This window comes from uncultured Megasphaera sp. (assembly GCF_900539295.1).
GTDB lineage: Bacteria > Bacillota > Negativicutes > Veillonellales > Megasphaeraceae > Megasphaera.
The window spans coordinates 56,408-154,508 of the sequence record NZ_UQBH01000001.1 but is presented as its reverse complement, the minus strand read 5'-3'; the positions used below and the strand labels follow the sequence as shown (position 1 = coordinate 154,508).

The window sequence follows — 98,101 nt, the reverse complement described above, 5'->3', positions numbered from 1 at the left end:
AACCACCGCAACAGAAATGTTACGGTGGCAGGTCTAACTTTTTGGGGTCACATCAAAACCGGTGGCAGAAACAAAACCTATTTATGTTTTTTCGAGTGTCTACTTGACGGGTAGCAGTTCAATATCATGGAAAGCCTTTTTCTTATCGATCAAGTTATTGATTAAGCCCACACGAAGCTGGCCATAGACAGGGAGCCCATGGTACAGGTGTTGTTGAAGACCGTTGCCGAATCTTCACCGGCGGCGCCGAGACAGTAAAGCAGCGGCATATAGTGGTCCGGTGTAGGAACGGAGTAGGATGCGTTTTCGTGTTCTTGGTAGTTGATGACGGCATCGATATTGCCGCTGAGTACGTTGTCTACGATGTATTTGCTGAAGTGGTCAGCCTGGTCGGAACCGCCGCGGTTGTTCCATTCGATTCGCCGCAGGTTGTGGACGATGTTGCCGCTGCCCCAGATCAGGTATCCCTGCTCGCGCAAAGGGGCTAATTTTCTCCCGATTTCGACACATTGTTCCGTTCTCAGATGGCTGTTTACCGAGAGCTGTACGACGGGGATAGAAGCATCGGGAAACATATGAACCATTACGCTCCAGGTTCCGTGATCGATACCCCAGCTGTCGTTGATGGAAACGTCGCTGCCCAGGAGGTCACATACTTCTTTTGTCAGCTCCTGACAGCCTTTGACAGGGTACTGAAGTTGGTAGAGTTCTTCAGGGAAGCCGTACATGTCGTATACTTGCCGTGGTTTTTCAGCACTTTGAATATACGTTCCCGGCACATACCAATGCGCCGATATGGCTAGTATGGCTTTTGGCTTTTCCGGGCTGTTTTGAATGTCGGCGCCGATGCGCTGCATTTCGCGCGTAAGATCATTTTCATCGATGGCCAGCATAGGGCTTCCGTGTCCGATGAAGATAACAGGCGTCTTTTTCATATAACAAATCCCCCTTTGTCTTGTAATTCGTAAATATAAACCCCTTTTAGTATATCATATACATACTTTACGTCAACAAAAGGCCTTGTTTCATATATTCAATTGAGAAGAGTGTTTTACTGAAAAACAAGTGCCTTTTGACAATGGCCTTATTGCCCGGCAGCCCTTATTTTGGTATACTACATAGTAACGTACAGGTTACGGACTTTTTTTAGGGATAACGACTGTGCGTCCTTTTGGGCGCCCGGGTTATCTCTTTTTTTTATAGGAGGAATGGATATGGAAATTCGTCATTATCGCTGGAATGATGGAAAAAAACTGACGGTCGGGGAAAAAACGCTGGTCATGGGAGTTTTGAATTATACGCCCGATTCTTTTTCTGATGGAGGTAAGTGGAATGATATCGACACGGCCTTACGCCATATGGAAGATATGGTTTCCGATGGCGCGGATATCATCGATATCGGAGCCGAATCGTCCCGCCCGGGCTTTACGCCCATTTCGGCGGCTGAAGAAATTGAACGATTGGAACGGATTCTGCCCCGCCTCGTCGCCTATTGCCCGGTTCCTATTTCCGTCGATACGTATAAGGCCGAAACGGCAGAATATGCCATGAGCACGGGGGCTCACATCATGAATGATATTTGGGGGCTGCAGTATGCTCCGGAGCCCGGGAAAATGGCAGCCGTTGCCGCGAAATACGGTGTCCCCGTCGTGGTCATGCACAACCAGGACGGCACGGAATACGGTGACCTTATCGGTGATATGAAGGAGTTTTTCGTTCGCTCGGCTATCATTGCCGATAAGGCCGGGATGAAGCAGGAACAAATTATTACCGATCCGGGGATCGGTTTTGGCAAGACTTTTGAACAGAACGTCTATGTCATGAAGCATCTGCGCGAATTGACGGTCCTGCCGTATCCCATGCTGCTGGGGACGAGCCGCAAGGGCTTTATCGGAAAAATCCTCGACCTGCCCGTAACGGAACGGATGGAAGGGACCGGGGCGACTTGTGTGGCGGGAGTCCTTTCAGGATGCACTATCGTTCGCGTTCATGACGTGAAGCCTATTGCCCGCATGTGCCGCATGGCCGATGCTTTGGTCGATAATATTCAGTAAAATAAAATGCTGTTTTGCATAAATATAAATTTGATACCTTGACCATCGTCTACTCCGGCGGTATAATAGTCCAAATACTGCGGGCATGGACGCTAAGACTGTACGGGAGTGCAGTCATCGTTCCGGCCTGTAAGGGGGAGATGGTTCTATGGAATGTGAAAGTTTACAGAGCCTCGTCGTTTGCCGAGGCTTTTTGAATGATCCTGTCATCAAAGCTTTGTCGGCCGTTCAAGAAGCGGAACCGGGGGAGGCTTTGTTTTTACAGCGAGCCGGTGCGGCGACGCTGTTGGAACAGGCCGAACGACTGGGACTTCAGGGAAATGTGCTGCGGAAGTATTTTTTACACCTCTTTGGCGAAGGACGTACTGTTGCAGCTGATGTTGTAGAGCGGTCCGGCCGGGCTGGCGTGGGGTTGACCAAGGCCTTTGCTTTCGATATGGTGCTCCTGTTTCCGTATTTACAGAGGAAGGCCTCGGATTTCTTTGACGTCGACTTCTTAGACGATTATGAACCGGCCGTGCCCAAAGACTACGGGTATATGCAGGCCTTGGAAGAGGCCTTTAAAGGTGTGGTGACGGCAGACGAAGCGGCCGCTGCTTTGCTCCGGTATTATACGGTATTCGGCCGCGGACAGTTGGCTCATTTTAGGGCTTTTCGCCTGGGTGAGGGCGGCCGTCTCATCGGAATTGAAAACTTCCCGTACTTTGATTGGGACGACTTGATCGGTTATGCCGTACAGAAGGAAAAGCTGCTGGCCAATACGGAAGCCTTTGTAACGGGCAAGGGGGCCAACAACGTACTTCTTACGGGAGCACGCGGCACGGGAAAATCGACGGCTGTAAAGGCTCTTGTCTGCCGCTATCATGGCCAGGGACTGCGCCTGGTTCAACTTCAGCGCGATCAGCTGTGCGATTTGCAGCCTCTTATGGAAAAGTTGGCTGCCATCGGCAGTAAACGATTCATCTTATTTCTCGACGACCTCTCGTTTGACGAAAATGAAGCTTCTTATAAATACTTGAAGTCGGCCATGGATGGCGGTGTTACGCCGCAGCCGGAAAATGTGGTTATTTATGCAACATCGAACCGCCGTCACCTGCTCAAGGAAACCTGGCATGATCGGAATGACGAATGGGATGAAGTCTACCGTGACGATAACACCAATGAGTCGATTTCATTATCGGACCGCTTTGGCCTCATCCTGCACTACGCGGCACCGACTCAGGATGAATACTTGGAAATCATCAGCCACGAATTGAAGAAAGCCGGCATCGATCTCGACCCGGAAAAACTGCGTATCGAAGGGCTTCGCTGGGAAATGGAACATTCCGGCCGCAACGGGCGGATTGCCCGGCAATTTGTGAAATGGTATGTCGGCAAATCATCTACTTAATAATATTAATAAGTAGAGCGTTTAACTGAAAATTTTAAAATTAATTCCGAAAAAATCATTGACAAATGACGTGTCGTTTTGTAGAATGTGTTCAAGCTTTTCAAACGAGCCGAACTGATAAAGGCTCGCAAAAGCATAGAGTAAAATCTGATGACGGGAAAGAGTAGGTCCTTCGGATACTTCCAGAGAGTCGGCGGCTGGTGCGAGCCGATAGTGAAGATCGATTGAAAATCATCCCTGAAGAGGAGTGCTGAAGTAAACTAAGCACTGACGACTTTTCCACGTTATAGGAAACGCGTATGTTGGTACGTTGTAGAGAGCCCGGCCGCAGTAATGAGCCGGGAATCAGGGTGGTATCGCGGAATAAACTCCGTCCCTCATATGGGCGGAGTTTTTTTGTTACCTCTTTCGACGCATCTCTAAATTCCAACGAGAATAAATTATTTTATACTCAAAGGAGCGATGTTATTATGGCAAAGGTTTTTTATGATCAAGATGTAAATTGGGATGTCATGAGAGGTAAAAAGGTAGCTGTCGTCGGTTATGGCAGCCAGGGCCATGCCCATGCCTTGAATTTGAAAGAAAGCGGCGTAGACGTCGTCGTCGGTTTGTATGAAGGCAGTAAGTCCGTAGAAAAAGCCAAAAAGGCAGGTCTTGAAGTCAAGACCGTTGCTGAAGCCGTTAAAGAAGCGGACGTTACCATGGTCCTCATTCCGGATGAAAAACAGGCTGACGTCTATAAATCTGAAATCGCTCCGAATTTAAAATCCGGCAGTGCCCTTGCTTTTGCTCACGGTTTTAACGTTCATTTCAAGCAAATCGTCCCGCCGGCCGACGTCGATGTCTTCATGGTAGCTCCTAAGGGTCCGGGCCATCTCGTACGCCGTACTTTTGTCGAAGGCGGCGGCGTTCCCGACGTATTCGCTGTTGAACAGGATGCAACGGGAACTTGTTTCGACCTCGCTTTGGCCTATGCCCGCGGTATCGGCGGCACTCGGGCCGGCGTTATCCAGACGACCTTCCAGGAAGAAACGGAAACGGACCTCTTCGGTGAACAGGCTGTCCTCTGCGGCGGCATCTGCCAGCTTATCACTAACGGGTTTGAAACCCTTTGCGAAGCCGGGTATCAGCCGGAAATCGCTTACTTTGAAACCTTCCATGAAATGAAGCTGATCGTCGACCTCATGTATGAAGGCGGCATGGCCAAGATGCGTAAATCCATCAGCGATACGGCTGAATACGGTGATTATACGGCCGGCCCCCGCGTCGTAACGCAGGATTCGAAGAAGGCCATGAAAGAAGTTCTCGATGACATCCAGTCCGGTGCCTTTGCCAAAGATTGGCTCCTTGAAAATAAAGCCGGCGGCCGTGCTCATTTCCTGGCTATGCGTCGTCAGCATGCGGAACATCCCCTCGAACAGGTCGGTGAAAAACTCCGCGCTATGATGCCCTGGCTCCACAGCAACGACCAGAACGACTAATTTCTCCATGGCTCATGGGCCATGCTCTTAATTACATGATAACGAGGTGAATGATATGAACATGACCGGCGCACAGGCTGTCCTTGAATGCTTAAAGCGAGAAGGTGTAGACGTCGTATTCGGCTATCCCGGAGGAGCTGTCCTAACTTTGTATGACGAATTGTATAAATCTCAGTTTCCTCATATCCTAACGGGACACGAACAGGGAGCTGTTCACGCAGCTGACGGCTATGCCCGAGTGACGGGGCGCCCTGGTGTCTGCTTTGCAACTTCCGGACCGGGAGTCTGCAACATGGTGACAGGCATTGCGACGGCCAACATGGATTCCATTCCCCTGGTTATCATCAGCGGCCAGGTGGCGACGCCTCTTATCGGCCGCGATTCCTTTCAAGAAGCGGATATTTCCGGAATTACGACGCCGATTACAAAGCATAACTATCTTGTAAAAGACGTTCACGAACTGCCGCGGGTCTTGAAAGAGGCGTTCTACATTGCGACGACAGGCCGGCCGGGGCCGGTCCTGGTCGATATTGCGAAAGATGTTTTCGATACGCCTTTTGAATTTTCTTATCCTGAAGAGGTTCATCTTCGCGGTTACTGCAGCTGTCCCGACGGCCATAAAGCCGACGTCGATAAGGCCGTCGAAGCCTTGGTCGAAGCCAGGCGTCCCGTCCTCATTACGGGCGGCGGCATCGTCTTATCCGACATGGCAGAACCTTTGCGGGCCGTCGTCCGGCAGCTTCAGATTCCGGTCGTAACGACGCTGATGGGCAAGGGCAGTGTTCCCGATGACTATGAAGGGCACTTGGGGATGGTCGGCATGCACGGCTCTTATGCTGCCAATCTGGCCGTTACCCGCTGTGACCTGCTCCTGGCTGTCGGTGTCCGCTTTGACGACCGCGTTACCGGTGACGTCACGCAGTTTGCGCCGCTGGCGAAAGTCGTTCACTTCGATATCGACAAGGTCGAGATCAATAAAATCGTCCACGCCGATATCAGTGTCCACGCCGACCTTCGGTGGTCGCTGCCGCTCCTTTGCGACGGATTGAAACCGTACGGGGATACCCTGGCCAAGCAGTACGAATCGTGGCTGAAGGATGTTTTGAATCTGAAGGCGTCCCATCCTTTTGGAACCCGTAATCTGGACGATGCCATTTCGCCGCAGCGATTATTTGAAGTCGTTCAGCGTTGGACCGATGACGAAACCGTCGTCGTTACCGACGTCGGCCAGCACCAGATGTGGACGGCACAGTTCTTCAATCTGAACGAGCCGCGCCGCTTCGTTACCTCCGGCGGGCTGGGGACGATGGGGTACGGCCTTCCGGCAGCCATGGGCGCTAAAATTGCCTGTCCCAAGGCCAAGGTCGTCCTCTTTACCGGAGACGGCAGCATCATGATGAACTGTCAGGAATTTGCGACCCTCCATAAATACGGTATCGATGTCAAAGTCGTCGTCCTTCACAATAAGGTGCTGGGCATGGTCAATCAGTGGCAGCGTATGTTTTATAAGGGTCACTGCTCTCAGTCCATCATTGCCGACAATCCCGATTTGACGGCTGTCGCAGCTTCTATGGGAGTCCCGGGAGAGCATGTCTGCCTGCCTGACAAACTGGATGAAGCCGTGGCGCGGCTGTTTGAGACGGATGGTCCGGCCTTGCTTGACGTTTCCATTCCGCCGGATGAAAATGTCTACCCCATGGTTCCCGGCGGAAAAGGACTGGAACAGATGGTACTGGGAGGTGAAGGGCAATGATAAAACAGCACCTGGCTCTGCTCTGTGACAATAAGCCCGGCGTCCTGACGCACGTCTGCGGACTCATCAGCCGCAGAGCCATTAATATCGAATGTATCAACGCCGGCTATACGGAAGAAGACGATGTGAGCCGCATCAATATCGTCGTGTCCGTCGAAAATCGTCGGGATCTCGACCAAGCGGTCAACCAGCTGGCGAAACTCATCGACGTCATCAAGATCGTCAATCTCGACGATGCGCCCTTTATCAGCTATGAACTGGCCATGATAAAGGTCAAGAGCCCGACGCCTCAGGCCCGGGAAGACCTGACCAATATTGCCGGACTGCTCAAGGCGAAAATCGTCGACGTCCAGCGGCATTCGCTTACCATGCGAATTACCGGTAAGGAAGACCGTATCGAGGCTCTCCTCGATATGATGAAAGATTATGAAGTGCTTGAAATTGCCCGGACGGGGCAGGTTTCCCTGTCCCGCGGCGAACAGGCTGTGAAGGATATGTAGGGAAGAGAGAGGATGGATATTATGCGCAGTGATGTTGTAAAAAAAGGGGTTACCCGAACGGCCCATCGGAGTTTGTTTCATGCCATGGGCTATAGTGATGAAGATTTGCAGAAGCCTTTAATCGGCATCTGTAATGCCTTTAATGAAATTATTCCGGGTCACGTCCACTTGGGCGAAATTGCCCAAGCCGTCAAACTCGGCGTGGCAGCTGCCGGCGGTACGCCTATCGAATTTCCTTCTATCGGCGTCTGCGACGGCATCGCCATGGGGCATCGGGGCATGAGCTTCTCCCTTTCGAGCCGCGAACTGATCTGCGATTCCATCGAAGCCGTAGCTACGGCCCATGCCTTCGACGGCTTGGTCCTCATTCCGAACTGCGATAAAATCGTGCCGGCTATGCTCATGGCAGCCGGACGACTGAATATCCCGACCGTCGTCGTCAGCGGCGGCCCCATGCTGGCCGGCCGTCATAAAGGCCGCAATATCAGCGTCAGTACGATGTTTGAAGCTGCCGGCAAGGTCGAATCGGGTCAGATGACGGCTGAAGAAATGCATGAAATGGAATTTCACGCCTGCCCGGGCTGCGGTTCCTGCTCCGGCTTATTTACGGCCAACACCATGAACTGCATGACCGAAGTCTTGGGCATGGGACTTCCCGGCAACGGCACGATCCCCGCAGCCTATACGGGCCTTCGCCGCATGTTGGCGAAAAAAGCCGGCGAAGTCGTATTGGACCTCGTCCGTCGCGATGTGAAGCCTCGGGACATCATGACTCTCGAAGCCTTTGAAAATGCCATTGCCGTCGACATGGCTATCGGCGGTTCTACCAATACGGCTCTGCATCTGCCGGCCATTGCCCATGAAGCCGGGGTCCAGCTGTCCCTCGATGAGTTCGATACCATCAGCCGTAAGGCTGCCTATATCTGCAAGATGAGCCCCGGCGGGACTTATCACATGCAGGACCTCGATGAAGCCGGCGGCATCTGTGCCGTCATGAAGGAAGTCTCGAAGTTGGGCCTGATCCACACCGACGCCAAGACCATTACCGGTACCGTCGGCGACCGCATTAAAGATGCGGAAGTCCTCAACCGCGACGTCATCCACTCCGTCGACAATGCGTACATGAATAAAGGGGGCATTGCCGTCCTCAAGGGGAATTTGGCGCCCTTAGGCTCGGTCATCAAAGAAAGTGCCGTTGAAGAAGACCTCTTGGTCTATAAGGGAACGGCCAAATGCTACGATGCTGAAGAAGACGCCATCGAAGCCATTATCCGCGGCGACATCAAGGAAGGGCACGTCGTCGTCATCCGCTACGAAGGGCCGAAAGGCGGGCCCGGCATGCGCGAAATGCTCAACCCGACAGCCGTTATTACCGGCATGGGGCTGAAAGTCGCCCTCTTGACCGACGGTCGTTTCAGCGGTGCCAGCCGCGGTGCCTGCATCGGCCACATTTCACCGGAAGCGATGGAGGGCGGTCCCTTGGCCTTAGTTCACGACGGCGATACCATTTCGATCGACATCCCCAATCGTAAATTGGAATTGGAAGTCAGCGATGAAGAATTGGCCAAACGCCGGGCCGCTTGGAAGCAGCCGGAACCGAAGGTTAAGACCGGCTACTTGTCAAGGTATGCTAAGCTTGTTACGTCGGCCAATACCGGCGCCGTTATGCAGTAAGACTGAATGCTGTCTCCTGCTTCCGTGCCCTTCGCCTATGCTGCGCAGGGAATGGGGAGCAGGAGATTTATTTTATCTGAATATAAAATGATATGAAAAGGGGCTTATTATGAAACAGGTTTGTGCTCTCATCGGTAAGTTTTTTGGCGTCATCGCCATCATCTTTCTCATCATCGGCCTTACGATGCCGACCAGTTTTTCTTGGGTTTTAGGCCATGTCGGCGGTATTTCCGTTTTGTCGGTTCTCTTAGGCATTATCATGTTTGGCATGGGCATGACCATGAGCGCCAGCGATTTCGTCCTCGTTTTGAAGCAGCCTAAGGACGTCTTTTTCGGCGTTTGTGCCCAGTATTTTGTCATGCCTTTTCTGGCCTTCGTCCTGGCAACCGTATTTCGTCTTGATCCGGCTCTGACGGCAGGCGTCGTCCTCGTCGGGACCTGCCCGGGCGGTACGTCGTCCAATGTCATCACCTTCATGAGTAAGGGCGACGTTCCCTTGTCAGTCACTATTACCAGTATTTCGACCTTATTGTCTCCGGTCTTGACGCCGCTCTTGACGTATCTGATCATCGGTCAGCGTATTTCCTTTAATCCTGTCAGTATGTTCTTATCTATCGTTCAGATCGTCATCGTTCCTATCGCCTTAGGCCTCTTGGTCAAGCGTTTTCTTCCGAAACTTGCCGGCGCTGCCCTCGATTATCTGCCGGCTGTTTCAGCCATGGCTATTTCCTTCCTCATCGCCGGCATCATCGGTGCCAGCCGTGATTCCATTCTTAACAGTTCAGGCCTTATCCTGTTAGTCGTCATTTTGCATAACTGCCTCGGCTATGCCTTGGGATTCTTTATCGGTCACCTCTGCGGCATGAGCTGGAAAAAGATGGTTGCCGTATCCATTGAAGTCGGCATGCAGAATTCGGGCTTGGCCACGGGGCTTGCCAAAACCCATTTTGCCGCCCTTCCCATGGCCGGCGTCCCCGGCGCGATTTTCAGCGCTTGGCACAATATTTCCGGGGCCGGCCTTGCCTACCTCTATGTCAACTACCTGAATAAACGCTTTGACAGCGAGTATGAAGCAGAGCAAGACGATACGAGAGCAGGCGCTTCTCTGTCGGCCGCTCATAAGTAATGGCGAAAACGTGTTTTGTTTTATAAAAAAGGTGTTGCTTGATGTTCGGCAGCACCTTTTTTTGCTATAATGAACGTAGTCTAAAAGTCAGGAGGCAAGTTTATGATCGGTGTTATTGTCAACGCAGTGTCCTCATCCCTGGCGGCAGTTATTGGGGTCGGATTAAAAAATCGGATATCTGAGCGATTTACGACTCCCGTTCTGTGGGTCATCGCCCTGGGACTGGCTGCCATGGGGATTCAGGGGGCTGTACAAAGTCAGAATATGCTCCTCGTCTTAGCCAGTATGATTATCGGTACGGTCCTCGGGACGGCCATCAGGATTGAAGACCGGATGAATCAATTCGGAGAATTCCTTAAAAAGCATTTGAGCCGCGGCGACGATTCTAAATTCGTCAAAGGTTTTGTGACCTTGTCCATGATGGAGACCATCGGTGCCATGGCTATTATCGGACCCATTCAGGCAGCCCTGGGGAGCAACGACTTACTGTATTTTAAAAGCGCCATTGATGCCGTATCGTCTTTTATTTTCGGCGCCTTATACGGGCTTGGCGTCGTTCCTGTGGGCATCGTCCTCTTCGTTTATGAAACGGTATTCTACATCTTGGCGACCTTCTTACTGCCCTTGATGACACCGGATGTCGTCCGCGAACTCAATGCCGTCGGCTGCCTTATGATTTTGGCCATTGCCCTCAATATGCTTCAACTGACGAAATTTAAGGTCGCCGATTTTTTGCCGGCCTTATTCATACCCATCATATACTACAGCTTTTTGATATAATCCTTTGTGGGCAGAGATCTGGAATCAGGTTTCTGCCTTTTTATCGAATGGAGGGAATATTTTATGAATTTGCAGGACATCATTGAAAAACTTCGTCAAGACGAACGAAACAAAGACTATACAGAACGGGGGATTGACCCCATTTTTCAGATTCACGAGGAAGCCAAGATTTTGATTATCGGCCAAGCTCCGGGGCGTAAGGTCGAAGAATCGGGCATTCCTTTTCATGACAAGTCCGGTGAAACCCTGATGGACTGGATGGGGATCGACGCTTCTGTTTTCTACTCAACCGCCATTTCCATCATGCCCATGGACTTCTACTACCCCGGCAAGGCGAAAACAGGTGATAAACCGCCGCGCAAATTCATTGCCGCTGAATATCACCCTGAGATTTTGAACCTCATGCCCGACCTTTCCCTGACCTTACTGATTGGGAAATACGCCATGGATTACTATTTAAAAGGCCGGAAGGGACGCAATCTGACCGAAACGGTAAGAAACTTCGAAGCCTATTTGCCCGATTATTTCCCCATCGTCCATCCCAGCCCGCTGAATTTCCGCTGGCAGGCGGCCAATCCCTGGTTTAAGGCCGACGTCGTGCCTGTTTTACAGCAAAAAGTGGCGGATATTTTGGCATAAATAATTATTTACCCCAAGTTAAACGTTATAATAAACGGGATTACATTTTGTAAAACTTAACTTAATGATAAAACATGGAAATATACTTAACAATCTATTGACGACTGATGCCGATGGCTGTATAATTACAACAACAAATACAGAACAGTGTTGAATGGAAGAAGTAATGTCGGGAACGCCATGACAGAGACCTGCTGAAAGCTGAGAGGCAGGATGGAATACGGACATGAAAAATCATCCAGGAGCTGCTGCCCGAACGCAGAGATGCCAGTAGACGCAGCCGGCAGGCAACCGTTATCCAGCCAGGCATTGGAAGGGGAACTCCGGAGATGCTGGAAAAGTGGTCGTTATGACAATAAGAGTGGTACCGCAGAGTGAAGGCTTTGTCTCTTTTTTAGAGGCAAAGCCTTTTTTTGCTCCATCAAAACCGTTTGCGTATTTGTATATTACTTATTTTCTGAAAGGATGTGCATGATGATGATGAATTTCATCGGAAGATTAAGCGGTTTTGTGGGAAAGAATTTAACTTATATCGTTCTCTTGGTTGTTGTGGGAGCATACTTTATGCCCGGTGCCTTTTTATGGGCTGTGCCCCATACGGTCCTCCTCTTGGGAATCATCATGTTTGGTATGGGTATGACCCTCCATGCCAGTGATTTCAAGTTGATTCTCCAGCGTCCGAAGGAAGTACTCATCGGCTGTACGGCTCATTATACAATCATGCCCCTCTTGGCCTACGGGTTGGTCCTGGCCTTTGAAATGCCGCCTGAAATTGCTGTCGGCATGATTCTCCTCGGTTCCTGCCCGAGCGGCACGGCGTCGAATGTCATGGGCTTTTTAGCGAAGGCCGATGTGCCTCTCTCCGTTTCTATTACGACCTGCTCGACCCTTTTGGCACCGCTCATGATGCCCTTTATCGTCTGGGGTCTCGCTGGTCAGTGGGTTGAAGTCTCCTTTACCGCCATGGCCATGACGGTCATGAAAGTTATCTTGGTTCCCTTAGTCCTCGGTCTTTTGGCTCATCGGATGATGGGGGAAAAACACGTGGCTTCTCTTTCGAAAATCTTGGTTCTTGTTTCCGCTTTTGGTGTTTTGGTTATCCTCGGCGGCGTCATTGCTGTCAATGGTGCTAAGATCTTGGAAATGGGACTCTTTGTTATCGTCATGGTTCTCCTTCACAATCTCGGCGGTTTCCTTCTCGGGTATTTCGTCACGGGAAAATTGGGATTCGGGAAAAAACAGCAGCACTCGGTTACCCTTGAAGTCGGGATGCAGAATGACGCCCTGGCCATTTCCTTAGTATCGGTATTCTTTGCACCGGCCGTCGCCATTCCGGCCGCCGTCGGCGCCCTTGTTCATCAGGTAACCGGATCCATTCTGGCAGGCCTCTTTGCTCGTCACATGGATGCCAGAGAAAAGAAACATAATGCGGCCCTCCAAGCAAAGGCCGTTGCCGTACCGGGCAATCATTAAGCTGCCATTGTCAGTGTTCTTTATTCCGTATATAATGGACTCATAATGAATATCTGCTCGTTTCTTACAGCGAATAGTCAGCAGGGCTTCGCTGTCGGACTGTTTTTGAAAAGGAGATGTTACGTTATGGGTGGTCGGTATGAAGTAAGATTTAGATATAAAACGACGAGTAAAACGTCTCGAGGCAGTGTAAGCTCGACGATGGTAAACGCTTCGAGTGCCTCTGATGCACGTAATCAGGTCATTGCCTCACACAGCAGTGGAAACGGAATTACGGTGATATCCGTTGTGAAAAAGCGGTAATCGAATAAAGGTTGATAGAATCTAAACTTGAGAGGCTCCTCTTTAACGTTGAGACCGGAATAAAATCGGTGCGGCTTAAGAGGAGCCTTTTGGCATAGATTATGTGTCTCTGACGAGGGCGTCGGTATGATTCTCCTCGGCCCTTGTCCGAGTGGTACGGCGTCAAAGCGTAAATATTATAAAAATATTTTTACATCTGAAATATATAAGATTTATGTATAAGGAAAACGTAACTTAAAATAATTAGATAAAAAGATGAATAATCTATTGACTATTAAATTAGACGGATGTATAATTATCACCAACAAATACAGAACAGTGTTGAATGGAAGTAGTAATGTTTGGGATTTCATGACAGAGACCTGCTGCAGGCTGAGAGGCAGGATGAAATCCCGGCATGAAGTCATCCAGGAGCTGCTGCCCGAACGCAGATTTGCCAGTAGACGCAGCCGGCAGGCAACCGTTATCCGGCCAGGCATTGGAAGGGGAACTCCGGAGATGCCGGAAAAGTGGTCGTTATGACAATAAGAGTGGTACCGCAGAGTGAAGGCTTTGTCTCTTTTTTAGAGGCAAAGCCTTTTTTTGCTCCATCAAAACCGTTTGCGTATTTGTATATTACTTATTTTCTGAAAGGATGTGCATGATGATGATGAATTTCATCGGAAGATTAAGCGGTTTTGTGGGAAAGAATTTAACTTATATCGTTCTCTTGGTTGTTGTGGGAGCATACTTTATGCCCGGTGCCTTTTTATGGGCTGTGCCCCATACGGTCCTCCTCTTGGGAATCATCATGTTTGGTATGGGTATGACCCTCCATGCCAGTGATTTCAAGTTGATTCTCCAGCGTCCGAAGGAAGTACTCATCGGCTGTACGGCTCATTATACAATCATGCCCCTCTTGGCCTACGGGTTGGTCCTGGCCTTTGAAATGCCGCCTGAAATTGCTGTCGGCATGATTCTCCTCGGTTCCTGCCCGAGCGGCACGGCGTCGAATGTCATGGGCTTTTTGGCGAAAGCCGACGTTCCCCTGTCCGTTTCCATTACGACTTGCTCGACACTCTTGGCTCCCATTATGATGCCTTTTATCGTCTGGGGCCTGGCCGGTCAGTGGGTTGAAGTCTCCTTTGCAGCCATGGCCATGACGGTCATGAAAGTCATCTTGGTTCCCCTTGTCTTAGGGCTTTTTGCTCATCGACTCATGGGAGAAACGCATATCGCCTCTTTGTCGAAGGTATTGGTCCTCGTTTCGGCTTTTGGCGTTTTGGTCATCGTCGGCGGCGTTATCGCCATCAACGGGGCTAAGATTTTGGATATGGGCATCTTCATCATCCTTATGGTCCTCCTCCATAATCTCGGCGGCTTCCTTCTGGGCTATTTCGTCACCGGAAAATTGGGTCTCGGGAAGAAGCAGCAGCACTCGGTTACCCTTGAAGTCGGGATGCAGAACGATGCCCTGGCTATTTCGTTGGTATCGGTATTCTTTGCACCGGCCGTCGCCATTCCGGCTGCTGTCGGAGCTGCCATCCATCAGGTAACGGGATCCATTTTGGCAGGGCTCTTTGCCCGTCATATGGAAGTCCGGGAACAGAAACAACGTGCGGCCATCAAAGCTCAAGCGGTTATGGATACCGTACCGGGAAATCATTAGTTGTCTGTCGTAATTACTCATTAGTTCATATATAATGGACTTATGGTTAATATCTGCTGTTTTCTTATTTCAACTAGTCGGCAAGGCTTAGCCGTCAGATGTATTTTTAGAAAAGGAGATGTTACATTATGAGTGATAGTTATGAAGTGAAATTCAGGTACAAAAACACGAATTCCAACTCGCGCAGCAGTGTAAGTTCAACGAGGGTAAAAGCTTCGAACAGCTCTGATGCCCGTAATCAGGTTATTTCTTCACGCAGCAGCGGGAAAGGAATCGACGTTATTTCGGTTGAGAAAAAGCGTTAATACAAGATTCATAAAGGTCTATAGACATTAAAACTTGACATACGCCCCTTTTAGGCAGGCACTAGACGCATTCGATTTTGTGCTGCCGAAAGGGGCGTGTTTTTGTATTATTGTATTAATGCTTTTCTGAATTTTGGGAATCTCATGAGAAATAGGACCGGTATCATGTCATCGTCTTATGGACAGGGAATGGCTGATTACGATGCAGGAAGCATTCCTTGGACCAGATATATTCGTGAATACGGCGAAGCGGAGGGAGTTTACCCCGATGAAAAAGTACAGGTTTATAGGTTGATAGAATAAAACAACTGCCACCGGAAACCGGTGGCAGTTACGATAACTATATTATTTTTTTTAGCAGCCCTTGATGAGCAGACACTTTTACTGTATGAATTCGACTTAAATGGCTTGAGGAAAGGCGTTGGTCAGGATGGTTGCTCCGCCGTCCGTCGTCTGGGTTTGCAGGCCCGGAATGGTATTTCCCGTCGTTTCGATGTCCGTTGGGATTCGTTTATACGGGAGCTTCTTTAAGATTCGGGTCATGGCCGGATAGAGGACGTCGTCGGGGTTGTTTAGGATTGACGTCGATTCGATGTCGTAGCCGCTGTCGGAATAGCTGTTCATCCGACCGGTGCGCTTGTCGTAGGCGTAGACCGTCAGGCGGTAGCGGTATTCGGTGTACATCTCGTCGCCGTCGCGGAAGCGATAGCTTCCCATGAACTGGCGCCAGTACCAGGTCTGTACGACAGGGACCAGGACGACATCGGCCTTGTACTGGGAGGCCAAGATGCGCAGATTATCTTCGGTCACGTCTTCCGGCGCGAGGAGGGCTGACGATTCGATGCGGTCCCAATAGGGGATGCGGAACGGTTCTTTAAGGGTCCGTTTCATGTAACGGGCAGGGTAATTGTTTTGCGTCGTATTGGCGATGACGACGGTACGCATATTGTCGAAGCGAACGCTGTCGGCATTGGCAACCGTAAGGGTCAGCAGGAAGAACAGGAGAAGGAAAAATATTTTTTTCATAGAGGCACCTCCCGTCATATTAGAAATTGCCGTTATCGTTTAAGAGGGGACGCGTATCGTCTGCCCGGGGAATGTATTGTTCCAGTGCAGCCAGCATCTTGTCTTTGTCCATGGGCAGGGTGCCGCCGACGGGGAAGAGGTTCGATACGTGATTGCTGCGGAAGATGCAGGGGTTGGTCATTTCCGTATGGCGCAGGATCATGTCCAATTCTTTGAGGAATCCTCGGGCCGTAAGGGGCGTGAATTTACCGCTGACGACGTCATCGTAGAGGGGGACTTCATGGGGAATGATGAGGGACAGGGCACTGAGCATGGTCGGGTTGATGGCCGAGACGACTTTGGCCGTATGGAGGGCATGCTCTTTTGTCCGTTCCTGACCGCCGAGGCCGAGGAGGATCATCGTCGACAGCTTCATGCCGGCGGCTAACGCTTTTTTGCCGGCTTCGATGGTAAGGTCTGCCGTCGTTCCCTTGTCGACGTAGGTCAGGACGTCGTCGTCACCACTTTCGATACCCATGTATACGATGGCCAGGCCGGCTTCGCGGAGGCGATTCAATTCTTCCGGCGTCTTGCGGATTAAGTCGGCCGGTGTTGCATAGGCGCCGATGCGGGTGAGCTTGGGGAACTTTTCGTAGCATTTTTTCATGATTGTGATTAAGGTATCGGTTGGCAGTACCATCGCATCGCCGTCAGCCAGGAAGATGCGCCGAATAAAGGGCAGGGCCTCAGCGCCGCGTTCGATGATCCCTTCGATTTCTTCGAGGGGACGGATGCGGAATTTCGAGGCTTTATACATATTGCAGAAACGACAGGTATTATGGGAACAGCCGATGGTTACGCGCAGGATAAAGCTGCGGGCTTCACTGGGCGGACGAAAAACGAGGCCGCCGGCGTCGTCAATGATCATATAAATCACACCTTTCAATGGGTAGTATATAGATTATTAAGATACAGTATATTATACACGAAAAATACGTATTACGAAATAGATTCAGAAGGAGTTTTTTTCTGAAGAATGATGATGAATACCGTGGCGATGATGCAGGCGTAGCCGACAAGTTCAATGGGATGGAAGGTCGTTCCCAGGACGATGGCTGAGGTCACCGAGGCGATGACCGGTTCCAAGGTTCCTATTAAGGTAGCTTTCATGGGGCCGATTTCACTGATGCCGGTGACGAAGGCCGTAAAGGAAATGGCCGTTCCGACGATGACAATGAAGGCTACGGCAAACCATCCCATAGCGTCGAGGACCGGCCAGTTGGTCCAAACCTGTGTCGACAGGCCTAAGACGATACTGCCGGTAATCATGCCCAGGCCGTTGGTGATGAGAGCTCCCCAGTGAGCGGCCAGACCTTGGGATAGGACGGGATAGGCAACGCCGGCGACGGCGCCTATGAGGCCCCAGGTCAGGCCCAGGGGTGAGAGGACCATCGTCGACGGGTTGCCGTGGGTTGCTGACAAGTAGACGCCGCCAAAGGCCAGGAAGACGGAGATGATTTCCCTCGTCGTCGGCTTCTTACGGAAGCGGAGGGCTAAGTAGAAGGACATGAAGACGACGCACAGTGTCTGCAGGACCGTCGCTGTGCCGGCATTTGAATTTTTTATGGCGGATAAATAGGCAAATTGGCTTAGGGTGAGGCCGAAAATCGCAAAAATGACCAAATGCCGCAGACTGATCGGGTCATGCAGCATCTGTCGAATTAAATGGCTTTTTTTCGGTATGACCATGAGCGTGAGGAGCAGGCCTGCCAGGGCCATGCGAATCGATGCCACCCATGAGGGTTCTACGGGATAATTGGAGAGCAAAAACTGACTGGCGACGCCGTTAACGCCCCACGTCACCGCTCCGATGACACAAGCTATGATACCATGCTGCGTTTTGGTCATGCTAAGACCTCCTTTGCCGTGTTATTATTCTTTAAGTATACACGAGAGCTAATAGAGGGGCAAGGGGAGTCCGTTTCCTGCGAGTGCGCATATAGGGCATAGAAAAAAGAGCTGCTGGGGCAGCTCTTTTTCCTTATTTCTTGCCGTTTTTGCCGTGTTTCTTTTCAAAGGCAATCATATGGGCTTCTTCGTCGGAATGGCCGTCGGCCTTGGCCTTTTCGATGAGGGAAACCATTTCTTCATAGGCTTCGGGAATGACCTTGGTCAAGTGATTTACCGTATCGTCCCAGTTTTCTAAGAGGATATGGCCTAAGTTGCTGTCCGTGAAGCGGACGTGGTTTTCCAGCATCGTTTTGACCGCGGCTTTTTCTGCTTCATCCGTCAGAGGTTCCAGTTTTACTAAGTCGGTATTGCACTTTTGCGGGTCTAAGTCATAGATGTAGGCGACGCCGCCGGACATGCCGGCGGCAAAGTTATGTCCCGTCTGACCGAGGATGAGGACCCGGCCGCCGGTCATATATTCACAGCCGTGGTTGCCGACGCCTTCGACGACGGCGTCGATGCCGCTGTTGCGGACGCAGAACCGTTCGCCTGCCGTGCCGTTGATGTAGGCTTCACCGGCGGTCGCTCCATAAAAGGCGACGTTGCCGATGATGATATTGTCTTCTGCCGGGAAAATCGATTCCCGCGGCGGCGATACGATAATCTTGCCGCCGGACAGGCCCTTGCCCAGGTAGTCGTTGGCATCCCCCTCAAGGGTCAGGGTCAGGCCGTGGGGAATGAAGGCCCCGAAGCTCTGGCCGGCAGAGCCGACGAAGGATAGGATGATCGTATCTTCCGGCAGACCTTTTTCCCCGTAGGCTTTGGTGATTTCACTGCCGAGGATGGTCCCCGTGACGCGGTCCGTATTCTTAATGCGCAGGCGGGCGCGGATATGCTTCTGCTGTTCCAGGGCCGGCCGGCACATGCGGACCAGTTTGGACATGTCGAGGGTCGTATTGATCTTATGGTCTTGAGGCGTCGTGAAGTGATGGCCTACGGAGGCATCCGTATACGGCCGGTACAAGAGATTCTTTAAATTGACCGTCCGGGCTTTCCAATGGCTTATATGATTCCGCTGTTTTAAGCAGTCGTAGCGGCCAATCATTTCTTCTACGGTATGGAAGCCCAGGCGAGCCATGATTTCCCGCAGGTCTTCGGCGACGAAATGCATGAAGTTGATGATGTATTCCGGTTTGCCTTTGAAGCGTTTTCGCAGTTTTTCGTCCTGTGTGCAGACGCCGTACGGGCAGGTGTTGAGGTGGCAGACGCGGAGCATGTGGCAGCCGATAGCCAGCAGCGGTGCCGTGCCGAAGCCGAACCGTTCGGCACCGAATAAGGCAGCGATGGCGACGTCACGGCCGGTGAGGAGCTTGCCGTCTACTTCTAAGGTGACCCGGTCGCGGAGGCTGTTGAGGAGAAGGGTCTGCTGGACTTCGGCCAGGCCGATTTCCCAGGGCAGGCCGGCATGGCGCAGGCTCGTCCGCGGCGAGGCCCCGGTACCGCCGTCGTAGCCGCTGACGACGATGGAATCGGCCTTAGCCTTGACGACACCGGCAGCGATAGTGCCGATGCCGGCGCCGGACGTCAGTTTTACGCCGATGGATGCCTGGCGGTTGGCATTCTTTAAATCGAAGATGAGTTCCGCTAAGTCTTCAATGGAATAGATATCGTGGTGGGGCGGCGGTGAAATGAGGGCGACGCCGGTCGTGGCGTGACGGGTTTTGGCGATGTCGGGATAGACTTTATTGCCCGGCAGATGGCCGCCTTCTCCCGGTTTTGCCCCTTGGGAGCATTTGATCTGCAGTTCGTCGGCGTGGATGAGGTAGTCGCTGGTGACACCGAAACGGGCCGATGCGACCTGCTTGATGCCGTCGTTCTTTTCCGTATGGAAGCGGGCTGCATCTTCGCCGCCTTCGCCGGTATTGCTCATGCTGCCCAGACGGTTCATGGCCGTTGCGATGCATTCGTGGGCTTCTTTGCTGAGGGCGCCGTAACTCATGGCGCCGGTGCGGAAGCGCTTGACGATGGAATCGGCCGATTCGACTTCTTCAATAGGAATGCTGCAGCCGGCAGGATATTCAAATTCCAGGAGGTCACGCAGGCGGAAAATGGTTTCTCTGTTGACGTGAGCGGCGTACTTTTTATACGCTGCATAGTCATTGGTCTGGACGGCTTTCTGCAGCAGCTGTACCGTTTCCGGATCGATGATATGGGGCTGGCCGCCCTTATGGTATTGGTAGAAATCGCCGCGGTCCAAGGCGTCTCCCGAGTGGTAGGCTTCTTTATGGCGCAAGGCGTTTTCGGCTGCGATTTCGGCAATTCCCAGGCCTTCGATGGGAGACGGAGTGTTGCAGAAATACTTGTCGATGAGGTCACGGCTGATGCCGACGGCTTCGAAAATCTGGGCGCCGTGGTAGCTGTGGATGGTCGAAATCCCCATTTTGGACATGACGGCTAAGATGCCTTTTACGGCAGCGTCGATATAATTCTGCCGGGCTTGTTCATAATCGAGATGGGGCAATTTTTTACCGGCTATCAGTTCTTTAATCGATTCTAAGGCGATATAAGGATTGATGGCCGTAATGCCGTAGCCGATGAGGGTGCAGAAGTGATGGACTTCTCTCGGTTCTCCCGATTCCAGGACCAGACCGACGTCGGAACGAACAGCCTTGTCGATGAGGTAGTGGTGCAGGGCTGCCGAGGCCAAGAGTGCCGGAATAGCGGCCATGCGGGAATTAATGCCTCGGTCCGATAAGACCAGAATGTTGGCTCCGTTCTTGATGGCCTTTAAGGCGTCGATACAGAGGGATTCGATGGCGGTTTCCATCCCTTCGGCGCCGTTGTTTACGGGATAGAGCATGGATAAGGTTGCCGTGTGGAGCTTGGGCGTCATGAGCGATTTGATGACTGCCATCTGTTCATTGGTCAGGATGGGCGTCTTTAAGTACAACGCTGCCGTCGAGGCTTCATTGGGATCCATGATATTGGCTACGTTGCCGACCATGATTGAAGAAGACATGACCGTCTTTTCGCGGACGCCGTCGATAGCCGGATTGGTGACTTGGGCAAAATTTTCTTTGAAGTAATCGTATAAGAGCTGCGGTCTGTCATTGAGGACGGCCAGGGGGACGTCGACGCCCATGGAATCGATGGCGTGGCGGCCGTCACGGGCCATGGGCAGGACGACCTTGTCCATGTCTTCCTGGGTATAGCCGAAGACCTTTTCCTGTTCCTTTAAGTCATAGGGGATGATGGCTTCGCTGTGAGGCAAGGGTTGGCTGGCCATGAGGTCGTCGAGGCTGGTGATGTGTTCTTTATACCATTCGGCATAAGGATGTTCGGATGCGATTTCGTGCTTTATTTCATCGTCGCCGATGATGCGCTGTTTCTTCGTGTCGACGAGGAGCATCTTCCCCGGTTCGAGGCGGCCTTTGTAGAGAATGTCTTCCGGCGGGACGGTGACGACGCCGACTTCGGAACTGACGATGACCCGGTCGTCGCGGGTGACGTAATAGCGGCCCGGCCGCAGGCCGTTCCGGTCGAGCATGCCGCCGATGACCGTGCCGTCGCAGAAGCCGATGGCCGCCGGTCCGTCCCAAGGTTCGAGCATGAAGTTGTGGTAGCGGTAGAAGTCGCGTTTTTCGGGACTCATCAAAGGATCCCGTTCCCAAGGTTCCGGAATCATCATCATCATGGCGTGAGGCAGAGAATGGCCGGTCATGTAGAGGTATTCCAAGCAGTTGTCGAACATGGAAGAATCACTGCCCGTGTCGTCGACGACGGGGAAGACTTTTTCCATATCCGGGAAGAAGGTAGATTTTGACTTGCCTTCCCGGGCATTGAGCCAGTTGATGTTGCCCTGAATGGTATTGATTTCCCCGTTGTGAACGATGTAGCGGTTCGGATGGGCCCGAGCCCAGCTGGGGAAGGTATTGGTGCTGAAGCGGGAGTGGATGAGGGCCATGGAGGTGATGAAGTCCAGGTCCGATAAATCGAGGAAGAAGTGGCGCAGCTGGACTGACGTCAGCATGCCCTTATAGACGATGGTCTTTGACGACAGGCTGGCGATATAAAAATCAGTTCCCTGGTCTCGGCTTTTGGGAACGATGGCTTTTTCGGCTAATTTTCGGATGACGTACAGTTTCCGTTCGAAATCCATTTGGGTCTTCATGGCCGGGTCTTTGCGGATAAAGACCTGCAGAAAATGGGGGCACGTTTTTTTTGCGATATTGCCGATCAGGCTTTCGTCGACAGGAACGTCGCGCCAGCCGAGGATGGAAAGGCCTTCGGCACGGACGATGTCTTCAAAGGCATTCATTTGTTCCTTACGAAATGTTTTATAACGATGTGCAAAAATCATGCCCACGCCATAGTCGCCCTCGTCGGGCAGCGAAAAGCCGAGGACGTCGCATTCACGGCAGAAGAATTGGTGCGGAATCTGGACTAAGATGCCGGCGCCGTCACCGCTGTTGGCATCGGCCCCTTCGGCGCCGCGATGGCGGAGGTTTTCTAAAATCGTAAGGGCGTCGTCGATAATGCTGTATGATTTTATCCCTTTTATATTGGCCACGATGCCGATGCCGCAGGCATCGTGTTCGTATGACGGATCATACAGGCCTTGCGGTGCCGGCAGATCGCGCATTTTTTTATTCATAGAAAGTCCCCCTTTGCGTATATAAAAACGAGCCGTCACTGTATGAGAGAGGGCTCGTGGATACTGTGGTGCACTTATGATTATAGACCATTTATAGGGGCGATGCAATGACTTTTTTGAATAAATGAACAAAAATACTGATAATTTTAATGTAAAAATCGAATTTATCGTTATTTTTAAAGGATATCAAAGAGAAAAACGTGAAAACTGTTCTCTGAAGAGGGAGGCTCCGCCGTTGGCCGGATGGCGCATGGTCTGAGCGGGAATTCCGGCGGCTTCCAAAGTTTCTGCCGACTTTCGGCCAATGGCAGCGACGCGGATGTCCGGACGGCAGAGATTAAGCAGGGTTTTGGCATAAGAAAGGCCTGCTGCCAGTTCGCTGTCGCTCGGCGTGCGGTTGGAGAAGGGCGATTTTTTATGGGGATGGAAAGGGAAGATATTCCACAGCAGGACGTCTTGGGGATCGAGACCGTTGTCGACGACCGCTCCCCAGACATAGGTGTCAGTCGGTTCATTCATGCCCTTTTCCTGCTGGGGACGACTGGTCATGAAGGGGCAGTCAGGACGGCTCGTCCGTTCTCCCCGGCGGCCGAGAATGATGGATGAGGAAATCTGTTTATGCTCATCGAGGAGCATCCGTTCGCAGGTGATGGGGATTCCCGTAAAGCGGCAGCCTTGGTAGCCTGCTGCCTCAGCGATGAGGACGATACGGGCGCGGTTCAGACGGGGGTTCAGGTAGTCCTCGAGCTGACGGCAGCGGATGGCCGGAGCTTCGGGGCCTATATCGCACTGTGCGTCGTAGTCTGCCCAGGGATTGAAGACATCCGGTTCATGGTAATCGCAAAGTGTCTGAATAAGATTTTTCATGATACTCCTTTTCGGCTATGGCGCCGTCGTAAAGATATAGTACGAGCCGATTTGAGCGGTTTCGCGGGTCAGGGGGAAGAAATTCGATGCCAGGTAGTCCTGATAGCGGCTCTTGGGAACGACCAGGGTCAGGGGCTGACGGCTTTCCAAGCGGTTGAGGACCGATCCTTCTTCTTCGGTCGGATAGAGATGTTTTTTAGACCAGACGGCGTCTCGCTTTAGCTTGGTGTTTTCGTCGTATACTTCCGGTGCTGTCCAAATAGCTGTTTTTCCGGTGTAATAGGGGTAGGAGGTCCGATAGTCTTCAAAGAAGTAGACTTGGCCAGTTGCTTCCATGGCAAGCAGGCTTTGGGCGGAACGATACTGATAAAAAGGCGTCAATACCTGGATGGTCACCATGAGATAGGTGACGACCGTCGTCGCCGTAATGAGGATCGGCAGGGCGATATAGGCCTTTTGCCACCAGGCAAGGAGGGTCAGGATGATCATGACGGCGATGAATACGGTCAGCATCATGAGTCCGTCGACGGCAAAGGGCGCCTTGTCGGTAAAGAAGTTCAAGGAAGCAAAGAGCAGGCTGTACAAGATGGCCGGAATGAGGGCGATGAGCCAAGGCCGGTGGCTGTCATTGTCATTCCAAGACTGGATTTCTAAGGCACCGAAATAGAGTAAGGGCCAATTGGCAATATAGGTATAGGTCGGATACTTGGTGGCCATGAGGCTGTAGAATAAAACCGTTCCAATGGCCCACACGGCCATGAAGACATAGACATCATCGTGACGGCGGCGTTTCCATAAGCCGTACAGCGAGGGACCGGTCCATGGCAGAAGACTGGCCGGGACGAGGACCAGATAGTAGTACCAGACGTTGTCTTGCGGGTGCTCTGATACGGTGGCTCTTACGACGTTGTTAAAACCGAGGAGACCGTCGATGAAAGCCTGGCCGTGGATGCTGTACATGGGGCCGTACCAACTGAAGACGAGGAGTAGGAAGAGAATGATGCCGACCGGAGGGAAGAGCCTTTTGGCGTAGTCCCTATTCTTTTGGATGAGGGCAAAGACAAGTAAAAACAGGCCGGGCAGGACGATGCCGACAGGCCCTTTGGTGAGAACCGCTCCGGCAGCCATGACGTAGGCTGCGATGATGTAACTTTTTTTTGCTTCTGTCAGGCCGATATAAGCAAAGAATAAAGTTGCGCCGCTAAAGAAAAATAAAGGCTGATCGGTGATGACTGACCGGCTGATGAGCCAGACGGCCAGGGACGTCGCCGTCATGGCCGAAAAGAGAAGGGCCGTTGCCGTTCGTCCGGTCTGACGCAGGGCGAACCAGGCGGCTAGGGTGCACGACGCAGCCCCGAAGAGGACCGTCGGCAGGCGGGAGGCAAAGTCCGCAGCACCGAAAATGCTGTAGGACAGGCTCAGGAGCCAATAGAGAAAGATCGGTTTATCGTACCAATAGATACCGTAAATCTGAGGTGAAATCCAGTCGCCGCTATGAACCATTTCAAGGGCCGTCAAGGCGTAATTGGACTCGACAGGGTCGGTAACGGCCAAGGCCGAAATGCCGGCTGCCAGAAACAGAAAAGTTGCTGCAAAGATGAGAGTAAGCAGGGATGACTGTTTCATACGTACCTCCTATGGGTGATTGATGAGGATGACTTGTGACGGCGTTTCGCCGGCAATGCCGAAGCGGTCGATTAAAGGCTTCGAATGGGCCAGCTTATGGAAGGTCGCCTTGGACATGATGAGGAAAATCTTATCGTCCTGCGTTAGCAGGGTTTCCAGTTCCGGGTTTTTTACGGGATCCCATTCTTCGCCGTACATTCCGCTGTAGTAGGTAATGCCCGGGCGGAGAAATTTTTCGACGTACAGTCGGGAATGGCCGTCGTAGACATCGGGCAGGATTTGGGCCGTATCATAGGAGGTGATATGGCTCTTAAGTCCCGGGATGACGGCGCCGAAAAGAGCCCAGGAAAAGAGTACCATCGTGACGGCGGCTGCGATAAAGGCCGCCTGATAGCGGCGGTGCCATAAAAAGTAGGTCGGCAGGAAGAGGGCGGCAGCAAGACCACCCGATACCCAGGCGATAGTCGGGCGGAAGAACTCTGCACCGGCGCTCAGGGGGATGGCATTACAGGCTAAGAGCAGGATTCCCAGCAGATACGAGGCGGCCAGGAGCGAGCGGGGAAAAGACCGCTCGATGTAACCGCGGTACCAGTACCAGCCGATGAGATACGCCGTCGGCGGAAACATGGGGGCGATATAGGTGACGAGCTGTGTCTTCGAAAGGGAGAAAAAGATGAAGATGAACCCGGCCCATATGAGACAGAAGTGGAGCGGATCGCGGAAAGGATCGCGCTTTTTGAACAGCCGCCGCATGGCCGGGGCGAGATAGATCGTCCAAGGCATCATAGCGGCCAATAAGACGGGAATGAAGAAGAAGAGGCTGTTCTGGCCCGGGTGTTCCGGAGCGGCAAAGCGAGTGAAGTTGTGATAGCCGATGAAGGTGTCCAGGAAGACTTCACCGTGGACTTTATACATGAGGACGTACCAGGGAAGGCCGACGGCAAAGGCCAAGAGAATCCCCTGGGGAATCTTCATTTCTTTTAGCAGCGGCCATTGGCGGGTGCAGGCGATATAGATCAGCATGATGAAGGCCGGAAAGGCATAACCGATCGGGCCCTTGACCAACAAGGACAGGCCGCAGAAGATATAGGCCGTATAGTATTTTTTCCGGTAGAAGGACATCAGGGCGACCGTCAAGGTCAGGACGAGGGTCATGTCGGTGACGGCGGCCTTGCCGATGTACATGAAGCCGAAGCTTGATACCAGCAGCAGGGAAGATAAGGCGGCGATGGGTTTGTTGAATACGTCGCGGCCGGCAGCATAGACGTACATCGTCGTCGCCATAGCGGCCAGGGCGCTGGGCAGGCGGGAGGCAAAGTTCGTGACGCCAAAGATGCTGTAGGAAATCATTTCCAGCCAGTAAAAGAAAGGCGGTTTATCATACCAATAGCTGCCAAAAATTCGGGGCGACAGCCAGTCGCCGGCGGCCAGCATTTCTCGGGCCGTTTCGCCGTATACCGGTTCGTCCGGATCGGTAAGGGGGACAGCACCTAAAAATGGCAGCAAGATAATTGCTGCCACCAAGGCGACGGTAAGGCCGTAGCGATTTTCATATAGCCATTGTTTCATGCTGCATTTCTCCGACGGCGCTTATGCCAGATATAGACGGCGGCTGCGATGACACAGACGACGGCAATGACGATGAGGAAGATGTGGTTGTATTGGATGAGGTCTCGCCAATGACTTCCCAAAATCGAACCAGCCCATACGAGAAGCAGCGTCCAGGGGATGGTACCGATGATCGTGAAAATTGTGAATTTCCAGAAGGGATAGCGGGCGACACCGGCCGGGAACGAGATGAAGGTACGGACGCCGGGCAGGCAGCGGCAGATGAGAACGGCAGCTCCGCCGTACTTGTTGAACATGTTTTCTGCCATCTGAAATTTGTGCTCGTTAAAGAAGATGTACTTGCCGTACTTTAACAGAAGGGGACGGCCGCCGTAAGAACCGAGCCAGTAACTGAGGACGGATCCGACGAGACCGGCCAGACAGGCGACGATGAAGGTCGTCCAGAAGGTGAATATTTGCTGAGAAATAAGAAAACCGGCAAAGCCCAGTACGACTTCACTGGGAATGGGAATATTAGCATTTTCTAAGACCATAGCGATAAAAAGCGCGATATAGCCGTACGATTCCATGAGTTGTAATAGTGTATCCAATGAGGCACTCTCCTTAGGGTGACTAAAAAAATAAACTTACGATATATCATAGCATAGATGACCTGCACGGGCTAGTCGCTATACGAATTACCCCTTGCTTTTAAAGCATGATAGGTGGAGCAATGCATATCGGCAAAGGAGATAACTGTAAACGACAAGAATCAGCACGGTCAAAAGCGTCTTCAGCCAGGAAGCGGCTGCCAGGGGATGGAGAAACCAGGCCGTATGGAGGATAATCGGTTCACTGATGAAGAACAAGGCGTAGCCAAGGCGGTGAAGGCTGTGCGACCATGGGCGGTGGCTGCTGCCATACTGATGAAAGAAAGCCGTCAGTCCCAATATGGCCGTCACAGGAAGGGCCGCTGCTAAGAGGGCGGACAGCCAGGGAGGGGACGGAATCGTACCGCTCATCGTCAGGCTGCCTGCCATGAGGACGACGATAAAGGCGATGAAACTTCCCTTCCCGGGCATGTAGCCCTTAGCCGTAAACCATTGACTGCGAAAGGCTTGAAGTCCCAAGATGAAGGAAAACAAGGACAGAATCAACCAATCGGGGCGGATGACAGCGAGGTAAGGAATCATCAGCGATTGAGGCAGGAAGCGCTGACTGCCGTATAAGGCCGCTGCCAATAATATGAAAAACAAGGCGAGAAAAGGAAGGGACGGCGGAGCGAGTTTTCGATGCTGTAAAAATCCGTGAGCCAATTTCTTTACCAGGCTCAGCAAGGCTAGTAAGATGAGCATCCAGGCCAGGGCCCACGATAGGGCGGGCAGGGTGCCGGTCACTATTTTTTCTTCAATGCCAAAGAGCGCCAAGACGATCATCGGCAGGCCCAGTCGGTGCCAACGATCTTTCAGGAAAAAGGAAATCGTCCGTATCCGCAGTTTGGATGCGCCGAAATAGGCACTGATAAAAAATATGACGGCAATGGCAATGGCCGTGCTCTGTTCATAAAAGACCGTTCCCAGCGGCAGTAATAAGGCGGCCAGGGTCAATATGATCGATAAGCTTCGCAGGTTATCGAAATAAATGAATCGATTCATGGTTCATGACCTTCTTTCTTAAGGGCAGTGAAAAACGAAGCGCTTGTTCCGACTGCTTTTATATACTATATTGATATTATAACGTTTTCTTAACGGATGTAAAAAATATTCTGAAAATAATGGCTCTTATCAATTTGGAATGGCCCTGACGAGACGGTATCGAATATGGTACACTGTGGATAGAACCGAGTCTTGCTTTTTATGATTTCATCATAAATTTTTTCGCCGGGTTCTCGGCAGCGTCCCATTGATTTTCTTAACAGCCATCCGAACAGAGAAATCTTTCTGTTTCCTGAAACTGTCAGAGAGGAGATGATTCGATGACGAACGAAGAAAAAGAACGGAAAATTGACGAAGGTTTAATGATGTTATTGGTATTCGTAAAGAACTATTTTGACAGGGAAGAAGCCGGTGCCGGTGAACATGAGACGGTCATCTTGAAAGGATTGGTCCGCAAGCAGATGCGAAAATTGGTAGACCTCTTAGAAGGAAAGCAGGATAATATCATCCAGTTCCCTGAGTTGATAAAAAGGAAGCGATAACGCAAGAGACGCACCGGAACCTGAAACCGATCACCATTCGGGGCGGCTCATAACATGGAACCTTTTTGGGGCCGCGAATCCGTAAAAGTAGATGAGTAAATGGGAATTTTTACAGCCTAATCATACCACATACGATGCTTTTTACGGATAAAAATGTTTTGAAAGAAGTGAAGTATTTATGATTTCTACGGAAGACAGCATTATTCGATTGATAATATCTCTTGTCCTCGGTGCCATTATCGGCTATGAACGGCAGTCCCAAAGCAAGTCGGCCGGACTTCGGACTCATACGCTGGTCTGCGTCGGCTCCTGTCTTTGCATGATTATATCGATTAATATTGCCATGGAATACTATTTTGACTTTGGATACCGAAATGCCGATCCCGGTCGAATTGCTGCCCAGGTCGTATCGGGCGTCGGTTTTATCGGAGCCGGGACAATTCTTGCCAATCAGAAGGACCGCAGTGTCCGCGGGCTTACGACAGCGGCCGGCATCTGGGCTGTATCGGCCATCGGCCTCGTCGTCGGTGCGGGCTATCTCGTCGTGGCTATTGTTGCGACGGTGCTTATCTTTTTGGTCCTGACCGTCTTCGTCCGCTTAGATGCCCGTCTGGACGGCCAGCTCAGGGAAAAATACGTCATGCATGTGGTCATGAAGAACAATATCGGCCAAGCCCGGAAATTGTCGAATTTTATCCGCGACCATCAGCTGCACATCAAGACCTTCCGCAACCGCAGTGATGATGAGGAGCCATTTGCAGAAATAGACCTGGAACTGATGGCGGCATCCCACTTGGATGCGGCGGAAGTCGTCAGCGACCTCTTAGCTGTCAAAGGGATAAAAGAAGGGACTTTTTATGCCGATGACGGCCAGAAAAAAGAAATTTCCCGGCCTTGAAAATACTGTATACAATATACCTCTTATGTATACAGTATTTTGCGCCCTTTCCTATGTAAAAATGACGGCTCCGGTGCTATAATGCAGAACATCGGAACCTTTGGCGTGACTGAAGGGGTAATGGATAGATAGAGAGGGGACTTTAATATGACGATAATGGCAGCAGCAAGCAGAGAAGGAAAGGTTTTGCGTGACGTCGTGTTTTCCGCCAGTGCCGCCGCGCGGGAAGCGGCAGGCCGGTATGGAACGGAGCGCGTCGTCAATGCCGCTATCGGTTGTTATGCCGGTGATGATGAGCAGCTGGCCTGTCTGCCCGTCGTTGAAGAGCTCTACCGGGCGCTGCCGATGCGTGATTTCATCACTTACGCACCGCCTTTGGGTTTAGAATCTTACCGTCAGGGGGCCATTGCAGAGGCCTTTGAAGACTGCCGCCCGGAAGGCTATGCCGATGCTGTGGCTACGGCTGGCGGTACCGGGGCCATCCATATTGCCATTGCCAACTATTCGGAAGTCGGTGACACGGTTCTGACAACGAATTGGCGCTGGAATATTTACGATGCCTTGTGTCAGGAAATCGGTCGACGCCTTGAACCTTTTTCCATGATTGATAAAGACGGTCATTTTAATGTCCCTGCTTTTTCAGAGGCTGTATCGCAGATCTTGGAACGCCAGGATTCGCTGCTCATCATCCTCAATACACCGGCCAACAACCCGACGGGATTTGCCTTGTCCGATGAAGAATGGAGCCAAGTCCTCGACGTCTGTCGTTTCCATGAAAAGCAGGGGAAACGCCTGAGCCTTCTCATCGATATTGCCTACATCGCCTATGCCGGCGAAAAAAATAAGGTGCGCTCCTTTATGAAGCAGTTCTCAAATCTTCCGGCACATATCTTTTCTATGTTTGCCTTCAGTATGTCTAAAGGGTACACTTTGTATGGTCAGCGTGCCGGCGCCCTTATCGGCCTATCGTCGGATAAGGCTGTCATCGATGAATTTTCTGACCTTGGAAAGTATTCGGCCCGGACGGCCTGGTCCAATGTCAACCGGGCGGCCATGACGCTGCTGACGGAAATTCGCGGTGACCGGGATTTGAAAGCCCGCCTCGATGCCGAACGCCTGGCTTTTGCCGATAAGCTTCACCGCCGCGGAGCCATTTTCGTTGAGGAAGCCAGACGCTGCGGTCTGCAGCACGTTCCTTATCAGGGCGGTTTTTTCATTTCCGTTCCGACGGATCAATCGATGGCCCTTTGTCAGGCTCTTCAAGAGGATCTTATTTTTGCCGTTCCCTTAGCCGAAGGCGTGCGCCTGGGCATTTGCTCCATTGCCGAAAGCAAGATGAAGGGATTGGCAGGGACGATTAAGAAGGCCGTCGATGGTCTTGATGGAATGAATCACCTCTCCATGGCCGGTAAATAATTTTTTACAATAAAAGACAAAAGGATGACCAAAATTTTTGTGTTGGTCATCCTTTTTATTTGCAAAATTCTCTCAGAACCTGTATAATGTAAGTATAAATTTATAATTATATACTATTTATATGAAGTTGTAAAGATTGTGAGTAGAACGGGTAATGGACGGGGTCCTCTCTACAGAGGGCAGCGTTATTGGCACGGCATATGGAACATCGGAGCAACTTTTTTTATTCCATATGGAGCAAAGTTCAAGCATAGGCAGAGGCCCTTGAGCTGCGTGTGACTTTATAAATTGAGAAAGGTGGGACAACTGCTGCTGCCTCTGCAGACATAGATCGGAAGACCGCGTCCGTGTAAGGATTGGCAAATCTCTTCACTTCGGGGGAAACAACTGCATATGGAGGATACATCTGCCTTCGTTGCGAACATCTTGTTATAGGACAAAAGCTCTCCTGTATTCTGTGTTTTTAGCAGCAGTGAGCTGCATGGATGGATTGAATCGATTTATGGGTTGTATGTTGGGCGGAGCCGTCGGCGATGCCTTGGGCTTTGTCATTGGTAAAGACGATTTAAAGACGATTCATAAGAAGTACGGCCCTTATGGATTGCGCACGGTGTTAAAGTCGGCAAAGAACGGCAATAAAAGTATCATTTCGGATGATACTCAGCTTTCCTTATTTACGGCTGACGGAATGCTGTGGGCCGATCATGACGGACTGGAACCGGCAGAGGGGCTGTACCGGTCTTATATGCGCTGGTACTATACGCAGACCGAGCGCATTATTCGCCCGGAACAGGAAAAGTGGATGAATCGCCAAGCCCATGAAGTTTCCTTTGACTATGACATGATGGGCGAACAGGCTCTTTTTGCCCGCCGGTCTCCGGGGAAAACCTGCTTGACGGCCCTGGCGTCGGGGAAAAAACTGTCCCGTGAGGAAACGCTCAATCACAGCGGCGGCAACAGTACGGTTATGCGGGCGGCTCCTATCGGACTCTTTTATGAAGGCGATCCGGAAAAGGCCTTTGCCGTCGGCTGTCAGGCAGCCAGCCTGACTCATGGCAATCCCCGGGCATTCTTGTCGACGGCGACGATAAGCGCCATCATTGCGTCCTTGGCAGCCGGAAAGGACATCAGTACGGCCCTCGGCGGGGCGCTCCACCTCCTGCAGCGTGATGCTGAGGGAACGCGTCTTTTGAAGCTGCTTCTTCGGTCCATCGATGAGGCCGTTACGGACCGCAACCCCGTCCGGTCCATGAAAAAAATCGGTCTCGGGAAAAAAGCCGATGAGGCCCTGGCCTTGTCCGTCTACTGCGTGCTCAAGACAGGAACGCTGAAAGAAGCCGTTCTCATGGCCTGCAACCAGGATGGAGACAGCGATACCTGCGGGGCTATCTGCGGGAATATCATGGGGACCATCTTTGGTGATAAAGCCATTCCCAAGAGCTGGAGCTGCAATTTGGAATGTGACGACCTGATTCGGAAATTGTCGAAGTGTCTCTACGATCACAACCGGTCAGGACTGATTAAAGGCGAGGCCGCCAGCCACTGATCCGTCGCCAGGACGAAGCCTTTGCGACTTTTGGCTTGACATTATGGGTCCATCCCATATAATTAAGATTATTATTCTGGGCGTCGCCATGACGCCGGATCGGGGGAGCGAGTATGATTGAATCCATTGACCGGGCACTGGCCGTTTTGCAGCTTTTTTTAAAAGAAGAGCGACCCCTCAGCGTAACGCGCATCAGTAAAGTCATGGAACTCCATAAAAGTACGGTCAGCCGCACGCTGGAGACACTGGAACACCGCGGATTTATCCAAAAGGATGAGGAAACGGGGATGTATTGGCTCGGACTTCAGGCCTACGCACTGGGCATGCTGTTTCGTGAAAAAGATAAGTTTCATAAAGTAGCCTATCCCTATGCCAAGGCCCTGTCCCTGCAATGCAACGAAGGGGTGCACATTACGACCTTTGCCCATAATGGGGCCGCTTATCCGCAGCACATTATCCTGGAAAAGATTAAATCTCCCCGGACGATCGATACGGCACCGCCGATTGGTGCCGTGCGCCCGGCCTACTGTTCGGCATCGGGCAAGTGTTTACTGGCTTTTTCCGCAGAATATCGTCAGGCCTATGAAGGCTGTGCCCTGAAAAAGTTTACGGAATACACGGTTACGGACTGGAAGGATCTTATTCCGGAGCTCGAAGAGATTTGCAGCCGTGGCTATGCCATTGAACGGGAAGAAGTCGAACTCGGCATGTCCTGTGTAGCTGCGCCTATCTTTCGCGGCGGCCGCATCGTCGCGGCCATCAGCGTGTCCGGTCCGGCTGAACGGGTGGCAGATGCCAATCGGGAGACTGTCATCGAAGCCGTTACCAAGACGGCCGGTGAAATCAGCCAGGCCTTGGACTGACGGCAGGCAGTATGTTGCTGTAAATGGAAAATTGTCTTCGATGTGAATTGTTTGGTATAAAAATCATGCAAAACGAGAATATACCACATGCATTTGCAGAAATGGACTTTTATGGTACAATAGGCATGGATACTACATTCGGGTCACAAGATTGTCTGTTGTGAAATGAAAAAATCTTTCCTTTTCAATTGCAGCAGTGTGGGAACAGCTTGGGATCTTATCCATGATTCGAGGCGAAAAAGAATGCAAACAACAATCAGTATGGCGGCAACGACAGTGCCACGTGTGGCCTACCCATATAAAACGCGCGATGGAGGCGCTACGGTTACTATTTTTGTGCCCTACAATTGCCATAACCATTGTCCTTTTTGTATCAATAAGGCTGAATATGAAGATATGACCGGCTTTTCGGAAGAAGCTATCTGCCGGAGTATTCGCTTGATGGACAGCATCACGCCTTCATGTGATTTTGTCTTTACGGGTGGGGAACCCTTTGCTGACATGGAATCGCTGCAGCGCATGCTGGACTGCATTCCCGTGACACATAAGGTATATATTAATACAACGCTTCCGGTCTTTGAATCGCAGACGGAAGACGATATCGTCGCTTTTACACAGCGGAATCGGCATAAAATTACGTGCATCAACGTATCACGCCATATGCAGCACTATGTAGAAGAATCGAATGATCAGCTCTTGACGCGCTTGGCCGTTCCTTTCCGAATCAACTGCGTATTGTATAAGAAATATCCTGTCGACCAGCTAAAACCCTATTTGGATCGTTTTATCAAAATCGACGGTGCGTCGATTCAGTTCCGTTTTGACTATACGGAAACGACGCCGGAAAACTTATATGAAGAAGAAAATGATCAGATTCTTCACGACTTAAAAAACGTTGCAGAGTATACGGGCCTTGACGGCTGCCGCATGCGCTGCGGTTTCCATTTCGATTATCAGGGCATGGAACTGACTTATCATAAGACCCTGCCCTACAGCACAGTGATTGAGCGAGATGAAAAGGACGGCAAGAAATACGACATCCTCTACGACATCCTGATCAAGCAGAACGGTGCCATCCATTCCGATTGGGACGGGACTCCCCTTGATATCGAAGCCTATCGTAAGGTCGTCTTTGAACCTTATGATCTCAAATGGATCCAACCGTTGCGGACAGGCCTTGGCAAACGGCTGCCCTTCTTAAAGACCGCCTGTGCTGCGTTTCATTAATTGAATAGCTTTTGTTTGACCGATAAGGGACTATCGCAGTGGCGGCAGTCCCTTTATTTTTTAGATTCCCCTGTGGGCAGAAAAAATACTTTATCTGTTCTTTTCCAGTGGAAATCGGGTATAATAAGGATAGATCAGATTGGCGTAAGGAGGCACTTTTATGGCAGTTACCATTTTGTTGGGCAAGGCCGAAAGCGGCAAGTCGTCCCACTGTTTTAGAGAGCTGCAGGCCTGGGAATCTGCCGGCGGCAAGGCCATGCTCCTGGTTCCTGACCAGGCGACATACGGCGCTGAACGGCGTTTGGCCGAACATTCGAAGGGCAAGGGCTTTTTAGGGACTGAGGTAGTCGGCTTTTCCCGTTTGGCTTATAACGTCTTTCAAGAGCAGGGCCTTTCTCATGCTTCGTTGTCAGAATTGGCCCGGAAGGTAATTTTGCAGCGCCTGCTCCACAAAGGGGAAAAGGATTTTTCTCTCTTGCAGACGGCTGCCCGGCAGCCTAATTTTGCCGATACGGCCGGCAGATTTTTAGGGGAATGCCGCTCTTTTTGCGTGTCTTCAGAGGACTTGCGCAAGGCGGCTGATACCGTTTCCAGCCCGACATTGTCCCATAAACTGCAGGATATGGCCCTGTTGTATGAGATGTATCAGACTTTTTTGAGCGACCACTTCGGTTCAGCCGACGATACGATGACGCTGTTGGCGAAATCTGTCGACAAGTATGCCTTTTTGCAGGGCGCCCGCGTATGGGTCGACGGGTTTCAATGGTTTACACCGCAGCAGATGGACATTCTGCAGCAAATTGAGACGGTGACTGATAAGCTGACCATTACCCTGACTATCGATGCCGAGCATCTTCAGCAGCAGCGGCGGGAAACGGCTCTCTTCCACCGGGCTTATGAGGTATACCGCGATTTACAGAGTCTCTTTCCTCACCTGGAAACGGCCGTCGTCCCCGAAGGGCCGCAAAAGGCATTGACGGCATTTCAGGATGACTTCTTCCAGCCTGTCCCGGCGGCCCAATCTCAGCCGGTATCGGCCTTATCCGTTTGGGAATGTCAGGATAAAGACGGAGAAATCGAAAGTGTCGCCCGAGAAATCGTTCGCCAGTGCCGTAAAGGTCGGAGATATCGGGATTTTCTCGTCTTGGCCCGGTCGAGCGATATGTATCATAATCGGGTCGAACGGATTTTTCGCCGCTACGGGATTCCCGTCTTTAGTGACTATCGGCGGCCCATGACCAGCCATCCGGCAGCTGAAGCCATTTCAGCGCTGCTCAGCGTCTTTCGCAGTCGCTGGTCTCATGAAGCCTTGTTCCGACTGCTTAAAAGCGACCTATTCCCCATCAGCCGTCACGATGTCGACGACCTGGAAAACTACTGCCTGGCTTACGGGATACAGGGCTATCATTGGCTGAGCGGCAAGGAGTGGAACTATGGACGCCGCCATGAAGGACAGGCCATCATCGATGAACGGGAAGAAGTTCATCTCCAGCGAATCCAGACCATTTGCCAGTCTGTGCGGGATATCTTGATACCGGCCTGGGAGAATGCTCAGGAAACGCATAGTCTCCGAGATTGGTGTACCCTTTTGTATCAATGGCTTCGGACCCTTGGCGTTCCCTCAGCCCTTCGCCAATGGCAGGAAGACGATGAAGCGTCAGGACGGACTGAAGACGGGAAAGAGCACGAACAGGTTTGGAAGCGAATCATGGAATTTCTTTCCGAAATCGTCGACCTCTGCGGCGATGATGTGACCGACATCGACGAATTTTCCCAAATCATCGAAGGCGGTTTGGCGACGCTGAAATTCAGCCTCATTCCGCCTACCTTGGACCACGTAACCCTTACGTCGGTAGAACGAGGTTACACGATGCAGGCGGCTGTCGTCTTTTTATGCGGCGTCAACGACGGGATTTTTCCGCAGCACAGCAGTGAAGAAGGCTTGTTCAGTGATAAAGAACGGCGCAGCTTGGCGGACCTCGGCATCGTTCTCGGACCGGGGAGCCGATTTCGTTCCTTTCAGGAACGGTTCCTGTTCTATCTGGCAGCGACCCGAGCCGGTGAGCGCTTCGTCATTTCCTATATGGTTGCCGACGATGACGGCAGTGCCGTGGAAAAAGCGTCGTGGATTCATCAGCTCTGTGATAAGGGCTATGTGGAAGATGTCATTCGACAGGATGATGCCATGGATTTCTCACAAGAAGAAAAGCCTGTATTGGCCCTGCCGGCAGGGCTTCATTACCTGCCGGGCAAGCTTCGGCCCGTTCTCGATGGCCAGACCGTAGATGGGACCTGGTGGGCTCTCTATGACTGGGCCTGGCAGCACGGCTGGCGTCATCAGGCCGTCCGTTCCGTACAGGGGCTGTTCCATACGAATTTACCGGTTACCCTGTCGGAAAAATTGGTGCGCCGTCTGTTTGCACCGGACGGAACACTGCGTGGATCCGTGACTAAATTTGAGCAGTACCGCAACTGTCCCTTTGCCTATTTTTCCCGTTATGGCCTCAATTTAGAGGAACGACGGCGCTATCAGTTTGCCGCCCCGGACCTAGGAATGCTGGTTCATGGGGCACTGCGCATCATCGGTGAGAAACTGCTTTGGGAAAAGAAGCAGTGGCAGGACATTCCCGATGAGGACGTTCCGGCTATTTGCCGACAGGCGACAGATGAATTGGCGCCGCAGGTTCAGCATGACATCCTCATGTCGAATGCTTATTTTTCGCAGATTAAAGAACGACTCATTCAAACCCTGACCCGCACGGTCCGTCACCTCTGTGCCTTCAGTGCGGCTTCGGGATTCCGGATGACAGGATTGGAAAAATCCTTCGGCCGGCCGGGCAGTCCTTGGGAAGCCCTTCATTTTACCTTGAAGAGCGGCCTTGATGTCGTCATTACAGGACAGATTGACCGCATCGATATGCTGCGGCAGGAGGATCGGACCTATGTCGTCGTCATCGACTATAAATCGGGGCGGAAGCAGCTCGATATCAGCCAGATTTTTATGGGCCTGGAACTGCAGCTCCTGACCTATATGTTCGTCGCCCTCCTCAATATCGGAGACGGCGCCGTCCCGGCAGCTGTGCTCTACTGCTACGTCCGCAATGACAAAGTCTCCCTGTCGTACCGCATCGACGAGGCCGAGAAAAAGAAGCAGTACGATGCTAAAGGGAAGCTGACCGGATTTTATCTCGATGACGGAGACGTCATGAAGCAGTTGGATCGGTCCATGCAGGGCTTTTCAGACTTTTTAAATTTACGGCTCAAGAAAGACGGTACCTTAAGCGACCAGTCGAAGAGCGTTTACGACGAAGCCGGCTGGAGTCATCTTTTGGCTTGGGCTTCGCAGAAACTTCAGGATTTGGCCGGCGGTATCGGCGACGGCGATATTTCGATTCACCCGGTCATGCTGAAGCAGCAGACGCCCTGCCAGTACTGCCCGTATCGGGCGGTTTGCCGATTCGATCTTTCGATGGCCGGCAATGCCTATGATGCGGCCGGTCAAGAAGATACGGCTGAGATGATAAAGACGATTTTTGACAGAGGAGGTGACGACCATGGCGTGGACTAATGAACAGCAGGCTGCCATTGACAGCCGAAAACAGACTTTGCTCCTATCGGCAGCTGCCGGATCGGGGAAGACGGCCGTCCTGGTCGAGCGCATCATTCGCCGCCTCTTGGATAAGACCTATCCCATCGACATTACGGAACTCTTGGTGGTTACCTTTACCAATGCCGCGGCTGCTGAAATGCGGGACCGCGTCGGACAGGCGCTGATGAAGGCCCTGTCGGAGACGAAGGATCCGCGAATTGAACGGCAGTTGGCCTTATTGCCGTCGGCCCATATTTCGACCCTTCATTCTTTCTGCCAGTACGTCATCCGCAAATATTTCTATACCATCGATCTGGATCCGAATTTTTCCATTGCCGGTCAGGAAGAATTGAACCTCCTGCGCCGTCAAGTGCTGGCCGACGTCTTTTTATCCTATTATGAAGACGAAGAAAGGGCATCCGTCCTGTATCCTCTGGCGGATATGTTCGGCAGTGACCGCGGCGATGACGTCCTGATGGATACGGTAAGCCGCATGTATACCTATGCCCGAAGCCTGGCCTGGCCGGAACACTGGCTGAAATCGTCGGCGCTTGCCTACGAAACGGGTCCTGAAACGACGATAGACGATTTGCCTTGGGCACAGCCGGTCAAAGATTTTGTGCGGCGAATCCTTAAAAAGGACATCGCCATCTATGAACGGGCCTTGTACCATCTTCGTCAACGAGATGTTTTTGAGGCTGCCTGTGAGCAATTTTCCTCGGAACAGGAAGGGCTTAAAGAAGCGGCCGGTGAAGAGCGCTGGGAAGGCCTCAGACTTCGGATCAATGCCGTTGAATTTTCCCGGTTAAAGACGCTGCGCGGTTTATCTGACGAAGATAAGGCTGTTTGGGAACAGTGCAAAGATCTTCGCGACAGTGTCAAGAAAGACGTTACGAAAACCCTGCAGCCCGTCTATTTTTCGGCAACGTCTGAAGAATGGCTCGACGGGATTCGGATTATGAAGCCCATCATGGACGGTTTGGTCACCTTGACCTTAGATTTTGCCAAAGCTTTTTCTCAAGCCAAACGGGAAAAAGGCTGGCTCGATTTCAGTGACCTCGAGCACCTCTGTTTAAAAATACTCCTCAGCCCGGAAGCGACGCCGGACAATCCCCTGCGTTCGGCTGCAGCAGAAGAGCTGCGCAGCCAGTATGAAGAAGTCCTCATCGATGAGTATCAGGATACGAACGGCGTACAGGAGCTGATTGCCCGCCTCGTTTCATCGGATGATAATCGCTTTATGGTCGGCGATATCAAGCAGAGCATCTATCGCTTCCGCCTGGCCGATCCGACGCTGTTCATGAATAAATACCGCACCTTCAGCCGCGATGCCGATGCCGGTCAGCGCTGCATCGATTTGGGGCGGAATTTCCGCAGCGCACCGATCATCCTCGATACGGTAAACGACGTCTTTGCCCGGGCCATGACAGTCGATGCTGCCGGCATGGATTATGGCGAGCGAGAAATGCTCTATGCCGGTCGGACAGCACCTGAAGATCCGTCGTGGCTGGGCGGACCTACGGAAGTCGATGTAGTCGATACGTCCGGCGACAATGAGGGCCTGACGGCTTTTGAACAGGAGGCCCGCTTCGTCGCAGCCCGCATCAGTGAGCTTTTGGAAGAAGGAAAGATGGCAGCTCGAAAAGACGGTGCCTTGGAGCCTTTATCCTATCGCCACATCGTCATCCTTGTCCGTTCGATGAAAAATAAAGCCGATAAATTGATACAAGCCTTGCAGGAACGGGGAATCCCGTCGTATGCCGAGCAGCGAGGGGGCTATTTTGCCGCCGTCGAAGTGCAGGTTATGCTGGCCCTTCTGCGCTGCATCGACAATCCCGAACAGGACCTTCCCATGGCTGCCGTGCTGCGTTCGCCCTTGGTCGGCCTCGATGAAACGGCCTTAGCCGAACTTCGCCTCATTGGCGACGGGACGCTGTGGCAGAACCTGCCTGATTTTTCGGCATCGCTGGACGAGGATGATCCCTTGCGGGAAGACATCGAAGAGTTTATCGTCCAGTTTGAAGATTGGCGGACCTACAGCCGGCGTCAAGGCGTGGCCGAACTGATTCAGCGGCTCTATTCCGATACGGCTTACGTCGACTTTGTCGGTGCTATGCCTGGCGGTGACGTTCGCCAGGCCAACTTGAAGGCCCTCTATGACCGGGCACAGCAGTATGAAGATGCCGGGTTCCGCGGCCTTTTCCGCTACTTGCAGCTCATCGACAAGATGATGGAAGACGGCCTCGATCTGGCGCCGGCCAAGGTGGTCAGTGAAAAAGAAGACGTCGTCCGCATCATGAGCATTCATCAGAGCAAAGGGCTGGAATTCCCCGTCGTCATCGTTGCTGATATGGGAAAAGAATTCAATCGCAAGGATCTGCAGGAACCGATTCTCTTTCATAATGAGCTGGGCATCGGCCTCAAACAGTATGATCCGAACTGGCGGATGTTTTATCCGACCCTCATTTGGAGCGGCATTGAAGCTAAACTCCGCTGGGAAGGGACGGCCGAAGAAGAACGCATTCTCTATGTAGCCATGACCCGGGCTCGGGATAAATTGATCCTGATCGGCCATGACTCTAAAGCTGCCAATCATTGGCAGCGCTGGGCTGACGGCCTTGATCCGGCTCAGGGAACTTCCTATTTTGACTGGGTCATGCCGACGGTGCTGGCTCATTTCGGATCCCGCGCCGACGCTGAAGCGGTCTGCCCCGGTGCGTCCTGGGAAAGCGACCGCTGGCAGCTTCGTATCGTCGCACCGGAGCCTGTTGAAGGGCTGACGCCGGAAGTTTTGGCCGGCGAACCCCGGTTAGACGATTTGCGCCGCGGAGCTATGACCGATACAACCGTGCCGGAATGGCTCGATAAACAGTTATCCTGGCGCTATGGTTATCCTAAAGCCGTCATAACGGCAGCTAAATTCTCTGTATCTGAAGTAAAGCGCAAGTATCATGAACTGCAGAGCGATATGCTGGACGAAGAGAAGGACTTGGCCTTGTTGCCGGAGGCCATCCTTCCGCCGGCGTCGGGAGAGCAAAGCCCCTTCGATGAGCTGCCGTCATGGCTGTCAGAAGATGAGGACGTTGTCAGCGGCGCTCAGCGCGGTACGGCACTGCACAAGGCGATGCAGTATATTACGCCGGCAGGCGATCATACGGAATCATCCCTGCGCCGGGAGCTGATGGCCTTCGTCCGAAAAGGCGTACTCAGCCCGGAAGAAGAATCGTTGATATATGTTCCGGTCCTGGCGTCTTTTTGGCGGTCTGACTTGGGGCGGCGCATGGCAGCATCACCGGCCCTGCATCGGGAATATTCCTTTACCGTCTTGATGGCCGGCCCGCCGCTGCCCGATGTTGAACCGGGGGAACGCTTTTTGATTCAAGGCGTCATTGACTGCTTATTCCGTGAAGATGACGGCTGGATCCTCGTCGACTATAAGTCGGACCGGTTGGAACAAGACAAAGACTTCAAGGACCGGTATGCCGTCCAACTGGCCTTATACCGCCAGGCTGTGGAGCAGATTACAGGAATTCCCGTCCGGGAAACCTATATCTATAGTTTTCATTTACAACGTGAAATTATGATGTAAAAGGAGGTTTTTTCATGGGTGTTTTTGATGTTGTCGGACCGGTTATGATCGGACCGTCCAGCTCCCATACGGCAGGGGCCGCCCGCATCGGCCTCATGGCCAGAGAAATTTTGAAAGACGAGCCGAAAAAGGCCGTCATTACGGTCTACGGGTCCTTTGCCAAAACGTATAAGGGCCATGGAACGGACCGGGCTCTCGTCGCCGGCCTGCTGGGATTTTCGGCAGACGATGTCCGCCTGCGAACGGCCTTCAGTCTGGCGAAGGAAGCAGGCCTCGACATCGATTTTCGTCGCTCTGATGATGAAGTCCATCACCCCAATACGGTGCGCATCGCTATGACCGGTGCATCAGGACGGCAGGTCGAAGTCCTCGGCGTATCCCTTGGCGGAGGTAAAATTGAAATCCGTGAAATAAATAGAGCCGAAGTCGCCTTAAACGGAGAAGAACATACGCTGATTACGGTCCACCGCGACCAGCCCGGCATCATTGCCCAGGCGACGACGGTCTTGGCCATCGGCCACATTAACGTGTCGAATATGCGTGTCTTTCGCAGTGCCAAGAATGCCACGGCCGTCATGATTGTCTGCACGGACAGTGCCGTGCCGCCGGAAATCGTCCATATGATTGAAAACATTACGGCCATTGAAAGCGTCGTGACCCTGCGGCCTATTTAGGAGGAATAAAATGTATAAATATGAATACAATAGCCTTCATGACCTGCTGACGCTGGCCGAAAAAGAAGGGACGACCTTAGCGGACATCGTCGTTCGTCATGAAGTAGAGTCATCGGAAGTTTCAGAAGAAAAAGTGCGTGCCATGATGGACAGTCGTCTCGATGTCTTTCAAGAATCCATCGACGCCGGCATGAGTGATCCGGGGAAATCTGTCAGCGGCCTCGTCGGCGGCGATGCCCACAAGTTAGCTGCGAGTATGCCGACTCTTTTAGGACCACTGGCTCATAAAGCCGCTGTCTATGCCTTGGCGGTCAGTGAAGCTAATGCCAAGATGTTTAAAATCGTCGCCTGTCCGACGGCCGGCTCCTGCGGCATTGTCCCGGCTGTCATGATGGCTGAGGCTGAAATCTTGGAGGTGTCCCGTGAAGCCATGGTAAACGCCTTGTTTACGGCGTCGGGAATCGGTGCCGTCGTCTCCCATAATGCTACCGTTGCCGGAGCCGTCGGTGGCTGTCAGGCCGAATGCGGTACGGCTGCGGCCATGGCTGCTGCTGCTGCCGTCTCGATGGCAGGCGGCAGCAACGATATGATCTTACAGGCTTTCGCTCTGTGCCTGAAAAATACCTTAGGCCTGGCCTGTGATCCCGTTGCCGGCTTAGTAGAAGTCCCCTGCGTCAAACGAAACGCCGTCTTTGCCGTAGAGGCACTGGCAGCTGCTGAAATGGCCATGGCCGGTATTCAGAGCGTCATTCCGCCGGATGAAGTCATTTCTGCCATGGCTGAAATCGGCCGCATCATGCCGGTCGCCTTGAAGGAAACGTCCGACGGAGGATTGGCCAGGACGGATACGGGGAAGGCCATCGCTGCGCGGTTGGAAAAGGCCATGGAGGAGTAGAGACCGTACGTTGACAGAGGCGATGGAGAAATGAAAAAAGACTGCCCTTCGGCAGTCTTTCCAATCTTCCCTGTGCTACTCTTTTTCCCTTATATCTGCTCGGTTTTGTGCGAGTGTCGGCTGTCCCTCGAGACGGCGGTAAATCATTCGGCATAGGCTGGCAGAAATGGGAGCATCCTTAGGCTGACAGGTAAATTCAACGATCAATTCAGCTTCGAAACGATTCAGTTCTACCCAGCGTACCTTCAATGTAAGTCATCCCTTTGCGGTTAATATAGTTCGGTTCGTTACTTTCTATTTTACTATACCGACCGGGCTTTTACAAGGCAGATTGTGTCTCTCTGAGTTGACAATTTGTATATTTGTTGTTATGATATATCCCGTCAATTGAACAGGCGATACGCTTTGCAGACAGTTCCTCTGACAAAGAGGCTGACGGCTCTGAGCGGGGTATCGTCATCATCGTGAAAAAGGGGCTTGGCATTTGCGCCGGCCCTTTTTTGATTGCCAAAAGACGGAATATTTATGTTATAATGAAATTGAGTATAACGCAAAGGGGGGAGATTCTATGAATACCTTACCGATACAGACAGTCTGCCGGCCTCGTTTTTTCTCTTTAACCGATACGAAGCGGATCAAACGGACCCATGATGAATACGGACTGGCTGTCCAGCAGTATTTCCACAACCTTTTTCCTCACCGTCAGTGGCAAGTTTTTCACGATCCTGCCGGCACTCCGCTGGCCGTCGATGTAGAAATATTGTATCCGACGGTGGAAGAGCCATTTTACCTCCTTCATACCATGGGCATGAGTGCGTCGCCCATGCGTTATCCGTCTGGCGATTTTGCGACGGGCAAAGAAGGGTATAGTGAATTGTGCCTCATTTTGCCGGCTCAGTGGCCTTTTCAGCGGGAGAGCCGCATTTCACTGGAGGATAAAAATGCCTGGCCGATATGGCTGCTCATGGAGCTCGGCCGATTCCCTCATGTTCACGACGTGTGGATGGGCTACGGCTTTTTACTGCCCAATCGGGGGACCTACGAGGCCTTTGCTGAGGATACGGAATTGTCCGGCTTGGTCATCGTTCAGTTTGAAGGCCAATTGGGCGGCGTGAAGATGCTTGACGGTACGGTAGTGGAACTCCTCATGCCTATCCTTTTATATAAAGAGGAAATGGATCTGTGCAGCGATATCGGAATCGACAGTTTGGTCGATGCCATTCTCGATGAGTGCGGAGGTTCTTTCCTGCTCAACAAAGACAGGCCGAATATCGCCCTTGAAGACGACGATACAGGGCCTTAAAGAAAGGTGGATCGGACGATTGTGATTACCAGTACGACGACTTTCGTTCCAGATAATCCGGCTGCTGCCTATGAAGCATATCGGCAGGCCGGGTCCGCTGTTTTCCTGGCGGGAACGCAGGGATTGAAATATAGAAAAGAACATTATGACCTGGCTGTTGATTTATCGAAGGCCGGGCTCAGCTACATTAAAGACCAAGGCGATGAAATCGTCATCGGCGCCATGACGCCCTTGTGGCAGATTAAGATTTCATCGGTCATCCAGGCTTTAGCCGGCGGCGCCGTCAGCCGGGCTATCAGCGACGTTGCCGATAAGGATGTCCAGCGCTATGGTACCCTTGGCGGAGTCGTTTCCGGGAAGGCGGCCTTTTCGGTACTCCTGCCCGTCCTTTTGTCGCTGCACGTCGATGTCCTGATTCAGGACAAGGGACGGATGAGTTTGGAAGACTATTTGCAGTGCCCTCCCATGGGGGAATTGGTTACGGGTATTTCCATTGCCCGCGAAGAAGTGTATACTGCTTATAAGGCTTATCGACGGCTGCCGTCGGATGAACCTTATCTGGTCGGAGCGGCATCCCTGCGGGATGAGGCGTGGCGCATCGTCGTCGGCGGCCGCCCCGGGGCAGCGGCTATCGCCCGGTCGGCCAGTGATGAATTGACGGAAAAGGGCATGGCCGTTAAGGAAAACGTAGCCCACTTAGCCAGTGAAGAATTGGATTTTGGCAATTTCGGCACCTGCTCTGAAGAAGAACGGCGGACCTTGACGATTGAAATGGTCCGCGGCCTTATTAAATCGGCTTGGAAGGGATACAGCCGTCATGTTGCGAATTAGGAATAAAAGGGGGTTCTTTCATGTTTAATGATAATCGTTGGCGGCGTATGCTGCAGCCTGGTATTACGGCCATTGTAGGCGCCGGCGGAAAGACGACGGTCCTCGAACGTCTCGGGACCTATGGTCACGGCGGTCATCTGCCTATGATGGTCAGCAGTATCGTCCCCATGGACAGCATGCGCGTCGACAATGTCGAACCTTTTGACGTCATCTGCACGGAAGATGTAGAAAAAGGGGAGGCTTTTTGTGCTGAACGCATTGCTTCCGGCCATGTGCCGGCTTGGTTTGCCGGCCTTGATGATGATGACTTCTATATTGGTCTTGAGCCCAAGGTCATCGACGAAATCAAGCAGCGCCATCCGGCCTGGTACATCCTGATCGAAGGGGATGCCGGCCGTGATAAATGGCTTAAAGCGCCGCTTGCCGACGATATCCCCTTGCCCAATCACTGTGACACTGTCATCGGTGTCCTCAATCTTCAGATGTTAGGCAATGTCATCAGCGGCGAAAAAATAGAAGGCGTTGAAACGGCAGCCGCTATCATGGGACGCCCTTGCGGGGCCGTCATTACGCCGGCTATGCTGGCGAAACTTATTCAGCATCCGCGCGGCCTGTTCCGCGGCGTGCGCTGTACACGGATTCTTTTCTGTACGGGTTATAATGCCGTTCAGCACCGCATGACCGAAGCCCTTCTCGACGATCTCGAAGACTTTGACCTCACGGCCAGTGTCCTTGCTGACGGCTATCGGGAAACTTGCACGATCCGGCAGTATATTAATTATGATAACGTAAGAAAGAAACGGATGTAGTACGAATGAAACAAAAAGGAAGATTATTTTTTGGATGTCTTGTATGTGCAGCCCTTGTTACCTTGGGCTTTATCTTGAATATTGACCGCGATGAAGTCATCGCTGCCGCTGAAGAAGGGCACGTTCCGCCGGTAAAAGAAATATTGCCGGTTAAACCCGATGTCGTCTTCGTCGGCGATGATTTTTCTCTCCCCTCCGTGGATAATGATAAACCGGTTTATGATAAATATACGACCCGCCAGCGCCAGGCAAAAGGCCTTCCGACGACCTATGGCGGGACGCGGGACTACTACTACGGCGACAACGTCGTGTACCTGACTTTCGACGACGGACCGAATGATAAGAATACGCCGCGGATTTTGGAAATCCTGAAAAAAGAAAATATCAAGGCTACTTTTTTCCTGACCGGACAAAACGTCGTCCGCTATCCCGACGTGGTCAAGCAGATCTATCAGTCCGGTAATGGCATGGGCCTCCATTCGTATACCCATGATTATAAAAAATTATACCAATCTCCGACGGCCTACGTCGATGAAATGATGAATACCGAAGACGCGATTTATAATATCATCGGCGTCCGGCCGATTATTTCACGGGCACCGGGCGGAACAAAAGGGCATTTTACCGATGCCTTCTGGCCGGCCATCGAAAATCTAGGTTATATAGAAGTCGGTTGGAATGCCTTGACGGGCGATGCCGACGGCACGGGAAAGTCTGCCGGCAAGGCTGTTGAGAATATCAGACAGCAGCTTGAGCTGCGGCCTTATCTTCATCGCCACCTGGTCATTCTCATGCATGATGCCTCGGGGCACGGTGCAACCGTCGATGCTCTGCCGGGAATCATAAAGCTCCTGAAAGATAGGGGCTACACCTTCCGTGTCGTCACGACGGCCATTCCGCCATCGTGGTAAAAGCATACGAAGTATGTGTATAAAGTATGTAAAATGTCGGCTAGTTAAACGATTATCTACAAGGATTCTCATATCTATACAGAGAATCCTTGTTTTTTTAGCCTTGACAACTATCTCGTTGAGGTATACAATGACGACAACGAATTTTTAAATGAGGAGATCATTATGAACATGCCATGCTTACGTCAGGCAATTGAATACGTCTTTACTTATTTTGGCTGGGGCTACCTGTATTTTAGCGCTGGCTATTTTTGGTGCGACGAATTCAATATGACTGATGTAGACATGAGGAGACTTCTAGCTGTTCCCTTGAAGTCGGCTTTAGCCGGATAAAGGAACGAGGGACAGGCGAGATATAAAGGCTTTTTGAAGCAGGCTCATGGGAGCCTGCTTTTTTTATTTGACAGGGAGGAAACACGACAATGATTATTGTGTTGAAAGCAAATGCGACAAAAGAAGAAGTAAAGCCATTGATTGACAGACTTAAAGCCAAAGGAATGCAGATTGACATCAGTAAAGGTACTCGCCAGACCGTCATGGGCCTTGTCGGCAACACGGCCGTCATCGATGTCGAACGGGTGCAAAGCTATGAATTTGTTGATAAAGTCATGCGTGTCGAAGTCCCTTATAAACGAGCCAGCCGTGCCTTTCATCCTCAGGATTCGGTCATTCCTGTCGGTAGCAGCGGCGTTTCTATCGGTGGTAAAAAACTGGCCGTCATTGCCGGCCCCTGCTCCATTGAGACGCCGGAGCAGATTGAAGGCGTAGCCTGTGATGTTGCAATATCCGGGGCGGCTGTCCTTCGCGGCGGAGCTTTTAAACCGCGGACGTCGCCATATTCCTTCCAAGGACTCGGAAATAAGGGGCTCGATATGCTGCGCAATGCCGGCCGCAAGGCAAAACTTCCGGTCATTACGGAAATCATGTCGGCCGATAAGCTGCCGGTCTTTCTCGAAGACGGCGTCGATATCATCCAAATCGGGGCCCGCAACATGCAGAATTTCGACCTCCTCCGAGAAGTGGGCAAGACGAGAAAGCCTGTCTTATTAAAAAGAGGCCTCTGCGCGACCATCGAAGAATGGCTCATGTCGGCGGAATACATCATGGCTGAAGGCAACCGCAACGTCATCCTCTGTGAACGAGGGATTCGGACTTTTGAAACCTACACCCGCAATACCCTCGATCTCAGCGCCGTCCTTGCCGTCAAGCGGCAAAGTCATTTGCCCATCGTTGTCGATCCCAGCCATGCTACGGGAAAACGCTGGATGGTCGCCGATTTAGCCAGAGCGGCTGTAGCTGCCGGGGCCGACGGGTTGATGATCGAAGTACACAATAATCCCGATAAGGCGTTGTGCGACGGGGCCCAGTCAATTACACCGGCCATGTTTACCGATCTCATGGAGTCACTTCGTAAATTGGCGCCCATTGTCGGACGAGAAATATAAGGAAAGCAGGGAAGTTTTATGGATACGGAAGCTAGTGGTTTTAATACGAATGAGACCGTGGCCATCATCGGCCTGGGGCTTATAGGAGGATCCTTCGCCCGCGGCCTGCGGCGCATCGGGACAAAGCATATCATCGCTGTCGATCCCGACGAACGAGCCCTTCAGCAGGCCAAGGGGGAAGGCATGGTCGATGAGGTATATACCTTCGGCTGCGAGGCTTTGAAAAAGGCAAAGTTGATTATTTTCTGTACGGCATCTTCGGTCATGATTCGCTTTTTGGCTGAAAATAGAAGGCATTTTGCTCCCGGGACGATCGTCACTGACGTTGCCGGCATCAAGGGCGATACGGCAGCGGCCATTACGGCCCTCTTGCCGGAAGGCGTCGACTTCATTTCCGGTCATCCCATGGCCGGCCGGGAAGGCAGGGGCTATGCCATGGCCAGTGCCGATATTTTCAACAATGCCAATTATATTCTCGTTCCTTCGAAGGAGAATAAAGAAAATCATCTCCTGGCCGTTACCAGTATGGCTATGGCCCTGGGATGTGCCCATGTCGTCCGCGTATCGCCGGAAGAACACGACCGCTTCATCGCCTATACCAGCTGCCTGCCCCACGTCTTGGCGACGGCTCTGGTCAACAGCGAATCGATGGATACGATGACCAAATACTTCGTGGCCGGCAGCTTTCGCGACGGTACCCGCGTAGCTGACATCAACGCACCTTTGTGGACCAACCTGTTCTTAGCCAATAAGGACAACCTCTTACATGAAATCGACTGCTTCCGTAAAGCCTTAACTTCTTTTTCGACGATGCTCTCAGCCGAAGATGCCGAAGGGCTGACCCGATTTTTACAGCAAGCCGCTACGCGGAGAAGGGACTTAGTTTATGAAACACATTCACGTTGAATTAGGAAAAGATTCGTACGATATTCATATTGAAAATGGCTTGCTCGACCGGGCCGGCGACTATATCCGCAGCCTGACGAAGTCTAAGACCTTAGCTGTCATTACCGATTCCAACGTCGATGCCCTTTATGGACAGCGGCTTCAATCGGCCCTGGAAGGGAGCGGCTTTTGCGTCCATCGCCTGGTATTCCCGGCCGGAGAAGAACATAAATGCGCAGAATCCCTTCTCTCTTTATATCAGTCCCTGTCCGATTCGGGCATTACCCGCAGCGACTACGTCATCGCCTTTGGCGGCGGTGTCGTCGGGGATTTGGGCGGTTTTGCCGCAGCTACTTTTTTACGGGGTATCCCCTTTATTCAGATTCCGACGACCATCATATCCCAAGTCGACAGCAGCGTCGGCGGTAAAGTCGGCATCGACTTGCCGAGCGGTAAGAACCAGGCCGGTAATTTTTATCAGCCCAAAGGCGTTCTCATCGACCCGATCCTGCTTCAGACACTGCCCAAGCGATTTATCCACGACGGCATGGGGGAAGTCATTAAATACGGCTGTATCCGTGATGTGGAACTCTTCGAACTTTTGGAAAATCTCGACGATGAACGGATATTCAATCACTGGGAAGAAATCATCGAACGCTGCTGTAAGAGTAAAGCCGACCTCGTCGAACGAGATGTCCTCGACATGGGGGAACGGATGATTTTAAACTTCGGCCACACCATCGGACATGCCATCGAAGGCTGTTACGGCTTTGGCAGCTATACCCACGGCGAAGGGGTTGCCGCCGGCATGGCGATGCTGACCGGCGTCACCGAAAGCTTGGGCCTTACGAAAGAAGGAACGACGGCGCGGCTGCGAAAACTCCTTACCCGCTACGGCCTGCCTGTCGACGTCGATGCCTCGGCAGAAGACCTCATCCCCTATATCAGTAATGATAAGAAGATGAGAGGCAATCACATGACCCTCATCATTTTAAAAGAAATCGGCAAGGGACGCCTGTTGCCCATCGAGGCAGAAGAATTGCCGAAATACATCCGAAAGAAGGTCGCTCCATGAATGTAACCATTAAACCACAGGCCCTGCAGGGGACGGTAGAAGCCCCTTCCTCCAAGAGCATCGGTCACCGCGACCTCATCTGTGCCGCCCTGGCAGACGGCGAGAGCTTCGTCGACAACATCTCCCTGTCGCAGGACATCGAGGCGACTTGCCGTATCTTGAAAGCCTTAGGGGCCGATATTACGCCGGCCGTCTCGGAGCATCCCGGAAGAGCAGCCTATCGCGTACGAGGGGGCTTACAGAAACAGCCCCGTCCTATCGCCGTCGATGCCAATGAATCGGGGTCGACCCTGCGCTTTCTCGTTCCCGTCGCCGTATTGAGCGGCAGCCGCTGCACTTTTTCTGGGAAAGGCCGCTTGGCCCAAAGACCGCTGACACCGTATTATCAGCTCTTTGATGAAAAGCACATCGCCTACGAGACGACAGGCGGGGCCCTGCCTCTGACCGTCGAAGGCCGTCTTACGGCCGGCACCTACGCCTTAAGAGGCGACGTGAGTTCTCAGTTCTTTTCGGGCCTGCTCATGACCCTGCCCCTCTTGGACGGTGATTCACACCTTCGCAGTACGACGCCCCTGGAGTCAGCCAGTTATGTCGATATGACCATCGACTGCCTGCGCCAGCACGGCATCGTCATCGACAAAGAATGGGACGGTTCTTACCGCATTGCCGGCAGACAGTCCTATCAGCCGGGAACGTATACCGTCGAAGGAGACTACTCCCAGGCCGCCTTTTGGCTCTCAGCAGGGACCTTAGGCCGGGCCGTCTGCTGCACGGGCCTTCGCCAAAAATCTTCCCAAGGCGACGAAGTCATCGTGTCCCTCATCCGCAGCATGGGCGGCCAAATTGAAGGCAAGACGGAACTGACGGCCTGCCCGTCGGACCTCGTCGGCCGGGTCATCGACGTGCAGGACTGCCCGGATTTGGTGCCGGTCCTGACCGTACTGGCCTCTTGTGCGAAAGGGATTACCCGCATCATTCACGCCGGCCGGGTACGCCTTAAAGAATGCGACCGCCTGCACGCCATGGCGACGGAGCTCAACAAAATCGGCGGCGACGTCGAAGAAGAAGCAGAAGGCCTCATCATTCACGGCGTCGACGGCTTTACGGGGGGGACTGTCAGCGGCTGGAACGATCACCGCATCGCCATGGCCCTGGCCGTCGCATCTCAGCGCTGCAGCCGGCCCCTGCGGATTGAAGGCGCTGACTGCGTCCGTAAATCCTATCCTGATTTCTGGCAGGATTTCGAGACCTTAGGCGGCATCGTTGAAAAGGAGGAAGGATAAGATGAATACTTTTGGACAGACCATCGGCCTTACGATTTTTGGGGAATCCCACGGTGTTTCTATCGGTGCCGTCTTAGACGGACTGCCGGCCGGTATGGCCATCGACTGGGATGCCGTCGGTCAGGAAATGGCCAGGCGGGCACCGGGAAAGAATAAGCTGTCGACGACGCGGTCGGAAAAAGACGCCTTTGAAATTCAGAGCGGATTTTTTAACGGCCATACGACGGGGACGCCCTTGTGTGCCATGATCCGCAACGGCGATCAGCACTCGCGGGACTACGATCAGCTGCGCCATATCATGCGGCCCGGCCATGCCGATTACTCCGGTAAGATCCGCTATGGCGGCTTCAACGACTACCGCGGCGGCGGCCACTTTTCCGGCCGCCTGACGGCTCCCTTGGTCTTTGCCGGTGCCGTCGCTTCGCAAATTTTAGCCGGGCAGGGCGTTGTCATCGGCTCTCATATCCTGCGCTTGGCCGATGTTGAGGATAAAGGCTTTTCTCCTCTCGGTGAGTCGACAGAAACCCTTCAGGCCTTAAAAAAAGAGACGCTGCCTGTCCTCGATAAGGAACGGGCAGCTGAGATGGAAGAGCGGATCGTCGCAGCTAAAAACGACCTCGATTCCGTCGGCGGCGTCATTGAATGCATGGTCACGGGCCTTCCGGCGGGACTCGGCGATCCCTTTTTCGACTCCGTCGAAAGCTGCCTTAGTCACATGATGTTCTCCGTGCCTGCCGTAAAGGGCATCGAATTCGGCGACGGCTTTTCTTTGACCGGCCTTCGGGGATCTCAGGCCAACGATGCCTTCTATTACGATCAGGGCGTCGTAAAGACCAAGACTAATCACAATGGCGGCATCAACGGCGGCATTACCAACGGCATGCCCCTCGTATTCCGTCTGGCTGTCAAGCCGACGTCGTCCATCAGTCAGACTCAGGACACGATTGATACGGATACGAAGGAAAATTGCCAACTGGTCATCAAAGGCCGCCACGATCCCTGCATCGTTCAAAGAGCCGTCCCCGTCGTCGAAGCGGCAGCGGCTTGGGCCATCCTCGATGTTTGGCTGTCGACGAAAGGACGGTGCCTGTAATGGAGGATCCTGGAGCGAAAGGACTGCGCATCGCCTGTTTCGGCCGGCCCGGTTCGTATACGGATGAAGCCATGGGGCTCTATTTCGACGGTCAGGATTTTGCGGCGGCGTACTTCCCTCATTTTGAAGACGTCATCCAAGCCGTCGCTTCCCGGAAGGTCCGATACGGCGTCTTGCCGATTGAAAATTCTTCGACCGGCGGAATTACGGATGTCTATGATTTCATCCACCGCTATGACTGCTGCGTCGTCGGGGAGAAATACGTCAAGATCGATCACTGCCTGCTCGGCCTGCCGGGGGCAAAGCTTGACGACCTTCGTGAAGTCTATTCCCATATTCAGGGCCTGAATCAGTGCCGGGACTATCTGAAATACCACCAGGAGTGGCAGCTCCACCCTTATTTCAGCACGTCTGAGAGCGCCGAAAAGGTCCGGAATATGAAAGATTCCCATATCGGGGCCATTGCCAATCGCAAGGCAGCCTCGCTGTACGGCTTGGACATACTGGCTGAATCGATCAACGACAACGCCCAGAACTACACCCGCTTTTTCGTCATTTCCGCTGATCGGGAACAGGTACCGGCAGCCGATAAGATCACCTTGGTCCTGACGACGCAGCATCGCCCCGGCGCCTTGTACCACGTCTTGGGCTACTTTTTCTACAACGGCATGAATATGACGCACTTAGAGTCGCGTCCCCTGAAAGGGCGGCCATTTGAATACTTTTTCCATATCGATGTCATGGGAAATCTCAGCGATCCGGCAACGGACCGAGTACTGCATAATCTGGCAGAACACTGCAACTACTTTAAAATTCTAGGCAATTACGTATCCGACCGAGGAGGGATATAGATGAAGTTAGGCGTTATTGGAGGCAAGCTGGGTCACACCGCTTCTCCGGCAATCCACGACAAACTGTTCCGCATCTTACAAGTCCAGGGCCGAGCTCGTTACGGCATCTTGGAAATGGACCGCAGCGACATTTCTAATGAACTGAAGCGCCTTCGCCGAGAAGGCTATACGGGAGCTAACGTCACCATCCCGTATAAACTCGACGTCATGCCGTATTTGACGGATATTTCTCGTGAAGCCCGCATCATCGGCGCCGTCAATACGATTCACTTTACCGATCACGGCACCTTCGGATACAATACGGATTACTGCGGATTCGGCCGATCCTTGGTTCATGCCGGCATTACGGTAAAAAATAAGGACTGCGTCGTCCTCGGCTCCGGCGGCGGGGCCCGGGCTATCATCCAGTACCTCTTTGACAATCAGGCCAAATCTATCGTCGTCGTATCTCGAAATCCGCACTCGAAAACGGAATTCGATGAATTTACGAAACGGATCGGTGTCGAAACGATTGATTACCCTGCCTTTGAACGATCCTGCAGGGGCGATGTTCTGGTAAACTGCACGCCTGTCGGCATGTTTCCCAATATCGACGGCTGTCCCATATCGGAAGAGGCCATTGCCCGCTTTCCAGCCGTCGTCGACATCGTTTACAATCCTAAAGACACCTGCATTTTGCAGGCTGCCAAACGGCACGGTGCCAAGACCTTAAACGGGATGTACATGCTCGTCGCCCAGGCCATCGGTTCTGAAGAAATTTGGATGGATCAGGATATATCTTCGTCAGTCATTGAACAAATTGCAAGGGAGATGGAACACTATTATGAAAAATAAAAAGAACATCATCATCATCGGCATGCCCGGCAGCGGCAAGACAACCTTCGGACAGGCCTTAGCCAAAAGAATGGGGCGGGATTTCTATGATGCCGATGACGTCATCGTAGCCCAAGAAGGAAAATCGATTCCCGAACTCTTTGCCGTCAGCGAAGACTGCTTCCGCGATGCCGAAGTACGGGCCAGCAAGGCTTTAGCGGCTAAAGAAGGCACGGTCGTCGCCTGCGGCGGCGGCGTCGTCAAGCGCTCGGAAAATATCGAAATCTTTAAACAGACGGGCATCGTCTTCTTTCTCGACCGCTCACCCGATGATATCGTCAGTGATGTCGACGTCTCGACGCGGCCCCTCTTAAAGGACGGAAAACAGAAAGTATACGACCTCTATGATGAACGCATTGCCCTCTATCGCAATGCCGCCGATTACCGAGTCCTCAATGATAAGACCATTGAAGAAGTGTTGGACGCCTTTTCAGCTATTATTGACGATATTAAATAGACCGAAGAAAAACAGATGTCCCCATGAATCATGATTCATGGGGACATCTGTTTTTTGTTGGAAAATTTATTGGCTTAAGGTGTGCTTATTAGTGAAGGGCACGCAGGATTTGCTGGAGCATGGTGACTTCAAGTTGACCCGGAGCAGATGCTTTTTTTGCAGAGCCGAAGGTCAGAGCAGAACCGAAGATTTCACCGCTGATGCGGCTGATGGCACCGAGTTTACCCATGGACATGGTAATGATCGGTTCATCCGGATACTGCGATTTTACAGCTTCCGTTGCCGAAAGCAGGGTCAGAACGTCTTTTGCAGACTTTGGCATGCAAGCCAATTTTGCGACGTCAGCGCCGAGTTTCTTCATGCCTGTTAAACGGTCGGTGATTTCATCGAAAGACGGCGTCTTGTCGAAGTCATGATTGCTCATGACAACTGTGACAGCATGTTTTTTAGCTGCAGCTAAGGTCTTTTCAATGCTTTCGCGGCTGCGGAAGTATTCGATGTCGACGGCATCGACTTTGCCGCTTTCAATGGCGTAGTTGATGAGGTCGAAGTAGTATGCTTCGGGAACGGCTGTTTCGCCGCCCTCTTCTTTGGTGCGGAAGGTGAACAGGATGGCGCCGTTGGGAAGTTCTTGGCGGACAGCTGCTAAGGCTTCACCGACAGCTTCGAGAGACGTAACGTCTTTTAAGAAGTCGATGCGCAGTTCGACGACATCGTAAATTTTATCTTGGAGATAACGGCATTCTTGAACGAGTTCGTCGACAGAGTGGCCGACGATGGGAACGCAAATCTTAGGCATTCCGTTATCGAGGTTGACATTGCCAATTTTAACCATGTTTAAATCCTCCTATGCAGTAGCTTTTTCTTTCATGACACTATTGTAGCGTACGTAGATGATGCAGGCAATGATGAAGCCTGCCAGAGCGATGGCGGCATCGAGGCCCATGATGCTGTTGATTCCGCTGTCAGCCATATAGCCGGTAATGACAGGAATTGTGAAGGAAGCGATAGAGCCTGTGGTATAGAAGATACCGGTCATCGTGCCTTTTCCTTTGGGGAACATTTCCGTCATCATGACCAAACCGAGCTGCATGACGCCGCCGGCAGCGGAGAAGCCGACGATGAACGAGAGAATCGGAGCTAAGGTGCTCGAAGGCATGAAGTAGAGGCCGCTGATGGAAAGGGTGGAAATGAAGGTATAGGCGACGAGCAGGGTAATCGGACGAATCCCTTTCTTGGTGATGATAGCCGTAAAGAAGACGCAGGCCAGGGAGCCGATAGAATAGTAACTCATGAGCGAGCGAGCAGCCATGTCCGACATCTGAGCGACAGCAGCACCGTATTTGGTAAGCCACTGGCTGATGAGGTAGAACGTAGCCTGCGAGATATAGCCGTAGAGAACGAAGCAAATGCCTTCGAGATACCATTTGGATTTAGGAATCCAGGACGCAGCTGCCGTATCCTTGCCTTCTTCTTGAGCTTCTTTTACCGGATTCATGGAAGGGAAGCTGAGTTTCATCATGACCGGAATGTTAAGAGCCAAGATGACGGCGGCGACGATGAAGGACCAGCCGTACCAAGCCTGCATCGAAACCAAGATGCCGATAAATAAAGGCAAGAGGAACTGACCAGCCGAAATGAAGGCTTTCAAGAGAACCGTAACCGTGCTGGCGCTTTCCGGATAAGACTCGATGAGGGCCGGATAAGTCCCGGCATCGAGGAAGGAGTTGGCAATCCCGGCTAGAATACCGAAGACGCAGGCGACGGCCGACGTCGGACTGAGCAGGATGCCGACGAAGAAGGCGGCATAGGTGACCATGCCGAGGAGGACGAAGGGCTTGCGGCCGTATTTGTCCGATAATTTGCCCGATACGAATAAGACGATGAGGCGGCCGATGCCAAGCATGGAAATAACCCAGGCGACGTCGGCAATGCTGCCCCAGCGAGCTGCCAGGGCATCCATGTTTTGGGCGAGTACGATAACGCCAATGCCGTGTACAAAGTAGTTCAGATACAGGCTAAGGCATAAGGGGCGATAGGAATGTGTCTGTTCCATGGATAGTTTTCTCCTTTGGGTGATAATTAGAAAAGAACGTCCTTAATGAAGTCTACGGGCATTTCTTTGCCGGTCCAAAGTTTGAAGGCTGCAGCACCCTGATAGAGCATCATGCCGAGGCCATTGAAGTTTTTGCAGCCGACTTCGTCGCACCATTTCATCAACTTCGTCTGGCGCGGAGCATAGACCGTATCCATGACGACTAAATCCGGGCGGAGATAGGATTTATCCGGAAGGGAAACGACGTCTTCAAGGGGTTTCATGCCGCACGACGAGCTGTCGATGAGGATATCGGCACTGTCTAATTCTTCTTTCAATTTAGCGTGGTCTTCGAGGTGGTAGATATTGACGATGCAGTCCGTCCGTTCACGGAGTTTCTTGACCGTTTCTTCACCGCGGGCATAGAATTCATCGTCAAGGTTGAAAATCGTCAGTTCGCGTACGCCGTCGAGGGCTGCCTGAACCTGGATTGCCGTTGCGGCACCGCCGGCACCGATGACGACCATTTTTTTGCCGACGTATTCAACGCCTTCGTCTTTGAGAGCCTGCATGGCGCCGACGCCGTCGGTAATGGTGCCGGTCAATACGCCGTTATCGTTGACGACGGTATTGCAGGCGCCGATAATCTGGGAGGCCGGCGACAATTTGTCGAGGTACTGCGTGATCGGTCCTTTGTTAGGCATGGAAACGTTCCAGCCGCGGACTTTCATGGCACGAAGGCCTTTGACCGTTTCTTCCAGCGTCGAGTTGTCGACTTCAAAGCAGACATAGACGTAATCGAGGCCCAATTTCTTGAAGGCTTCGTTATGCATCGTCGGCGACATGCTGTGACGGATCGGATAAGCGATGAGACCGATTAATTCCGTATGACCTGTAACTCGTTCTGTAACTGCAATTTTACCCATGATAAAAATCCTCCTATTGGTTAATAGATAATAGAATAAGTTATTTAAAACACATGTGTTAATTTTCACATGTAGTTGTATAAAAAGATAAGCAGCAGGATACTGTCACTTGAAACAGCGGCAGTATCCTGTTTTTCTGCTCATTTAGTCATCAAAACCACCGATCATATCGATCGTAGCGACGATGTCGCGGCCGAGTTCTGTGCCGTGGATAATCTGACCTGTCTTGCGGCTGTTGCCAAAGTTGCAGAAGGGAATTCCTTGTTCTTTGGCATAGGTTTCAAAGGGATTGTCCGCCGGGATGTCCGGAACGAGGCCCATGCAAATGAAACCGTAATCGAAAGGATACTCGGCAGATTCACCGTTGTGGGAGGCAATGAACTTGTCCGGGCAAACCTTCTGCAAAGCCGTGCTGAGGTGCATGTCGACGGGATGCTTTTCTAAGAGTTCTTTAAACGTCGATTTCGAAACGATATCGGCATCTTTCCCGAAGGACGGCATCATTTCAATCATCGTGACTTCAGCTTTACGAAGGGTGAAGAATTCCATGACGTCGAGGCCGACGGCACCGCAGCCGATGATGACGACCTTTTTGCCTTCCGCATTGGCTTCGTAGTAAGGAATGTTGTCCATGAAACCGTAGATGGAGCGGATGTTGGAACCTTCAGCATCGGTCAATTCGCGAAGGCCTTCAATAGGCGGCAGCATGGGGCGAGAACCCGTTGCGGAATAGAGGATATCCGGCTTTAATTCAGCCAAGAGTTCCTTGGTTGCCGTCGTATTCAGGCGAATCGTCAGATTAGGCAGTTTAGCTGCACGGTGTTCGAGGTAGGCCGGGAAATCTTCGATACGGCTCTTTTCCGGGAACAAGGCAATCTTGCGGGTCAATCCACCCAATTTATCTTCTCGTTCGAGAAGGGTGACCCGACAGCCGACTTCAGCTGCCGTGCAGGCTGCTTCTAAGCCCGATGTGCCGCCGCCGATGACGACGACGTGGATGTCGCGGGTGACCTTCTGTTTCTTATACTGATCGCCGCCGGTAACGTCGGGGTTGATGGTGCAGCGAATGGGCTGGGATTTCGAGATTCGGTGATCGGCACAGCCGATGTTGCAGGAAATACACTGGCGGATACAGTCCGTACGGCCAAACTGTGCTTTGCGGACCCAGTCGGGATCGGCGATGAGACCGCGGCCGATGGCGATAAAGTCGGTCTTGCCTTCGGCAATGACCTGGTCGGCGATTTGCGGATGACGGATGTTGCCGGAAGCGACGACCGGTTTGTTGAATTTCTTTTTAACGGCTTCCGCCAGGTAGACACGCCAAGCATCGGGCATGTCGCATTTATCGATCTGGTACTGGATGGAGTCGTTGACGGCAGCCGATACGTTGATGATATCGACTTCCGGTTCGATGTATTCGAGGAGCTTCAACGTATCTTCCAAGGTGTTGCCGCCTTCGATGAATTCATCTGCCGAAATACGGAAGGAAATGGGAACCCAAGGGCCTACGGCCTTGCGGACCGCTTCGACGACGAGGCGAGCAAAACGGGCACGGTTTTCATAGGAGCCGCCGAATTCATCGGTACGTTTATTATACAGAGGAGATAAGAACTGGTCCAGCAAGTATGAATGGCCGCCGTGGATTTCTACCATGTCGAAGCCGGCCTGGATAGCGTGCTGAGCGGCAATGGCATATTTCTGGACAATGTTGAGAATTTCACATTTATCGAGAGGACGTGGTGCCGGATTGCCTTCTTTAGAGGGAACCGACGAGGACGACACGGATTGAAGCCCGTTCAGCCGTTCCGGGTATGCCGAAGCACCGGCGTGATTGAGCTGGATCGATGCCAAGGCACCGTATTTGTGAATCCGTTCGGTCAGTTCATAAAGACCGGGGATGAATTGCTTCTTGTCGATACGCAGCTGTTTCGTCCCGTTGGTTGCCAAGGGATAATCGATACAGGCGTTTTCGACGGTAATCAAGGCGGTGCCGCCGCGGGCGCGAAGACCGTAGTAATTCTTCATTTCTTCCGATACTTCGCCCGTGAAGGTTGCAAGGTTAGAACCCATCGGGGGCATGATGACGCGGTTGCGGAAGGTAGTCCGCTTGACCGTGAAGGGTTCAAAAATATGTGGATACTGCTGGCTCATAAAGAGAGACCCTCCTTCTATATAGGACTAAAATCTATGTGAAACATAGAACTATATTTTTGATACGTCCCTATTATACGGACAAAATACTGATAACACAATTTCTTAAAATACGGCAAAATAATTCAAAAAAACTATTGAAAATGATATAATAAAGACGGGATATGTAGAGAAAAGGATGTCAGCACAAAAACAATATTTCTGGGAATGACGATTTTTTAGCATAACCATGCGGTTTTTATAAAATAAATATAACTGGAGACAAATAATTTGGCTTAAAAACAATCGGCCTATATTGATAGAAAACGAGATTGGAATAATAAACATAGACCTATTGATTCATCTGCTTTTGCCACTTTTGTTGAGAAAAAGGCATACGTAAGGAGTCTATTATGAACTTAAAGCAACTTCAATACTTTTTAAAATTGGCTGAAACCGAACATTATCGAAAGGCTGCAGAAGCCTTGTTCATTACTGAGCCCAGCCTCAATCGAGCTGTTCGGGAAATGGAAAAAGAGCTGGGAATCCAGCTCTTTGAAAAACGGGGGAGAAATATTTATTTAAATAAGTACGGCCATCTTTTCTTGCCTTATGTGAAACGTTCTCTTCAGGAATTGGAGCGCGGCGTCGATTTGATGAAGGCCTATACGCGTCCCGATCAAGGAAAGATTACGCTGGGCTTTATTTACACCATGGGCTATACTTTGGTGCCGGAGATGATTACCCAGTTTCAGGCAGCTGAAGGCAATGACGGCATAACCTTTGATTTTCATCAGGGGACGACAGCGGCGCTGATTAAAGAGTTGAAAGAAGAAAAAATCGATGCAGCCCTCTGCTCTTCGGTTGAAAATGAACCGGACGTTCTTTTTTACCCCGTTGCCGAGGAAGAACTGGTCGTAGCGGTCCCTAAAGGCCATCCACTGAGCAACCGCGGCTCCGTATCCTTAAAAGAGCTCGAGCCCTACCCCATCATTGCCTTTGATAAGAGCAGCGGTTTAAACGAGATGATCAATAAACTGCTGGAGCAAGCTCAGGTGCAGCTGAAAATTGCCTGTCATGTAGAAGAAGACAACGCCATGGCCGGCTTTGTAGCGGCCGGCTATGGCGTTGCGATTTTGCCTGATTTTTATACCTTGCAATACTATAATCTCGATCGAATACCCATTGCCGATTCCTTTGAACGGCGCTACCTATTCTTGGCTCTTCTGCGTCAATCGCAGGTGCTGCCCGTCGTAGAACGATTCCGAAACTATCTCTTATCTCGTTGGCAGCGAGGGGCATTATAACCTATTCTTCAATGCGGTGGAGGTCACCGACGATGAAGATAAATGAGAAAACGCCGAGGGCGGCGACGCAGCCGACGAAAATCATGGCGCCTACAAAAGAGCCCGTAGCTTGGACGATGAATCCGATGACGATGGGCGTAATGATGCCGGCCAGATTACCGATGAAGTTGAACACGCCGCCGGCAAGGCCCACGGAATGGGCAGGGGCTACATCGCCGACAGTACTCCAGACGATGGCGGCCATGCCCTGACCTAAGAAGGCAATGGCCATGACGGCGATGATGGCATTGAGGGAATCAAAGTAGTTGGCCGTCATAATGGTCATCGAACAGAGGAGACCGCAGATAATCGGCAATTTTCGTGCTTTCGAAAGGGAACTGCCGCGGCGCAGCATCGAGTCAGACCAATAGCCTCCGAGGAGGACGCCGATAAGGGCGCCGATGTAAGGAATGATAGCGTAAATGCCGGCTTTTAATAAGGGCAGGTTCTTAGACATGACCAGGTATGTCGGAAACCAGGTCAGGAAGAAGAACATGGTACTCGTGTTGGCGAACTGGCCTAAGTAAATGCCTAAGAGCTGGCGGTGCTTAAATAATTCTGCGATTTGGGACCAGGTAATTTTTTGCTTTTCTGTTGCCTGGCTGCCTAAGCCGCCCCCTTCTCGGATGTAGGCCAGTTCGGCTTCGTTAGCGCCGGAATTGGCACCGGGGTCGCGGTAGAGGAAGAACCAAAAGAGGCTGGCGACGATGCCGATAAAACCTGTGATATAGAAAATTTCCCGCCAGCCGTAGGTTTCTAAAATCCAAAACAGAACGGGCGTCAGAAAAGCCAGGCCGATGAATTCGCCGGCCGTATAGATAGACGTTGCCGTTGCCCGTTCATGTGACGGGAACCAGGCGGCGACGACGCGGCTGTTTGTCGGGAAGGCCGGCGCTTCGGCTGCGCCGATGGCCATGCGAATGCCAAAGAGAGAGACAAAGGATTTTCCCAGGCCCATGAACATGGTGAACAGGGACCATAAGAATAACGATGCCGTATAGACGATGCGTGAGCCGAAGCGTTCGATGAACCAGCCTCCGGGAATCTGCATCAGTCCGTACGACCAGGAAAAGGCCGAAAATAAGAGGCCCATGGTAGCAGCACTGAAACCGAGCTCGTCGCTCATGCTCGAGGCAGCGACGGCCATGTTGGTCCGATCCAGGTAATTGATGGCCGTGAGGATAAATAAGAGAAACAGCATAAACCAGCGCTTCTTTGTTTTCTTAGGACTTGAGTGTGTCATATATCATCTTCCTTTCGGCTTGTTCGGATATTCACATATACTGATAGTATCATGGTAGTGAAGAATATATTTATTGTAACTAAGAATAGGAATAGATACTATTATTTATTTCGCATTTATTGATACGTATTGGTTATTGGTTTCTTGAATTAACCTTAGATTAAGGAATTGATGGATTCATTGTACTCAAAAAGGCTGGTGTACGAAATAACCTATTCGTACACCAGCCTTTTTAGATTCAATATTATTTTTCATCCATAATGGCCACGGGGCCTCGTTCGCCGGTGCGGATGCGGACGGCGTCGGCCAGGGGATAAATGAAAATCTTGCCGTCGCCGGGCTTCCCTGTTTTGCAGACTTTTTCGGCGACTTCGACGACCTTGTCGACGGGGACTTCACAGACGACGGTCTCTACCTTGATGCCCGGCAGGAGATTGATGTTGTATCGCTGGCCGCGGTACACTTCGACGTAGCCTTTTTGAAGGCCGCAGCCAAAGACCTGACTGACGGTCATGCCCATGACGCCGATGTTGTTCAGTGATTCTTTCAGTTCTTCCAACTTGCTCGGACGCGTAATGATTTCTATTTTGGTAAGGGTATGTTCTTCCATCTGTATCACCTCTATATCGTGTGGCTGTTTATACCGGCTCGGTTTACGACGGCGGCATGGCCTAAGGACGTATTTTCTAAGGACGGGGACGACGCGTCGCCAAAGGGACTGCCGGAGGTGATGGCGTAATTGTAGCCCTGTTCGCCGTGTTCTCCAATATCGAGGCCGGCGATTTCTTCTTCTTTATCGGCACGGACCGTCATGAACAGGCTGATGACTTTAAAGATGATAAAGGTGCCGGCAATTGCCAGAATATAGGCGACGGCCGTAGAAATGAGCTGTGCCGTTAGTAAATGGCTGCTGCCGTAGAATAAGCCGTCAGCACCGGCAGGATTGACGTCGGTCGTAGCCCAGAGGCCCGTTGCGATAGAACCCCAGGTACCACCGATGCCGTGAATCCCGAAGGCGTCGAGGGAATCGTCATAGCCGAGTTTGGTCTTGACGACGGCGACAGCGACGTAGCAGATGACGCCGCCGACAGCGCCGATAATGAGGGCCGGAAGAGGAGCGACGAAGCCTGCTGCCGGCGTGATGGCGACGAGGCCTGCGATGCAGCCGGAAGCGGCGCCGAGGATGGTCGGCTTGCCCTGAACCATCCATTCGATGGCGACCCAGGCGACGGTAGCGGCGGCGGCTGCGGCCTGAGAGGCGATGAAAGCGCTGGCTGCCAATTCATTGGCCCCGAGGGCACTGCCGGCATTAAAGCCGAACCAGCCGAACCAGAGAAGGGCGGCGCCAAGGACGGTCATGGGGAGGTTATGAGGGACCATAGGACTCTTCCCGTAGCCGTAGCGGCGGCCTAAGAGAACGCAGAGGGTGAGGCCGGATACGCCGGATAAGATGTGGATGACCAGACCGCCGGCGAAGTCCAGGGCACCGAGTTTTGCCAGGAAGCCGCCGCCCCAGACCCAATGGGCCATGGGATTATAAATGAAGAGGGCCCAGAGCAGGATGAAGACGACGAAGGCGTGGAACTTCATGCGTTCGGCAAAAGCACCGGTAATAAGGGCCGGCGTGATGACGGCAAACATGCACTGAAAGGCGACGAATGCTAATTCCGGAATCGTTCCGTTTTCGAGGACGGCCATGCCGACGCCGGAGAGGCCTATTTTATCAAGAGATCCGATGAAGCCGTTAATGTCGGTACCGAAGGTCATGGCATAGCCGATGAGAATCCATTCGACGGAAATCATAGCGACGATGAAGAAACTTTGCATGATCGTAGCCAGTACGTTTTTATTGCGGACCATGCCGCCGTAAAAGAAGCCCAGACCCGGTGTCATGAGAAAGACGAGAGCGGCACTGATGAGGACCCAGGCCGTATCGCCCGGATCAATCGTTCCCGGCGAAGCTGCAAAGACGCGCGGCGCTGCCGTAACCAGACAAGGCAGCAGCACCCAGATGCGGGACCATAATTTTTTCATATTCTTAGCCTCCTGACCCATAAAAAAGATGCCTTTCCCGGTTGTTGCTATCCGAAAAAGACATCGTTGTCTATTGTCCTATTGTGATTATCCTCAGAATATGAAAAGCCCAAGGGATAGGTGACTATCGACTTGGGCTTCATTGCCGGCTTCTATTCTGTTGATGAGATTATTATATAAGTAAAACGATAAGATGTCAATAATTTATTCTGAATTTATTTTACATACCTTATAATATTACGTAAAACGAGGAAATCATAAAGATAATCAGAATCAGACGAATAAGATGTGGCCTAAGAAAATATAAAATGTCAGCGATATGGCGCTGAGGGCTGTCGTATTCATGACAATCTGTGTGGCATAGTCCGGATTATTGCCGAATTCGATGGCGAACAAGGCCGTATTTACGGCCGTGGGGATGGCACAATAAATGAGGAATACTGTCGCGCTGACCGCCGTAAACGTGCCGGGATGAAAGGCGTTGGCGGCGTAAATCATAGCCAGGCCGATTAAGGGCAGGGCCGTCATTTTTAAGATGCTCACAATCCAGACGTCCTTATCGAGCCAGTGGATTTTGGTCTGTGACAACTGGGCGCCGATACTGACCATGGCCAAGGGCAGCAGGGACTTGCTGGCCATGTCCATGATGGGCCATAAGAAGAAGTTTTCTGCATCCCAGCCGATATTGCGAACGATGAGGGCTGCGATTAGTACGTACGGCAAAGGCATGCGCAGCATGACGGCCAGCGTGTCCCTGGCCGCTAATTTACCGCGGCCGGCCTGATAGAGGCCGAGGGTATTGAGGGCGACGCTCTGGATCATGAAGATGATGATTTGCACTACCATGGCTTCGGCAAGATACGGCGTCTGTCCGTTTACGACGAAAGGGTCGTGAGAAAAGACGAGGATGATCAAGGCTACGCCGAGATTGCCCGTATTGTTGAACATGAAGGCGTTGCGGCATGATTCCAACATGGCTGCGTCATAGTGGCGGACCTTGCCGACGATATTGGCCATGACGAAACAGATGACCATGAAGATGGCGATGGCGGCGATAATATTGATGCTCGTTTCAGGAAACTGGGTCGTATAGATATTGGTAAACAGGAAACTGGGGATGACCAAATAGAACATCAGCTTCGACAAGGTCTTTACGTCGAGGTGGAATTTCTTATCGAGGAAAAAGCCTAAGAGGACGAGAAAGAAGATGGGAAGCATCGTATGTTCAATGATGAACCAGAAAACCATGAGGCATATCACTCCTTATTATGATAGATATCCCCATTATACTATGGATATTTGATTATACAATGGAAGTTGCCTCAATAACTTTCGAAGTAATAGACGATGTGCAGCAGGGTTTCGCACATATATTTCAAGGCATTGCTGTCCCAGTGGAAGTCCGGAGAGTGGCCGATGACCGGCGTATCGCCGTAAACGCCGACGTAATAAAAGGCGCTGGGCACGGCTTCGCTGAAATAGGCGAAGTCTTCCGATCCGGATCCGCGCTTCAATGAAACTAAGTTGACCCGGTCAGCGCAGTGATTCTGCAGGATTTGGACGACTTTGTCGGTCACGCCGTCGTCATTGGTGCAGACCGGTGAAAAGGGGACGATATCCAGGTCGAAAAAACCGCCGTAGGTCGTAGTCACATTTTTTAAAATTCGTTCTAAGGCATCGAGGATGATGCGCCGTTTTTCTTCGTGATACGTTCGCAGGGTTCCCTTCAAAACCGCCGTTTCGGGAATGACATTCGGGTTATGGCCGGCCTGGAACTGGCCGAAGGTCAGGACGATGCCGTCGCCGTCAGCATAGCGGTTGTAGACGAAATTTTGAATGGACTGGATGATATCGACGCCCATCTGGATAGGGCTGATGCAGGCTGACGGCTGAGAGCCGTGGCCGCCTCGCCCGTGGAGGGTGATGGTAAAATCGTCGCAGGAAGATGCGATTTCACCGCGGCCGATACCGACGTAGCCTTTGGGCAGGCTGCCGGCGACGTGAAGTCCCAGGGCGTAGTCGACAGGCGGCAGGTTGAGGATGCCGGCGTCGATCATGCGGGCGGCGCCGCCGTTGCCCTCTTCGGCCGGTTGGAAGGCCAGGCGTATGGTGCCGCGCAGGCAGTCCTTATGTTTATTGAGTATTTTAGCGACGCCCAGCAAATTGGCTGCGTGGCCGTCGTGACCGCAGGCGTGCATGACGCCGTCTACGAGAGATGAATAAGGGCAGTCGTAGTTTTCTGTCAAAGGCAGGGCGTCGATGTCGGCTCGTAAGAGGACGACCGGTCCGGGCAGGGCTCCGTGTATCAGGCCCGTTACCCCTGTTCCTGCGATGATCCGCACGTCTTCAATACCCATCAGGGATAATTCTTGGAAAATGGTCTTGCATGTATCGAATTCTTTTTCGCTCAATTCCGGGTGGGCATGGAAATATTCTCTCATTTCCATCATATAAGGCAAAGTTCTGCGTACTGCTTCGTGAATATTGAATGTCGGTCTGTAGCTGTCGTTCATAAGCCGCTCCTCCTTCCGCATTTCTATATTATGTATATAATTCTATAATAAAGCCTGAAATCCTGCCGTCGTCGTCGGACTTTTTGGCTCATTCTGTTTCGAAAGGACTATATATTTATATTATATATATCCTTATTATACGAAATAACCGGGGCCTGTGGTATAATTTTTACAGCAGATAAGAAAGGAATGAGAGAATGATGCATGGTGATACACGGCTGGAAGCGGTACTGCATGTCTTGAATCATTGGCCGCGGTTCCGGCTGCAGCTTTTTTTTGAAGGCATTTTAGTCGGATTGTTATCGGGAACGGTTATCAGCTTTTTTCGGTGGGGGTTGGAAACGGGAACCCTATGGCGCCAGTGGTTTTATGCCCATGTTTTAAGTGGGGGCGATCTTGCGGTTAATGCTGCATGGTTTGCCCTGCTGTTGGCAGCGGCTCTGCTGCTATGGCGTCTTGGCATCTATGAACCACAGGCAGGAGGCAGCGGGATTCCTCAGATTAAAGGCGTCATTTTGGGGGTCATGCGGCTGCGCTGGCTGCGCGTCCTTTGGGTTAAACTGGTCGGCGGTATCGTCGGTATCGGACTGGGCTTGTCCTTAGGCCGCGAAGGACCGTCTATTCAGATCGGCGCCGTTACGGCTCAAGGGCTGAGCCGGACTTTAGGACGGACGCGAATGGAAGAACGGTACCTCATTACGGCCGGTGCCAGTGCCGGTTTGGCAGCCGCCTTTAATGCCCCCCTGGCAGGGGTCATGTTTGCCCTGGAAGAGCTTCACCGCAACTTCTCCGGCGTCGTCCTGGCACCGGCTATGGCAGCGGCTTTGATGGCGACCATGGTCAGCCGATACCTCTTTGGACGGGAGCCGATATTCCATTTCGGCATCTTGCCGCACTTTCCTCTTCGCTACATGTGGTTGGCCGTTATCTTGGGAATCGTTGTCGGAATTGCCGGGGTAATTTTCAATAAGGGATTGCTTAATATTCATTATTTTTATGAACTGCCTATTTTTCGAAATCGCTTCATGCCCATCGCCTTTGCCTTATGCGTGGCCGGGATTTTAGGGTATGTTTTCCCCGACGTCCTCGGCGGCGGCAACGATTTGGTCAATTCTTTGTACACCCTGCCCTTGTCGCTGCAGCTCTTTGCCCTCCTTTTGATCGGAAAGTTCCTGTTTACTCTGATCAGTTATGGATGCGGCGTTCCCGGCGGCTTCTTCCTGCCCATGTTGGTCTTAGGAGCCCTGACCGGCGGTATCGTCGGCATTGCCTTTGTCCAGGCAGGTCTTATTTCATCGTATTATCTGTCGAATATCGTCGTCATTTCTATGGCTGCTTTTTTTGCGGCCTCCGTTCAGTCGCCGGTTACGGGAACGATCCTGATCATGGAAATGACCGGTTCTTATGAACACTTGCTGGCCCTGTGCACGGCTTCTTTGGTTGCTCTTGTCGTAGTGCAGCTCTTTCGGGGCGAACCGATTTATGAAGTACTCCTCCGGCGCAGCCTGGCCAAGAATAAGCCTGCCTTATCGTCGAGCGAACGGCGAAACCTCTTGGAATTGACCGTCGTCAGTGGAAGTTTGGCTGACGGCAAATATATCGGGCGCATTGCCTGGCCCTCTCATACCGTCATCGTTGACGTAAAGCGCGGCAGTGAGGACATCATTCCCGATGATGAGACCTGTCTTCGCGCAGGAGACTATTTGTACGTCCTAAGCGACTCTATTGAAGGAGCCGAATCTATAAGAAATATTGTGGAGAAGACTGAGGACGAAGATATGTAAAATTGTATAATAATTATAAAAAAATAAGACTAGGTGCTAAAAAATATCTGTCATACTTGAGTATAAAGGCATATATGATGTTTTGAGAGCAATCAGAACAGAGAATAAATACCTTATAAAGTGCGTGTAAGTATCCATTTTTTTGACTTATGGTAGTGAGTCTGCTATAATTCAGAACGTACTTGAGATTGTATTCATTCGAAGAGGTGGTTTTTTGCGAAATCGTATTTTGAAACATCGTATGTTAATCTTAGTGACAATGATCTTTGTATTTGCATTTTCGTCTTTGGCTTGTGCAAGTGTACAAATGGGAATGAAAGGCTCTGTCGTACAGAGCGTTCAATATATGCTTCAAGATGCGGGCTACTTGTCCGGTAGTGCAGATGGTGATTTTGGTGCTCAGACGCAGCAGGCTGTCGTACAATTCCAGACAGACCATGGTCTGTCTGCCGACGGAATCGTCGGCTCGCAGACGATGGAAGCGCTCTCTGAAGCCAGCGGCCGTCCGGTTCCGGAAGAAGCTGCATCGGCCACGGAAGGTCATCAGCGGCGTTTGGTTATGGAAGCAACGGCTTATACGGCTCAGGATGGCGGCGGCAGCGGTTATACCGCAACCGGCCAGTATCTCCAGCGCGGTATGGTAGCCGTTGACCCGTCGGTTATTCCCCTCGGCACTCAGCTTTACATTGAAGGTTACGGCTATGCCGTCGCAGCTGATACAGGCGGTGCTATTGTAGGTGACCGTATTGATTTGGCTATGGATTCAACTAGTGAAGCCCTCAACTTCGGCCGTCAAGACGTCGTCGTTTATGTATTAGGTTAATCTCAAGTCGATGCTAGGGTATCATGTAGCTAAAACGGGGCTGTTGCACAGTAAGTTGTGCAACAGCCTTTTTTTTCGCCCCGTTTTGTGGTATCCTTAAAAGGATTTATATAGTTATGGAATTCAGGGAGGCTATTGCTGAATGAAAAATACTATTGCACTTATCCTCGCAGCCGGCAAGGGGACTCGAATGAAATCGAAATTCCCCAAGGTTTTGCATAAAGTCGGCGGCGTTCCGATGGTGGAACAGGTGCTCCGGGCTGTTAAAGCAGCCGGAACGACGCGCCAAATTGTTGTTGTCGGTTTTGGCGGAGAACAGGTCCGGGACTACCTCGGCGACCAGGCTGAAACGGTCGTCCAGAAGGAACAGCTCGGTACCGGTCATGCTGTACTGCAGGGAGAACCGCTGTTAAAGGACGCTTCCGGTACGCTCTTGGTTACCTGCGGCGACACGCCTTTGGTAACGACAGAAATCTTTAAGGCTCTCGTCGACTGCCATGAAAAGAGCGGTGCTGCAGCTACCGTATTGACGGCGCATATGCCGAATCCGACGGGCTACGGCCGCGTTATCCGCGATGATAAAGGGCAGGTCGTCAAAATTGTTGAACAAAAAGACGGCACGCCGGAAGAACTCGCTGTCGACGAAGTAAACGCCGGCATTTACTGCTTTGATATGCCCCTTTTGTGGGATATGCTGCACAACGTCACTAATGACAATGCTCAGGGCGAGTATTACTTGACCGATATTATCGGCATGCTCGTATCGTCGGGCCGCGTTGTCAGCGCCTTTGCAGCTCCGTCTTATGATGAAACGCTGGGTGTCAACTCCCGTCAGCAAATGGCAGAAGCTGAACAGATTATGCGCCGCCGCAAATTGGACCAGCTCATGGCCGACGGCGTCTCTATCATTGATCCTAACAATACCTATGTCGATACGACGGTCACGATTGGCCGCGATACCGTCCTTTATCCCGGTACCGTTCTCGAAGGAAATACGGTCATTGGCGAAGACTGCCACATCGGTCCCTACGTCCGCATGACCAATGTGCAGATGGGCGATAATGACCATGTCCAGTTCATGTATGCCCACGACTGCCAGATCAAAAACGGCTGTGAAGTCGGGCCCTTCGTCCATTTCCGCCCCAATACGGTTATCGGCAATGACGTAAAAGTCGGAAATTATATGGAAGTCAAAAACTCGACCATCGGTGACGGCACGAAACTGCCGCACCTCAGCTATATCGGCGACAGTGATGTCGGTCAGCATGTCAATATCGGCTGCGGGACGATTACCGTCAATTATGACGGCAAAATCAAGCACCGCACGACGATTGGCGACCACGCTTTTGTCGGCTGCAACAGCAACCTCGTCGCACCGGTCGCGGTCGGAGATTACGCCTATGTCGGCGCCGGGTCTACGATTACCAAAGACGTACCGGCGAAATCCTTATCCGTTGCCCGCGCGCGGCAGCGCAATATCGAAGGCTGGGTTAAAGACGATACCTATAAGAAATAAAACTTTCTCCATCCAAGCGCTTATCGGTTTTTATATCGAATCATATATATCATAATATTCATACAGGGAGGCTCACTATGAGTTACGAAGACGGGAAAAAGCTGAAGATTTTTACGGGGAATGCCAATCCGGAATTGGCCAAAGAAATTGTTGAGTACCTTGGTTTAGAATTAGGCAAGGCCTTTGTTGGCAAGTTCAATAACGGCGAAATTCAGGTCATGATCGACGAAAGCGTCCGTGGTAAGGATGTATTCGTCATTCAGCCGACGTGCCAGCCGGCTAACGATACACTGATGGAACTGCTGATCATGGCAGACGCCTTGAAACGCGCTTCGGCAAAACATATCACCGCCGTTGTTCCGTACTATGGTTATGCTCGTCAGGACCGCAAGACCCGCGGCCGTGAACCGATTACGTCCAAGTTAGTCGCTGATTTAATGACGCGGGCAGGCATTACCCGTGTCGTCACGATGGACCTTCATGCCGGTCAGATTCAGGGCTTCTTTGATATTCCTGTGGATCACCTCGGCTCGGCTTCCATCATCGCTCGGTATATTAACCAGAAAAAAGAAGAAACTGATTTGGGCGACCTCGTCGTCGTATCGCCGGACCTCGGCGGTGTAACTCGTGCCCGTGACCTGGCCGACCGGGTCAGTGCACCTATCGCCATCATCGAAAAACGCCGTCCCCGCCCGGGCGTTGCTGAAGTCATGAATATCATTGGCGACATCAAAGGCAAGACTTGTATCCTCGTCGACGACATCGTCGATACGGCAGGTTCCTTGTGCGGCGGTGCCAAGGCTTTGAAAGAAATGGGGGCTTCCCGTGTCTTTGCTGCCTGCGCCCATGCCGTCCTCACCGACCCGGCTGTCGAACGGATCCAGAAATCGGTTATCTCCGAATTGATCATTACCAATACCATTCCCTTGCCGCCGGAAAAACAGAGCGACAAGATCAAAGTCCTTTCCGTAGCACCCCTCTTGGGCGAAGCTATCATGCGCATCTTCCATGACGTCTCTGTCAGCCGTCTTTTCGATAAATAAGGAAACTGCACCGTGCATATGATCGTAGGCCTGGGCAATCCGGGCCGCCAATATGAAGAATCAAAACATAATACGGGATTCGATGTCATCGATGAACTGGCCAAGCGCTGGGAAGTCCCGTCCTGGCAGGAGCGGATGGATGCCCTCGTTGCTCAGGTGACCGTTGACGATGAAAAGATCATCTTAGTCAAACCCCAGACCTTCATGAATGACAGCGGCCGGGCTGTGGGCCCGCTCATGCGCTGGTATAAGGTAGACCAGCCTGACGTCTACGTCGCTTATGACGACATGGATCTGGCCGTCGGCCGCCTGCGCATCCGCAAAAATGGCAGTGACGGCGGACACAACGGCATCAAGAGCTTATTTGCCAACGGCTGCACGGATTTTATCCGCTTCCGCGTCGGCATCGGCCGGCCGCTCCCTCATCACGATGTCATCGACCACGTCTTGACGCCCTTTCCGGAAGAACTTCGGGAAAAGTACCGTCAGGGCATTGAAGACGCTGCGACGGCTATCGAAGGCTGCCTGCGCCTCGGTGTCGATAAGGGCATGAACCGCTATAACCCGCGGAAAAAGAAACAATGAGTACAAGAGGCTGCCGTCTATGCGGCAGTCTCTTTCTAGTTTATCCTTTAGGAGGACCCTATGATTGAGAAGTTGCACCAATCTCCCGATATATACCGAATCCGCGTCGTCCTGCCCGATAATCCCCTTCAATATCTGAATGCCTACGTCATTAAGGGAGAGTCGGATAATCTGGTCATCGATACGGGCTTTAACCGTCCGGAGTGCCGAGAAGCCCTCTGCCGGGGACTCTCGGAACTCGGCGTAGATCTGCAGCATACGGCCCTGTTTTTGACCCATCTCCATGCGGACCACACAGGACTTGTCGGCTTTTTTGCCAAAGCGGGCTGCCCGATTTACATGCATCCCGTGGACTATCAGTATCTCGTCGATTCAGAAGACGGTTCGACGTGGAAGGCAGCAGAAGATAATTTTATGCGCGAAGGGATGCCGCCGGAAGAAATCAAGAGCCAATTTTCCAATCAGGCTCGGACCTTTTCACCGGATCCTCATTTTCCGATTACGCCTGTCGATGACGGCGACGTTCTGCATCTGGCGGGCTGTGAGCTCCGGGTCATTCATACGCCGGGCCATACGCCGGGCCTGTGCTGCCTCTATATGCCCAAAGAAAAGATATTCTTTACGAGCGATCACATCTTGTTTGACATTACGCCGAATATCCAGGTTTGGTACCATATGAAAAAGGCCCTGCAGCGGTATTTGGAAAGCCTGAAGAAGGTGAAGAACCTGCCGGTCAGCCAAGCTTTGCCGGCTCATCGGGAGGGCGATGCGTCGATCGTCAGCCGTATCGATGAACTTCTGGCTCACCACGACCGACGCCTCCGAGAAGTCCTTCGCCTGGCCGCGGAGTATCCTCATAGTACGGCCTATGAGATTGCACCCCATATGACCTGGTCTATGCGCGGCAAACCCTGGCGTGATTTTCCGCCGACGCAGAAGTGGTTTGCCTTAGGGGAAACCCTGTCTCATATCGAATACCTCGTCGACAGAGGCCTTCTCCGGGTTACGGAAGAAAATGGCTGCCGCCGTTACGATGCCGTAACCGGTAGGGATACGAGTCATCTCGTTGACGGATTATAAGTTTTTTGTCATAGCTAAGCCACAGCGACACGTATCTGCGCTGTGGCTTTTTTTGAATGCTTTTTCGGCAGCCCTGCAGGCGATTTCTTAAGGAAGTCCGGTTTCTGTACGGACTGGCATCCTTTTTGGGATAGAGAGGCCGGAATTATTCCCTGGCAATTGCTTAGACGGGGAGGGAAATAAAACATAAAATGTTAAGCTGTTTCGGCCAGTCTTTTACGAAAAGACTGGAAAAGCCTGTAAATACTGTATAAAATCGTAAAAAATGGAACTGTGGACAGTCTTCTTTTAATTACGAATATAAAGAATAATAATTCTCCGTTATTGACAAATATGACAATTTGACCTATAATAAGCACATAAGAAAAAGTATTAATTAAGAAGCAAATGCTTATAATTTACTTAAATTAGACAGCTTATTTTTATTTTTGATGGAGGGACAAAACCCTCTGGAGGAGGAATTGATATGAAGCATGTTGAATTTTACCGCAATGATGCAGATGGTAAAGTTTTGGTCGTCGTCGGCGCACAGGCACCGGAAGAAGTAATTTATGCAGGCCAGAAATTGACTCATCTCGTAGCTGGTTCTGTTGATGCCGCCCAGGAAAAACACGTACCCTGTATTCAGAAGATCGACAACCATCTGGAAGTTCAGGTTGGTTCTGTCATTCATCCGATGGAAGAAAAACATTATATTGAATGGATTGCCCTGGTCGATGATAAGGGCGTAGATATCCGTTATCTCAAACCGGGTGAAGAACCGAAGGCTCACTTTGAAACCGGCGACAACGGCGAAGTTTATGCATACTGCAACCTCCACGGCCTGTGGAAGGAAACTTTCTCCGTTAAAGAAGCTCCGGCCCTTGACAGCGCTATGTGTTCACCGGAATTTGGTGGCTGCGTAATTCACGACGTCTAAGAGAGAAACAGGAGGAACAATCATGAAAGTATTTGATTTTACCGTTAAAGATATCCGCGGCGGCGACGTTGCTTTGAGCCAGTACGAAGGAAAATTACTGCTCATCGTCAATACGGCCAGCAAATGCGGATTTACACCGCAGTACGACGGCCTTGAAGCTCTTTATAAAAAATATAAAGACAAAGGCTTGGTCATCCTCGGCTTCCCGTGCAACCAGTTCTTGGAACAGGATCCGGAAGACAACAAACACATCGAAGATTTCTGCCGCCTGAACCACGGCGTTACCTTCCCGCTGTTTGCGAAGATCGACGTTCGCGGTGAAAATGCCGATCCCCTTTACAAGTATCTCACCGAAGCTGCTCCCTTCAAGGGCTATGAAACGGATAAAGACAGCGGCCGCCTGATTCAGCAGGTCGTAGCTGAACACTATCCGGACAACGCCGAAGGCAACGGCATTAAATGGAATTTCACGAAATTCCTCGTCAGCCGTGACGGCAGCCAGGTTCAGCGCTTTGAACCGAGCACGACTCCGGAAGAATTAGATCCTATTATCGAAAAGGCTCTCTCCTAATACCATAACAGAACCCCTGTATTACACTTTGTGTTGTAATGCAGGGGCTCTTTTTTTTTGCTTAATTGACCTTTGATGGGAAAACTTTCACAAAATTAAGGCGCTCTTGCTTTTCAGAACCTTTACGGAATCTTTTCTTTATAAAATGTAATGTTCGTCATGATGAACCTTTGCTCCTTGAAACGGTCATGCGGCGACTACATAAATATGTATGCGTTTAGACAGAATCGGCATAAGATGAACGTTTTACTGGAAAGGTCTTGCGTAAAATTTTTATAAATAGTACAATGAGGATAACAAATAGTCATCTATTCAATACCATAGCTACATAGCTTATAGTGATTATTTTGTCCTTGCAATGTAATGGGATGACTCCAAGTGTACACGGATTCTTTCAAGTTACGATGTTTTACAGAAAGGGGAACAGTATTATGACACAGAAAGTTTTTAAGACAATGGATGGCAACGAGGCTGCCGCCCATATTGCCTATGCCTTTACGGAACTGGCATCCATCTTCCCGATTACGCCGTCATCGCCGATGGCTGAACACGTAGATGAATGGGCTGCTCATGGCCGTAAAAACCTGTTTGGTGCAACTGTTCAGGTTCAGGAAATGCAGTCTGAAAAAGGTGCTGCCGGTGCTATGCACGGTGCTTTGAATACCGGCGCTCTTACGACGACTTTCACGTCTTCTCAGGGCATGATGATCATGCTCAGCAACATGTTCAAGATTTCCAGCGAATTACTGCCGGGCGTCTTCCACGTCGCTTCCCGTACAGTCGCAACGAACGGCTACACGATCTTTGCCGGTCATGACGATGCCATGGCTATGCGCGGCACGGGCATCAGCATGATGTGCGAATCCAGTGTCCAGGAAATCATGGACTTGGCTGCTGTCGTTCATGCAACGGCCATTACCTGTCGTATTCCTATCATCAACTTCTTTGATGGCTTCCGTACATCCCACGAAATCCAGAAAATCGAAGTTATTCCTTATGAAAAACTCCGTCCGCTCCTCGATATGGACGCTGTTCGTGAATTCCGTAAACGCGGCATGAATCCGGACAATCCGGAAGCTATCTCCTTCTGCGAACCGGCTGAAGTTTTCATGCAGCATCGTGAATCTTTGAACAAATTCTATGACCGTGTTCCCGAAGTTGCTGAAGGCTACATGAAGAAAATCAGCGAAATCACGGGCCGTGAATACCATCTGTTCAACTATGTCGGCGCTCCTGATGCAGAACTCGTCCTCGTCGCTATGGGTTCCGGCGCACAGACCATTGAAGAAACGGTTAAACTGCTCGTCGAACAAGGCGAAAAAGTCGGCTGTATCAACGTTCACATGTTCCGTCCGTGGTCGGAAAAACACTTCTTGGCAGCTGTTCCTGATACGGTTAAGAAAATTGCTGTCTTGGACCGCACGAAGGAAACCGGCGCCAACGGCGAACCTCTGTACCACAGCGTAGCTGCTTCCTTCGCTGCTGCTGACGTGGCTCCGAAAGTTTACCATGGCCGTTATGGCATCGCTTCGAAAGAATTCTTACCGGGCGACGTCGTAGCTGCTTTTGAAAACCTGAAATCCTTCGAACCGAAGAATGACTTCACCTTGAGCATCATCGATGACGTTACGCACAAATCCCTGCCGCGCGTCCAGAACGTTGACACGGCTGGCGAAGGCCTGAAAGCCTGCAAATTCTGGGGCTTCGGTTCCGACGGTACGGTTGGTGCTAATAAGAGCGCTATCAAGATTATCGGCGACAACACCGATATGTACGCTCAGGCATACTTTGCTTATGACTCGAAAAAATCCGGCGGCGTTACTGTTTCTCACCTGCGCTTTGGCGATACGCCGATTAAGATGCCGTATCTCATCAATGACGCAGACTTCATCGCCTGCCACCGTCAGTCCTATACTCACGGCTTCGACCTCCTGCGGGGCATCAAGAAGGGCGGTACCTTCTTACTGAACACCGTATGGAAACCGGAAGAACTCGATGAAAAATTACCGGCTAAATTAAAACGCTCCATCGCCCGCAACGACGTCCAGTTCTACATCATCGACGCTGTCGGCATTGCACAGAAAATCGGTCTTGGCGGCCGCATCAACATGATTATGCAGTCGGCCTTCTTTAAACTGGCTGACGTCATTCCCCTTGACTTAGCTATTTCTAAATTGAAAGAATCCGTTGTCGAATCTTACGGCAAAAAAGGTCAGAACATCGTTGACATGAACAACGAAGCGATTGACCAGGGCTTGTCTGCTATCGTCAAAGTTAATGTTCCGGCCGCTTGGGCTGATGCTGTTGACGAACCGGTCGACATGTCGAAACACACGAAATTCTTCCGTGACTTCTCCATTCCTGTCAACGCCCTCGAAGGCGACGATCTCCCGGTCAGCGCTTATGACGGCTTTGAAGACGGCCGCTGGCCGACCGGCACGGCTGCTGAAGAAAAACGCGGCGTTGCCATGTTCGTACCGAGCTGGGATGCTGAAAAATGTATCGGCTGTAACCAGTGTTCCTTCGTATGTCCTCACGCTGCTATCCGTCCCTTCCTCATGACGCCGGAAGAAGCTGCTAACGCTCCGAAAGGCTATCAGGATAAGGAAATCAAAGCAGCACCGGAATACAAGTACAATATCATCGTATCGGTCATGGACTGCCTCGGCTGCGGAAGCTGTACTCATGTCTGCCCGAAACAGGCTCTGACGATGAAACCCTTCGACGAAGAAGAATACAGAGCAGATCTCTGGGATTACGTCATCAACCTGCCGATTAAACCGAATCCGATGGATAAGAACACCGTCATCGGCAGCCAGTTCGAACAGCCCTTGCTCGAATTCACCGGCGCCTGCGCAGGCTGTGCTGAAACCCCGTATTGTAAAGTCATTACCCAGCTCTATGGCGACCGCATGATCATTGCCAATGCTCATGGCTGCTCCAGCGTTTGGGGCGGCAGTGCACCGGACTGCGGCTATACCAAGAACGAACAGGGTCATGGCCCGGCTTGGTCGACATCCCTCTTCGAAGATAACGCTGAATATGGCTTTGGCATGATGTTGGCTGAAAAGACGGAACGGAAACTCCTGGCACAGTACGTCGATGCTGCTATGGAAGTTGCAAGTCCCGAACTGCAGGCTGCACTGAAAGACTGGAAAGAAAACATGGCTAAGAGTGAAGGTACTCGCGAACGTTCCGACAAGGTCATCGCTCTCCTCGAAGCTGAAAAAGACGGCAAACCTGAATTGGAACAGGTTTACGATATGAAACAGTTCCTCGTAAAACGGAGCCAGTGGATCTTCGGCGGCGACGGCTGGGCTTACGATATCGGTTACGGCGGCTTGGACCACGTCCTGGCTCAGGGTGAAGATATCAACGTCCTGGTCTTCGATACTGAAGTTTACTCCAATACGGGCGGCCAGGCTTCTAAAGCTACGCCGACGGCTGCTGTTGCTCAGTTCGCTGCAGCTGGTAAGAAGACCCGTAAGAAAGACCTCGGCATGATGCAGGCTCAGTACGGCTACATCTATGTTGCACAGGTCGCTATGGGCGCCGATAAGAACCAGTTCATGAAGGCTCTTAAAGAAGCTGAAGAATATGATGGCCCGTCCCTCATCATCGGTTATGCACCGTGCATCAACCACGGCCTCAAGATCGGTCAGGGTCAGAGCCAGCTCGAAGAAAAACGTGCCGTCGATGCAGGTTACTGGCATCTCTGGCGCTACAATCCGGAATTGAAGAAACAGGGTAAGAATCCGTTCATCCTCGATTCCAAACCGCCGAAAGATAACTTCCGTGAATTCCTCATGGGCGAAACTCGCTTCTCGTCCTTGCAGCGTACCTTCCCGGAAATCGCCGAAGCTCTCTTTGAAAAGACCGAAGAAGACGCTAAGGATCGTTATGAAGGCTATGTCCGCTTAGAAAAAGCGTACGACAAATAAGAATTAAAATGTTAGGCGGGGCTGTCCCGGGAGGACGGCCTCATGAAAAAATGACTGCGATAGGTATCTATTGCAGTCATTTTTTTTCTTTTAGCAGGGGCTGTCGTTCTGTAGTACGGTCTTTGATTCGGCCGATGAAAGGTTTTAAGTTTCTGCAGTGCCATCATTTGTTGACCGCGGTAAGTCTTCTTTGCGGCAGCCTTGGCTATGAGCGTCCAAAGGCACGATGCCCTTGAAAATCACACAGGAGGCCCTGTATCGCCTCGTAACGTCCTTTTTGATTATGGGCAGGGAACATCCTTTATCAGACGTTATACGGCTGAAATGGGCCTTCTAATCGTCGCGGAAGGCGCCTTAAGGAGTTTTTGACGGAAGCAGCGATATTCTCTTTATATGAAGCCGTAAATTCAGTCTGGTATCGCTTTTTGAGCTCATTGAAGGAAGGGAACGGGAGGAGTTCTTTCGGATCAGATGATGACATCATGACGTTGAGACCTCAAGGGCCATGGGCAGCAGCTTTGTGACGGGCAGAATCATTTTATACGGCTGTTCAATGCCTGTTTCTTCCGATGAGGAGAAAAAAGACGCCGAGAGCACGAAGTATTTTCGTGCTCTCGGCGTCTTTTGCTGTCGTAAGGTATTACTCCCGTCCGGTAAGGAGTCCTGACAAGATATCGACGTACAGGAGGGCTTCCGGAGGCAGGGCTTCCTCTTTTATTTTTATCCAGCCGACGGTCATCGTATCCAAGGGATTGGCGATGGGAATAGCCGTGATGTGGCGGCCGATGATGGCCGGTGCTACGTGACCCGTGCCGATAGTGTAGGCGTCGGTGGCACGGATGACGCTGAACAAGGTCGAGCGGTCGGTGACGTAGATGCTTTGCCGGCATGACGGATCCGACAACAGGAGCTCTTCGGAAAACTGAGAGCGGTCGTGGCCTTGTTCGAAGCGGACGCAGGGGTAATCTTTGAGTTTACCGGGAGCGATGCTTTTATGCTCGGCCAGGGGATGATCGAGTCGGACGTAGATACAGGGCGTAAACATACAGAGGGACGTAAACTCCAGCTTGTTTTTTTGGAACAAGTCCTGCAGGAAGTTTTCGTTCATGTGGGATAAAAAGAGGATACCGAGCTGACTTTCGCGAGTGACGACATCGTGGATGACCTGCGAGGTCCGGCCTTCACGCAGGGTGAAAGTATAGGCCGATGACGGAGAGATGCGCTGCAGGGCATGGATGAAAGCCTCGTCGGCAAAGGGGTAATGCTGGGATGAAATGGTCAGGATGTGCGGTGCTTCCTGGCCGACTTCAGGATGAAAATGGTCATGCATTTCGTCGGCATGAGTCAAGATGTGGTCGGCATAGTGCAAGAACTCTAAACCGGCTGATGTGAAGGTGATGCCGTGACGGTTTCGCTTGACCAAGGTCATGGCAAATTCTGTTTCCAAGTCCTTGATAGCCGCACTGAGACTGGGCTGGGCGATGTTCAGAGCTTGGGCGGCGGCGGAAATAGAATTGTGCTTAGATAACTCGAGGATATACCGTAATTGTTGTAAAGTCATAGTAAAACCACCTCAAATATAAACCGTACCTATAGAGACGCCCTTGTTAGCTTTATTGTATCAAAATAAGTAAAGTTGGGAAAGTTATGATTTTTTGACACAGTAAAGAATCTTTTAAAATAAAAATTTTAGGGTGAAAACAGCAAAAATGAAGAAGGAAACCAGCACCTTAAAATTTTAATTTATAAAGAAAAAGTAACCAAATTTGGCTTTTTGAAAAAGACAAATGTATGTGAAAATTTGCCTGAAGCGATAATGATTCAATTTAAAAGCAGCGATTCTCTACTTTTTATCAGCCAAAAAGTAAGGAATAACTAACTATTCCATAGATAAATACTATGAATGCAAATTGCACAATGAATATTTTACAGCCAATACCTTTCATGATATACTCTACCTATAGAATAGAACGTTTAAGTAAAAGGTAAAACCCCGACGTGTACATTAAAATTTACGGTTTTTAGAAAAATGATAAAAACCGACATAGGTAAAATGTATATATACCGAAGTTGAGAAAGGAGATTCGCAGCAGGGGATAAAATGTAAGTGTCGAGGGGACATTATCCATTCAATCTATTCACCATAGGAGGTCATTGATATGAATTCATCAGCAGCACTGGCCCGCCAAGCGGGAATGACAGATGCACAATGGAAAGCAGCCGTCAAGTTCGACAGTACGGACTGGGGCTGGATTATTATGAGTATCGGCATGGCTATCGGTGCCGGTATCGTGTTCTTGCCCGTCCAGGTCGGCTTAGTCGGCGTATGGGTTTACTTATTCTCCGCTATCATCGCTTATCCGGCCATTTATCTCTTGCAGCGATTGTTTATTAATACACTGGCCGATTCCCCGCGATGCGAAGACTATCCCAGCGTCATCAGCGGCTACCTCGGTAAAAACTGGGGCTTCCTGCTGGGCATCCTCTACTTCCTGAGTATTCTTATCTGTGTTTTCATGTATTCGACGGCACTGACCAATGACAGTGCATCCTTCCTGTATTCCTTCGGCGTCACCGATACGCTCCTGTCCGACAATCCCTTTTACGGACTGGCCATCATCTGTGCCATGGTCGTTCTTGCTTCCCGCGGCGAACAGCTCTTGTTCCGGATTTCGACGCTCATGGTTCTGACCAAGTTGTTAGTCGTCATCTGCTTAGGCGGTATCATGATCCAGCACTGGAACATCGCCAATATCGGCGTTTTCCCTGACTTAGGCTACCTCGTTAAAAACACGATTGCCATGCTGCCGGTCACGCTGACCTCGATCCTGTTCATCCCCAGCATCAGCCCGATGGTCATTTCCTACCGTTCGCATAACAAGTCGATTCACGTCGCTCGCTACAAAGCCATGCGGGCTATGAAAATCGCCTTCTCGGTTCTGTTCATTACGATTTTCTCGTACGCTATGTCCTTTAACCTGGCTCTCGGTCACGACCAAGCCGTTCTCGCTTATTCCCAGAACATCTCCGCCCTGGCCATCGTTGCCAGAGGTTTTGACGGCAGCGCTGTTAAGATCTTCAGTCTCGTACTCAACGTCTTCGCCGTCATGACCGCCTTCTTCAGCGTATTCCTCGGCTTCCGTGAAGCCTGCCAGGGTATCGCCATGAACCTTCTCCAGCGCTTCATGCCGGAAGACAAGATCAATAAGAAAATGGTCAGCTGGGGCATCCTCATCTTCGCCGTTGCCGTTGCCTGGGGCGCTATCGTCCTCAATGCACCGGTCTTGAAGCTCCTGACTCTCCTCGGCCCGATCTTCGGTATCATCGCCTGCCTTATCCCGGCGTACTTGGTTTACAAAGTCAATGCCCTTCACAAATATAAGGGAATTTCGCTGGTACTCATCGTCTTCGCCGGTATCCTCTTGATCATCTCGCCGATCATCGCCATGATGTAAGGCGGAACTTTCTCAACAAAAGTCAGTGCTTAAAAGCAAGTAAAACGATTATCTTAAAAATTATATAATAACTACCTTGACAGTTTAAATAATGCGGTGTATCATACAAACATCAATTGAACATCGTCCATGAAACCATTGAGGCGGAAGTAAAAACGATGACGTGCACGTACAGAGAGCCGGGGGGCTGAGAGCCGGCCGACGCAGCTCGTTAAATGGACCGCTGAGGGCGCAGTGAAAAGCCGTAAGGCTGAGTATCCTGCGACGTGTGGGTATACGTCAGTTACCGGGAATATGTTGGTATTCCGTCGAGAGTAGGGTTCAACCCCTAAAACAAGGTGGCACCGCGGAACTAGAATCCGTCCTTGACAAATCGTATTGTCATGGACGGATTATTTTTTTTAGGAGGGTTTGTATGGAAACGCTCAGCTTAGAACAGGTAAAAGCCTACCAGGGTCAATATAAGGTCGTTCCTGTCGGGGTCAGCATGTATGCCGACAGCCGTACGCCGATTGAGGTCCTTCGCATCGTCAAGCATATCAGCTCCCACTGTTATATCTTGGAAAGTATGGAAGACTCCCAGCGTTGGGGACGATATACCTTTATCGGCTATGATCCCCAGATGGGCCTGTTCTGCAAAGACGGGACGGTGACGATCAAGACCGGCGCCGAAGTTCAGATTCATACGGACCATCCGGAACAGCTCATTTCGCAGGTCCTGGCCGACAATAAAGCACCGCGCCTTGAAAACCTGCCTCCCTTTACCGGCGGCTTGGTCGGATACTTCTCGTATGATTTCATTAAATACGCCGAACCGTCGCTGACATTAAATGCCGTCGACGACGATGGCTTTAACGATTTCGACCTCATGCTCTTCGATAAGGTCATCGTCTTCGATAATTTGAAGCAGCAGATTTACCTCATCGTCAACGTCAGACTCGACGGGGCAGAGGAAAATTACAATCGGGCCCTCTTAGAATTACAGCGCATGGAAGACCTGATCCGCCACGGTGAGAAGGCACCGGACCAGCCCCTTCAGTTAAAGAGTGAATTCAAACCTCTCTTTAATGAGCAGGAATACTGCCAAATGGTAGAAAAGGGTAAAAATTATATCCGCGAAGGGGACATCTTCCAAGTCGTCTTAGCCAATAGACTCTGCGCCGAAGCCGAAGGCAGCCTCCTCGATACGTACCGCGTCCTGCGGACTATCAACCCGTCGCCGTATATGTTCTTCTTCTCCGGCGACGATATCGAACTTGCCGGTTCCTCGCCGGAAACGCTGATCCGCCTCGAAGGGCGGGACCTCTTCACCTTTCCCTTGGCAGGTTCGCGGCCTCGGGGGAAGACCGAGGAAGAAGACAATCAGCTGGAAGACGAACTCCTGCACAACACCAAGGAGCTGGCCGAACACAATATGCTCGTCGACTTAGGGCGAAACGACTTGGGCCGTATCAGTGAATTTGGCAGCGTCCACGTTGAACGGTACCTGAACGTCCTGCGATTTTCTCATATCATGCACATCGGCTCGACGGTTCACAGTACGATCCGCTCCGACAAAACGGCAGTCGATGCCATTGCCGCAGCCCTGCCGGCCGGCACCTTGTCCGGGGCCCCGAAGATCCGGGCCTGCGAAATCATCGACGAATTGGAAGGCCATAAGCGCGGTGTTTACGGCGGTGCCGTCGGCTACATCGATTTTACCGGCAATATGGACTGCTGCATCGGCATTCGCCTGGCTTATAAGAAAGGTAATCACGTCTATGCCTGCTCCGGTGCCGGAATTGTCGCCGACAGCGTGCCCGAACAGGAACACCAGGAATGCCTGAATAAAGCCAAGGCCGTCGTCATCGCCTTGAAAGAGGCCAATGGAGGGATCGACAAATGATAGTACTCATCGATAATTACGACAGCTTTTCTTATAATCTCTACCAGCTCGTCGGCCGGCTCAATCCGGATATTACGGTCATCCGCAACGATGAACTGACGGTCGAAGGCATTGAAGCCTTAAAACCGGACCACCTGATCATTTCTCCGGGGCCGGGGCGGCCGTCGGAAGCCGGTGTTTGCGAACAAGCCATTCGCTATTTTGAAGGGAAGGTTCCCATTCTCGGCGTCTGCCTGGGACATCAGGCCATTTGTGAAGTCTACGGCGGTACCATTTCCTACGCCAAGGAACTGATGCACGGCAAGCAGTCCGTCGCTTCCATTGACCGTGAAAGCCCCCTCTTTACCGGGCTTCCTGAAACGGTCGACGTCGGCCGCTACCATTCGCTGGCCATGGATCCGGAGACCTTGCCTGAAGCGCTCCGCGTCCTGGCCCGGACGGAAGACGGCGAAATCATGGCCGTCGCTCATAAACAGTATCCTATCTACGGCCTGCAGTTCCATCCGGAATCGATATTGACGCCGACGGGACCGATGATGGTCGAAAATTTCTTGAAATTATAATAGAAAGTGTTCACAGGGAGGTAACGACGATGATTAAAGATGCGATTATTAAGATTGTAAATAAAGGGGATTTAACCTATGATGAAGCCAAGACGGTCATGCTGGAAATCATGAACGGCAAGACGACGCCGACTCAGAATGCCGCTTTCTTGGCAGCCCTTTCTACGAAGAGCACTAAAGCCGAAACGATCGATGAAATTTCAGGCTGTGCCGAAGCCATGCGCTCCATGGCAACTCCCGTTCCCCATCCCGGCATGGATGTGTTGGAAGTCGTCGGCACCGGCGGAGACGGCGCTCATTCTTTTAACATTTCCACGACGTCGGCTATGGTCATCGCTTCGGCCGGCGTAAAAGTGGCCAAGCACGGCAATCGGGCTGCCTCGTCCCTCTGCGGCACGGCAGACTGCCTGGAAACGCTGGGACTCAATATTGAACAGGACCCGCAGCTGGCTCTGAAGATGCTGGAAGAAACGAATTTCTGCTTCCTCTTTGCTCAGAAGTATCACGCAGCTATGAAATATATCGGACCCATCCGAAAAGAACTTGGTTTCCGGACCGTATTCAACATCCTCGGGCCCTTGACCAGCCCGGCAAAGCCGACCATGATCCTCCTCGGCGTCTACGACGAATACCTGGTTGAGCCCTTGGCAAAAGTTCTCTCGACCCTGGGGGTCAAACGAGGTCTCGTCGCCTACGGTCAGGAAAAACTCGATGAAATTTCGCCGAACGGACCGACGACGATTTGCGAGCTCCGCGACGGTTATTATCGGACGTCGGTCCTGCGGCCGGAAGATTTCGGCATGGTACCGGGGACGAAAGAAGACCTCGTCGGCGGTACGCCGGAAGAAAATGCTGACATCACGCGGGGCATCCTGACCGGGAAGATTCAGGGGCCGAAGCGAAACGCCGTCCTCTTGAATGCCGGTGCAGCCTTCTTCATTGCCGGCAAGGCCGATTCCATCGGCGACGGTATCAAGATGGCCGCCGATCTCATCGACAGCGGCAAGGCCATGGAAACACTGAACCGCTGCATTGCCGTCAGCAACGAATAAGAAGGTGGACTTATTATGATACTCGATGATTTAACGGCAGCTGCCGCAAAAAGGCTCGTCGAAGATAAGGCGAAGGTTTCCTTATCGGAGATGAAGGAACGGGCCCTGGCAGTCCCGAAAAAAGAGAACTTTCCTTTTGAACGAAACCTGAGCCGGCAAGGCCTGTCCTTCATTTGCGAAGTCAAGAAAGCGTCGCCTTCAAAGGGCTTGATTGCGCCTGATTTTCCCTATGTGGCCATTGCCAAAGAATATGAACAGGCCGGTGCGGCAGCGATTTCCGTATTGACTGAACGGGATTACTTCTTAGGAAGCCCGCAGTATTTAGCTGACATCGCTGCTGCCGTCAAGACGCCGGTACTGCGCAAGGACTTCATTATCGATGAATATCAGATTTATGAAGCCCGGGCCATCGGAGCCGCTGCCGTCCTTTTAATCTGTGCCGTCCTCGATGATGAGCACTTGAAGCGATTCTTTGAACTTGCCGATTCTTTAGGCCTTTCGGCCTTGGTCGAAGCACACGATGAAACGGAAGTACTCCGAGCTATTAAGGCCGGCGCCCGGGTCATCGGCGTCAACAACCGGAACTTGAAGGACTTTACCGTGTCCCTTGATACGAGCTTCCGCCTGCGGACGCTGGTGCCGGATGACATCCTCTTCGTTGCCGAAAGCGGTATCAAGACCCGGGAGCATACGCAAAGTCTCTATGACCATGGTGCAGACGCCGTCCTCATTGGCGAAACGCTGATGCGCAGTCCCGATAAAAAGGCGGCTCTGGCGGAATTGGCTGTCGGAACTCGTGGTTAAGGTAAAGTTCTGCGGCCTCAAGCGGCCTTGCGATATCGCCTGGGCCAATGAACTCCATCCCGACTACGTCGGCTTTGTCTTTGCCGGTACGAAGCGCCGCGTCTCAGATGATCTGGCGGCAGCCCTTCGAAAGGCGTTGGATCCGGCCATTCCGGCCGTCGGCGTCTTTGTCGATGATGAGTTTTCCCATATGGCGGCCTTAGTAAAAGCCGGCGTCATCCAGGTCATTCAGCTTCACGGCCGAGAAGAAGAGGAGCGCGTTCAGCACCTAAGGCAGGATCTGAAGGTTCCCGTCATCAAGGCCTTTTCCATTGCCAATGAAGACGATGTTCAGAAAGCCTTGGCCAGCCGTGCCGACTATATTCTCCTCGATCAAGGGGCCGGTGGTACGGGAAAGGCCTTTGATTGGTCCTTGTTAAGGCACATCGACAGGCCTTACTTTTTGGCAGGCGGCCTTACGCCGCAGAATGCAGCGCAAGCAGCAGCCCTTCAGCCCTATGCCCTCGACGTCAGCAGCGGCATAGAGACCGATGGGGTTAAAGATAGAGACAAGATGACATTATTTATGACACGATTAGGTGCTTACAGGAGGTAAACAGATGAGTACAGGAAGATTCGGCGCCTTTGGCGGCCAATATATTCCGGAAACGCTGATGAATGAAATCCAGCGGTTGGAAAAAGCCTATGATCATTATAAAAACGACCCGGCCTTTCAGGCAGAATTAAAGGAGCTCCTCGATAATTATGCCAACCGGCCGTCCCTGCTTTATTATGCCGAACGGATGACCCGGGATTTGGGCGGCGCTAAGGTTTATTTGAAGCGCGAAGATTTGAACCATACGGGGGCGCATAAAATCAACAATGCTCTGGGGCAGTGCCTGTTGGCGAAAAAGATGGGCAAGACCCGGGTCATTGCTGAAACCGGTGCCGGTCAGCACGGCGTTGCAACGGCGACAGCAGCCGCTTTCTTAGGCCTTGAATGTGAGGTCTTCATGGGGGAAGAAGATACGATTCGCCAGGCTTTGAACGTCTACCGCATGGAACTGTTGGGCGCTAAGGTACACGCCGTTACCTCCGGGTCCCGAGTCCTAAAAGATGCCGTCAACGAAGCCATGCGCGAATGGGTCAGCCGCGTCGACGATACGCATTACGTCATCGGCTCGACCATGGGGCCTCATCCTTTCCCGATGATGGTGCGCGACTTCCAGGCCGTTATCAGCAAGGAGGCACGGCAGCAGATTCTCGACAAGGAAGGAAAACTTCCGGCAGCCGTTTTGGCCTGCGTCGGCGGCGGCAGCAATGCCATGGGCATGTTCTATAACTTCATTGACGATAAGGACGTCCGCCTCATCGGCTGCGAAGCTGCTGGCAAGGGCATCGACACCAAGCTTCATGCGGCGACGATTGCCAAGGGGGAAGTCGGCATCTTCCACGGCATGAAATCTATCTTCTGCCAGAATGAAGACGGTCAGATCGACGAAGTCTATTCGATTTCTGCCGGCCTCGACTATCCCGGCATCGGGCCGGAACACGCCTACTTAAATGAAACGGGCCGGGCTCAGTACGTTCCGGTCAAAGACGACGAAGCCGTAGAAGCCTTTGAATATTTGGCCCGAACGGAAGGTATCATCTGCGCCATTGAAAGCGCCCATGCCGTCTATGAAGCCATGCAGCTGGCACCGACGATGAGTCCTGACGACAGCATCATCGTCTGCTTATCCGGCCGCGGTGATAAAGACGTCGCAGCGATTGCAAGATATAAGGGGAGGGATTTACATGAGTAAGATCGGCCAGGCCTTTAAAAAGGGAAAAGCCTTTATCGGATTCTTGACGGCCGGTGATCCGTCGATGGAAAAGACCTATGAATACATTATGACCATGGAAAAAGCCGGTGCTGATTTGATTGAAATCGGGATTCCTTTTTCCGATCCTATTGCCGAAGGCATCGTCATTCAGGAAGCGGATTTACGGGCTCTGCAGCAGGGAACGCGCATTGACGACGTCTTTGACCTTGTCAAGCGGGTCCGGAAAGAGACCGATATTCCCTTGGTTTTCCTGACTTACCTTAATCCTGTCTTCCATTACGGGGCCGACAAATTCTTCACCCGCTGTGAAGAAGCGGGGCTCGACGGCATCATCATTCCCGACATGCCCTTTGAGGAACGGGATGAATGTGCTGCTGCGGCAAAGGCTCACGGCATCGATATCATTTCCATGATTGCGCCGACGTCAAAAGACCGGATTCGGACCATTGCCAAGGCCGGGGAAGGCTTCTTGTACATCGTATCGTCCCTGGGGGTTACCGGGACGCGTACGGAAATCAAGACTGACCTCAAGGATATCATCGATACGGCCAAAGCCGTTACCGACGTACCCTGTGCCGTCGGCTTCGGCATTAATACGACCGAACAGGCTGAGACTATTGGCCGCGACGCCGATGGGGTCATCGTCGGCAGTGCCATCGTAAAACTCATTGCTAAATACGGAGACGATGCCGGACAACCCATCTATGATTACGTCAAAGGGATGAAGGAAGCTGTCATGCGCAGCTGTTCATAATTAGGAAATATAGGATTTTACATAAAGATCTGAATGACAGTTTTCAGCTGTAGTTCAGATCTTTCTTTATAAAGAACGGTTATTCATTACAAATTAGCATTACAAATAATTTATCTATGATAAATTTGACACTTCGTTGACTTTCTAGTTTTGCCATGATAATATGTAGGCAAGATATTTCTTGTAACGAAATATTTATATAACTAAGGTTTAAAAACGCTATATGGATATTTTCATTTCAACCAAAGGAGTGACGATAATGGATTTTGAACTCACGAAACAACAGCAGCAAATTGTCGATCAGGTACGCGATTTTACGGCCAAACGGTTACTGCCGGGCGTTGTAGAACGCGATGAAGCTTCGGAATTTCCCCTCGAAGCCTTTAAAGAATTTGGCAAGATGGGCATGTTCGGCCTCTGCTATCCGACAGAATTCGGCGGCAGCGACGTCGGCTACCTCCCGTACATCCTGGCTGTCGAAGAAGTCTCCAAAGTAGACTCTTCCTTCGGCATCGGCTTCTCGGTCAATACGTCCCTCTACGGCGGCAGCGTCATGTATTCGTCGGCAACGGATGAACAGAAAAAACGCTTTTTAGCACCTATCGCATCGGGCCAGGCCATTGGCTCCTTCGGGCTGACGGAAGCAACGGCCGGCTCTGACGCCGCCGGTCAGCAGACGATTGCTACTAAAGATGGTGACGACTACATCTTAAACGGCACCAAGATCTTTAATACCAACGGTCCTATTGCCGACTACACCGTCGTCTATGCCCTGACCGATCCGGCTATCGGCATCAAAGGCATGTGCGCCTTCGTCTTGGAAAAGGGCATGGAAGGCTTCCACGTCGGCAAACTGGAAAACAAGATGGGCATCCGCTCTGCTCAGGTTTCGGAAATGGTCTTATCGAACGTTCGCGTTTCGGCAGACCGGATGATTGCCAAACCGGGCGAAGGCTTTAAACTGGCTATGAAGACCCTTGACGGCGGCCGTATCGGCGTTGGCGCTCAGGCACTGGGCCTGGCAGAAGGGGCCTTTGACATTGCCATCGACTACCTGAAGAAACGGGAACAGTTCGGCAAACCGCTGTATAAACAGCAGTACTTGGCCTTCAAGATGGCTGAACTCTATGCTGATATTGAAAAGGCACGACTGGTCCTTTATAAAGCAGCCTGCCTCAAAGAAGCTGGCAAACCGTACACGACGGAAGCGGCTGTTGCCAAACTGACCTGCACCGACGTTGCCATGAAAGTGACGACGGAATGCGTCCAGATGTTGGGCGGCAACGGCTACATGAAAGAATATCACGTCGAACGCATGATGCGCGATGCTAAGATTACTCAGATTTACGAAGGCACCAACGAAATTCAAAAACTCGTCATCTCCGGCGGCTTGTTCCGATAAGAGGAATCCTTTCGGACGTTTCTGACACGTTCATACGTTAAAAGGGAGACTGGCCCGATAGCTAAAGCTATCAGGTCAGCCTCCCTTTTTAGGTATTTCGTAATATTGGTATAGAAATCTTAATGACCGGCGACGACGCTTTCTTTGGCGTTGGCGTCGAGGGTATGAGCCAGGTCATGGTCAGTCATGGCGCAGACGGCTGCGTCAGACCAAACATTTTCCGCCGTTTCGACCATGTCGATGATGGTGTAGATTGGCAGGATGATGCCCATGATGCCGATAGGAGCACCGATGCTGGACATGAGGGACAAGGTCAGGAAGTAGCAGCCCATGGGGACACCGGCGTTGCCGATGGCAGCCAGGACGGCGATGAAGAGCCAGGCGATCATCGTACCGAAGGTCAGTTCCGTACCGCCGTTTTGCATGAGGAACAGGGACGTGACCAAGATGAAGGCCGCGCAGCCGTTCATGTTAATCGTCGTGCAGATCGGCAGGACGAAGCGGGAAACTTGCGGATGGACGTTGAGACGCTGTTCGGCCGATGCCAAGGTGACAGGCAGCGTGCCGGCAGAGCTCTTGGTGAACAAGGCGACGGCAATAGCCGGAGCCATTTTGCGGAAGACATGAATCGGATTCAAGCCGCGGACGACCAAGAAAATCGGCAGGACGATAAAGAACTGGATGAGGTTGCCGCCGAGGATGACCAAGGTATATTTACCTAAAGCGCTGACGATGATGCCGGCTTCAATCTGTGCCGACAGCTGGGCTGAAAAGGCCAGGATGCCGAGCGGCAGGATCCAGAGCAGGGCTCGGATCAAGGCGAACAGGACTTCCTGCAGACCCAAGAGGCCTTTGAGCAGGACGGCCCGGTTTTCGGTCTTTGGCATGAAGGCTAAGGCGAGGCCTACAGCTGCTGCGATGAGCATGACCGAAAGGACGTTGCCCGATAAGAAGGGCTGGAGTATATTATTCGGGATAACCGAAAGGAAATGGTCGTAGTAAGTGACCGATTCCAGCTTCTGCGGAACGCTGGAAACACCGGAATTGATCATTTCCATAGGCAGATTGCCCGGAGCAATCCAGACGTAGAGTGCAAGGCCGATAGCGGCAGCACAAATCGTCGTCAGCAGGGTGTAGGTGACGGCGTGGGCAAAGATGCGCCCCGTTTCTTTTTTAGCACCCAGTGCTGATAAAGTCGTAATGACGGCTAAGGCGATGGTCGGTATAGCGATGAATTGGAATAAGCGCGTGAAAACCGTTGCGATAAAATCGAATAATTGGTTCAATACCGGAATACCAAGCCAGCCTAAGATGGCACCGAGGACGAGAGCCCCGATCCATAAGATGAATTGACGGCCCTGATGGCGATTGCGGCTGCCGCGAATCGCTTCCCGGGCCTGTTCTTGTACTCCGTCTCGTGATTCATTTGACATGAGTATCTTCCCCCTTTGAGAAATATGGACGGCAATAAAAAAAACTACCGTTTCAGTATATTATAGAAGAGGGCAGGCGTTCTGTCAATGAAAGAGACATTCACCATGTAAAAAAGACACGTAAAAGGATCGGCACACAAGCGACATATGTATACCGATCCTCACGTTATAGGATTCATATTCATTTAGTTTTTGATTCTGCTTTCGCTAAAACTCAAAATGTTAAAACAGTCATCGTTCGCTGCACGTAGATACGTAAGACTAACCTATTTGAAAAACATCACACCCATTCGAAAAGTTCGAAGCACTTTAAATCAAGATAAGTTAATTCGTTATGTTCATCGACGAACTCGTGTTGATCCTATAGACATTATTTAGTTGTTCATGATCAACGCAATGAAAACCAAGTCTGAATCGCTTGTATTTTCTAAGCCATGACCCTTACCGTCTGATGTGTATGTAACGTCTCCTCGTTTAACGGTCCGGATTACTCCGTTGTCGTCATATTGTCCCTCACCGGAAAGGATATAATATGCTTCTGCGTTGTCAGTGTGAGCATGATAACCCAAGGAACATCCAGGTTTCAAGGTGATTTCTGCGAACATACCAACATCTCCTCGCAGTTCGGTGGCGCTCAGAAGCTGTCTCTTCAAGATGAACCCCTTACCGCCAGCGGCATGTTCGACTTTCTCTATTTCCACTGGACTCACCCCTTTCTAATGCAGTTGAAAGGATCGGACTTGCTTTCGATTCCCTTCGCATTTCTTGGCTATATTATAGCATAGAATTTCATGTTTGTCATGATGTAAACGTAAGTATATTATGTTATTTTGGAATTCATGTAAGAATGAACATATCCAAAACGAATGGATTTGCAGGGACTATGCCTGTAAGATGGGGACGATTTTTGTGCAGTGAGGCATGACATTGATCGTGTAGTCTTCCTTGCCCTGTTCTTTCAGTTTCTTTTGAGCCAGGGCCCAAGCTTCTTCCACGGTAGCTGCCGGAATCTGGCCTGTCCGGCGGATGTCGTCGAAGTTGCGGGGCAGTGTGACCAAGATGACTGTGTTCTTATGAGCCAGGCAGAACAAGTTAAAGGCGACGAAGAAGGGGATGGTGAAGTGGGCTCTGAGGGCCGTTTCCATCTCTTCCATCGTATCGTATTTAAAACTGTCGAGGTAGATAGCCGGTTCCTTGATATCCCGGGCTTCCATGATGGCGATGACGATGCCCCCTTCTTTGACGGCCATTTCGGCCGGATCGTAGCATTTACTGCCCTGATAGAGGCTGACGTCGCTGGGGTAGCCGCCGGCGCAGGCGAAGACGACGTCGGCTTTCTGCTTCATGGGAACGCGCTGTATATCGAGGACGGCTTCCGTGCCGGCCCGCCAGGCTTCATACCAGTCGCCGCCGACCATGCGGCAGATTTCGCCGTCGGCGTTGATGATGGAGTGGACGAGGAAACAGGGATTTACCTTGCTGCAGGCTTCAATCATGTCGTCATTTAAAGGATTGTCTTCAATCATGAGGGCCCGAGTCTTGGGATTGACGCCGTGGCCGAATTCGTCTGCCAGGGCATGGCAGTGGTTGCGCTGAATCGTTTCAAAGCCGGAAACGCCGGGCAGAATCAGTTTGCGGCCGCCGCCAAAACCGGCAAAGAGATGGGTCGTAATGCCGTCGACGATGATGACCTTGTCGGCGTCGACGACGTGTTTATTCAGCTTCAGCGGCGTGCCGAGCTTGGTCGTGCCGCAGTCGACGAGGGTCGGATCCATGCAGTCGTGCTGATAGGTCTTGATGCGGTCGATGACTTCCTGGCCGCAGACGGCCACGTCTTCTTCCGGCGTCTGAGCCCGATGGGAGCCCTGGGAAAAGACGATGTAGATGTCGTCGTCGGGAATACCGGCCAGATTCAATTCATCGACGATGTAGACCAGGAACTGGTTGGATTTATTCCAGGTACGCGTAATGTCAGCGACGACCAGGCAGACCTTGTCGCCGGGCCGGACCCGTTCTGCAAGGGGAGCGCTGCCGATGGGATGACGCATGCAGTCGATCGTCGCTTGTTTTACGTCGACGGCCGGGACGTGCTTTCCTTCCATGACGTCGGATATATGTTCTTCCGGGAGCTTAACCGTTTGTGTCGTTTCACCGATACTGAAAACAAATTCTTTTAATGCCATTGCCTATCACCACTTCTTTTTTAAAATTAATATCAAGTTGTAACTTATTATATCATGATAAATGAGGCGTGCAAGGTTAAAGTTAAAACAATTCAGCATAATGTCGTGGCAGCCGTCATACGTTTCCGATATGAACCCGGCGGAGATGCTGATTGGCAACGGCCGCCAACTCCTGCAAGGCTGCGACAGGCGTCATGGGCGTCGTATCCCGGTAACGGGGAAAGTAGCGGGTGAGATGGAGGGGAATCGTTTCATCGATGGCAGACAGCCACCGGGCTTCTCGGTCCATCTGTTCCGGATCGTCGTTTTTGCCGGGAATGATCAAGGTCGTCACCTCGACGTGGCTGACGGCAGCGGCAGCGGTGATCGTGTCTAAGACCGGCTGCAGGGAGGCACCGCACTGGGAGCGGTAGAACTCTTCGGAAAAGCCTTTGAGGTCGATGTTCCAGGCGTCGACATAGGGGAGAAGTGCTTCGAGGGGCTCTTTTTCGATATAGCCGTTGCTGACCATGACGTTAAAAAGGCCTTTCTTCTTAATCAGTTGTGCCGTCTGTATGATGAATTCATAGCTTAAGGTAGGCTCGTTATACGTATAGGCCAGGCCGATGTTTCCCTGGGGAATGTATCTTTCGGCAAGGGCGGCTGCTTCTTCCGGCGTCAGGTCCCGGGACGGTGCCGGCTGCTGGGAAATCTCCCAGTTTTGGCAGAATGGGCAGGTGAAGTTGCAGCCCCAGGAGCCGAGGGACAAGATGGCTGAGCCGCTATGAAAGTAATAGAGGGGCTTCTTTTCGATGGGATCTAAGGCCATGGCCGTGATTTTCCCGTAGTTCAAGATCTGAAGGGCCGCACCGTCGTAATACCTCGTTTGACAGCGGCCGCAGCGGCCTTGTTCGATGCGGCAGTGATGGGGACAGAGGCCGCAGACGGCTCGCCCCTTGGTATCTTTTTGGTAGAAGGATGCTTCCATAAGGCGCACCTACTTATAGCGGCTGACGGTGAAGCGGTAGAGGTCAGGCTGTATTTGCGGCGGGATGCCGGCTTTTTCCTTGGCGATGCTGATCTGCTGCTCTGCTGTATCGATGCCTTCGAGGTCAGGCAGGAGAAGGCCCGTACGGGCATGGCTCATGACGATGACGCCGTACTTCTTGGGATTGAGCTCGCTTGGCGAGGCGATGGCTTCCGGCTCTCCCAGGACGTCGACGGAAATATCGATGTCTTTCATTTCGTCTAAGCTGACCGGCGAGAATCGCGGATCCCGGGTCGCTGCCGAGACGGCGTTATGGATGATTTCACTGGCTGTATTCAGATGCATGGGCAGGAAGGTGCCGATGCAGCCGCGCAGGCGGCTTCCCTTGTGGAGAGAAACGAAGGTCCCGGCCGGATCCTGGAGGTCGTCTGGCAGGTCTTTGGGGACGGCCATCAAGGCGTGATGCTGGAGATAGTAGGTAATGCTTTCCCGGGCCAGGCGGACGCGGATATCAGAAGGAGCCCTTTTTTCGACCTGATCTTCCTGCCCTTCAGGGAGGTAGAGGGCTACGCCGTAGCCGACGCCAAAGGGGGCTTCATAGGCATATACCGGCATGACCGGCCGGAAGTGGCGCAGAACGCCGAATAAGAAATAGACCGATGGCAGGCCGCAGGTGGCGATTTCATCGATGAAGCTGCGGCTCAGCTCCCTAAGGCCGTCTAAGTTTTGTCTCAGCAGGGCTTCCATGACCAGCTTGTCGAAGACGGCTCCGTTCGGAGTATAGCCGTTGGGCGAGCCCGGAAGGAGTCGGTGAGACAGATCGCCTGAGGCGATGACGGCAATGCGCCGGCCAAGGGCTGCTGCGGCTTTGACGACGATGTCGCCTAAGAGGGTCATGCTGTCGCAGTCGTCGAAGCGGGGCGCCATAATGACGACCGGCCCGGCAAAGCCGGCTTTACGAAGGTAATATAAGGGGACGAAGGTACCCTGGTCGACGGTGAGGGGATGGCCGAAGCGGTCGCTCCAAGCGGCGTCCAGACGGTAGATATCGGTCTGTTGGCAGGCCCTGTTGACGATTTCCTCAACAAGATCCATGTCGGTACGGACGTCCATAGCAAGTTCGGGATAGCCAAAGGCTCCTAAGTTGCCGTAGAGACGCGGCGCGGCGAGAATGGCGGCACCGTCGGGAAAGACTAGATTATGGGGAGACAGGATAACCAGCGTGTCCGGCTTTTGGTTGACTACCAGAGCAGCGGCCGCTTCGACGGCTTCGATAGTGGCCGTCATTTTTGACAATTCCGGTCCGCCTATTTCGGGCAGCATGATGGGCGGATGAGGAAAGAATCCGGCTGCTGCACAGACGTGTTCCATCACAATTACCTCCTTTGCGTAACGGATAATGGAGTTAACTCTATTATACCCCAATCAGACCGGACCTCATAGCCTGAGGTCTGTTTGAGACATCAAAAAAGGACTATCCGGAGATAGTCCTTTTGGTTAAAATTCTGTGTCTTCTAAGAGGCTCGTCTGACCGAAACGGGTACGCAGATCCTTTCTTTCCATCTTCCACTTGGACGATGCGATGGACATGGTCGGGTCGTAATTGGGCGATTCCATATTGAGGATGCCGCAGATAAATTCGTATTCCAGGTCGTTGGTGAAGAACTTGTCTTTATTGGCCTTGACGGCAGATACGACTTCGGGGTTGCGCTGTTGGTAGCCTTCGGAAAGGTAGACGAACATGGGGATGCGCAGGACCTTGAAGCTGGCGCTGTCCGGCTGGCGGGCTACGTCAGGATCGCTGCCGTGATCCGAGAAATAGA

78 protein-coding genes and 3 other annotated features (1 of these 81 only partly in view) are annotated in these 98,101 nt (G+C 51.7%); of the genes, 52 read left to right on the top strand and 26 right to left on the bottom strand.

Annotated features, from left to right (window positions below; translation table 11 throughout):
* Nucleotides 1–161: 161 nt before the first annotated feature.
* Nucleotides 162–935 carry a 4,5-DOPA dioxygenase extradiol gene (gene ygiD, locus QZQ46_RS00700; RefSeq protein ID WP_296826046.1) on the bottom strand — a complete coding sequence of 258 codons (774 nt, stop codon included), beginning with the start codon at nt 933–935 and terminating at the stop codon, nt 162–164.
* Nucleotides 936–1,214: 279 nt separating this feature from the next.
* Between ygiD and folP the strand changes: the two genes are divergently transcribed.
* From folP to QZQ46_RS00645, 11 genes are all read left to right on the top strand, one after another.
* Nucleotides 1,215–2,054: a dihydropteroate synthase gene (folP, locus tag QZQ46_RS00695; RefSeq protein WP_296826045.1), complete on the top strand. Its 840-nt coding sequence runs from the start codon at nt 1,215–1,217 to the stop codon at nt 2,052–2,054.
* A gap of 148 nt (nt 2,055–2,202) precedes the next feature.
* Nucleotides 2,203–3,444 (top strand): ATP-binding protein, encoded by a 1,242-nt coding sequence (locus QZQ46_RS00690; RefSeq protein WP_296826044.1) that lies wholly within the window; start codon nt 2,203–2,205, stop codon nt 3,442–3,444.
* 141 nt (nt 3,445–3,585) lie between these two features.
* Nucleotides 3,586–3,825 (top strand) — a binding site (T-box leader).
* 89 nt (nt 3,826–3,914) lie between these two features.
* Nucleotides 3,915–4,925, top strand: a complete 1,011-nt coding sequence (gene ilvC / locus QZQ46_RS00685; RefSeq protein ID WP_296826043.1) for a ketol-acid reductoisomerase — start codon at nt 3,915–3,917, stop codon at nt 4,923–4,925.
* 55 nt (nt 4,926–4,980) lie between these two features.
* Nucleotides 4,981–6,678, top strand: a complete 1,698-nt coding sequence (gene ilvB, locus QZQ46_RS00680) for a biosynthetic-type acetolactate synthase large subunit (RefSeq protein ID WP_296826042.1) — start codon at nt 4,981–4,983, stop codon at nt 6,676–6,678.
* A complete protein-coding gene (ilvN, locus tag QZQ46_RS00675; RefSeq protein WP_296826041.1) occupies nt 6,675–7,178 on the top strand; it encodes an acetolactate synthase small subunit in 504 nt (167 codons plus the stop codon). Before ilvB ends, ilvN begins: the two co-directional genes overlap by 4 nt.
* A 21-nt stretch (nt 7,179–7,199) precedes the next feature.
* Entirely contained in the window at nt 7,200–8,852 is a 1,653-nt protein-coding gene (gene ilvD / locus QZQ46_RS00670) for a dihydroxy-acid dehydratase (protein ID WP_296826040.1), read from the top strand.
* Between the two features lie 109 nt (nt 8,853–8,961).
* On the top strand, nt 8,962–9,978 hold the full coding sequence (locus tag QZQ46_RS00665) for a bile acid:sodium symporter family protein (protein ID WP_296826039.1): 1,017 nt from the start codon (nt 8,962–8,964) through the stop codon (nt 9,976–9,978).
* 102 nt (nt 9,979–10,080) lie between these two features.
* The gene (locus QZQ46_RS00660) at nt 10,081–10,758 is read left to right on the top strand and encodes a DUF554 domain-containing protein (RefSeq protein WP_296826038.1); all 678 of its coding nucleotides are present in this window, start codon (nt 10,081–10,083) and stop codon (nt 10,756–10,758) included.
* A 63-nt stretch (nt 10,759–10,821) separates the two neighbouring features.
* Nucleotides 10,822–11,397, top strand: coding sequence for a uracil-DNA glycosylase family protein (locus tag QZQ46_RS00655; protein WP_296826037.1), 576 nt, complete (start codon nt 10,822–10,824; stop codon nt 11,395–11,397).
* 141 nt (nt 11,398–11,538) lie between these two features.
* Nucleotides 11,539–11,791 (top strand) — a binding site (T-box leader).
* A 170-nt stretch (nt 11,792–11,961) separates the two neighbouring features.
* Entirely contained in the window at nt 11,962–12,870 is a 909-nt protein-coding gene (locus QZQ46_RS00650; protein ID WP_296826036.1) for a bile acid:sodium symporter family protein, read from the top strand.
* Nucleotides 12,871–13,485: 615 nt separating this feature from the next.
* Nucleotides 13,486–13,736: a binding site (T-box leader), on the top strand.
* A 170-nt stretch (nt 13,737–13,906) separates the two neighbouring features.
* Entirely contained in the window at nt 13,907–14,821 is a 915-nt protein-coding gene (locus QZQ46_RS00645) for a bile acid:sodium symporter family protein (RefSeq protein ID WP_296826035.1), read from the top strand.
* Between the two features lie 704 nt (nt 14,822–15,525).
* On the opposite strand, the gene QZQ46_RS00640 is transcribed toward QZQ46_RS00645, so the two are convergent.
* The 9 genes from QZQ46_RS00640 to QZQ46_RS00600 form a co-directional block, all read right to left on the bottom strand.
* A complete protein-coding gene (locus tag QZQ46_RS00640; protein ID WP_296826034.1) occupies nt 15,526–16,152 on the bottom strand; it encodes a hypothetical protein in 627 nt (208 codons plus the stop codon).
* A gap of 19 nt (nt 16,153–16,171) precedes the next feature.
* Nucleotides 16,172–17,059, bottom strand: coding sequence for a radical SAM protein (locus QZQ46_RS00635; protein WP_296826033.1), 888 nt, complete (start codon nt 17,057–17,059; stop codon nt 16,172–16,174).
* 71 nt (nt 17,060–17,130) lie between these two features.
* On the bottom strand, nt 17,131–18,039 hold the full coding sequence (locus tag QZQ46_RS00630; RefSeq protein ID WP_296826032.1) for a DMT family transporter: 909 nt from the start codon (nt 18,037–18,039) through the stop codon (nt 17,131–17,133).
* Between the two features lie 133 nt (nt 18,040–18,172).
* On the bottom strand, nt 18,173–22,735 hold the full coding sequence (gene gltB, locus QZQ46_RS00625; protein WP_296826031.1) for a glutamate synthase large subunit: 4,563 nt from the start codon (nt 22,733–22,735) through the stop codon (nt 18,173–18,175).
* Nucleotides 22,736–22,921: 186 nt separating this feature from the next.
* A complete protein-coding gene (locus QZQ46_RS00620; protein ID WP_296826030.1) occupies nt 22,922–23,602 on the bottom strand; it encodes a uracil-DNA glycosylase in 681 nt (226 codons plus the stop codon).
* Nucleotides 23,603–23,617: 15 nt separating this feature from the next.
* Nucleotides 23,618–25,228 carry a glycosyltransferase family 39 protein gene (locus tag QZQ46_RS00615; protein ID WP_296826029.1) on the bottom strand — a complete coding sequence of 537 codons (1,611 nt, stop codon included), beginning with the start codon at nt 25,226–25,228 and terminating at the stop codon, nt 23,618–23,620.
* Nucleotides 25,229–25,237: 9 nt separating this feature from the next.
* Entirely contained in the window at nt 25,238–26,797 is a 1,560-nt protein-coding gene (locus tag QZQ46_RS00610; RefSeq protein WP_296826028.1) for a glycosyltransferase family 39 protein, read from the bottom strand.
* Nucleotides 26,794–27,387, bottom strand: a complete 594-nt coding sequence (locus tag QZQ46_RS00605) for a DedA family protein (protein ID WP_296826027.1) — start codon at nt 27,385–27,387, stop codon at nt 26,794–26,796. Before QZQ46_RS00605 ends, QZQ46_RS00610 begins: the two co-directional genes overlap by 4 nt.
* An 87-nt stretch (nt 27,388–27,474) precedes the next feature.
* Complete coding sequence (locus QZQ46_RS00600; protein WP_296826026.1) at nt 27,475–28,431, bottom strand: hypothetical protein; 957 nt, start codon at nt 28,429–28,431, stop codon at nt 27,475–27,477.
* A gap of 320 nt (nt 28,432–28,751) precedes the next feature.
* On the opposite strand from QZQ46_RS00600, the gene QZQ46_RS00595 reads away from it, so the two are divergent.
* From QZQ46_RS00595 to QZQ46_RS00490, 22 genes are all read left to right on the top strand, one after another.
* Nucleotides 28,752–28,973: a hypothetical protein gene (locus QZQ46_RS00595; RefSeq protein ID WP_296826025.1), complete on the top strand. Its 222-nt coding sequence runs from the start codon at nt 28,752–28,754 to the stop codon at nt 28,971–28,973.
* A gap of 178 nt (nt 28,974–29,151) precedes the next feature.
* Nucleotides 29,152–29,871 (top strand): MgtC/SapB family protein, encoded by a 720-nt coding sequence (locus QZQ46_RS00590; protein ID WP_296826024.1) that lies wholly within the window; start codon nt 29,152–29,154, stop codon nt 29,869–29,871.
* A gap of 186 nt (nt 29,872–30,057) precedes the next feature.
* A complete protein-coding gene (locus QZQ46_RS00585; RefSeq protein ID WP_296826023.1) occupies nt 30,058–31,287 on the top strand; it encodes a pyridoxal phosphate-dependent aminotransferase in 1,230 nt (409 codons plus the stop codon).
* 481 nt (nt 31,288–31,768) lie between these two features.
* Nucleotides 31,769–32,833 (top strand): ADP-ribosylglycohydrolase family protein, encoded by a 1,065-nt coding sequence (locus QZQ46_RS00580; RefSeq protein ID WP_296826022.1) that lies wholly within the window; start codon nt 31,769–31,771, stop codon nt 32,831–32,833.
* Nucleotides 32,834–32,946: 113 nt separating this feature from the next.
* Entirely contained in the window at nt 32,947–33,696 is a 750-nt protein-coding gene (locus QZQ46_RS00575; RefSeq protein ID WP_296826021.1) for an IclR family transcriptional regulator, read from the top strand.
* A gap of 396 nt (nt 33,697–34,092) precedes the next feature.
* Entirely contained in the window at nt 34,093–34,923 is an 831-nt protein-coding gene (locus tag QZQ46_RS00570; protein ID WP_366135093.1) for a hypothetical protein, read from the top strand.
* Nucleotides 34,924–35,083: 160 nt separating this feature from the next.
* Nucleotides 35,084–38,491, top strand: a complete 3,408-nt coding sequence (locus tag QZQ46_RS00565) for a PD-(D/E)XK nuclease family protein (protein ID WP_296826019.1) — start codon at nt 35,084–35,086, stop codon at nt 38,489–38,491.
* Entirely contained in the window at nt 38,478–42,101 is a 3,624-nt protein-coding gene (gene addA / locus QZQ46_RS00560; protein WP_296826018.1) for a helicase-exonuclease AddAB subunit AddA, read from the top strand. Before QZQ46_RS00565 ends, addA begins: the two co-directional genes overlap by 14 nt.
* Nucleotides 42,102–42,115: 14 nt before the next feature.
* Nucleotides 42,116–42,775, top strand: a complete 660-nt coding sequence (gene sdaAB, locus QZQ46_RS00555) for an L-serine ammonia-lyase, iron-sulfur-dependent subunit beta (RefSeq protein WP_296826017.1) — start codon at nt 42,116–42,118, stop codon at nt 42,773–42,775.
* 10 nt (nt 42,776–42,785) lie between these two features.
* Entirely contained in the window at nt 42,786–43,670 is an 885-nt protein-coding gene (sdaAA, locus tag QZQ46_RS00550; RefSeq protein WP_296826016.1) for an L-serine ammonia-lyase, iron-sulfur-dependent, subunit alpha, read from the top strand.
* Nucleotides 43,671–44,238: 568 nt separating this feature from the next.
* Nucleotides 44,239–44,973: a suppressor of fused domain protein gene (locus tag QZQ46_RS00545; protein ID WP_296826015.1), complete on the top strand. Its 735-nt coding sequence runs from the start codon at nt 44,239–44,241 to the stop codon at nt 44,971–44,973.
* Nucleotides 44,974–44,994: 21 nt separating this feature from the next.
* Nucleotides 44,995–45,804 carry an FAD binding domain-containing protein gene (locus QZQ46_RS00540; RefSeq protein WP_296826014.1) on the top strand — a complete coding sequence of 270 codons (810 nt, stop codon included), beginning with the start codon at nt 44,995–44,997 and terminating at the stop codon, nt 45,802–45,804.
* A gap of 20 nt (nt 45,805–45,824) precedes the next feature.
* Entirely contained in the window at nt 45,825–46,613 is a 789-nt protein-coding gene (gene yqeC / locus QZQ46_RS00535) for a selenium cofactor biosynthesis protein YqeC (RefSeq protein ID WP_296826013.1), read from the top strand.
* A 5-nt stretch (nt 46,614–46,618) separates the two neighbouring features.
* Nucleotides 46,619–47,524, top strand: a complete 906-nt coding sequence (locus QZQ46_RS00530; protein WP_296826012.1) for a polysaccharide deacetylase family protein — start codon at nt 46,619–46,621, stop codon at nt 47,522–47,524.
* Between the two features lie 422 nt (nt 47,525–47,946).
* Entirely contained in the window at nt 47,947–48,969 is a 1,023-nt protein-coding gene (aroF, locus tag QZQ46_RS00525) for a 3-deoxy-7-phosphoheptulonate synthase (RefSeq protein ID WP_296826011.1), read from the top strand.
* Nucleotides 48,970–48,987: 18 nt separating this feature from the next.
* Nucleotides 48,988–49,875 carry a prephenate dehydrogenase gene (locus tag QZQ46_RS00520; protein ID WP_296826010.1) on the top strand — a complete coding sequence of 296 codons (888 nt, stop codon included), beginning with the start codon at nt 48,988–48,990 and terminating at the stop codon, nt 49,873–49,875.
* Nucleotides 49,856–50,929, top strand: a complete 1,074-nt coding sequence (aroB, locus tag QZQ46_RS00515; protein ID WP_296826009.1) for a 3-dehydroquinate synthase — start codon at nt 49,856–49,858, stop codon at nt 50,927–50,929. The genes QZQ46_RS00520 and aroB overlap by 20 nt, the downstream gene beginning before the upstream one ends.
* Entirely contained in the window at nt 50,926–52,212 is a 1,287-nt protein-coding gene (gene aroA, locus QZQ46_RS00510; protein WP_296826008.1) for a 3-phosphoshikimate 1-carboxyvinyltransferase, read from the top strand. Before aroB ends, aroA begins: the two co-directional genes overlap by 4 nt.
* 1 nt (nt 52,213) lies before the next feature.
* Nucleotides 52,214–53,305, top strand: a complete 1,092-nt coding sequence (aroC, locus tag QZQ46_RS00505) for a chorismate synthase (RefSeq protein WP_296826007.1) — start codon at nt 52,214–52,216, stop codon at nt 53,303–53,305.
* Nucleotides 53,305–54,156 (top strand): prephenate dehydratase, encoded by an 852-nt coding sequence (gene pheA / locus QZQ46_RS00500; RefSeq protein WP_296826006.1) that lies wholly within the window; start codon nt 53,305–53,307, stop codon nt 54,154–54,156. Before aroC ends, pheA begins: the two co-directional genes overlap by 1 nt.
* Nucleotides 54,157–54,990 carry a shikimate dehydrogenase gene (locus QZQ46_RS00495; RefSeq protein WP_296826005.1) on the top strand — a complete coding sequence of 278 codons (834 nt, stop codon included), beginning with the start codon at nt 54,157–54,159 and terminating at the stop codon, nt 54,988–54,990.
* On the top strand, nt 54,980–55,486 hold the full coding sequence (locus QZQ46_RS00490) for a shikimate kinase (RefSeq protein ID WP_296826004.1): 507 nt from the start codon (nt 54,980–54,982) through the stop codon (nt 55,484–55,486). The genes QZQ46_RS00495 and QZQ46_RS00490 overlap by 11 nt, the downstream gene beginning before the upstream one ends.
* Nucleotides 55,487–55,574: 88 nt before the next feature.
* Here the strand turns inward: QZQ46_RS00490 and aroD are convergent, their stop codons facing one another.
* The 4 genes from aroD to QZQ46_RS00470 all read right to left on the bottom strand — a co-directional run bounded on the left by aroD (nt 55,575) and on the right by QZQ46_RS00470 (nt 60,598).
* On the bottom strand, nt 55,575–56,321 hold the full coding sequence (gene aroD, locus QZQ46_RS00485; protein ID WP_296826003.1) for a type I 3-dehydroquinate dehydratase: 747 nt from the start codon (nt 56,319–56,321) through the stop codon (nt 55,575–55,577).
* A 12-nt stretch (nt 56,322–56,333) separates the two neighbouring features.
* On the bottom strand, nt 56,334–57,542 hold the full coding sequence (locus QZQ46_RS00480; protein ID WP_296826002.1) for an MFS transporter: 1,209 nt from the start codon (nt 57,540–57,542) through the stop codon (nt 56,334–56,336).
* A 26-nt stretch (nt 57,543–57,568) separates the two neighbouring features.
* Complete coding sequence (locus QZQ46_RS00475) at nt 57,569–58,447, bottom strand: shikimate dehydrogenase (RefSeq protein ID WP_296826001.1); 879 nt, start codon at nt 58,445–58,447, stop codon at nt 57,569–57,571.
* Nucleotides 58,448–58,591: 144 nt separating this feature from the next.
* Nucleotides 58,592–60,598, bottom strand: coding sequence for an FAD-dependent oxidoreductase (locus QZQ46_RS00470; protein ID WP_296826000.1), 2,007 nt, complete (start codon nt 60,596–60,598; stop codon nt 58,592–58,594).
* A 392-nt stretch (nt 60,599–60,990) separates the two neighbouring features.
* On the opposite strand from QZQ46_RS00470, the gene QZQ46_RS00465 reads away from it, so the two are divergent.
* Nucleotides 60,991–61,884 carry a LysR family transcriptional regulator gene (locus QZQ46_RS00465; RefSeq protein ID WP_296825999.1) on the top strand — a complete coding sequence of 298 codons (894 nt, stop codon included), beginning with the start codon at nt 60,991–60,993 and terminating at the stop codon, nt 61,882–61,884.
* 1 nt (nt 61,885) lies between these two features.
* On the opposite strand, the gene QZQ46_RS00460 is transcribed toward QZQ46_RS00465, so the two are convergent.
* The 5 genes from QZQ46_RS00460 to QZQ46_RS00440 form a co-directional block, all read right to left on the bottom strand.
* Nucleotides 61,886–63,166 carry an MFS transporter gene (locus QZQ46_RS00460; RefSeq protein ID WP_296825998.1) on the bottom strand — a complete coding sequence of 427 codons (1,281 nt, stop codon included), beginning with the start codon at nt 63,164–63,166 and terminating at the stop codon, nt 61,886–61,888.
* Between the two features lie 244 nt (nt 63,167–63,410).
* Nucleotides 63,411–63,776, bottom strand: a complete 366-nt coding sequence (locus QZQ46_RS00455; RefSeq protein ID WP_296825997.1) for a P-II family nitrogen regulator — start codon at nt 63,774–63,776, stop codon at nt 63,411–63,413.
* Nucleotides 63,777–63,787: 11 nt separating this feature from the next.
* Nucleotides 63,788–65,200, bottom strand: coding sequence for an ammonium transporter (locus tag QZQ46_RS00450; RefSeq protein ID WP_296825996.1), 1,413 nt, complete (start codon nt 65,198–65,200; stop codon nt 63,788–63,790).
* Nucleotides 65,201–65,473: 273 nt separating this feature from the next.
* Nucleotides 65,474–66,448 (bottom strand): AEC family transporter, encoded by a 975-nt coding sequence (locus QZQ46_RS00445; RefSeq protein ID WP_296825995.1) that lies wholly within the window; start codon nt 66,446–66,448, stop codon nt 65,474–65,476.
* Nucleotides 66,449–66,522: 74 nt separating this feature from the next.
* The gene (locus QZQ46_RS00440) at nt 66,523–67,713 is read right to left on the bottom strand and encodes a M20 family metallopeptidase (RefSeq protein WP_296825994.1); all 1,191 of its coding nucleotides are present in this window, start codon (nt 67,711–67,713) and stop codon (nt 66,523–66,525) included.
* 200 nt (nt 67,714–67,913) lie between these two features.
* On the opposite strand from QZQ46_RS00440, the gene QZQ46_RS00435 reads away from it, so the two are divergent.
* The 9 genes from QZQ46_RS00435 to nifJ all read left to right on the top strand — a co-directional run bounded on the left by QZQ46_RS00435 (nt 67,914) and on the right by nifJ (nt 79,975).
* Entirely contained in the window at nt 67,914–69,497 is a 1,584-nt protein-coding gene (locus QZQ46_RS00435) for a ClC family H(+)/Cl(-) exchange transporter (protein ID WP_296826050.1), read from the top strand.
* Between the two features lie 259 nt (nt 69,498–69,756).
* Nucleotides 69,757–70,320 carry a 3D domain-containing protein gene (locus QZQ46_RS00430; protein WP_296826049.1) on the top strand — a complete coding sequence of 188 codons (564 nt, stop codon included), beginning with the start codon at nt 69,757–69,759 and terminating at the stop codon, nt 70,318–70,320.
* 142 nt (nt 70,321–70,462) lie between these two features.
* Nucleotides 70,463–71,836, top strand: coding sequence for a bifunctional UDP-N-acetylglucosamine diphosphorylase/glucosamine-1-phosphate N-acetyltransferase GlmU (gene glmU / locus QZQ46_RS00425; protein ID WP_296825993.1), 1,374 nt, complete (start codon nt 70,463–70,465; stop codon nt 71,834–71,836).
* Nucleotides 71,837–71,913: 77 nt separating this feature from the next.
* The gene (locus QZQ46_RS00420) at nt 71,914–72,879 is read left to right on the top strand and encodes a ribose-phosphate pyrophosphokinase (RefSeq protein ID WP_044505391.1); all 966 of its coding nucleotides are present in this window, start codon (nt 71,914–71,916) and stop codon (nt 72,877–72,879) included.
* Nucleotides 72,880–72,897: 18 nt separating this feature from the next.
* On the top strand, nt 72,898–73,464 hold the full coding sequence (pth, locus tag QZQ46_RS00415) for an aminoacyl-tRNA hydrolase (RefSeq protein WP_296826048.1): 567 nt from the start codon (nt 72,898–72,900) through the stop codon (nt 73,462–73,464).
* Between the two features lie 60 nt (nt 73,465–73,524).
* The gene (locus QZQ46_RS00410; protein WP_296825992.1) at nt 73,525–74,544 is read left to right on the top strand and encodes an MBL fold metallo-hydrolase; all 1,020 of its coding nucleotides are present in this window, start codon (nt 73,525–73,527) and stop codon (nt 74,542–74,544) included.
* A gap of 466 nt (nt 74,545–75,010) precedes the next feature.
* Complete coding sequence (locus tag QZQ46_RS00405; RefSeq protein ID WP_062413090.1) at nt 75,011–75,463, top strand: desulfoferrodoxin family protein; 453 nt, start codon at nt 75,011–75,013, stop codon at nt 75,461–75,463.
* A gap of 22 nt (nt 75,464–75,485) precedes the next feature.
* Nucleotides 75,486–76,034 carry a glutathione peroxidase gene (locus tag QZQ46_RS00400; RefSeq protein ID WP_296825991.1) on the top strand — a complete coding sequence of 183 codons (549 nt, stop codon included), beginning with the start codon at nt 75,486–75,488 and terminating at the stop codon, nt 76,032–76,034.
* A 431-nt stretch (nt 76,035–76,465) separates the two neighbouring features.
* Entirely contained in the window at nt 76,466–79,975 is a 3,510-nt protein-coding gene (nifJ, locus tag QZQ46_RS00395) for a pyruvate:ferredoxin (flavodoxin) oxidoreductase (RefSeq protein ID WP_292279670.1), read from the top strand.
* Nucleotides 79,976–80,615: 640 nt separating this feature from the next.
* Here the strand turns inward: nifJ and QZQ46_RS00390 are convergent.
* Nucleotides 80,616–81,536, bottom strand: coding sequence for a LysR family transcriptional regulator (locus QZQ46_RS00390; protein ID WP_296825990.1), 921 nt, complete (start codon nt 81,534–81,536; stop codon nt 80,616–80,618).
* Nucleotides 81,537–82,134: 598 nt separating this feature from the next.
* On the opposite strand from QZQ46_RS00390, the gene QZQ46_RS00385 reads away from it, so the two are divergent.
* From QZQ46_RS00385 to QZQ46_RS00345, 9 genes are all read left to right on the top strand, one after another.
* Nucleotides 82,135–83,430, top strand: coding sequence for a hypothetical protein (locus tag QZQ46_RS00385; RefSeq protein WP_296825989.1), 1,296 nt, complete (start codon nt 82,135–82,137; stop codon nt 83,428–83,430).
* Nucleotides 83,431–83,845: 415 nt separating this feature from the next.
* Nucleotides 83,846–85,315: an anthranilate synthase component I family protein gene (locus tag QZQ46_RS00380; protein WP_296825988.1), complete on the top strand. Its 1,470-nt coding sequence runs from the start codon at nt 83,846–83,848 to the stop codon at nt 85,313–85,315.
* Entirely contained in the window at nt 85,312–85,878 is a 567-nt protein-coding gene (locus QZQ46_RS00375; protein ID WP_296825987.1) for an aminodeoxychorismate/anthranilate synthase component II, read from the top strand. Before QZQ46_RS00380 ends, QZQ46_RS00375 begins: the two co-directional genes overlap by 4 nt.
* 29 nt (nt 85,879–85,907) lie before the next feature.
* Nucleotides 85,908–86,930 (top strand): anthranilate phosphoribosyltransferase, encoded by a 1,023-nt coding sequence (gene trpD / locus QZQ46_RS00370; protein WP_296825986.1) that lies wholly within the window; start codon nt 85,908–85,910, stop codon nt 86,928–86,930.
* A gap of 15 nt (nt 86,931–86,945) precedes the next feature.
* On the top strand, nt 86,946–87,734 hold the full coding sequence (gene trpC, locus QZQ46_RS00365) for an indole-3-glycerol phosphate synthase TrpC (RefSeq protein ID WP_296825985.1): 789 nt from the start codon (nt 86,946–86,948) through the stop codon (nt 87,732–87,734).
* The gene (locus QZQ46_RS00360) at nt 87,727–88,329 is read left to right on the top strand and encodes a phosphoribosylanthranilate isomerase (RefSeq protein WP_296825984.1); all 603 of its coding nucleotides are present in this window, start codon (nt 87,727–87,729) and stop codon (nt 88,327–88,329) included. Before trpC ends, QZQ46_RS00360 begins: the two co-directional genes overlap by 8 nt.
* A 4-nt stretch (nt 88,330–88,333) precedes the next feature.
* Nucleotides 88,334–89,518, top strand: coding sequence for a tryptophan synthase subunit beta (trpB, locus tag QZQ46_RS00355; protein ID WP_296825983.1), 1,185 nt, complete (start codon nt 88,334–88,336; stop codon nt 89,516–89,518).
* Nucleotides 89,511–90,293, top strand: a complete 783-nt coding sequence (trpA, locus tag QZQ46_RS00350) for a tryptophan synthase subunit alpha (protein ID WP_296825982.1) — start codon at nt 89,511–89,513, stop codon at nt 90,291–90,293. The genes trpB and trpA overlap by 8 nt, the downstream gene beginning before the upstream one ends.
* Before the next feature lie 259 nt (nt 90,294–90,552).
* Nucleotides 90,553–91,695 (top strand): acyl-CoA dehydrogenase family protein, encoded by a 1,143-nt coding sequence (locus QZQ46_RS00345; RefSeq protein ID WP_296825981.1) that lies wholly within the window; start codon nt 90,553–90,555, stop codon nt 91,693–91,695.
* Nucleotides 91,696–91,814: 119 nt separating this feature from the next.
* Here QZQ46_RS00345 and QZQ46_RS00340 read toward each other — a convergent pair whose 3' ends face one another.
* The 6 genes from QZQ46_RS00340 to QZQ46_RS00315 form a co-directional block, all read right to left on the bottom strand.
* On the bottom strand, nt 91,815–93,128 hold the full coding sequence (locus QZQ46_RS00340; RefSeq protein ID WP_296825980.1) for a dicarboxylate/amino acid:cation symporter: 1,314 nt from the start codon (nt 93,126–93,128) through the stop codon (nt 91,815–91,817).
* A 374-nt stretch (nt 93,129–93,502) separates the two neighbouring features.
* Nucleotides 93,503–93,829, bottom strand: a complete 327-nt coding sequence (locus tag QZQ46_RS00335) for a cupin domain-containing protein (protein WP_296825979.1) — start codon at nt 93,827–93,829, stop codon at nt 93,503–93,505.
* Between the two features lie 180 nt (nt 93,830–94,009).
* The gene (gene larA / locus QZQ46_RS00330) at nt 94,010–95,311 is read right to left on the bottom strand and encodes a nickel-dependent lactate racemase (protein WP_296825978.1); all 1,302 of its coding nucleotides are present in this window, start codon (nt 95,309–95,311) and stop codon (nt 94,010–94,012) included.
* Nucleotides 95,312–95,426: 115 nt separating this feature from the next.
* Nucleotides 95,427–96,278: an AmmeMemoRadiSam system radical SAM enzyme gene (gene amrS, locus QZQ46_RS00325; RefSeq protein ID WP_296825977.1), complete on the bottom strand. Its 852-nt coding sequence runs from the start codon at nt 96,276–96,278 to the stop codon at nt 95,427–95,429.
* Nucleotides 96,279–96,287: 9 nt separating this feature from the next.
* Complete coding sequence (gene amrA / locus QZQ46_RS00320) at nt 96,288–97,649, bottom strand: AmmeMemoRadiSam system protein A (RefSeq protein ID WP_296825976.1); 1,362 nt, start codon at nt 97,647–97,649, stop codon at nt 96,288–96,290.
* A 126-nt stretch (nt 97,650–97,775) separates the two neighbouring features.
* Nucleotides 97,776–98,101, bottom strand: partial view of a phosphoethanolamine transferase gene (locus QZQ46_RS00315; protein WP_296825975.1) — the final stretch only. 1,495 nt of this gene lie beyond the right edge of the window; the window shows 326 of its 1,821 coding nt (coding positions 1,496–1,821); the start codon falls outside the window, past its right edge; it ends in the stop codon at nt 97,776–97,778.

Coding starts and splice junctions, on each gene's coding strand:
- ygiD (WP_296826046.1), bottom strand. CDS start 935: ATGAAAAAGACGCCTGTTATCTTCATCGGACACGGAAGCCCTATGCTG.
- folP (WP_296826045.1), top strand. CDS start 1,215: ATGGAAATTCGTCATTATCGCTGGAATGATGGAAAAAAACTGACGGTC.
- QZQ46_RS00690 (WP_296826044.1), top strand. CDS start 2,203: ATGGAATGTGAAAGTTTACAGAGCCTCGTCGTTTGCCGAGGCTTTTTG.
- ilvC (WP_296826043.1), top strand. CDS start 3,915: ATGGCAAAGGTTTTTTATGATCAAGATGTAAATTGGGATGTCATGAGA.
- ilvB (WP_296826042.1), top strand. CDS start 4,981: ATGAACATGACCGGCGCACAGGCTGTCCTTGAATGCTTAAAGCGAGAA.
- ilvN (WP_296826041.1), top strand. CDS start 6,675: ATGATAAAACAGCACCTGGCTCTGCTCTGTGACAATAAGCCCGGCGTC.
- ilvD (WP_296826040.1), top strand. CDS start 7,200: ATGCGCAGTGATGTTGTAAAAAAAGGGGTTACCCGAACGGCCCATCGG.
- QZQ46_RS00665 (WP_296826039.1), top strand. CDS start 8,962: ATGAAACAGGTTTGTGCTCTCATCGGTAAGTTTTTTGGCGTCATCGCC.
- QZQ46_RS00660 (WP_296826038.1), top strand. CDS start 10,081: ATGATCGGTGTTATTGTCAACGCAGTGTCCTCATCCCTGGCGGCAGTT.
- QZQ46_RS00655 (WP_296826037.1), top strand. CDS start 10,822: ATGAATTTGCAGGACATCATTGAAAAACTTCGTCAAGACGAACGAAAC.
- QZQ46_RS00650 (WP_296826036.1), top strand. CDS start 11,962: ATGCCCGGTGCCTTTTTATGGGCTGTGCCCCATACGGTCCTCCTCTTG.
- QZQ46_RS00645 (WP_296826035.1), top strand. CDS start 13,907: ATGCCCGGTGCCTTTTTATGGGCTGTGCCCCATACGGTCCTCCTCTTG.
- QZQ46_RS00640 (WP_296826034.1), bottom strand. CDS start 16,152: ATGAAAAAAATATTTTTCCTTCTCCTGTTCTTCCTGCTGACCCTTACG.
- QZQ46_RS00635 (WP_296826033.1), bottom strand. CDS start 17,059: ATGATCATTGACGACGCCGGCGGCCTCGTTTTTCGTCCGCCCAGTGAA.
- QZQ46_RS00630 (WP_296826032.1), bottom strand. CDS start 18,039: ATGACCAAAACGCAGCATGGTATCATAGCTTGTGTCATCGGAGCGGTG.
- gltB (WP_296826031.1), bottom strand. CDS start 22,735: ATGAATAAAAAAATGCGCGATCTGCCGGCACCGCAAGGCCTGTATGAT.
- QZQ46_RS00620 (WP_296826030.1), bottom strand. CDS start 23,602: ATGAAAAATCTTATTCAGACACTTTGCGATTACCATGAACCGGATGTC.
- QZQ46_RS00615 (WP_296826029.1), bottom strand. CDS start 25,228: ATGAAACAGTCATCCCTGCTTACTCTCATCTTTGCAGCAACTTTTCTG.
- QZQ46_RS00610 (WP_296826028.1), bottom strand. CDS start 26,797: ATGAAACAATGGCTATATGAAAATCGCTACGGCCTTACCGTCGCCTTG.
- QZQ46_RS00600 (WP_296826026.1), bottom strand. CDS start 28,431: ATGAATCGATTCATTTATTTCGATAACCTGCGAAGCTTATCGATCATA.
- QZQ46_RS00595 (WP_296826025.1), top strand. CDS start 28,752: ATGACGAACGAAGAAAAAGAACGGAAAATTGACGAAGGTTTAATGATG.
- QZQ46_RS00590 (WP_296826024.1), top strand. CDS start 29,152: ATGATTTCTACGGAAGACAGCATTATTCGATTGATAATATCTCTTGTC.
- QZQ46_RS00580 (WP_296826022.1), top strand. CDS start 31,769: ATGGATGGATTGAATCGATTTATGGGTTGTATGTTGGGCGGAGCCGTC.
- QZQ46_RS00575 (WP_296826021.1), top strand. CDS start 32,947: ATGATTGAATCCATTGACCGGGCACTGGCCGTTTTGCAGCTTTTTTTA.
- QZQ46_RS00570 (WP_366135093.1), top strand. CDS start 34,093: ATGACCGGCTTTTCGGAAGAAGCTATCTGCCGGAGTATTCGCTTGATG.
- QZQ46_RS00565 (WP_296826019.1), top strand. CDS start 35,084: ATGGCAGTTACCATTTTGTTGGGCAAGGCCGAAAGCGGCAAGTCGTCC.
- addA (WP_296826018.1), top strand. CDS start 38,478: ATGGCGTGGACTAATGAACAGCAGGCTGCCATTGACAGCCGAAAACAG.
- sdaAB (WP_296826017.1), top strand. CDS start 42,116: ATGGGTGTTTTTGATGTTGTCGGACCGGTTATGATCGGACCGTCCAGC.
- sdaAA (WP_296826016.1), top strand. CDS start 42,786: ATGTATAAATATGAATACAATAGCCTTCATGACCTGCTGACGCTGGCC.
- QZQ46_RS00545 (WP_296826015.1), top strand. CDS start 44,239: ATGAATACCTTACCGATACAGACAGTCTGCCGGCCTCGTTTTTTCTCT.
- yqeC (WP_296826013.1), top strand. CDS start 45,825: ATGTTTAATGATAATCGTTGGCGGCGTATGCTGCAGCCTGGTATTACG.
- QZQ46_RS00530 (WP_296826012.1), top strand. CDS start 46,619: ATGAAACAAAAAGGAAGATTATTTTTTGGATGTCTTGTATGTGCAGCC.
- aroF (WP_296826011.1), top strand. CDS start 47,947: ATGATTATTGTGTTGAAAGCAAATGCGACAAAAGAAGAAGTAAAGCCA.
- QZQ46_RS00520 (WP_296826010.1), top strand. CDS start 48,988: ATGGATACGGAAGCTAGTGGTTTTAATACGAATGAGACCGTGGCCATC.
- aroB (WP_296826009.1), top strand. CDS start 49,856: ATGAAACACATTCACGTTGAATTAGGAAAAGATTCGTACGATATTCAT.
- aroA (WP_296826008.1), top strand. CDS start 50,926: ATGAATGTAACCATTAAACCACAGGCCCTGCAGGGGACGGTAGAAGCC.
- aroC (WP_296826007.1), top strand. CDS start 52,214: ATGAATACTTTTGGACAGACCATCGGCCTTACGATTTTTGGGGAATCC.
- pheA (WP_296826006.1), top strand. CDS start 53,305: ATGGAGGATCCTGGAGCGAAAGGACTGCGCATCGCCTGTTTCGGCCGG.
- QZQ46_RS00495 (WP_296826005.1), top strand. CDS start 54,157: ATGAAGTTAGGCGTTATTGGAGGCAAGCTGGGTCACACCGCTTCTCCG.
- QZQ46_RS00490 (WP_296826004.1), top strand. CDS start 54,980: ATGAAAAATAAAAAGAACATCATCATCATCGGCATGCCCGGCAGCGGC.
- aroD (WP_296826003.1), bottom strand. CDS start 56,321: ATGGTTAAAATTGGCAATGTCAACCTCGATAACGGAATGCCTAAGATT.
- QZQ46_RS00480 (WP_296826002.1), bottom strand. CDS start 57,542: ATGGAACAGACACATTCCTATCGCCCCTTATGCCTTAGCCTGTATCTG.
- QZQ46_RS00475 (WP_296826001.1), bottom strand. CDS start 58,447: ATGGGTAAAATTGCAGTTACAGAACGAGTTACAGGTCATACGGAATTA.
- QZQ46_RS00470 (WP_296826000.1), bottom strand. CDS start 60,598: ATGAGCCAGCAGTATCCACATATTTTTGAACCCTTCACGGTCAAGCGG.
- QZQ46_RS00465 (WP_296825999.1), top strand. CDS start 60,991: ATGAACTTAAAGCAACTTCAATACTTTTTAAAATTGGCTGAAACCGAA.
- QZQ46_RS00460 (WP_296825998.1), bottom strand. CDS start 63,166: ATGACACACTCAAGTCCTAAGAAAACAAAGAAGCGCTGGTTTATGCTG.
- QZQ46_RS00455 (WP_296825997.1), bottom strand. CDS start 63,776: ATGGAAGAACATACCCTTACCAAAATAGAAATCATTACGCGTCCGAGC.
- QZQ46_RS00450 (WP_296825996.1), bottom strand. CDS start 65,200: ATGAAAAAATTATGGTCCCGCATCTGGGTGCTGCTGCCTTGTCTGGTT.
- QZQ46_RS00445 (WP_296825995.1), bottom strand. CDS start 66,448: ATGGTTTTCTGGTTCATCATTGAACATACGATGCTTCCCATCTTCTTT.
- QZQ46_RS00440 (WP_296825994.1), bottom strand. CDS start 67,713: ATGAACGACAGCTACAGACCGACATTCAATATTCACGAAGCAGTACGC.
- QZQ46_RS00435 (WP_296826050.1), top strand. CDS start 67,914: ATGCATGGTGATACACGGCTGGAAGCGGTACTGCATGTCTTGAATCAT.
- QZQ46_RS00430 (WP_296826049.1), top strand. CDS start 69,757: ATGATCTTTGTATTTGCATTTTCGTCTTTGGCTTGTGCAAGTGTACAA.
- glmU (WP_296825993.1), top strand. CDS start 70,463: ATGAAAAATACTATTGCACTTATCCTCGCAGCCGGCAAGGGGACTCGA.
- QZQ46_RS00420 (WP_044505391.1), top strand. CDS start 71,914: ATGAGTTACGAAGACGGGAAAAAGCTGAAGATTTTTACGGGGAATGCC.
- pth (WP_296826048.1), top strand. CDS start 72,898: ATGATCGTAGGCCTGGGCAATCCGGGCCGCCAATATGAAGAATCAAAA.
- QZQ46_RS00410 (WP_296825992.1), top strand. CDS start 73,525: ATGATTGAGAAGTTGCACCAATCTCCCGATATATACCGAATCCGCGTC.
- QZQ46_RS00405 (WP_062413090.1), top strand. CDS start 75,011: ATGAAGCATGTTGAATTTTACCGCAATGATGCAGATGGTAAAGTTTTG.
- QZQ46_RS00400 (WP_296825991.1), top strand. CDS start 75,486: ATGAAAGTATTTGATTTTACCGTTAAAGATATCCGCGGCGGCGACGTT.
- nifJ (WP_292279670.1), top strand. CDS start 76,466: ATGACACAGAAAGTTTTTAAGACAATGGATGGCAACGAGGCTGCCGCC.
- QZQ46_RS00390 (WP_296825990.1), bottom strand. CDS start 81,536: ATGACTTTACAACAATTACGGTATATCCTCGAGTTATCTAAGCACAAT.
- QZQ46_RS00385 (WP_296825989.1), top strand. CDS start 82,135: ATGAATTCATCAGCAGCACTGGCCCGCCAAGCGGGAATGACAGATGCA.
- QZQ46_RS00380 (WP_296825988.1), top strand. CDS start 83,846: ATGGAAACGCTCAGCTTAGAACAGGTAAAAGCCTACCAGGGTCAATAT.
- QZQ46_RS00375 (WP_296825987.1), top strand. CDS start 85,312: ATGATAGTACTCATCGATAATTACGACAGCTTTTCTTATAATCTCTAC.
- trpD (WP_296825986.1), top strand. CDS start 85,908: ATGATTAAAGATGCGATTATTAAGATTGTAAATAAAGGGGATTTAACC.
- trpC (WP_296825985.1), top strand. CDS start 86,946: ATGATACTCGATGATTTAACGGCAGCTGCCGCAAAAAGGCTCGTCGAA.
- trpB (WP_296825983.1), top strand. CDS start 88,334: ATGAGTACAGGAAGATTCGGCGCCTTTGGCGGCCAATATATTCCGGAA.
- trpA (WP_296825982.1), top strand. CDS start 89,511: ATGAGTAAGATCGGCCAGGCCTTTAAAAAGGGAAAAGCCTTTATCGGA.
- QZQ46_RS00345 (WP_296825981.1), top strand. CDS start 90,553: ATGGATTTTGAACTCACGAAACAACAGCAGCAAATTGTCGATCAGGTA.
- QZQ46_RS00340 (WP_296825980.1), bottom strand. CDS start 93,128: ATGTCAAATGAATCACGAGACGGAGTACAAGAACAGGCCCGGGAAGCG.
- larA (WP_296825978.1), bottom strand. CDS start 95,311: ATGGCATTAAAAGAATTTGTTTTCAGTATCGGTGAAACGACACAAACG.
- amrS (WP_296825977.1), bottom strand. CDS start 96,278: ATGGAAGCATCCTTCTACCAAAAAGATACCAAGGGGCGAGCCGTCTGC.
- amrA (WP_296825976.1), bottom strand. CDS start 97,649: ATGGAACACGTCTGTGCAGCAGCCGGATTCTTTCCTCATCCGCCCATC.